Annotated in this window: 95 protein-coding genes and 2 riboswitches (2 of these 97 cut by a window edge); of the genes, 47 read left to right on the forward strand and 48 right to left on the reverse strand. The window is 70.7% G+C overall.

What is annotated here, in order from left to right:
- From QM517_RS12330 to QM517_RS12340, 3 genes are all read left to right on the forward strand, one after another.
- On the forward strand, window positions 1-2,655 hold the 3' portion of the coding sequence (locus QM517_RS12330) for a lamin tail domain-containing protein (protein ID WP_283287763.1). 675 nt of this gene lie to the left of the window's left edge; only the last 2,655 of its 3,330 coding nucleotides appear in the window; the start codon falls outside the window, past its left edge; the stop codon is at window positions 2,653-2,655.
- Between the two features lie 80 nt (window positions 2,656-2,735).
- Entirely contained in the window at window positions 2,736-5,171 is a 2,436-nt protein-coding gene (locus QM517_RS12335) for an ATP-dependent helicase (RefSeq protein ID WP_283287764.1), read from the forward strand.
- A gap of 50 nt (window positions 5,172-5,221) precedes the next feature.
- Window positions 5,222-6,286, forward strand: a complete 1,065-nt coding sequence (locus QM517_RS12340; protein ID WP_283287766.1) for an SseB family protein — start codon at window positions 5,222-5,224, stop codon at window positions 6,284-6,286.
- Between the two features lie 3 nt (window positions 6,287-6,289).
- On the opposite strand, the gene QM517_RS12345 is transcribed toward QM517_RS12340, so the two are convergent.
- Window positions 6,290-6,916 (reverse strand): DUF1684 domain-containing protein, encoded by a 627-nt coding sequence (locus QM517_RS12345; RefSeq protein WP_077050558.1) that lies wholly within the window; start codon window positions 6,914-6,916, stop codon window positions 6,290-6,292.
- Window positions 6,917-6,933: 17 nt separating this feature from the next.
- On the reverse strand, window positions 6,934-7,854 hold the full coding sequence (locus QM517_RS12350) for a D-alanyl-D-alanine carboxypeptidase family protein (RefSeq protein WP_283287768.1): 921 nt from the start codon (window positions 7,852-7,854) through the stop codon (window positions 6,934-6,936).
- Between the two features lie 204 nt (window positions 7,855-8,058).
- Here QM517_RS12350 and QM517_RS12355 point away from each other — a divergent pair, with 204 nt between their 5' ends.
- The 3 genes from QM517_RS12355 to ligD all read left to right on the forward strand — a co-directional run bounded on the left by QM517_RS12355 (window position 8,059) and on the right by ligD (window position 14,578).
- On the forward strand, window positions 8,059-11,550 hold the full coding sequence (locus tag QM517_RS12355) for a carboxypeptidase regulatory-like domain-containing protein (protein WP_283287770.1): 3,492 nt from the start codon (window positions 8,059-8,061) through the stop codon (window positions 11,548-11,550).
- Entirely contained in the window at window positions 11,547-13,421 is a 1,875-nt protein-coding gene (locus QM517_RS12360) for an O-antigen ligase family protein (protein WP_283287771.1), read from the forward strand. The genes QM517_RS12355 and QM517_RS12360 overlap by 4 nt, the downstream gene beginning before the upstream one ends.
- A gap of 131 nt (window positions 13,422-13,552) precedes the next feature.
- Complete coding sequence (ligD, locus tag QM517_RS12365; protein ID WP_283287773.1) at window positions 13,553-14,578, forward strand: non-homologous end-joining DNA ligase; 1,026 nt, start codon at window positions 13,553-13,555, stop codon at window positions 14,576-14,578.
- Between the two features lie 171 nt (window positions 14,579-14,749).
- On the opposite strand, the gene QM517_RS12370 is transcribed toward ligD, so the two are convergent.
- The 8 genes from QM517_RS12370 to QM517_RS12405 form a co-directional block, all read right to left on the reverse strand.
- Window positions 14,750-15,793: an ATP-dependent DNA ligase gene (locus tag QM517_RS12370; protein WP_283287775.1), complete on the reverse strand. Its 1,044-nt coding sequence runs from the start codon at window positions 15,791-15,793 to the stop codon at window positions 14,750-14,752.
- 3 nt (window positions 15,794-15,796) lie between these two features.
- Window positions 15,797-16,975 carry an AI-2E family transporter gene (locus QM517_RS12375; protein ID WP_278100897.1) on the reverse strand — a complete coding sequence of 393 codons (1,179 nt, stop codon included), beginning with the start codon at window positions 16,973-16,975 and terminating at the stop codon, window positions 15,797-15,799.
- A 90-nt stretch (window positions 16,976-17,065) separates the two neighbouring features.
- Entirely contained in the window at window positions 17,066-18,307 is a 1,242-nt protein-coding gene (locus QM517_RS12380) for an acyl-CoA dehydrogenase family protein (protein WP_283287779.1), read from the reverse strand.
- A gap of 133 nt (window positions 18,308-18,440) precedes the next feature.
- Window positions 18,441-19,109: a TetR/AcrR family transcriptional regulator gene (locus QM517_RS12385; protein ID WP_283287781.1), complete on the reverse strand. Its 669-nt coding sequence runs from the start codon at window positions 19,107-19,109 to the stop codon at window positions 18,441-18,443.
- Between the two features lie 50 nt (window positions 19,110-19,159).
- Window positions 19,160-19,369: a DUF1653 domain-containing protein gene (locus QM517_RS12390; protein WP_283287783.1), complete on the reverse strand. Its 210-nt coding sequence runs from the start codon at window positions 19,367-19,369 to the stop codon at window positions 19,160-19,162.
- 77 nt (window positions 19,370-19,446) lie between these two features.
- Window positions 19,447-19,947: a small multidrug efflux protein gene (locus tag QM517_RS12395; RefSeq protein WP_077050548.1), complete on the reverse strand. Its 501-nt coding sequence runs from the start codon at window positions 19,945-19,947 to the stop codon at window positions 19,447-19,449.
- Between the two features lie 144 nt (window positions 19,948-20,091).
- Complete coding sequence (locus QM517_RS12400; protein ID WP_283287784.1) at window positions 20,092-20,754, reverse strand: hypothetical protein; 663 nt, start codon at window positions 20,752-20,754, stop codon at window positions 20,092-20,094.
- Window positions 20,751-21,395 carry a stage II sporulation protein M gene (locus tag QM517_RS12405; protein ID WP_283287786.1) on the reverse strand — a complete coding sequence of 215 codons (645 nt, stop codon included), beginning with the start codon at window positions 21,393-21,395 and terminating at the stop codon, window positions 20,751-20,753. Before QM517_RS12405 ends, QM517_RS12400 begins: the two co-directional genes overlap by 4 nt.
- Before the next feature lie 138 nt (window positions 21,396-21,533).
- On the opposite strand from QM517_RS12405, the gene QM517_RS12410 reads away from it, so the two are divergent.
- From QM517_RS12410 to QM517_RS12430, 5 genes are all read left to right on the forward strand, one after another.
- Window positions 21,534-21,941 carry a hypothetical protein gene (locus QM517_RS12410; protein WP_283287787.1) on the forward strand — a complete coding sequence of 136 codons (408 nt, stop codon included), beginning with the start codon at window positions 21,534-21,536 and terminating at the stop codon, window positions 21,939-21,941.
- The gene (locus QM517_RS12415; protein ID WP_237488818.1) at window positions 21,830-22,693 is read left to right on the forward strand and encodes a sensor histidine kinase; all 864 of its coding nucleotides are present in this window, start codon (window positions 21,830-21,832) and stop codon (window positions 22,691-22,693) included. Before QM517_RS12410 ends, QM517_RS12415 begins: the two co-directional genes overlap by 112 nt.
- The gene (locus tag QM517_RS12420; protein ID WP_077050545.1) at window positions 22,690-23,292 is read left to right on the forward strand and encodes a response regulator transcription factor; all 603 of its coding nucleotides are present in this window, start codon (window positions 22,690-22,692) and stop codon (window positions 23,290-23,292) included. The genes QM517_RS12415 and QM517_RS12420 overlap by 4 nt, the downstream gene beginning before the upstream one ends.
- Before the next feature lie 72 nt (window positions 23,293-23,364).
- The gene (locus QM517_RS12425; RefSeq protein ID WP_283287790.1) at window positions 23,365-24,006 is read left to right on the forward strand and encodes a GyrI-like domain-containing protein; all 642 of its coding nucleotides are present in this window, start codon (window positions 23,365-23,367) and stop codon (window positions 24,004-24,006) included.
- A gap of 50 nt (window positions 24,007-24,056) precedes the next feature.
- On the forward strand, window positions 24,057-24,950 hold the full coding sequence (locus QM517_RS12430; RefSeq protein WP_283287791.1) for an alpha/beta hydrolase: 894 nt from the start codon (window positions 24,057-24,059) through the stop codon (window positions 24,948-24,950).
- Between the two features lie 85 nt (window positions 24,951-25,035).
- On the opposite strand, the gene QM517_RS12435 is transcribed toward QM517_RS12430, so the two are convergent.
- Window positions 25,036-25,281, reverse strand: a complete 246-nt coding sequence (locus QM517_RS12435) for a hypothetical protein (RefSeq protein WP_283287793.1) — start codon at window positions 25,279-25,281, stop codon at window positions 25,036-25,038.
- 27 nt (window positions 25,282-25,308) lie between these two features.
- A complete protein-coding gene (locus QM517_RS12440; RefSeq protein WP_283287795.1) occupies window positions 25,309-26,025 on the reverse strand; it encodes an alpha/beta hydrolase in 717 nt (238 codons plus the stop codon).
- 183 nt (window positions 26,026-26,208) lie between these two features.
- On the opposite strand from QM517_RS12440, the gene QM517_RS12445 reads away from it, so the two are divergent.
- The 3 genes from QM517_RS12445 to QM517_RS12455 are packed head-to-tail and all read left to right on the forward strand — an operon-like array spanning window position 26,209 to window position 27,439.
- Window positions 26,209-26,577 carry a hypothetical protein gene (locus tag QM517_RS12445; protein WP_283287796.1) on the forward strand — a complete coding sequence of 123 codons (369 nt, stop codon included), beginning with the start codon at window positions 26,209-26,211 and terminating at the stop codon, window positions 26,575-26,577.
- Between the two features lie 59 nt (window positions 26,578-26,636).
- Window positions 26,637-27,122, forward strand: a complete 486-nt coding sequence (locus tag QM517_RS12450) for a nucleoside deaminase (RefSeq protein ID WP_283287797.1) — start codon at window positions 26,637-26,639, stop codon at window positions 27,120-27,122.
- The gene (locus QM517_RS12455; RefSeq protein ID WP_283287798.1) at window positions 27,119-27,439 is read left to right on the forward strand and encodes a putative quinol monooxygenase; all 321 of its coding nucleotides are present in this window, start codon (window positions 27,119-27,121) and stop codon (window positions 27,437-27,439) included. The genes QM517_RS12450 and QM517_RS12455 overlap by 4 nt, the downstream gene beginning before the upstream one ends.
- Before the next feature lie 28 nt (window positions 27,440-27,467).
- Here the strand turns inward: QM517_RS12455 and QM517_RS12460 are convergent, their stop codons facing one another.
- Genes QM517_RS12460 through QM517_RS12470 form a run of 3 tightly spaced genes read right to left on the reverse strand, consistent with a single transcriptional unit; the run spans window position 27,468 to window position 34,523 of the window.
- Window positions 27,468-28,619 (reverse strand): polysaccharide pyruvyl transferase family protein, encoded by a 1,152-nt coding sequence (locus tag QM517_RS12460; RefSeq protein WP_283287800.1) that lies wholly within the window; start codon window positions 28,617-28,619, stop codon window positions 27,468-27,470.
- On the reverse strand, window positions 28,616-31,957 hold the full coding sequence (locus QM517_RS12465) for a hypothetical protein (protein WP_283287802.1): 3,342 nt from the start codon (window positions 31,955-31,957) through the stop codon (window positions 28,616-28,618). The genes QM517_RS12460 and QM517_RS12465 overlap by 4 nt, the downstream gene beginning before the upstream one ends.
- Entirely contained in the window at window positions 31,938-34,523 is a 2,586-nt protein-coding gene (locus QM517_RS12470; RefSeq protein WP_283287803.1) for an ATP-binding protein, read from the reverse strand. Before QM517_RS12470 ends, QM517_RS12465 begins: the two co-directional genes overlap by 20 nt.
- A gap of 181 nt (window positions 34,524-34,704) precedes the next feature.
- Here QM517_RS12470 and QM517_RS18685 point away from each other — a divergent pair, with 181 nt between their 5' ends.
- The 4 genes from QM517_RS18685 (at window position 34,705) to sucD (ending at window position 39,463) form a co-directional block, all read left to right on the forward strand.
- Window positions 34,705-35,901, forward strand: coding sequence for a glycosyltransferase (locus QM517_RS18685; protein WP_283287804.1), 1,197 nt, complete (start codon window positions 34,705-34,707; stop codon window positions 35,899-35,901).
- Window positions 35,898-37,295 (forward strand): oligosaccharide flippase family protein, encoded by a 1,398-nt coding sequence (locus QM517_RS12480; protein ID WP_283287806.1) that lies wholly within the window; start codon window positions 35,898-35,900, stop codon window positions 37,293-37,295. The genes QM517_RS18685 and QM517_RS12480 overlap by 4 nt, the downstream gene beginning before the upstream one ends.
- 84 nt (window positions 37,296-37,379) lie before the next feature.
- Window positions 37,380-38,543: an ADP-forming succinate--CoA ligase subunit beta gene (gene sucC, locus QM517_RS12485; protein ID WP_077050528.1), complete on the forward strand. Its 1,164-nt coding sequence runs from the start codon at window positions 37,380-37,382 to the stop codon at window positions 38,541-38,543.
- A gap of 17 nt (window positions 38,544-38,560) precedes the next feature.
- Window positions 38,561-39,463, forward strand: coding sequence for a succinate--CoA ligase subunit alpha (gene sucD, locus QM517_RS12490; protein WP_283287808.1), 903 nt, complete (start codon window positions 38,561-38,563; stop codon window positions 39,461-39,463).
- 248 nt (window positions 39,464-39,711) lie between these two features.
- On the opposite strand, the gene QM517_RS12495 is transcribed toward sucD, so the two are convergent.
- Complete coding sequence (locus QM517_RS12495) at window positions 39,712-41,163, reverse strand: NCS2 family permease (protein ID WP_160897484.1); 1,452 nt, start codon at window positions 41,161-41,163, stop codon at window positions 39,712-39,714.
- 63 nt (window positions 41,164-41,226) lie between these two features.
- Here QM517_RS12495 and QM517_RS12500 point away from each other — a divergent pair, with 63 nt between their 5' ends.
- From QM517_RS12500 to purH, 4 genes are all read left to right on the forward strand, one after another.
- On the forward strand, window positions 41,227-41,670 hold the full coding sequence (locus QM517_RS12500) for a nitroreductase family deazaflavin-dependent oxidoreductase (RefSeq protein ID WP_278100928.1): 444 nt from the start codon (window positions 41,227-41,229) through the stop codon (window positions 41,668-41,670).
- A 126-nt stretch (window positions 41,671-41,796) separates the two neighbouring features.
- Complete coding sequence (locus QM517_RS12505; protein ID WP_283287813.1) at window positions 41,797-43,287, forward strand: cell division protein PerM; 1,491 nt, start codon at window positions 41,797-41,799, stop codon at window positions 43,285-43,287.
- A 5-nt stretch (window positions 43,288-43,292) separates the two neighbouring features.
- Complete coding sequence (gene purN / locus QM517_RS12510; RefSeq protein WP_283287815.1) at window positions 43,293-43,892, forward strand: phosphoribosylglycinamide formyltransferase; 600 nt, start codon at window positions 43,293-43,295, stop codon at window positions 43,890-43,892.
- Window positions 43,893-43,948: 56 nt separating this feature from the next.
- The gene (purH, locus tag QM517_RS12515) at window positions 43,949-45,559 is read left to right on the forward strand and encodes a bifunctional phosphoribosylaminoimidazolecarboxamide formyltransferase/IMP cyclohydrolase (RefSeq protein ID WP_283287817.1); all 1,611 of its coding nucleotides are present in this window, start codon (window positions 43,949-43,951) and stop codon (window positions 45,557-45,559) included.
- 507 nt (window positions 45,560-46,066) lie between these two features.
- Here purH and QM517_RS12520 read toward each other — a convergent pair.
- Window positions 46,067-46,582 (reverse strand): DUF1697 domain-containing protein, encoded by a 516-nt coding sequence (locus QM517_RS12520; RefSeq protein ID WP_283287818.1) that lies wholly within the window; start codon window positions 46,580-46,582, stop codon window positions 46,067-46,069.
- Between the two features lie 93 nt (window positions 46,583-46,675).
- Complete coding sequence (locus QM517_RS12525) at window positions 46,676-48,103, reverse strand: dihydrolipoyl dehydrogenase family protein (RefSeq protein ID WP_283287819.1); 1,428 nt, start codon at window positions 48,101-48,103, stop codon at window positions 46,676-46,678.
- 251 nt (window positions 48,104-48,354) lie between these two features.
- On the opposite strand from QM517_RS12525, the gene QM517_RS12530 reads away from it, so the two are divergent.
- From QM517_RS12530 to QM517_RS12555, 6 genes are all read left to right on the forward strand, one after another.
- Entirely contained in the window at window positions 48,355-49,380 is a 1,026-nt protein-coding gene (locus tag QM517_RS12530) for a LacI family DNA-binding transcriptional regulator (RefSeq protein ID WP_283287820.1), read from the forward strand.
- 38 nt (window positions 49,381-49,418) lie between these two features.
- Window positions 49,419-50,702: an extracellular solute-binding protein gene (locus QM517_RS12535; RefSeq protein WP_283287821.1), complete on the forward strand. Its 1,284-nt coding sequence runs from the start codon at window positions 49,419-49,421 to the stop codon at window positions 50,700-50,702.
- 1 nt (window position 50,703) lies between these two features.
- Window positions 50,704-51,678, forward strand: coding sequence for a carbohydrate ABC transporter permease (locus tag QM517_RS12540; protein WP_283287822.1), 975 nt, complete (start codon window positions 50,704-50,706; stop codon window positions 51,676-51,678).
- Complete coding sequence (locus QM517_RS12545; RefSeq protein ID WP_283287823.1) at window positions 51,675-52,502, forward strand: carbohydrate ABC transporter permease; 828 nt, start codon at window positions 51,675-51,677, stop codon at window positions 52,500-52,502. The genes QM517_RS12540 and QM517_RS12545 overlap by 4 nt, the downstream gene beginning before the upstream one ends.
- A 2-nt stretch (window positions 52,503-52,504) precedes the next feature.
- Entirely contained in the window at window positions 52,505-53,572 is a 1,068-nt protein-coding gene (locus QM517_RS12550; RefSeq protein ID WP_077050516.1) for a glycoside hydrolase family 130 protein, read from the forward strand.
- A gap of 98 nt (window positions 53,573-53,670) precedes the next feature.
- Complete coding sequence (locus tag QM517_RS12555; protein ID WP_283287824.1) at window positions 53,671-55,686, forward strand: hypothetical protein; 2,016 nt, start codon at window positions 53,671-53,673, stop codon at window positions 55,684-55,686.
- Between the two features lie 132 nt (window positions 55,687-55,818).
- Here QM517_RS12555 and QM517_RS12560 read toward each other — a convergent pair whose 3' ends face one another.
- A complete protein-coding gene (locus QM517_RS12560) occupies window positions 55,819-56,691 on the reverse strand; it encodes a LysR family transcriptional regulator (protein ID WP_283287825.1) in 873 nt (290 codons plus the stop codon).
- Window positions 56,692-56,772: 81 nt separating this feature from the next.
- Between QM517_RS12560 and QM517_RS12565 the strand changes: the two genes are divergently transcribed.
- The 5 genes from QM517_RS12565 to QM517_RS12585 all read left to right on the forward strand — a co-directional run bounded on the left by QM517_RS12565 (window position 56,773) and on the right by QM517_RS12585 (window position 64,337).
- A complete protein-coding gene (locus QM517_RS12565; RefSeq protein ID WP_283287826.1) occupies window positions 56,773-58,005 on the forward strand; it encodes an MFS transporter in 1,233 nt (410 codons plus the stop codon).
- 197 nt (window positions 58,006-58,202) lie between these two features.
- Complete coding sequence (locus QM517_RS12570) at window positions 58,203-59,720, forward strand: DNA-3-methyladenine glycosylase 2 family protein (protein WP_283287828.1); 1,518 nt, start codon at window positions 58,203-58,205, stop codon at window positions 59,718-59,720.
- Entirely contained in the window at window positions 59,717-60,214 is a 498-nt protein-coding gene (locus tag QM517_RS12575) for a methylated-DNA--[protein]-cysteine S-methyltransferase (protein WP_077050651.1), read from the forward strand. Before QM517_RS12570 ends, QM517_RS12575 begins: the two co-directional genes overlap by 4 nt.
- Before the next feature lie 419 nt (window positions 60,215-60,633).
- Window positions 60,634-62,523 (forward strand): ABC transporter ATP-binding protein, encoded by a 1,890-nt coding sequence (locus tag QM517_RS12580; RefSeq protein ID WP_283287830.1) that lies wholly within the window; start codon window positions 60,634-60,636, stop codon window positions 62,521-62,523.
- Window positions 62,520-64,337, forward strand: coding sequence for an ABC transporter ATP-binding protein (locus QM517_RS12585; RefSeq protein WP_077050511.1), 1,818 nt, complete (start codon window positions 62,520-62,522; stop codon window positions 64,335-64,337). Before QM517_RS12580 ends, QM517_RS12585 begins: the two co-directional genes overlap by 4 nt.
- A gap of 328 nt (window positions 64,338-64,665) precedes the next feature.
- On the opposite strand, the gene QM517_RS12590 is transcribed toward QM517_RS12585, so the two are convergent.
- On the reverse strand, window positions 64,666-65,118 hold the full coding sequence (locus QM517_RS12590; RefSeq protein WP_077050510.1) for a GNAT family N-acetyltransferase: 453 nt from the start codon (window positions 65,116-65,118) through the stop codon (window positions 64,666-64,668).
- A 230-nt stretch (window positions 65,119-65,348) separates the two neighbouring features.
- Here QM517_RS12590 and QM517_RS12595 point away from each other — a divergent pair, with 230 nt between their 5' ends.
- The gene (locus QM517_RS12595; protein WP_077050509.1) at window positions 65,349-67,568 is read left to right on the forward strand and encodes an NADP-dependent isocitrate dehydrogenase; all 2,220 of its coding nucleotides are present in this window, start codon (window positions 65,349-65,351) and stop codon (window positions 67,566-67,568) included.
- 301 nt (window positions 67,569-67,869) lie between these two features.
- Here QM517_RS12595 and QM517_RS12600 read toward each other — a convergent pair whose 3' ends face one another.
- From QM517_RS12600 to QM517_RS12610, 3 genes are all read right to left on the reverse strand, one after another.
- A complete protein-coding gene (locus QM517_RS12600) occupies window positions 67,870-69,270 on the reverse strand; it encodes a L,D-transpeptidase family protein (RefSeq protein WP_283287833.1) in 1,401 nt (466 codons plus the stop codon).
- Between the two features lie 100 nt (window positions 69,271-69,370).
- Window positions 69,371-70,735, reverse strand: coding sequence for an FAD-binding oxidoreductase (locus QM517_RS12605; RefSeq protein WP_278100949.1), 1,365 nt, complete (start codon window positions 70,733-70,735; stop codon window positions 69,371-69,373).
- Entirely contained in the window at window positions 70,732-71,118 is a 387-nt protein-coding gene (locus tag QM517_RS12610; RefSeq protein WP_083735011.1) for a YrdB family protein, read from the reverse strand. The genes QM517_RS12605 and QM517_RS12610 overlap by 4 nt, the downstream gene beginning before the upstream one ends.
- 94 nt (window positions 71,119-71,212) lie before the next feature.
- Window positions 71,213-71,298, forward strand: a riboswitch (ZMP/ZTP riboswitch).
- Between the two features lie 58 nt (window positions 71,299-71,356).
- On the opposite strand from QM517_RS12610, the gene glyA reads away from it, so the two are divergent.
- From glyA to QM517_RS12625, 3 genes are all read left to right on the forward strand, one after another.
- A complete protein-coding gene (glyA, locus tag QM517_RS12615; protein WP_077050508.1) occupies window positions 71,357-72,631 on the forward strand; it encodes a serine hydroxymethyltransferase in 1,275 nt (424 codons plus the stop codon).
- 278 nt (window positions 72,632-72,909) lie between these two features.
- Window positions 72,910-73,794 (forward strand): bifunctional methylenetetrahydrofolate dehydrogenase/methenyltetrahydrofolate cyclohydrolase, encoded by an 885-nt coding sequence (locus QM517_RS12620; protein ID WP_283287838.1) that lies wholly within the window; start codon window positions 72,910-72,912, stop codon window positions 73,792-73,794.
- Between the two features lie 135 nt (window positions 73,795-73,929).
- Window positions 73,930-74,418: a hypothetical protein gene (locus QM517_RS12625; RefSeq protein WP_077050506.1), complete on the forward strand. Its 489-nt coding sequence runs from the start codon at window positions 73,930-73,932 to the stop codon at window positions 74,416-74,418.
- A 51-nt stretch (window positions 74,419-74,469) separates the two neighbouring features.
- On the opposite strand, the gene QM517_RS12630 is transcribed toward QM517_RS12625, so the two are convergent.
- The 6 genes from QM517_RS12630 to QM517_RS12655 all read right to left on the reverse strand — a co-directional run bounded on the left by QM517_RS12630 (window position 74,470) and on the right by QM517_RS12655 (window position 80,988).
- On the reverse strand, window positions 74,470-75,270 hold the full coding sequence (locus tag QM517_RS12630; protein ID WP_283287840.1) for an HpcH/HpaI aldolase family protein: 801 nt from the start codon (window positions 75,268-75,270) through the stop codon (window positions 74,470-74,472).
- Entirely contained in the window at window positions 75,255-76,040 is a 786-nt protein-coding gene (locus tag QM517_RS12635) for a 2-keto-4-pentenoate hydratase (RefSeq protein ID WP_077050504.1), read from the reverse strand. Before QM517_RS12635 ends, QM517_RS12630 begins: the two co-directional genes overlap by 16 nt.
- 95 nt (window positions 76,041-76,135) lie before the next feature.
- On the reverse strand, window positions 76,136-77,287 hold the full coding sequence (gene hpaD, locus QM517_RS12640) for a 3,4-dihydroxyphenylacetate 2,3-dioxygenase (protein ID WP_283287842.1): 1,152 nt from the start codon (window positions 77,285-77,287) through the stop codon (window positions 76,136-76,138).
- A gap of 1 nt (window position 77,288) precedes the next feature.
- On the reverse strand, window positions 77,289-78,785 hold the full coding sequence (gene hpaE, locus QM517_RS12645) for a 5-carboxymethyl-2-hydroxymuconate semialdehyde dehydrogenase (protein WP_283287843.1): 1,497 nt from the start codon (window positions 78,783-78,785) through the stop codon (window positions 77,289-77,291).
- 41 nt (window positions 78,786-78,826) lie between these two features.
- The gene (locus QM517_RS12650; protein WP_283287845.1) at window positions 78,827-79,531 is read right to left on the reverse strand and encodes a GntR family transcriptional regulator; all 705 of its coding nucleotides are present in this window, start codon (window positions 79,529-79,531) and stop codon (window positions 78,827-78,829) included.
- Window positions 79,531-80,988, reverse strand: a complete 1,458-nt coding sequence (locus QM517_RS12655) for a fumarylacetoacetate hydrolase family protein (RefSeq protein ID WP_283287847.1) — start codon at window positions 80,986-80,988, stop codon at window positions 79,531-79,533. The genes QM517_RS12650 and QM517_RS12655 overlap by 1 nt, the downstream gene beginning before the upstream one ends.
- A gap of 117 nt (window positions 80,989-81,105) precedes the next feature.
- Here QM517_RS12655 and QM517_RS12660 point away from each other — a divergent pair, with 117 nt between their 5' ends.
- On the forward strand, window positions 81,106-82,488 hold the full coding sequence (locus tag QM517_RS12660) for an MFS transporter (protein WP_283287849.1): 1,383 nt from the start codon (window positions 81,106-81,108) through the stop codon (window positions 82,486-82,488).
- 380 nt (window positions 82,489-82,868) lie between these two features.
- On the opposite strand, the gene QM517_RS12665 is transcribed toward QM517_RS12660, so the two are convergent.
- Window positions 82,869-84,518: a thiamine pyrophosphate-binding protein gene (locus tag QM517_RS12665; RefSeq protein ID WP_283287851.1), complete on the reverse strand. Its 1,650-nt coding sequence runs from the start codon at window positions 84,516-84,518 to the stop codon at window positions 82,869-82,871.
- A 278-nt stretch (window positions 84,519-84,796) separates the two neighbouring features.
- Here QM517_RS12665 and QM517_RS12670 point away from each other — a divergent pair, with 278 nt between their 5' ends.
- Together QM517_RS12670 and QM517_RS12675 are read left to right on the forward strand one after the other, a co-directional pair.
- Window positions 84,797-85,492 carry a hypothetical protein gene (locus tag QM517_RS12670; RefSeq protein WP_283287852.1) on the forward strand — a complete coding sequence of 232 codons (696 nt, stop codon included), beginning with the start codon at window positions 84,797-84,799 and terminating at the stop codon, window positions 85,490-85,492.
- Window positions 85,489-86,004, forward strand: coding sequence for an RNA polymerase sigma factor (locus QM517_RS12675; RefSeq protein WP_077050496.1), 516 nt, complete (start codon window positions 85,489-85,491; stop codon window positions 86,002-86,004). Before QM517_RS12670 ends, QM517_RS12675 begins: the two co-directional genes overlap by 4 nt.
- Before the next feature lie 93 nt (window positions 86,005-86,097).
- Here the strand turns inward: QM517_RS12675 and QM517_RS12680 are convergent, their stop codons facing one another.
- The gene (locus tag QM517_RS12680) at window positions 86,098-86,802 is read right to left on the reverse strand and encodes an IclR family transcriptional regulator (RefSeq protein WP_283287855.1); all 705 of its coding nucleotides are present in this window, start codon (window positions 86,800-86,802) and stop codon (window positions 86,098-86,100) included.
- 117 nt (window positions 86,803-86,919) lie between these two features.
- Here QM517_RS12680 and QM517_RS12685 point away from each other — a divergent pair, with 117 nt between their 5' ends.
- Window positions 86,920-88,836, forward strand: a complete 1,917-nt coding sequence (locus QM517_RS12685; protein ID WP_283288288.1) for an FAD-dependent monooxygenase — start codon at window positions 86,920-86,922, stop codon at window positions 88,834-88,836.
- Window positions 88,837-89,068: 232 nt separating this feature from the next.
- Window positions 89,069-90,541, forward strand: a complete 1,473-nt coding sequence (locus QM517_RS12690) for an NAD-dependent succinate-semialdehyde dehydrogenase (RefSeq protein WP_278100969.1) — start codon at window positions 89,069-89,071, stop codon at window positions 90,539-90,541.
- Between the two features lie 141 nt (window positions 90,542-90,682).
- On the opposite strand, the gene QM517_RS12695 is transcribed toward QM517_RS12690, so the two are convergent.
- Complete coding sequence (locus tag QM517_RS12695; protein WP_077050492.1) at window positions 90,683-92,131, reverse strand: XRE family transcriptional regulator; 1,449 nt, start codon at window positions 92,129-92,131, stop codon at window positions 90,683-90,685.
- A gap of 118 nt (window positions 92,132-92,249) precedes the next feature.
- Here QM517_RS12695 and QM517_RS12700 point away from each other — a divergent pair, with 118 nt between their 5' ends.
- A complete protein-coding gene (locus tag QM517_RS12700; protein WP_283287858.1) occupies window positions 92,250-94,136 on the forward strand; it encodes a phosphoenolpyruvate carboxykinase (GTP) in 1,887 nt (628 codons plus the stop codon).
- Between the two features lie 145 nt (window positions 94,137-94,281).
- On the opposite strand, the gene QM517_RS12705 is transcribed toward QM517_RS12700, so the two are convergent.
- The 16 genes from QM517_RS12705 to sdhC form a co-directional block, all read right to left on the reverse strand.
- A complete protein-coding gene (locus QM517_RS12705; protein ID WP_283288289.1) occupies window positions 94,282-96,162 on the reverse strand; it encodes an ABC transporter ATP-binding protein in 1,881 nt (626 codons plus the stop codon).
- A 138-nt stretch (window positions 96,163-96,300) separates the two neighbouring features.
- A complete protein-coding gene (locus QM517_RS12710; RefSeq protein WP_077050489.1) occupies window positions 96,301-97,752 on the reverse strand; it encodes an MFS transporter in 1,452 nt (483 codons plus the stop codon).
- Between the two features lie 181 nt (window positions 97,753-97,933).
- Window positions 97,934-98,287 (reverse strand): Fe-S protein, encoded by a 354-nt coding sequence (locus QM517_RS12715; RefSeq protein ID WP_077050488.1) that lies wholly within the window; start codon window positions 98,285-98,287, stop codon window positions 97,934-97,936.
- Window positions 98,288-98,370: 83 nt separating this feature from the next.
- On the reverse strand, window positions 98,371-98,844 hold the full coding sequence (gene ribH, locus QM517_RS12720) for a 6,7-dimethyl-8-ribityllumazine synthase (protein ID WP_077050487.1): 474 nt from the start codon (window positions 98,842-98,844) through the stop codon (window positions 98,371-98,373).
- A complete protein-coding gene (locus QM517_RS12725; protein ID WP_077050486.1) occupies window positions 98,844-100,112 on the reverse strand; it encodes a bifunctional 3,4-dihydroxy-2-butanone-4-phosphate synthase/GTP cyclohydrolase II in 1,269 nt (422 codons plus the stop codon). Before QM517_RS12725 ends, ribH begins: the two co-directional genes overlap by 1 nt.
- Complete coding sequence (locus tag QM517_RS12730) at window positions 100,109-100,765, reverse strand: riboflavin synthase (protein WP_278100976.1); 657 nt, start codon at window positions 100,763-100,765, stop codon at window positions 100,109-100,111. Before QM517_RS12730 ends, QM517_RS12725 begins: the two co-directional genes overlap by 4 nt.
- On the reverse strand, window positions 100,765-101,796 hold the full coding sequence (ribD, locus tag QM517_RS12735) for a bifunctional diaminohydroxyphosphoribosylaminopyrimidine deaminase/5-amino-6-(5-phosphoribosylamino)uracil reductase RibD (RefSeq protein WP_283287862.1): 1,032 nt from the start codon (window positions 101,794-101,796) through the stop codon (window positions 100,765-100,767). The genes QM517_RS12730 and ribD overlap by 1 nt, the downstream gene beginning before the upstream one ends.
- Before the next feature lie 60 nt (window positions 101,797-101,856).
- Window positions 101,857-102,005, reverse strand: a riboswitch (FMN riboswitch).
- A 69-nt stretch (window positions 102,006-102,074) separates the two neighbouring features.
- The gene (locus QM517_RS12740; protein ID WP_283287863.1) at window positions 102,075-102,938 is read right to left on the reverse strand and encodes an Fpg/Nei family DNA glycosylase; all 864 of its coding nucleotides are present in this window, start codon (window positions 102,936-102,938) and stop codon (window positions 102,075-102,077) included.
- A gap of 140 nt (window positions 102,939-103,078) precedes the next feature.
- Window positions 103,079-103,642 carry a GNAT family N-acetyltransferase gene (locus QM517_RS12745; RefSeq protein ID WP_283287865.1) on the reverse strand — a complete coding sequence of 188 codons (564 nt, stop codon included), beginning with the start codon at window positions 103,640-103,642 and terminating at the stop codon, window positions 103,079-103,081.
- Window positions 103,643-103,676: 34 nt separating this feature from the next.
- On the reverse strand, window positions 103,677-104,681 hold the full coding sequence (trpS, locus tag QM517_RS12750; protein WP_278100980.1) for a tryptophan--tRNA ligase: 1,005 nt from the start codon (window positions 104,679-104,681) through the stop codon (window positions 103,677-103,679).
- A 54-nt stretch (window positions 104,682-104,735) separates the two neighbouring features.
- The gene (locus QM517_RS12755) at window positions 104,736-105,584 is read right to left on the reverse strand and encodes an exodeoxyribonuclease III (protein ID WP_283287868.1); all 849 of its coding nucleotides are present in this window, start codon (window positions 105,582-105,584) and stop codon (window positions 104,736-104,738) included.
- A 74-nt stretch (window positions 105,585-105,658) separates the two neighbouring features.
- The gene (locus QM517_RS12760; protein WP_083735009.1) at window positions 105,659-106,858 is read right to left on the reverse strand and encodes a YihY/virulence factor BrkB family protein; all 1,200 of its coding nucleotides are present in this window, start codon (window positions 106,856-106,858) and stop codon (window positions 105,659-105,661) included.
- 136 nt (window positions 106,859-106,994) lie between these two features.
- Window positions 106,995-107,777 carry a succinate dehydrogenase iron-sulfur subunit gene (locus QM517_RS12765; protein WP_283287871.1) on the reverse strand — a complete coding sequence of 261 codons (783 nt, stop codon included), beginning with the start codon at window positions 107,775-107,777 and terminating at the stop codon, window positions 106,995-106,997.
- Window position 107,778: 1 nt separating this feature from the next.
- Window positions 107,779-109,608, reverse strand: coding sequence for a succinate dehydrogenase flavoprotein subunit (gene sdhA / locus QM517_RS12770; protein ID WP_077050478.1), 1,830 nt, complete (start codon window positions 109,606-109,608; stop codon window positions 107,779-107,781).
- A 47-nt stretch (window positions 109,609-109,655) separates the two neighbouring features.
- The gene (locus tag QM517_RS12775; protein ID WP_077050477.1) at window positions 109,656-110,111 is read right to left on the reverse strand and encodes a succinate dehydrogenase hydrophobic membrane anchor subunit; all 456 of its coding nucleotides are present in this window, start codon (window positions 110,109-110,111) and stop codon (window positions 109,656-109,658) included.
- Complete coding sequence (sdhC, locus tag QM517_RS12780) at window positions 110,111-110,545, reverse strand: succinate dehydrogenase, cytochrome b556 subunit (RefSeq protein WP_077050476.1); 435 nt, start codon at window positions 110,543-110,545, stop codon at window positions 110,111-110,113. The genes QM517_RS12775 and sdhC overlap by 1 nt, the downstream gene beginning before the upstream one ends.
- Window positions 110,546-110,767: 222 nt before the next feature.
- Here sdhC and QM517_RS12785 point away from each other — a divergent pair, with 222 nt between their 5' ends.
- The 4 genes from QM517_RS12785 to QM517_RS12800 form a co-directional block, all read left to right on the forward strand.
- Window positions 110,768-111,886 (forward strand): mannose-1-phosphate guanylyltransferase, encoded by a 1,119-nt coding sequence (locus QM517_RS12785; RefSeq protein ID WP_077050475.1) that lies wholly within the window; start codon window positions 110,768-110,770, stop codon window positions 111,884-111,886.
- A gap of 195 nt (window positions 111,887-112,081) precedes the next feature.
- Window positions 112,082-113,182 (forward strand): BMP family lipoprotein, encoded by a 1,101-nt coding sequence (locus QM517_RS12790; protein WP_238592339.1) that lies wholly within the window; start codon window positions 112,082-112,084, stop codon window positions 113,180-113,182.
- Between the two features lie 158 nt (window positions 113,183-113,340).
- Complete coding sequence (locus QM517_RS12795; protein ID WP_283287874.1) at window positions 113,341-114,861, forward strand: ABC transporter ATP-binding protein; 1,521 nt, start codon at window positions 113,341-113,343, stop codon at window positions 114,859-114,861.
- Window positions 114,858-115,343, forward strand: partial view of an ABC transporter permease gene (locus QM517_RS12800; protein WP_283287876.1) — the start only. 879 nt of this gene lie beyond the right edge of the window; 486 of the gene's 1,365 nt are visible here — the first part of the coding sequence; it begins with the start codon at window positions 114,858-114,860; its stop codon lies off the right edge, out of view. Before QM517_RS12795 ends, QM517_RS12800 begins: the two co-directional genes overlap by 4 nt.

Raw genomic sequence — 115,343 nt, forward strand, 5'->3', positions numbered from 1 at the left:
AGCGAGTTCGGCACGATCGCCGCGGGGACGGTGCTGGCGCCGAAGGCCTTCCTCGTCCTGGTCAACGGGACCGACTTCTCCTTCGGCCTCGGCAAGGGTGACGAGGTCGTGCTCTACGACGCGGCCGGTGCCGTCGTCGACTCGTACGCGTACACCAACACCGCCGCCCTGGCGACCTGGGCCCGCTGCCCCGACGGAACCGGTGCCTGGGCGCCGGCCACCGAGGTGACGCTGGGATCGTCGAACGTCTGCGCCGCACCGACCGTTCCCGCGAGCGTCCGGCTCAACGAGGTCGACTCGCAGCCGGCGGACTGGGTCGAGCTGTACAACCCCGGCGGCACGGCGTTCGACCTCACGGGGTACGAGCTGCGCGACAACTCCGACGACCACCGTTGGACCTTCCTCCCCGGTACCACGCTCTCCGCGGGCGGATTCCTCGTCGTAGACGAGGCCACTGAGGGCCTCGTCGGGGGAGTGCGCACCGCCTTCCGCGACCCGATCGGGATCGGCAGCGCCGACCGCATCCGGCTCTTCGACCCGACCGGCGCCCTCGTCGACGACACGCTGCCCTGGCAGGGCCACGCCGCGATCGACGGCGACGCCGCCGGGGCGACACTCGCCCGCTGCCCCGACGGCGTGGGCGCGTTCGTGCTCGCGCGTCCGACTCCGGGCGCGGCGAACGAGTGCGTCCTCCCCGACGTCGTGATCAACGAGGTCGAGTCCAACGGCGACGCGACGGACTGGGTCGAGATCGTCAACAACGAGTCCGCTCCCGTCGACATCTCGGGCTGGACCCTCGTCGACAACGACCCCGTCGGACACGCCGCCGACACGACCCCGGTGCCCGCCGGCACCGTGCTCGCCCCGGGGGGACGCTTCGTCTTCGACGGTGGCATCCACTTCTCGTTCGGCCTCGGCGGTGCCGACACGGCGACGATCCGGAACGCGTCTGGCCTCACCGTCGTCGAGTACTCGTGGACCGCTCACGCGCAGGGTGTCTACGCGCGCTGCCCCGACGGCGTGGGCGAACTGCGCGACGTCGCCCTGTCGACCAAGGGATTCCCCAACGCCTGCGGCAGCCCCGTGCGCATCAACGAGGTCGAGTCCGACGGCGGATCGTCCGACGACTGGATCGAGCTGGTGAACCCGACCGGCTCGGCGGTGGATGCCGCGGGCCTCGTGCTGAAGGACGACGACGACACGCACATCTACACGCTCCCCGCGGGCTCCACGCTGGCCGCCCACGGCTACCTCGTGGTGGAGCGGGCCGACCTCGGTTTCGGGCTCGGCGGGGCGGACACCGTGCGCCTGTTCGAGGGCGACACGCTCATCGACTCCACGTCCTGGACGGCGCACGCCGCGACCACGTGGGGCCGCTGCCCCGACACCACGGGCGTCTTCGCGGTGACGTTCGCCGTGACCAAGGGCGCCGCCAACGTCTGCGAGGCCCCGGCGGTCGAGTGGCCCGGTGCGCCCGAGACGCGCGTGGTCGACACGGCCCCCACCTTCCTCTCGGACAGCTCGGGCCTGGACAGCCAGGTGACGGCGGACGGCACGTTCCTCTGGGCGGTCGACAACGGCACCGGGACCTTCTGGAAGCTCGCCGTCGCGGCGGACGGTTCGGCCACCCCCGTCACGGGATGGGAGAACGGCAAGCGCGCTCGCTTCCCGAAGGATGCCGGCAACGCCGGGGCAGCGGGGCCGGATGCCGAGGGCATCACGGTCGCCGATGACGGCTTCGTGTACCTCGCGACCGAGCGCGACAACAGCGCGAAGGGCGTGAACCGCAACACCGTGCTCAAGGTCGACCCGAACGCGCCCGGACCCGACGTCGTCGCCAGCCAGGAGTGGGACCTCACGGCATCCCTCCCGGCGGTGGCCGCCAACGTCGGGCTCGAGGCCGTCGAGTGGATCTCGGATGCCGACCTGGAGACGACGCTCGTCGACCGGAACACCGGCGCGCTCTACGACCCCGCGCGTTACCCCGGACACGGCGACGGGCTGTTCTTCACGGCGATGGAGGACAACGGCCACGTGTACGCCTTCGCGTTGAACGCCGACGGCACGCACGTGCTCGTCGCCGAGATCGTGCCCGGTCTCCCGGCCGTCATGGCCCTGGACTGGGACACGGCTCTCGGGATGCTGTGGGCGATGTGCGACGACGGATGCCACGGCGACGGGGTCCAGGTGACGCTCAACGGCACGGACACGCCGGATCTCGTGCGCGTCTCGCGCCCGGCGGGCCTGCCCGACACCAACAACGAGGGCTTCGCCACGCTGCCGGTGGCTCTCGGTGAAGCATCCACGCGGTCCGCGTGGTGGTTCACCGACGGTGTCGCGCAGGGGGCGCTCCGCGTGGGTTCGCTGCCCACCGTCGCGGGCCCGGTGGACCCGACACCCGAGCCCACTCCCACCCCCGAGCCGACTCCGGACTCCACCCCGACGCCGGAGACGACCGCGACCGCGCAGCCGTCGGAGACGTCGTCGGCCGCTCCCTCGGCGTCGTCGTCGCCCGCTGCCTCGACCGGGCAGAAGGCGGACGCGCTGGCGTCGACCGGCGCGGTCACGGCGGTCTGGGCGGCCGTGGCGGGTGGCATCCTGCTGGTGGCCGGGATCGTCCTGGTGGCCGTGCGTCGTCGGCGCGCCGGCGTCTGACCTCCGGGTGCGGTGCCGTCCTTGCGGCGGCACCGCACCGGGGCGGGGTGTCGGAGCCCCCGCCTAGACTTGTCATCGACATGACCGACGCCTCCACCCCCCTCATCGTCGGCGGCTCCGCCCCGGCGGACGCCCGCCCCGACGCCGACCTGCTCGAAGGGTTGAACGGGCCGCAACGCGAGGCCGTGACCTACCGCGGGCAGGCGCTGCTCATCGTGGCGGGAGCCGGGTCGGGCAAGACCAGCGTGCTGACGCGCCGCATCGCGTCGCTGCTGCGGACGCGCGAGGCGTACCCGAGTCAGATCCTCGCGATCACCTTCACCAACAAGGCCGCGGGTGAGATGCGCGAGCGCGTGCACAGCCTCATCGGTCAGCGGGCCGACGGCATGTGGATCTCGACCTTCCACTCGGCGTGCGTGCGCATCCTGCGGCGCGAGGCGCAGCAGTTCGGCTTCACGAAGGCGTTCACGATCTACGACTCGGGCGATTCCCGCGCGCTCATCAAACGCCTCGTCAAAGAGCACGAGGGCGATGCGTTCGGTCTGACTCCCGCCGGCACGCAGAGTCGCATCTCGAAGCTGAAGAACGAGTTGGCGGATGCCGAGTCCTACGCGCGGTCCGCCAACATGAGCGACCCGGCAGAGCGCGTGTTCGTCGAGATCTTCGGCTCGTACCAGCGCGAGCTGCAGCGGGCCAACGCCTTCGACTTCGACGACCTCATCGCCCAGACCGTCTACCTCTTCCGCGCGTTCCCGCAGGTGGCCGACGTCTACCGCAAGCGCTTCCGGCACATCCTGGTCGACGAGTACCAGGACACCAACCACGCCCAGTACGCGCTCATCCACGAGCTGACCCGCCCGCCGGGGAGCGACGCCGAACCCATGTCGGCCGGCGGCGGGATGATGATCTTCGACGCCGAGCCGGAGGCGGAGAGCGGTGCGTCGCTCACCGTGGTCGGTGACTCCGATCAGTCGATCTACGCCTTCCGCGGCGCCGACATCCGCAACATCAGCGAGTTCGAACGCGACTACCCCGGAGCCAAGGTCGTGCTCCTCGAGCAGAACTACCGCTCCACGCAGAACATCCTCTCGGCGGCCAACGCGGTCATCTCGAACAACTTCGACCGCAAAGACAAGAAGCTGTGGACCGATGTCGGAGCCGGTGACCCGATCATCGGGTTCACCGGGTACTCGCAGCACGACGAGGCGCAGTTCGTGGCCGACGAGATCGAGTCGCTGCACCGCAAGGGCGTCGACTACGCCCAGATGGCGGTGTTCTACCGCACCAACTCGCAGTCCCGTGCGCTGGAAGAGATCTTCATCCGCTCCGCCGTGCCCTACAAGATCATGGGCGGCACGAAGTTCTACGAGCGCGCCGAGATCAAGGACGCCCTGGCCTACCTCGTGGCGGTCGCCAACCCGGCCGACTCGATGGCTCTGCGGCGCATCCTGAACCGCCCGCGCCGCGGCATCGGCGATGTGACCGAGACGGCGATCGCGCGCTACGCGGCCGAGCACGACATCACCTTCCGCGACGCCCTCGCCAACTCGGCCCAGCTCGGTGTCGGTCCGAAGCTGCAGAAGGCGATCGATCAGCTGGACGCGGTGCTGAGCGAGGCCACGGCCGTGATGCTCCCGGCATCCGGTGAGCTCGCCCCCTCCACCTCCGTGACCGAGGGGCTCACGCTGCTGCTCAACAAGAGCGGATACTTCGACGCGCTGCGCGCCAGCAAAGACCCGCAAGACGAAGCCCGCCTCGAGAACCTCGACGAGCTCGTCGCGGTGACCCGCGAGTTCGCGCGCAACAACCCCGAGGGCACGATCATCGACTTCCTCACCGAGGTGACGCTCGTGGCGGATGCCGATGACCTCGACGACGCATCCGGCTCGGTCTCGCTCATGACCCTGCACACCGCGAAGGGCCTCGAGTACGACGCGGTCTTCCTCACGGGCGTCGAGGAAGACCTGCTCCCGCACCGCATCTCGGCGAACGAGCCGGGCGGACCGCAGGAGGAGCGGCGCCTGTTCTACGTCGGCATCACCCGCGCCCGCAAGCGCCTCCACGTCTCGCTCGCGATGACCCGCGCTCAGTTCGGCGAGGTCACGGTCGCGATGCCCAGCCGGTTCCTGCAGGAGATCCCCGCCGATCTCATCGACTGGCGCCAGTCGCCCGGCGACGTCAACGGCCGCGGGGGCATGCAGTCGCGCGCGCTGAATGCGCGCGGGCGGCGACCGGGCCAGACCGGCGGCGGCAACCGCTACGGCGACGATCTCGTGCCCCTGCCGAAGCGGGCCCCCGCCGACCCGAGCAAGTTCCCGAACCGCATTCCGGCGAAGGTCCGCGACAACGGCGACATGGAGCTGGCCGCCGGCGATCGCATCCGTCACGACGACTTCGGAGAAGGACGCGTGGATGCCATCACCGGCGAGGGCGCGAAGAGGGTGGCGCACGTGCGCTTCGACACGGTCGGCGCGAAGAAGCTCCTCGTCAAGATCGCGCCGATCTCCAAGCTCTGACGCGTCCGGCGACACGCCGGTCGACGCCCGCCCACGGATAGGCTCGAGCAATGGCACTTTTCTCGCGCCGCAAGAAGTCCGATTCCGATGATGTGTCGGCCGACCGCCCCGACGACGTGATCGAACCGGGCGAGCAGCCCGTCGACCCCGCTGATGCTCCCGCGTCGGAGGCCCCCGCGGCTCCGGTCCCGCAGGTGAACATCTCGACGTCGTCGTTCCGCGGCGTCGGCGCTCCGGTCGATGCGGCGCCCGTCACCGATTCGACGCCGCCGGTCGCCGCGCGGCCCTCGGCGCGCCAGCCGGGCCCGATGGAGGCGCCCGAAGGGCTGGAGTCGATCCCCGGCCTGCGCGACAACGCGCTGCTGGCGATCGCCCTCGCCGAGATCTCCGGACAGTCAGAACCCGCACAGCTCCTCAACGTCGCGCGTCAGCTCCTCCAGGGGCACGTCTTCCTGCGCGTCAAGGGTGATGCCCGCGCACTCCTCGCCGAGGGCAAGGACCTTCCGCTCGCCGTCGCGACGCGCGGCGACGAGCAGCTCGTGCTCGCCTACAGCAGCGGTCGGGCCCTGACCCAGAGCGTCGAGGCCGACGGTGACCGCGACACCTCGGCCATGGGGCAGCCGGTCATGGCGCTCATGCGACACGTCATCGGCGGCCCGTACGCCGGTGTCGTCCTCGATCACAGCTCGGGCGACGCCCGCGCCGTCCTGCCCACGGCGCTCCTGGAACGCATGGTGTCCGAGGCCGACCCCGACCTGCGGATCAAGACGGCGCTCAGCGAGAAGCGCACCGAGTCGACGGCATCCACGATCGTCGACGCGGTCCTCGCGGGGGCGCCGCTGTGGATCGCCGTCGCGCAGTCCGAAGAGGGCGGCCCGGTGGGTGTGGCCGAGTCGCGCACGGCGACCGGCGAGCGGTTCCTCGAGGTGTTCTCGCACCCGCTCGAACTGCTCGCGCTCGGCCGCGGAGATCAGGCCGTGCCGCTGCAGACCGAGCAGCTGGCGAAGGCGCTCGTGGGCGATGACGGTCTCACCGGGCTGCTGGTCGACCCCGCCGGCCCGTGGATCCGGCTGAACCGCGACGACCTCGCCGGGGTGCTGGCACTCGCGGAGTAGTCCTCACACCCCGTAGAGCTCGCCGACCGGCACGGTCACCGGCAGCACGTTGCCGACCGGGGCGAGCGGGCACGCCCACGCGGGGTCGTAAGCGCACGACGGGTTGTACGCGAAGTTGAAGTCGATCACGAGGGTGTCGGGCGCGGTACCGGTGCCGAGATCGGCGCCCTTGATCGTGTCGAGCAGGTAGCGGCCGCCGCCGTAGGTGCCGCCGGGGCGTCCGGCCGACGCGTCGCGCACTGGGACGAACAGCCCGCCGCCGTACGAGGTCAGGCGCCACACGTCGAGCGACCCCGTGTCCGGGAGCTCCACGCGGCCGATGCGCTCGAACCCGACGTCGCCGTCGGTGCCGGTCGTCGCCACGAAGGACGCCTCGTCGGCCTCGAGCAGAGTCGCCTCGAACCGCCAGGCGGCGTCGTACGGCGCCAGCGGCAGCCCCTCGAAGCCGTCCCGCTGTTCGGGAAGCAGGGGAGTGGCCGGGTGCTCGGCGAACAGTGCGTCGCGCTCGATCCGCCACAGCTCGTGCGCGTCTTCGGGGTCATCCGCCTCCCGCACGGCGGCGTAGAGCGCGAAGACGCGGCGCCGCCAGTCGGCGACGTCGAGGGCGGTGCGGGCGGCGCGGGAGGTCATGCTCCGAGCCTATGGCGCTACCCGGCGCCCCGGGCGGAGGCGAGGAGGCGCGCGACGTCGAGGCTGCGCTGCGCCGCTGAGGGAGCGCCCAGGATGACCACGGTGACCCGCGGCCCGCTCGGGTCGTTCGGCTCGAGGGGCGCCGTGATGACCGCGGTGAAGCCTGCGGCGTCAGTGTGGCCCGTCTTGAGCCCGTCGATGCCCATCGCGTTCAGCATGTCGTTCGTGGCCGCGAAGGATCGCCGCGCTCCGCCGTCCGGTGCGGGTAGGGCCTTCGTCCGATCCTGCGCGGCGAGTGCGCGTACGACGGGGGAACCCTCCGCGATCCGAGCAAGATCGAGCAGGTCGGCGGCGGAGGCGCGGTTCTCGGGCGACATGCCCGTGGCGTCCGCGAGCGTGACGGAATCAAGCCCCCGCGCCGACAGCCATGACCGTGCGGCGCTGAGGAAGCGGGTGTCGTCACCGAAGACGTGGCGGGTCAGGCTCAGCGCGTGGTTGTTCGAAGAGGCGACCACCACGAGCTCGAGGAGGTCGTGCTCGGTGAGCACCTCGCCCCCCGACACGGGAAGGGCCTGACCACCCGAGGCGCGCTCCTGCTCGTAGGCGGCGACATCCGCGGCATCCATCGTGAAGGTCGGCCCCGGATCCTCGGCATCCAGCGGGGCGCTCTCCAGCACGACCAGGGCCACGATCAGCTTCGTCAGGCTCGCGATGGGGCGGGTCGTTTCGGCGCCGGGGGAGAGGGCGGTCTGGTCGCCCGCTCCCACCGCCGCCGCTCCGGTCTCCGGCCAGATGATCGGAGGCTCCCCGTTCTCGGACGGCCGTAGAGCGAGGAGCGCCCACGTCCCGCACACCAGCACGAGCGTCGCTCCGAGGGTCAGTGCGGCGATGCCCAGCGAGCGACGCCCCGTCGCGATGCGCCCCCGAGCTCGATCCACGTCGTCATCGTAGGCGGATCGCTCGATGACCTCCGCGCGGGATGGGGCATTGTCCCCATCGTGCGGGGCGATGACCTTCGACACAATCGGGTTCAGCGGGTGGGCCGTCGGTTTGCCACGCACTTCGCGAGCTCTGATTCGCGACGCATCTCTGGGGGGACGATGTTCAACGTCAAACAGCGCTCGACCGCGCGAAGCGCACGCGTGGCGATCGTGGGCGCGCTCGTGGGAATGCTCGCACTCGGGGGCGCTCCGGCCATTGCCGCGACGGACGTCCCGTCGCCCGTGGCGACGTCGGTGGGCAGCGGGTCGATCTCGGGCACGGTCACCGATCCCGCGGCGGCGGCGGTCGCCGGCGCCCAGGTGTCGGTCACGGATGCCGACGGAGGCACGACGGCCGTCGCGACGACCGGTTCGCAGGGCGGGTATACGGTGCCCGATCTCCCCGCCGGCACATACTACGTTTCCGTCGCTGCGCAGGGATCCGACCCCGTGTTCTGGCCGGATGCCACGACCCTGGGCGACGCGCAGACCGTTGAGGTCGCCGAGGCGGCCGCGGTGACGGGAATCGACATCGTGGCCGGCGCGCCGGTGACGATGTCGACGGCGAGCCCCTCCCCGGCAGACGACGCTCCGGAGGTCGCGCCGTCCGCTGGGGCGGCCACTCTGAAGGCAGGAGCGGCGGAGGCCACCTACACGGTGACGGTGCATGTCACCGATGAACGCGGCGTCGCGCAGCAGGGCGCGTACGTGGAACTGGCGGGCGACTCGCACTACTACTGGGGCCAGACCGACGCGTCCGGAAACGCGTCCCTCACCAGTGTGGTGGCAGGTCCGTACGGATTCCGCGTCTATCCGTCCAGTGGTGACCTCGCCGGTGTCTCCTCGTCGCTGGAGGTGACGGGAAACACCACCTCGGAGGTCGTGCTGCAGAAGCCCGGGAGCGTGAGCGGACACGTCACGTCGGCCGGCGGCGGCGACATCGATTTCCGCCTTCTGCGCACCGACGATCTCCAGTACGCCGGATCGTGGCGAAAGGCCAGCGGCGCGTTCACGATCGACCGTGTCGCTCCGGGCACGTACTTCCTGGATGCCGCCCCTGTCGGCGACTCCGAGGCGCCCACTCTCTATCCGGGCGTCTTCGATCCGCGTGACGCCAAGGTCATCACCGTCGAGTCGGGGAAGGCCGTCACCGGGATCGACTTCGCACTTTCTGCGGGCCACAGCATCACGGGAGTGGTGACGGGTGCCCCGGGGTCCTGGGCACAGGTCAATCTCCTCTCCGCTCCGATCGAGTGGAACGGGCGGTCGGTCACGTTGTGGTGGCGACAGGGCTACGCGACGATCGACGAGGACGGGCGCTATACCGCGACCGGACTCGCGGACGGGGACTACACGGTCTCGTCCACCTCATACGGCAGGAACGACGCCGATCCGAGCTGGATGGATGTGTACTACGACGGTTACTACGATGACTCCCCGACCTACTCGGGTGCGACACCCGTCCCCGTCCGGGGCGCCGACGTCCGGGGCATCGACATCGCGCTACGCGGTCACGGCACGGCGTCCGGCGACGTGGGGGCGGAAGGTGGCACGGCCCCGCTGAAGAACACGCTGATCACGGCGTACCGGTGGAACGGCGCCACCTGGGACCAGACGCTCGCGGTCTCGGGGTGGGGCCGTTACAGCCTCGGGTTCCGGATGAGTGACGCCAGCTACGGCCTGCCGGAAGGCACCTACACCGTCGGCTTCTCCGACCCGGATGCCGCCTTCGGCGACGACGGTGTCGACTATCCCTACTGCCCGCAGTACTGGGATGCCAAGACCAGCCTCGGACAGGCGGACCGTTTCGAGGTCGCCGCGGGAAGGAACACGCCCGGGATCGATGCCACGCTGCGGCTGAAGTCCGAGGGGTGCGCGGTGGACGCCATCAGCCCCGGGGCGCCGACCATCGAGGGGACTCCTCGTGTCGGCATCCCGGTCACCGCGAACCCCGGCACGTGGGGTCCGCAGCCGATCCAGCTCGCCTACCAGTGGCGCGCGAACGGTGTCGACATCGACGGCGCCACCGACACCATCTTCACGCCGACCGCGGCTCAGGCAGGGACGAAGCTCACCGTCGCGGTGACCGGCTCGCGCCCCGGATACGACACCGTCACGGTGGTGAGCCCCGAGTCGGCCGTCGTCGCCACGGCTCTCATCACCCCCGGGGCGCCGTCGATATCGGGCACGCCGACCGCCGGGTCGGAGCTCACCGCCGATCCGGGCGCGTGGACGCCGTCGGACGTGGCCCTCGCCTACCAGTGGACCGCGGACGGCACGATCGTGCCGGGCGCGACGGGCTCCACCTTCGTCCCCGGCGACGATGAAGTGGGGAAGCTCGTCGCGGTGAAGGTCACCGGCAGCAAGCCGGGGTACACGACGGCCTCCGCCACGAGTCCCGCGGTCGGCCCGATCGTTGCGGTCCCGCTTCTGGATCTCCAGGTCGGAACTCCTCGCATCGACGGTGAGCCCCGTGTCGGAACGGAACTGACGGCATCCCCCGGCACGTGGGGCCCGCAGCCGGTCAGCCTGACCTACAGCTGGTCGGTGGGCGACACCGTCGTCGCGGGTGCGGACGGCCCGCGGTTCACGCCCGGCCCCGACGCCGTCGGCAAGACCGTCACCGTCACCGTGCGCGGTTCCAAGAGCGGCTACAACCCCGCGACCGCGACCGCGACGGCAGGACCTGTCGAGCCGGGCGTGATCGCCGGGGGATCCGCGACCGTGGTCGGCGACCCGAAGGTCGGCGCGACGCTCACTGCGCAGAGCGGCGGCTGGACGCCCGTCGGCGTCACCCTCGGCTACCAGTGGCTCAGCGACGGCAAGCTCATCGAGGGGGCGACCGGGCAGGCCTTCCAGCCCGACGCGGCCTTCCTCGGCGCAACGATCCAGGTCGAGGTGACCGCTTCGCTCCCCGGGTACACGGATGCCACTGTGGTGTCCGACCCGGTCGGTCCGATCGCTCCGGGTGTGTTGCAGCCGGGCACGCCGGTGCTGTCGGGACCTGCGCTGAGCGGCGTGCCGATCACGGTGGAGCCGGGAGCCTGGGGACCGGAACCGGTCGAGTTCGCTTACCAGTGGTCGGTGGACGGCCAGCCGATCGAGGGCGCGACGGATTCGACCTACACACCCACGACGGACCAGGTGGGCAGTCAGCTGACGGTGACGATCGTCGGCAGCAAGCCCGGCTACACCTCCGTCACCGCGGAGGCGAACGCCGGGACGATCTCGGCATCCATCTCTCTCGACTCCTCGTCGGCTCTGCCCGGTGGCGCGATCGTGGTGACGGGAACCGGCTACGAGCCCGGCGAAACGGTGCGCGTGGAACTTCACTCGGTCGTCAGCCAGCTCGGCACGGCCGTGGCGGATGCCGAGGGGAACTTCCGGTTGCCCACCACCGTGCCGCTGAGCACGGTTCCCGGTGACCATGCCGTGTTCGGGATCGGGGAGAGCAGCGGCCGGGTGGCCCAGGCTCCCATCACCGTCGGATCCCCGTCCTCCACCGGTGGGGGCGGCGCGTCGGCGAGCACCCCGGCCCCGCGGGCGCTCGCGGTCACGGGTACCACGGTGCCGACCGCGCTGGCGGTCGTCGGCATCCTCTTCGTCGTCGGAGGTGGTCTGCTCCTGCGCCGTCCGGCTCGACGCCGCACGTGACGTCCACGAGGGCGGGGCGAAAAGCCCCGCCCCGTCCCGCGCCGCGGCCGGCCCCTCTTCGGAGCGGGTCGGACGCGGCGCGCGGCCGTCTGGCCGCGGCGGCGCTGATCCTGCTCTGGACCGCGCCGATCCTCGTGCTTCCCGGCGTCTACCACCGCTGGGGCTGGCCGACGCTCCTGGCCGCCGTCCTCGCCGTGGGGTGCGCGGTCTGGGTCCGGCCGGCCGGGAGACTGCCGGGCTGGTGGTCGGTGGCGGCCGCCGTCGTCGCGGCCACGCTGGCGGTGCGGGCGCTGTTCGGCGATGCGCCTCTGGCGCAGCTGCTGGGGCGCGCGCCACGATACGAGGGGTTCGTCGAGGCGGCGGTCCTCGTCGCGGCGGTGTGGGCGGGAGCCCGTCTCCTCGGGCCGCGTGCGCCGGTGGCCGCTCACCTCGTGACCGTGCGCACCCTGGCGACCGCTTCCTGCCTGCTGGCCGGAGTCGCCGTCCTGGAGACGATCGGCTGGCGTCCGATCGAGACCGACCTCGAGCGGCCGGGTTCTCTCGCCGGGAATGCCACCGACCAGGGCATCCTCGGGCTGATCTTCGCCGCGTGGCTTCTTCACAACGCCCTCGGGGTGTGGTTGCGGACGCGTCGAACGTCGTGGTGGGCGGTCGTGGGCGGCGCCGCCGGCGTCGTCGCGGTGGTGACCTCCGCCTCCCGCGCTGCACTTCTGGGTCTCGCAGTGGTGGTGATCGTGATCGCCGTGCGGAGCGTGTGGAGCGCGCCCCGCCGGGCCGTGGCGCTCGGGTGGGTGACGGTCGGCGTCGCCGCGGTGGCCGGGCTCGTCGTCGCGCTTCCCTTCACACGGGAACGCGTGTTCGGGGTCGACGGCTTCGCTCGCAAGACCATCGGAGACCGGCTCGTGATCTGGCGAGACGCCCTCGAACTGGTGCAGGCGCATCCGTGGACGGGGGTGGGCATGAACGGATACATGGATGCCATCCCCGCCCACTTCGACGACACCTGGTATTCCACGGTCACGCCGGATCATGTGCTGGACTCCCCGCACAACCTCCTGCTGCAGGCCGGAGTGGTCGCAGGGGTACCGGGGATCGCGCTCGTGCTGCTCGTCGGCATCGCCGTCTCCACCGCGGGGGTCCGCGCCCTGCGCGCAGCCGAAGGGCCTCGCCGGGACGCGGTGCTGGGGGCGCTGACGGTTCTCGCCGGCGCGGGGATCGCGCTGTTGATGAGCCCCACGTCGCCCAAGACCCTTCTCCCGGTCGCGGTCGTCGCGGGCGTCGTCCTCGCGCGTGAGCCGTGGTCGCGCTCAGCGCGGGGCCTCCGAGTGCTCGGGACGGCCGCCGTGGCCACGTGGCTCGTCGCCCTGACGCTGTGGACCGCGGCCGACGGGTTTCTCCTCACCGGGGTCTCTTCGGCGATGAGGGGCGATACCGTTGCGGCCGACGCGGCATTCGACGCTGCCGTGGCACTTCGATCGTGGGATGCCGACATCCCTCTGACGGCCGCGCAGATCACCGGCGGGGCGCTGCAGCAGGGGATGGCGGGTGCCGGTGACAGCGCGAGCCGGTGGAGCGCGGAGGCTGCCGCACGGCTGCCGCGTTCGGCCGCTGCTCGCGAGGCTGCGGGCATGGTCGCATTGCAGCGGGGCGAACTGCTCGTCGCTCGAGAACACCTGCACGAGGCGCGGGTGCTGTCGCCCGCGAACCCGCGGATCTGGCACGAGTCCGGACTGGCGGAACTGGCGGCCGGCGATGCCTCGGCGGCGCGAGATGCGTTCGAGCGGGTGCTGGAGCTGCAGCCGGATCGCACGGAGTCGCGCGCGGCCCTGGCCGAGGCGTGCCGTCAGCTCGGCACTGCCGACTGCGGCTGATCCGGCCCCGGATCACCAGCGTGAGTCGCCAGGATGTGTCGCTTCCGCGCCGTTCGAAGCGACACATCCTGGCGACTCGCGCGATCGGCAACGGGGCAGACACGACGCGCGCGGGCCGTTAGCGTCGGGGCATGGCATCCCCGCGCATCACGCTCACCGTGCCCGGCCCCGACGGCGACCGCGAGATCGGGGTGTCCAACCCCGACCGCGTGCTGTGGCCGGAGGAGGGGATCACCAAGCGCGACCTTGCGGAGTACTTCATCGCCGTCGCCGAGCCGTTCCTGGCCGCGAACGGCGACCGCCCGGTGTCGCTGGAGCGGTTCCCGGACGGCGTCGGCGGCGAGAGCTTCTTCTCGAAGAATCCGCCGAAGGGGGCTCCGTCGTTCGTCGAGGCCGTGACCGTGACGTACAACAGCGGACGGCGGCATCCGCAACTCGTCCTCACCGAGATCGGGACGGCGGTGTGGGCCGCGCAGATGAACACGATCGTGTTCCATCCGTGGGCGTCGCTCGCGAGCGACCCCGACCACCCCGTGGAGCTCCGCATCGATCTCGACCCCCAACCCGGCACCGGGTTCGCCGAAGCGGTCGTCGCCGCGCACGAGCTGCGGACCGTGCTGCGCGAGGCTGGACTCGAGGCGTGGGCGAAGACGAGCGGCAACCGCGGCCTGCACGTGTTCTGCCCCATCGAGCCGACGCACGAGTTCCTCGACGTCCGGCACGCCGTCATCGCCGCGGCTCGCGAGTTGGAGCGACGGATGCCGGATGCCGTCACCACGAACTGGTGGAAAGAGGAGCGCGGCGAGCGGATCTTCGTCGACTTCAACCAGGCCAACCGCGACCGGACGATGGCGGGGGCCTATTCGCCGCGAGCGCTTCCCACCGCGACGGTGTCGACGCCGGTGACCTGGGACGAACTGGATGCCGTCGACCCCACGGCCTTCACGGTCCGCTCGGTGCCGGAGCGGCTGGCATCCATCGGTGATCCGTGGAAGGACTTCGGCGCCGCGCCCGGCCGTATCGACACGTTGCTCGAATGGTGGCAGCGCGATCTCGACGCCGGGCTCGGCGAGCTGCCGTTCCCGCCGGAGTTCCCGAAGATGCCGGGGGAGCCGCCGCGCGTGCAGCCCTCGCGCGCGAAGGCGCCCGCGGAGTAGGGCGTAGCGCTGCCCGGTCGGAGCGACGCGGTCCGGCATGGGCGGCGGGGCGTGCCGAGAACAGGGGATGTCGCGGCCACAGGCTGATCGTGGCGGAATCGGCCTGTTCTGGGTGCGGCGCCTGTTCTGGATGCACCCGGCAGGTGCGGTGGCTCCGGGAATCGCTGTCCGTCAGTCCAGGACGTCGCCCAGGTCGTAGGCGCCGACGGTCTCGAGCTGCTCGAACGTGCACGATGTCGCGTCGCGGTCGGGACGCCAGCGCTCGAACTGGACGGTGTGGCGGAAGCGCATGCCCTCGAGCTGGTCGTACCGCACCTCGAGCACGCGCTCCGGGCGCAGCCGCACGAACGACACGTCCTTCGACGCCGAGAACCGCGAGCGGTCGGTCTCGCCGACGACGGCTTCGCCCTCGGCATCCCGCTCGACGAGGGGCGCGAGTTCGTCGATGAGTTCGAGGCGGCGCTTGTCGGTCCACGCGGAGACGCCGCCGACCCCGTGCAACCGGCCTGCCGCGTCGTACAGCCCGACGAGCAGCGACCCGACGCCCTGACCCGACTTGTGGATGCGGTATCCGAGCGCGACGACGTCGGCCGTGCGGGCGTGCTTGATCTTGAACATCGTGCGCTTGTTCGGCGCGTACGGCTGGGCGAGCGGCTTCGCGACGACGCCGTCGAGTCCGGCACCCTCGAACTCCGCGAGCCACCGGCGCGCGAGGTCGGGATCGTCGGTGGTGCGCGTCACGTGCACGGGGTGCGGCACAGATCCGAGTAGGTCGACGAGCTGCGCCCGGCGTTCGGCGAACGGCGCGTCCTGCAGGTCGCGGTCGCCGCGGGCGAGGAGGTCGAACGCGATGAACATCGCCGGGGTCTCCTCCGACAGGAGCTTCACGCGGGAAGCGGCGGGGTGGATCCGCTGCGACAGCGCCTCCCAGTCGAGGCGCTGTGCGCCGGACTCGCCGCGGGCCACGACGACCTCCCCGTCGAGGAGGCACGGCTCGGGCAGCAGCCGAGCGAACGCCTCGACGAGTTCGGGGAAGTAGCGGGTGAGGGGCTTCGCGCCGCGGCTGCCGATCTCGACGTCGGTGCCGTCCCACGACACCAGCGCGCGGAATCCGTCCCACTTCGGCTCGTACGACAGTCCACCATCGACCTTGCCGGGCTCGGGCACGGCGGGCACGGCCTTCGCGAGCATCGGCGCGGGGATGTCGTACGGCATGGGTCAGCCTTCGCTCTCGTTCCCGGCGAGGGGCACCGGGTTCCGGCGCTTCTTGCGCCGGGCCCACTCGGCCGGCTGATCGGGACCGTTCCAGACGGTGATGATGCCCCACGCCACGGCGGTGAGCGGGACGGCGAGCAGAGTGCCGAGGATGCCGCCGATCGCCGTTCCGCCGGCGAGGACGACCAGGACGACGAACGAGTGCAGCTTCATGGAGCGGCCCATCAGGACGGGCTGCAGGAAGTTGCCCTCGAGCTGGTTCACGAGCACGACGATGCCGACGACGATCAGGGCGACGACCCACCCGTTCGTCACGAGGGCGACGAGGGCTGCGAGGATGCCGGCGGTCACCGCCCCCACGATGGGGATGAAGGCGAGGAGGAAGACGAGCACCGCGAGGGGCAGGGCGAGCGGCACCTGCAGGATCAGGAGGCCGATGCCGATGCCCACGGCGTCCACCGCGGCGACCGAGGCCGTTCCACGGATGTACGACCCGAGTACCGTGACCGTCTTGTCGCCGATGCGGCGGGCGCGGTCGTAGTCGCTGCCGTGGAAGGGACGCAGGACGAATTCCCACATGCGCGGGCCGTCCTTGAGGAAGAAGAACAGGATGACGACCATCAGCACGAACCCGGTCACGAAGGAGGCGACCGCGCTGACGCCCGCGAGCGCACCGTTGCCGAACTGCGCGCTCGTCACGAAGTCGCCGATGGCGCTGACGGCCTGGTTGACCTGGTCCTGCGAGATCGCGAACGGGAGCGTGTGATACCAGTCCTGCGCCTGCTGGAAGCCGGCGACGGCCTGCGAGCTGAGCGTGTCCCACTGGTCGATGACGGCGCTGACGACGAGCCAGCCGAGGACACCCAGGACGACGACCACCGCGAGCAGCGTGAGGAGGGTGGCGAGCACCGCCGGGACGCCCTTGCGGCGCATCCACATGGTCACGGGACCGAACGCCGACGCGAAGATCAGCGCGAGGATCAGCGGGATGATCACGAGCGTGAGCTGCTGGATGCCCCAGATGAGCCCGGCGACCAGGATCGCCACGACGATGATCTGCACGGCGCGGATGGCGAGGCGACCGAAACCGTCGGCCCAGAGGCTGCGAGGTGGCGCCTGCACCGTCTGAGCGACGGTGGTCGCGACGTCACGAGCGGCGGGGTGGCGAGAGAACAGGCCCATGCTCAGAAGGTAGCGGGCGCCCCCGACATGGCCACGCCGCTTGCGCGCGACCCCGGCGCGGATTAGGCGCCGGGGTCGTGGCATCCGGGATCAGGCGAACGCGCTCATCCCGGTGATGTCGCGGCCGAGGAGGAGGGCCTGCACGCTCTCGGTGCCCTCGTACGTGTGGATCGCCTCGATGTCGGCCATGTGCTGCATGACGCCGTTCTCGAGCAGGATGCCGTTGCCACCGAGCAGGTCGCGTGCGATCGCCGCCACCCGACGCGCGGCGCGGGTGTTGTGGTACTTCGCGAGCGACGCCTGCGTGGGGCGGAGTCCGCCGGAGGCCTCGAGGTCGGCGAGGCGGCGGCAGAAGAGCTGCATCGCGGTGAGCTCGTCGAGCATCTGCGCGAGGCGTTCCTGCACCATCTGGAACTTCGCGAGGGGCTTACCGAATTGCATGCGCTCGGTGGCATATGTCCGCGCGGCCTCGTAGCAGGCGGTCGCGTGGCCCAGCGCCGACCAGGCGACGCCCGAGCGCGTGGCGTACAGCACGGCCGACGCGTCCTTGAAGGTGTGGGTGCCCGGGAGCACGGCATCCACGGGGAGACGCACGTCATCGAGCGCGATGTGGGCCTGGTGGATGCCGCGCAGCGACACCTTGCCCGTGATGACCGTGCCCGTGTAGCCCGGGGTGTCCTGCTCGACGAGGAAGCAGCGGACCTTGTCGTGGTCGTCGTCGCCCTCGGCATCCACGCGCGCCCAGACGAACGTGATGCCGCCGGAGGCGCCGTTGCCGATCCACTTCTTGGTGCCCGACAGCGACCAGCCGTCGTCGGTGCGCGTCGCCATCGTCTCGAGCGAGACCGAGTCGGAGCCGTGATCGGGTTCGGTCAGCGCAAACGCGCCGAGCACCGTGCCGTCGGCGAGCGGCTTCAACCAGCGCGCCTGCTGCTCGGGGGAGCCGAACATTGCCAGCGTCCGCAGCGCGAGTCCGCCCTGCACCGCGAGGGCCGTCGCGAGCGAGCCATCACCTCGTGAGACCTCCATGTTCACCAGGCCGGCCGCGAGGGGCGAAGATGCCGGGAGGTCGGGGTGCTCGATGCCGTCGGTGAACAGCTCCAGCTCACCCATGCGTCGGAGCAGCTCGATCGGGTAGGTCGCGGCATCCCATTCGGCCTGCATGCGGGTGCCGACCTCGTCGATGAACGTCTTCGCGCGGTCCCACGCTTCGCGGTCGGCGTCGGGGATGTCGGCGAACACCGCGTAGTAGTCGGTGTCGCGGCGACCGAGGAGGTCGTACGAGGCGATGCGCTCGCCGGGGAGCGTGCGGGTCTGGGCGTCGGTGCTCATGTACTCAGTATCGCGCATGGTGGTACTGGGTGTCATGTGAGGTTCTGCAGGTCGAGTGTCCAAGACACGCCGTATCGCGCTGGGGCGCAACGGCGTGTCTTGGACACTCGAGCGGGATGGGTGCCCGCCCGCCCTAGTGCGGGAGGCTCGCGCGCAGGCGCCGGGTCACCTCGGCGGCGGGCATGCGGCGGGGGAAGGCCGCGACGATGAGGTCGTCGCCCGCGGCGACGTCGCCGTCGGGGTGGACACCGTACCGGCGGAGCACGTCGTCCAGAGCACGGCGGAGAGTGGATGCCGGAACCCGCGCGCCGCGCATGAGCCGGCGCAGCACGTGGTTGTGCACGGCGGTGACCAGGGCGGCGAACCCGACGGCATCCAGGGGGTCGAGTCCGGGAAGTGCTTCGCGGAGGTACTCGTCGAAGAGGCGCTCGTAGCGGAACACCGTCACGATCTCGCGGTCGCGGAGGACCGGGACCTCGCGCACGATCGCGTAGCGGCGGCGGGCGAGCTCGGGGTCGGCTGCGAAGTGGCGGAAGACGCGCATCGACGCGTCGCACACGGCCGCCCACGGGTCGGGGTGCGGCTGCGAGAGGAAGGTGCGCGTTTCGTCGAGGAGCACCTCGTGGTCGGCGAACACGACGTCTTCCTTGCCGCCGAACTGCCGGAAGAAGGTCGACCGCGAGACCCCCGCAGCCTGCGCGATCTGCTCGACCGAGGTCTGGTCGTAGCCGCGCTCGGCGAAGAGCGCGATCGCGGCGGCCACGACGGCGGTGCGGCCGGGAGGGGCGGGGACGTCGGTCATGACGGGAAGCCTACGGCGGTGGCGGGTGCGGGGTGGGCGTCGGGCCGTACTTACGCGACCCGCCGGAACCGCGGCCCCGCGTACCCGTCCCGCTCGACGTTCCCGAGGAACATCTCCACCGGCCGCACCCAGTGCGAGTAGTCGTCGTAGAGCTTCCGGTACGACACGAAGACCTCCTCGGTCTCCGAGTGCCGCGCGATTCCGAACACCTCGTACCGCTGGCCCTTGAAGTGCTCGTAGATGCCGGGTTCGATCTCCATCGGGCCTTCTCCTCGCTCACTGCCGAACCCGTCGAGTCTGACAGGTGGGTGCCGGTGGTCGCCCGAGGTCACGGCCCTCACGCCGCGAGGCGGATGAGCCCCAGAGCGATCAGCGTGACACCCGTGGTCCACAGCGCGATGGCCGCGGCCTGCCAGGCGATCACGCGCAGGGGCGGCACTCCCGTGGAGGTGAGCGCCGCGGCGGTGAACTGCGTGGGCAGCAGCAGGGGACCCAGCAGGCTCACGCCGGGAGTGCCGTAGCGGTGGTAGGCCTTCTCGAACTTCTCGCGTCGGGCCGTCTGCGTGTTCGTGGAGGCACCGCGACGCGTGGTGACGGCCGTGCGGACGCGCGATGTCACGAGCACCACGATCGCCACGCACAGCAGGTTGCCGATGGCGGCCGCGAGAACGGCGACGAGGGGGTGGATGCCGCCGATGATGCCGATCGCGGCGGCACCCTCGCCCTCGATGAACGGCACCGCCCCCGCGGCCGCGACGATGAGCGGCTGCACGAGCGTGGGCACGTCGGCGACGAGGCCCTGGAAGCCGAGGACGAGATCGGTGAGGGGGTTCGACATGAGGTCTCCTGGGGGATGAGTCCGCGGGATTTCCGCGGTGATCCCATTCCACGGGCCGGGGCTCGGCCGCGGCAGTGCCGCGGTGTCACTGCCCCTCGGGAGGATGCGAGCCGCTCCCCGTGACGAATGTCACGGACGTGACGGTCAGCTCGCCAGGTCGTCCAGCCACGACGACCGGAACCGGGACGCCCGCTCGATGCTCGCGGCGACGACGATGAGCGTGACGGCCAGGTTCACCGCGGGCGGGAGACGCAGCAGCCACGTGAAGGTGCCGATGTTCTCGGCGATCGGCGGGATGTGCGAGACGGTGTCGATCAGCTGCGGAACCGCGAGGCACACGCCCGCGACCACGATCGCCGTCGACAGGATGCCGACGAGCCGACTCGCCCCGCGGTGATCCCGGTCGAACGCCGCCCGGCGTCCCTCCGCAGAGCGGGGGTGGGGGACGAGCTGGCGCTCGTCGCCGGCATCCGAGACGAAATGGCACCGGCGGAGGCCGTACCCTCCTCCCGCCACCTCGATGTGCCCGCCGGGCACGGAGAACCGGGCGGGAAGGCGCGACACGGCGTCGAGGGACCCGTCGCGATACAGGCGTGCGCGCACGTCGCCGTCGTCGCTGTCGCCGAGCTGATGCACGTCGACCGTGTAAACGACCGCCCGGCCGGTGGCATCCGGGATCCGCAGGGAGAGTTGCGACCGGCTGAACACCTGCCACCAGCGGAACGGGGCGAGGGGCCGACCGTCGCCCGCGCGGACCCGGCGCTCGGCGAGCCGCGCCCGCAGGGAACGGGGGCGACGGGCCGTCACAGCAGGACCTCGCTCAACGGGAAGACCAGGTAGCGCAGGGAGTAGGCCTCCCACAAGGCCCCGATCACCAGCAGGACGAACGCGGGGATCGACAGGATGCCGAGGCTCGTGAGGCCCCGCAGGTATCCGGCGCGGCGGGTCGGCGCCCCGACCTGCGCGGGGCGGAGCCAGGCGCGTCCGAGGAGGAACGCGCCGAGCGCCACCAGAGCGTACGCCTGGAGCTCGATGAGCACGGTGAGGGAGTGGGGGATCATCGCCACCCACGTGAGCGGGGTCGACGGCACGAGCGTGATGCCGGTCTCGACCAGCCAGTACGCGAAGAATGCGAGCCCGGCGAACGGCACGATCAGCGACGGGACGACGATCGTCAGCAGGCTGAGCCGCAGCACGTTCATGGCCAGGATCACGAGGGCGAACAGCGGAGCCGACGCGGCGACCGCGCCGACGAGGTCGCCCGTCCCGTCGGTGGCGAGCGTGGCGGCGCGCGCGGCGGGGAGTGCGGGGAAGAGCAGACCGATCACGAAACCGATGGCGAACAGCCCGTAGGTGGAGCCGGTGATGATCGCGTAGGTACGTCGGTTCTCGCGGATCAGCGCGAAGGGGCGGCGCCAGCGCGGCGCTCGGGTGGTGGGGGAGGACATGCTTCCATCGCAGACGGTTCCGCGCGTGCGCGACAGTGTCGCGGCGTCATGACCCCGCATGACATCGGTCAGGGGTGCCGGCGCCCGAGGGGCCCAGGAACCACCCATGACGGATGTCACGCACGTACAGTGGCCCGGGTGATCACCCCGACCGCCGCCTACGCCCGTGACGTGAGCGTCACGTGGTGGTACACCGCGTCGTCGATCCTCTTCCTCCACGCGTTCGCGGCCGTCACCTGGACGATCGGGGTGTTCGCCGAGGGTGCCCCGACGGCCCTCGTCCTGAATCTGCTCGGCGTCGCCGGGTCGCTGGCATCCGCGGTGCTCCTGCTCGTGCGCTACCGTCGCGAGCCGCTCGACGACGCCGATGCCACCGCTCGACGGCGGTGTGGCCGCTCGTCGTGTCGGGGATCGTGGCAGCCGCGGCGATGGGGATGTCGACCGGGTCGCTCCTGCTCGGCGTGGGGTTCGCCGCGCAGACCCTGTGCCTGGTGCGGTGGCGCGCGGGCGTGCGGGTGCGCCTGGCCGTGCTGTCGATCGTGGTGATCGTGGCGGTGTGGCTGATCGAGGTCACGCGCCTCCAGCCCGAGGGCTACGCCCAGGTCTTCGCCCTGCCGTTCTTCGTGGCGCTCCTGCCCCCGCTGACGGCGACCTCGCTGTGGTGGTGGGACATCGTCTGCGAACTCGATCGCGCGCGCCGTGCCGAAGGCCGCCTCGCCGCCGCCCAGGAGCGACTGCGGCTCGCGGGCGACCTCCACGACCTGCAGGGCCACCATCTGCAGGTGATCGCGCTGCAACTCGAACTGGCCGAGAAGATGATGGCGCGGGATCCCGAAGCCGCGGGAGACCAGGTGCGCGCCGCCCGTGCCAGCGTCGACGACGCCCGACGCGGAACCCGCGATCTCGCGGCGCGCTTCCGCGGCGTTCCCCTCCCGGACGAACTCGCCAACGCCGCCGACCTTCTGCGTGCCGCCGGCCTCACCGTCGACCTGAACGTCGACGCGACCGCGGACCGTGCGCCGGCGGACGTGCTCGGGCCGGTGGTGCGCGAGTCGACGACCAATGTGCTCAAACACGGCGGTGGGGTGTCGGCATCCCTCTCGCTCGTCCGACAGGACGGGACGTGGGTGCTGGTCGTCGAGAACGACTTCCGGGTCGCCACGACCCCGGTGAGCGACGGCGCCGGCCTCTCCGGAATCGCCGAGCGGGTCGGAGCGCTGGGCGGCGACATGGATGCCACCCGCCTCGACGATCGTTTCCGCCTCACCGTCCGCGTGCCCGAGGAGGTCGCCGCGTGATCCGGGTGCTCATCGCCGACGACGAAGACATGATCCGCACGGCGCTCGCCGCGCTCCTGCGCCTGGAGGACGACCTCGAGGTCGTGGCCGAATGCCGCGACGGCGAGACGGCGCTCGCCGAGGCCGAACGGCTGCGGCCCGACGTCTGCCTCCTCGACCTCGAGATGCCCGGCCTGGACGGCATCGACACCGCGGCACGGATCCTGCGGCGCGTGCCGTCGCGGTGCGTCATCGTCACCCGCCACGCGCGGCCCGGCGTGCTGCGGCGCGCGCTCCGCGCGGGAGTGAACGGCTTCCTCCCGAAATCCCGACCGGCGGATGACGTGGCCGCGGTGATCCGCGAGGTCGCCTCCGGCCGCCGGTACGTCGACCCCGAGATCGCGGCCGACGCGCTGAGCGACGAGCGGAGTCCGCTCACCGACCGGGAGCTCGACGTCCTCCGGGCGGGCGCCCGCGGTGAGACGGTCGCCGAGATCGCGGCATCCCTCCACCTCTCGGGAGGGACCGTGCGCAACCACGTCTCGTCGGTGCTCGGCAAGCTGGGGCTGGCGAGCCGTCAGCAGGCGACGATCCACGCGCGCGAGCGCGGCTGGATCTAGCGGTCCGTCGCGCCGGGGCCGCGCGAGGTGACGCCGCCTCTGCCAGGCTGGCGGAGCGAGCGGAGGAGCACCATGGCGGCCAAGATCGACTTCAAGAAGTCCCTCGACGGTTATCAGGCCAGGACCGGGCAGTTCAGGGTCGTCGAGATCCCCGAGACGCGCTACCTGATGATCGACGGGCACGGCGACCCCAACACCTCGCCGGCCTACACCCAGGCGCTGCAGGCGCTCTACCCCGTCGCGTACAAGCTGAAGTTCGCGAGCAGACGCGACCTCGGCCGCGACTACGTGGTGCCTCCGTTGGAGGGCCTGTGGTGGGCGGATGACATGGATGCCTTCACCGTGGCCAGAGACAAGTCGCGGTGGAACTGGACGATGATGCTCCTCGTTCCCGAGTGGATCGACGACGCGATGGTCGAGGCGGCCGTCGACATCGTGAGAGCCGCCGGGTCGGCGGGGCGGGTCGCGGACGTCCGGATCGAGACCCTCGCCGAGGGGCGGTGCGTGCAGACACTGCACCTCGGTTCCTTCGACGACGAAGCGGCCGTGCTGGACGAGATGCACCACGAATTCATCCCCGGTCAGGGATTCGGCCTGAGCGGGAAGCATCACGAGATCTACCTGAGCGACGTCCGCCGCGTCACTCCCGACAAGCTCCGCACCATCCTCCGCCAACCCGTGATCGAGACGGCGACTGCGCGGCATCCGGACTAGTCCGATCCGCGAGCCACGGCTCGCCTCTGGCCGCTCGCTACGGTGGTGACGTGGATCAGCAGGCTCAGACCCTGACCGATACGACACCGCCGATCGGTCGATTCGTCGACGTGGACGGCCGTCGGCTGTGGGTCGACACGCGGGAGGGACCGGGCCCGTGCGCGGTCTTCCTCCCCGGCTCGGGTGAAATGGGGCTCGACCTGTGGCAGAGCTACGAGAGCGTGACTCGCTCTCGGGCCGGTGTCATCTACGACCGGGCGGGCACCGGCTGGAGCTCTCCCGTCGCGCTCCCGCGGACGGCGGCCGCGGTCGCGGAGGAGCTCGATTCCCTGCTGCGTGCGCTGGGCGTGACGGGGGCCGTCATCCTGGTGGGGCATTCCCTCGGCGGCGCGTACGCGCAACGGTTCGCCCAGCTGTTCCCCGACCGCGTCGCGGGCATGGTCCTGCTCGACCCCGTCCACGGCGCGTGGAACGAGGCGATGCCGGAGCGGCTCCGCATCGGAGCCAACGCCTCGACGGCCGTCGTCGTCACCGATGAGCATCGCGCTTCCGGTCGCCGATGGCGGGAGTCGGTCACCACCGACCTGCCGCCCGAGGTCCGCGAGCTCGTGCGCGCTCGCCACGCCGCCGACGGCCTGCGGACCGGGCCGCGAGAAGGGGCGAACTTCATCGAGATCCTCGACGAGCTCGGGTCCGGACCCTTCGCCGCCCCGACGATCGTCCTGCGGGCGGGCGCGGTCGATCCGCTCCAGGCGCAGTTCAGCAGCGACGACGACCTGCGTGAACAGGGTGCGGCCCTGCACCGGATGTACGACGCGGCTCTGCCCGCGGGGTCGCTCTGCCGCGAACTGCCGACGGCGACGCACTCCGACATCGCCCTGCTGTTCGCGGAAGACGTCGCCGCCGCCGTGAACGACCTCGAAGCGGTGATGCGCCCGCGGTGACGCGGGCGGGACGGCGCCGGATGCGGCGGAGGTTCACGGCATCCGGATGCCGTCGCGTCCGTCCCGAGGGCGCACCAGGCGCCCCTCACTCACCGCCCGAGCGCGGAGAGTCGGCCACGCCGAGGTCGTCGTCCAGCCGTCCCTGGGTGACGCGGTCGCCCGGGGCCGGCGTGCGGAACGGAGGAGCCGCGGCCGACGACGGGAGCCTCAGGGCATCCCCGTCGTCGCCGTCCTCGATGATCACGTCCTCGTCGTGATCGATGTCGATCTCGCGTCCGTCCCGATCGGGCGCTCCGCGGTGCACGGGCAGGAACGGGTCGCTCATCGCCACGGTCGTGTCCTCCGCGTCGCGCTCGGCTCAGCCGATCTCGGCGATCGCGTCGGTGATGACCCGGGCGACCTCGGCGGGGTGCGACTGCATCACGAGATGCGGCGCGTCGATCTCGACGACCGAACGCAGGCCGGCCCGCGTGTACCCGAAGCGCTCGACGTCGGGGTTGATGGTGTGGTCCGCACTGGACACGATGCCCCAGGCCGGCTTCGTCTTCCACGCGGCCACCGGTGCCGGTTCGCCGAACGCCAGCGCGGCGAGCGGGCGCTGCGACACCGCGAGCACCTCCGCCGTCTCGAGCGGCACGCCGTGGGCGAAGACGTCAGGGAACGCGGCGATCTCCACCGACACGTCGGTGCCGTCCTCCCCGCCGTCGACGGGGAACGACGTGTAGACGAGGTGCTGGGCGAGGTCGGAGTCGGGGAAGCCGCCCTGCAGCTCGCCGAGGCTCTCGCCTTCTGCCAGCGCGTAGCCCGAGACGTAGACGAGGCCCACGACGTTGTCCGCGACGCCGGCCACGGTGATGACGGCACCTCCGTACGAGTGCCCGGCGAGCAGGACGGGCCCGTCGATGTGCTCGACGACCGAGCGGATGTAGGCCGCGTCCCCGAGCAGGCTCCGGTTCGGAACGGCGGGGACTCGGACGGTGTACCCCTGGTCGAGCAGCGTGCGCGTGACGGGCGCCCAGCTCCCAGCGTCGGCGAAGGCGCCGTGGACGAGGACGATGGTGGGGGACTGAGACATGGGAGTGCTCCTCTCACGGACGGCGGAGGTGCCGCGCAGCGTCAGGCTAAGAACGCCGGCGGCACCGGGCCAGGAACGGATGTCGAGACCCGTTGCGACCTCCGTCGAGGGGCGGGTCGCCTCATAGCGTTCCCACAGCCGCCGCCAGTCCTGCGTTTGTGTCGCGCCGTCACACTCGGCGGCATGACCGATCACTCCTTCGTTCCGGCGACGCCGCCGACGAACTCATCCCCCGCGCCCGCACGGCGCCGCCCCACGTTCACCCGACGGCTGGTCGCCGGCATCAGCGCGGGCGCACTCGCCCTCGGCCTGCTCGTCGGGGGCGGGGCCGGTTTCGCGATCGGCAACGCCTCGGCGGCCAACGCGAGCACCTCGAACACCGGACCCGGCTTCGGCAACGGCACGCGGCCCGAGATGGGCACGCCCCCCGATGGCGGTACGCCTCCCGACGGTGGTTACGGAACCCCGCCGCAGGGCGGCTCGGGAAGCTCCGACGGGTCGACGGACGGAACGACCGACGGGTCGAGCAGCGGCACGGGGTCGGCGAGCTGACCCCGGTGCGGGCGCCGCGCGATCATCACGATCGCCCCGGCGTCCCTAGGATCGTGGCCATGACCACCGACCCCCTCGATCCGACCGAGACCGCGCACCTCCGCCGCGCGATCCAGGTGTCGATCGACGCCCGCGCCCACGGCAACCACCCCTTCGGCGCGATCCTCGTCACCGGCGACGGAGGCATCCTCGAGGCCGAGAACACCGTCGTCACCGACCGCGACGTCACCGGCCACGCCGAGACCAACCTCGTCCGCCTGGCCTGGAGAGAACTGGATGCCACCGAGCTGGCGGCATCCACCCTGTACACGTCGTGCGAACCCTGTGCGATGTGCGCGGGGGCGATGTTCTGGGCGGGCATCGGGCGCATGGTCTACGCCCTGTCGGGGCGGGGGCTCATCGCGCTCGCCGAGTCTGGCGAGGACGGACGGGAGCTGGACCTCCCGTCCCGCGAGGTGTTCGCCGGCGGGAGTCAGCCGACCGTCGTCTCGGGTCCGCATCTCGAGGACGAGGCGGCCGAGCCCCACCGCGGGTTCTGGCGATGATCGTCCGGGTATCCGAGGCGCACGTCCGGGACGGTCTCGCCGATGAGTTCCTCGCTCTGCTGCGCGAGCTGGTCGCATCGTTCCCCGAGCAGTACGACGGATTACTCCGCCACGACATGCTCGTCGACCTCGCCGATCCGAGCCGCGTTCAGTACGTCAGCGAGTGGGCGGATGAGGCGGCTCTCGTCGCCTATGCGGGCGATGACTGGCGCACGCAGCCGGTGACATTCCCGGACGAGGAGCGGTTCCTGCGGCAGCCGCTGGAGCTGCGGCACTTCGAGTCTGACGCGGAGGTTGGAGCACCGACTAGTCGGTGACCGCGTCGAGGACCGCGGCCCGACGAGCTCACGCGCTCTCCGCCCACCCCTGCGCCCGCGCGAAGCTGTCGCGGGCCGCGGTGCGCAGCTCGGCGCTCCGGGCGCCGACCGCGGCCCCCACGGCATCCCGCCGTTCGATCAGGTCGACGAGACCGTCGGCCAGAGCGGACGCGTCGAACGGCTCGTTGATGTCGACCGTCCACTCGGTGAGTCCCAGGGTCTTCGCGAGCTCGCGCACCTTCACGTCGTAGGCGAGCACGAACGAGGGCACGCCGAGGAGGGAGGCCATGACGATGGCGTGCAGCCGCTCGCTCACCAGCACGTCGCTGTCGCGGATGAGGCGGGCGGCCTCCACGTGGGTCCGCGGTTCGTGACGCACGAACGGGACGGATGCCAGGCGTCCGGCGAGGGCGTCGAGCACCTCGACGTCGTCGTGGTCCTTGAAGCCGATCTGCATCGGAAGCGAGTGCACTTCGATCGGATGCCGGGCGTGGACGCTCTCGAGCGCCGCGGCGAGCCGGTCGAGGAACGGCTCCCACGCCTCCGGGTTCTCGATGTCGAAATTCAGGTTGAGTGCGACCCGGAGCGCGCCGTCGGACCGGGGAGCGGGGGTGTCGTCGGCGGGCCGGAGCAGGAACTCCTCGTCGGTGGAGAACACGGCATCCGGGACGAGGGTCGCGTCGATCCCGATCTCGCGGCAGGTGTCGAACGACTTCTGATCCCGCACGGTGATGAGGTCGACCTGCGAGAGGATCCGCCGCGCGAGCCACAACCCCGTCCGGGTACGCAGCGGACCGACGCCGATGTTGAGCATGGCCACGGGCTTGCGCGCGATGCGCCGGGCGAAGGTCACCACCCCGAGGATCATCGCGAGCGTCGAGTAGGGGTTGCGTCCCGTCGACGCGTACAGCTCCTTGATGATCGAGCCTCCGCCGAAGACGAGGAGATCGGCACCGCGCAGCGCGCGGAGCAGCTGCAGCCGGTCCGCTCCCGTGTCGATCACGCGGACGTCGAATCGCGGGCGCAGCTGCGAGCGGGTGAAGTCCGGGTCGTAGCTGTTGACGAGGTACCGGTGCTGCGGGCCGAGCTGCGTGAGGAACGTCTCGAGCAGCAGCTCGTCGCCGATGTTGTACTGCCCGTGGGTCCCGAGGAACACGATGCGGCGGGCGGGTGCGGTCATGATCGAGGCTCCTGGGGTGGGGGGTCGGTCGGATCGTCGTCGAGGTCGTCGGTGTCGCGATCCTCGTCCTCATCGTCGTCGGGATGCAAGCGGGCGCGCCACCGCACGAGCACGAGGCTGCCCGCGATGAGCAGGACCGTCAGCCCCACCCCGACCCAGCTCGACCCGACGACACCGCCGCTGGGCGGTTCGAGGTCGGTGACGTCGGCGGCGGCGAGGTTCAGCAGCTGATCCTGTGTGAGGTTGGCGTGCTCGGGGTTGGCCGCGGGGTCGACGTAGCCGTCCTTGCCGCCCGCGCTCACGGTGCGCTCCGAGCATTCGAGGGCGTTCGGGTCGGTGATCTTCTCGACGTTCGCGGGAAGGGAGAGCGACTGGTACGTCTCCTCGGGCACGAGCATGAGGCCCTCGAAGAGCATCGGGTTCGTATCGGTCTTGTCGATCGCGAACGTGTGCTTGCCGGCCGGGGCGTCCACCACGCCGAGGTCCTGGAAGCTGAACCCCGAGTTGACCGGCACGAGCTGGTCGGGGATCTGCTGTTCGAGATCGGCGACGGACATCGCGGAGGTGTCGGCGGCCACGCGGCCGGGCTTGTAGACGTCGTCGACGGGGAAGAGCTTGACGTTCTCCGGTGGAGACCGCAGCTCGAACGACTGGTCGTACGACAGCGACGACGACGTGATGTGCAGCGTGTTCGCGGTGTTCGCCGTGCGCATCAGCACGCGGTACTTGCCGGGTTCCTTCACCGTCACCGGCACGCTGATCTCGGTCGCGCGGGGGAGCCCGATGAACGAGCCCCGGAGCGTCCCGAAGACACCGGGCGTGATCATGCCGGTGCGGTTCCACTTGGTGTTCGAGAACAGCAGGAACGACCGGAACATCGGCGACAGGTAGTAGTTGGATGCCACGACGTCGGGGTTGAACGCGAACATCCGCGTGTCGGGGCCGGCGATGGCGTCGGGATGGTCGAGCAGCCAGAGGTCGAGGGCGGAGGTGGCGTCGTCGTCGGTGAGCAGGTGGATCGGCGCGTCCGCGGGGAGCGCGGTCGGGTCGTAGTACGGGGTGTATTCGAACGTGTAGCAGCGGCTGAGGTTCCGTCGGTTGAAGACGAGGTTGAGATAGGTCTGCCAGCTGGAGTCGACCAGGATCGTCTCGCGGTTCGCGCGCGGTTGATCGGTGATCTCGTAGAGCGCGTAGCTGTCGTTCTCGAACCGGAGCTCGACGTCTCCCTTCAGCCGCTGGAGCCCGGGCTCCACGTAGCTCTCGACGTTCGGCAGGTATTCGGCGCCGACGCCGTTGTTCGAGTGGATCTTGCGGTTGACGACGACGTATTTGATCTGGATGTCTCGGGCGACGTTGATCCACCAGTCCTGCTGGTAGTAGAGCCCCCGCAGGATGAGGAAGAAGTCGAACTTGTTCTTCACGTCCCCGGTGAGGCCGTAGTAGTAGCTCGGTTTGTCGAGGTAGTAGATGAAGAACTTGTCGATGAACTTGTGGTCGACGCCGTTGGCATCCTGAACGAGCTTCGCGGTCTCGGTGGGCGGGAGGACGACCGTCTTGCCCTCGGGGAGCGTGTTCAATTCCTGCTTGAGCTCCTGCAGGTCGTGCAGGGGGAAGGGTGCGAGGAACCCGGCCATGTTGCCGGAGCCGAACACCGAACGGTAGGGATCGTTCGACCAGAAGGGCGTGAAGAACACCGCGCCGATGCACGCCGTCGCCAGGAGCGAGACGAGGAGTTCGCTGCGAGCGCGCACCCGCGCGGGGTTCTTCGGCTTCGCCTGCTTCGGAACCGGGGCCGCCTTCGCCCGTGGCGCCCGCCGCCGACGCGGAGCGAGCCACCGACCGCTCACGACATCGATGAACAGTGCCAGCGTGAGCGACATCACCAGCGGCGCGAGCATGAACAGGATGAGCTGGAAGCGATGCGGGAAACGCAGGATCTGCACGACCGTTCCGGCGGCCGTCACCACGAGGTTGCCGATCGCGGAATGACTGTCGTTGGCGGTGATCGCCAGGGCCGCGAGGGTGCGGTGGAAGGTGGGGAACCACAGCGGCTCGCCGTAGCCGATCGTCGCCCACATCGCGAACACGATCGTGACGATGAGCACGCCGAGGAGCTGCCGGTGATGGCGGGTGCGGAACAGTCTCCGGCGCACCCAGGGGACCGCCAGCGGCACGAACAGCAGCAGCGTGTAGACGGCGTCGGGGTAGCGCGGCACCTTGGCGAGGTAGTCGCCGAACAGGATCTTGTCGGTGATGCCCGCCAGGTCCCACGAGAGTTCGTGGAGCCAGGAGACCGAGGCATCCTGGATGAAGTAGAAGTCGCCCGGCACCGTGTCCGAGAGGTTCGAGACACCCGCGAGCGCGACGTACTTCACGAACAGCGCGTAGGGGATCAGGGTGATCACGGCGTAGATGACGAGGGCCCAGAAGATGCGCCCGGTCGTCGCGAGCGACCAGCGGCCGAACCACGCCCGCAGGCGTCTCCACCGTCCCCCCTGGAGGACCAGGGTGCGAACGCGGCCGGGCAGTCGATGCAGACGGCGCGGGCCGCCCGTGCGGATCCACTTCCCGACCTCGCCCACGAGGAGCGTGACGACCGTCAGCGCGAAGAAGAGCGTGAACAGCACCAGGTAGTGGATCGCGGGGTTGAACAGCGTCGCGACGGCGGCGATCACCATCCAGCGCTTCCACTTGCGGCCGGCGAAGAGCAGCGCGTACAGCATCCACAACGACGAGATCGTCATGAGGACGAGCCCGAGGACGAGCGTGTAGAAGTGGGTGATCTTGGCGTAGACCATGATCAGGTAGATCAACGAGACGGGGAAGAACGTCGCGAGGTAGATCGCCTGCGACGACAGCGACGTGAACACCTTGTCCATGAACTTCGCGACCGTCAGATAGGCCGACCAGAACAACGCCGGGATGACGATGAGGATCGCGAACGGCAGGACGGCGTAGTAGCGCAGCCAGGTCGTGAGGAACGCGTAGCGGACGCGGAACTCGTAGCCGTTGACCAGCTCGTTGAACTGACCCGCGGCCTGGTCGAGCAGCTGACTGTGCCAGTTGAAGAAGGGAACGAGCTCGTCGCCGGCGATCACCGCGTCACCGCGGAGGACCGACGGGATCGCGAACAGCACGTCGCGGAAGATGATCAGCGACCCGACGAAGTACACCGCCCCGACGACCAGCGCGATCGTCCGGGTCGAGAGATTGCGTGCGCGCTGGGGTCGAGGATCCTCGGGCGCGTGCGCGGGAGCGTCGGCAGGGGGAGCCGCCGGGGGCGGAGTATCCGCAACGGGGTCTGCGGACGCGTCGCGCTCAGCCCGACGAAAGAGCACGGAGCTCCCTCTCGGCGTCGTCGACGACGATCGCCGCGGCGTCGCGGACGGCGGCGACCCGACGCGGGTCGAGGGCCTGTTCGTCGGAGCCGCGCTCGATGCGCGCGCACGCCTCGGCTAGCAGCGCCGCACCCAGCGCGAGGCTCGCCCCGCGCAGGCGGTGGGCGAGCGCGCGCGCGTCGTCGGCCGCTCCGTGGTGGACGGCCTCCTCGATGGCCGAGACGTCGTCGGCGCTCCGGAGCACGAACGTGCGCAGGACATCGGCCTTCACCTCGGGCCCCAGGTCGTTCAGCAGCGTGAAACGGTGGGGGCTCGCGGCGGCGGGTGCGAGGTCCTCCGGCGGCGCGTGCAGCTCGGCGGTCTCGAAGGCGCGGCGCAGGTCCTTCATCGTGAACGGCTTCGTGACGTAGCCGTCCATCCCCGCGCGCAGGCAGTCATCGCGGTCCTGCTCCGTCGCCCCCGCCGTGAGGGCGATGATGTACGGCTGCGCGACGGTGTCGCCCGCCGCGCGGATCCGACGCGTCGCCTCGAGCCCGTCCGTCACGGGCATGTGGACGTCCATGAGCACGATGTCGTACGTGTCGCGGCCGACCGCGACGACGGCTTCCTCGCCGTTGGAGACCACCGTCGCCCGGTGCCCGAGGCGCCCGAGGATCTGCGACGACAGCAGCTGCAGCGTGGGGTTGTCCTCGGCGACCAGCACGTTCAGCGGCTCCTGGCCCGACGGATCGACGGATGCCGCGGGCTCGGTCGGCGCGGGCACGGCGGCCGCGGGCGAGGCCGTCGGCGCGACCGTCGGGGTCGCGACCTGCGCCGCAGAGGGGTGACGGCCCACCCGCACCACGGCGCGCGGGGACTGGGCCGGCGGGGCGGTGGCCTCGAGCGCGATCTCGAACGAGAACGTGCTGCCCCGGCCGACGTCGCTGCTCACCTGGATACGGCCGCCCATCATGCGCACGAGCGCATCGCAGATCGACAGGCCCAGGCCCGTGCCGCCGTGCGTGCGCGTCGTGGAATCGTCGGCTTGGGTGAAGGGCTCGAAGATGCGCTGCAGGGCGTCGGCGGGGATGCCGATCCCGGTGTCGGTGACCTCGAAGCGCACGGCATCCGGCTCGGCGCCGCGGCGCACGGTCACCCGCACCTCGCCCTGGGCGGTGAACTTCACGGCGTTGCCGAGCAGGTTGACCAGCACCTGCCGCAGGCGCGTGGAGTCGCCCAGCACGTGGGTGGGGACGTCGGGCGCGTAGTCCGCCACGACGATCAGCCCCTTGCTCTCCGCGGCGAAGGACAGCACCGTCACGGTCGAGGTCACCAGGCGTCGCAGATCGAACGGTGCGCGCACCAGGTCGATCGCGCCGGCCTCGATCTTCGAGAAGTCCAGGATGTCGGTCACGACATCCAGCAGCAGCGAACCGCTGGCGGATGCCCGGTCGGCGTAGTCGCGCTGCACGGGGTCGAGGTCGGTGCCGGCGAGGAGCTCGTTCATCCCGAGGATGGCGTTCAGGGGCGTGCGCATCTCGTGGCTCATGGTCGCGAGGAACGTGCTCTTCGCCGAGGTCGCCGCCAGCGCGGCATCCCGAGCCCGCTCGAGACTGGCGCTCAACTCGCGCTCGCGCTGACGGAGGCGCTCCGCCTCGATGACCGAGACCAGCAGCCGCGCGATCCCGGTGGCCAGAGTCGCGAAGGCGAGGAACTCGATCGCGCCGCCGCCGGTATCGAGCTCGTTGAACACCAGGATGACGAGGGCCCCGGTCGAGAAGATCGCGGGGACGTACACGACCACGCGCAATCCGTTGCTCGCGGCCGTGCGGCTGGTCGGAGCGCACCACGCGACCAGGGCGAGCAGGAGGGCTGCCGCGGGCCACAGGGCGTCCACGGGGGAGGGGGTCCGCGTCTGGCCGAGCGCGAGGGCCGGTCCCACGGCGAGGCTCCCCAGGAACAGCAGGAGCGCCGCGCCCAGGTTCAGCCACCACGCCGCCGACGGGCGTCGGTTCAACCCCGAGAGCAGCGCGACGAGCACGCTGACGTAGAGGAGGGACGGGATCAGGTACGCCAGGCTCAGCAGCGTCGCCTGCTCGCCCACGCCGACCAGGGAGGTGAGGAAGAACACCACGCACAGGAGGCCCAGGGTGCTGATGAGCGCGTCCAGCAGCATCGAGAGAGACAGGCGGGCGAACCGGTCTCGGACGAGGAGTCCGAGGCATCCGATCAGACCGAGGAAGAACGGGAGGTTGACTACCGGAGCGAGCCAGCGAAGGGTGTCCGCGCTGATCGGTGCCAGCGACTGCACGGCGTCTCCGACGACGAGGACTCCGAGCGCCGCCGCCATGACCGTCCAGGCGGCGCGTTCCCGCGGAACCCGGACCACGCGGACGACCACCAGCGCACAGGCCGTCGCCTCGACGGCCAGGCGCGCGCCGACGAACCACACGAGCGCGGGCCCCTGCTCGGGCAGGATCCACAGCGACACGCCGTAGACGACGACCACGGCGAGGGCGATGCCGAACACCGTCCAGAGCCCCGCACCCTGGCCTCGCTCGACACCCAGGGGGTTCTGCCGCGTCATACCGCACTCCGACTGCGCGCCGACTCCCGAGCGGTCGCGATGGCTCAACGGTGCAGGAGCGCTCTCAAGAAGTCAACCGAAACGCCGCGCGGGGTGAATAGCGGGGTGACAAGGCAGGTTCCGTTCCAGGTACTGTCGACCTCACACGTGGAGGGCAGCCATGGTGGATCAGCAGTCGGAAGTGTCGCAGATCTCTTCGGCGCGCCTGCGTATCGGGGTCGTCACGGCGTTCCCCCCGGGCCGCAACAGCCTGAACGAATACGGCTATCACCTCGTCCGGCATCTGAGCCGGCTCGAAGAGGTCAGCGACGTCGTCGTCTATGCCGACGAGACGGATGCCGGGGCCCCGACGCCGATCGACGGGGTGACGTTCGTCCCGAGCTGGTCCTTCAACGACCCGCGCACGGTGGTCCGGGTCGCGCGGGCCGTCGCCCGCACCCGCCCCGACGCGGTGATCCTGAACCTGCAGTTCGCGACCTTCGGTGACCGGCGGATCCCCGGTGCCCTCGGTCTCCTGCTCCCGGCCGTGCTGCGCGCGCGGCGGGTGCCCACCCTGGTGGTCCTGCACAACCTCGCCGACAACGTCGACATGCGCGACGCCGGCTTCGCCCGTTCCGCGCTCACCGCCCGGCTCATGACGCTCGCCGGGCGCCTGCTCACGCGGGCGCTGCTGCGCGCCGACATCGTCGCGCTGACGATCCCCCGTTACGTCGAGTTCCTCCGCGACAGCTACGGAGCCGCGAACGCCCTGCTCGCGCCCCACGGCAGCTTCGAGGAGATCGCCAAGCCGTCGTTCGGCATCCCTCCCGGTCGCCGGACGATCATGGCTTTCGGCAAGTGGGGCACGTACAAGACGGTCGACCTGCTCGTGGACGCCTATCGTCTGCTGCTCGATCGCGGCTACGACGATCTGCAGCTCGTCCTGGCCGGCACCGACAGCCCCAACTCGCCCGGATACATGGCCGATGCCGCCGCCCGGTACGCCGACGTGCCGAACATCGAGATGCCGGGGTACATCGCCGAGGAGGACGTCGCGCCGCTCTTCGGCTCCGCCACGGTGGTCGCCTTCCCGTACACCTCCACGACCGGCAGTTCCGGCGTGCTCCACCAGGCCGGCGAGTACGGACGTGCCGCCGTCCTCCCGCGCATCGGCGACCTCGTCGACGTGATCGAGGAAGAGGGGTTCGAGGGCGTCTACTTCGAGCCCGGCGACGTCGAGAGTCTCGCCGACGCGCTCGCCGCGGTCCTCGACGACCCCGAGCGGCGGGAGATGCTCGGGCGCCGCAACTACGCCGCCGCCAGCGGGGTGCCGATGTCGGAGGTCGTTCAGTGGCACATCGCGCACATCGACCGCCTGCGCGCACGGAGGCGGGTGTGACCGAGGAGCGTCGCGCGGACACCGCGGCGGCGGGGGCACGCCGGCTCGTCGCGGGCGGGTCGATGCTCGCGGGCGCGATGCTCGTGGCCAACGCGGGCAACTACGCGCTCAATCTGTTCCTCGGTCGGGTGCTGACCCCGGCGGAGTTCTCCGACGCGAACCTCATGGTGACGCTGCTGTTCACCCTGACCTCCGTCGCGCTGTGTCTGCAGATGGTCGCCGCCCGGTTCGTCGCCCGCGCGGACGCCTCGGGATTCCCCGGCGACTCCGATGCCCTCGTGCGGCGGCTGCGGCGCCTCGCCCTGTGGTCCGGCGTCCTCGCCGCCGTCGCGCTCGCCGCCGGCTCCCCGCTGTGGTCGGACCTGTTCCGAACGGCCTCGCCGTGGCCGTTCGTGGTGCTGGCGGCGGGCGTGCCGTTCTGGCTCGTGCAGGCCGTCGGTCGCGGCACGCTGCAGGCGCGGCTGGCGTTCCCCGCCCTCGCGCTGTCGTTCGTGATCGAGATGATCACGCGCGTCGGACTCGGGGTCGTGCTGGTCTGGGCCGGCTTCGGCGTCATCGGGGCGACGGTCGCGCTGAGCGTGTCGTTCGTCGTGACCTGCGTGGTCGTGAGCATGGTCGCCCGCGCGAGCGGTGGCGCGGTCAGCGGGACCATCGATCCGCGCGAGGTGCGGGCCTACGCCGGGATGGTCTCGATCCTGCTGATCGGCCAGATCATCGCCAACAACAGCGACATCCTCATCTCCAAAGCCGTGTTCCCGCCGGCCGACGCCGGCGTCTACGCGGCCGTGGCCCTCGTCGGCCGCGCCGTCTTCTTCCTCGCGTGGTCGGTCGCCACGGTGGTCTTCCCCGTCGCCGTCCGCCGCCACGCCGCAGGGCAGGATGCGTCGAACGTGCTCCGCAACGGCATGGTCATCGTCGCGGCCATCGGCCTCGTCTGCGCCGTCGGCGGCTTCTTCTGGGGCGGACCGGTGCTCGGCGTGGTCCTGGGGCCCGCCTACGCGGGCCTGTCCGTGCCGATCGCGGCGTACGCCCTCACCACGACCCTGTTCGCCCTCGGAAACCTCGTCGCCAGCTACCACCTGTCCCGGTCGCGGACCCGTCAGTCGTGGATCCTCGTCGGCGCGGCGGTGCTGCAGGTGATCCTGCTGCTGGTGTGGCACCGCGACATGGCATCCCTCATCGCCGCCCAGGGCGTGGCGATGACCGTCGGTCACCGTTTCCTGCCCCCGCTGCTGCGCCTCGACCACGTCCTCACGGGCGGCGACATCGAGGTCGATTCCCTGCGCGCCGTCCCCGGCGCCGGCAGCGACCACGCGCGACTCGTCGCGGAGCTCGGCATCCCGGAACCCCTCCGTCCGGACGTATCCGCGTCCGGCTCGTTCAGCCCGGTCTAGTAGGGTTGTCGCTTGGCAAGATCTCTTGATATCGAGAGATCTTCCGCCTCCTCCCACCACCGATCGCCCAGCGAAGGATCATCCGTGGATCTCTACGAGTACCAGGCACGAGACCTGTTCGAAAAGTACGAGGTGCCGGTGCTCGCCGGCATCATCGCCGACACCCCTGAGGAGGCGAAGGCGGCCGCGGAGAAGCTCGGCGGCGTCGTCGTCGTCAAGGCTCAGGTCAAGACCGGCGGCCGCGGCAAGGCCGGCGGCGTCAAGGTCGCCAAGACCCCCGACGAGGCCTTCGAGGCCGCGCAGGCCATCCTCGGCCTCGACATCAAGGGCCACGTCGTCAAGCGCGTCATGGTCGCCGCGGGCGCCCGCATCGCCAAAGAGTTCTACTTCTCGGTGCTGCTGGACCGTGCCAACCGCTCCTACCTGTCGCTGTCCAGCGTCGAGGGCGGCATGGAGATCGAAGAGCTCGCCGTCGAGCGTCCCGAGGCGCTCGCGCGCGTCGAGGTCGACCCGCTCGAGGGCATCTCGCCCGAGAAGGCGCTCGAGATCGCCAAGGCCGCGAAATTCGACGACGAGCTGGCCCCCAAGGTCGCCGACGTCTTCGTCAAGCTCTTCAACGTCTACAAGGGCGAGGACGCCACCCTCGTCGAGGTCAACCCCCTCATCCAGTCCGAGGACGGCGACATCATCGCCCTCGACGGCAAGGTCTCGCTCGACGAGAACGCCGGCTTCCGTCACCCCGAGCACGAAGAGCTCGAAGACAAGGATGCCGCGGACCCCCTCGAGGCCAAGGCCAAGCAGCACGACCTCAACTACGTCAAGCTCGACGGTCAGGTCGGCATCATCGGCAACGGCGCGGGCCTGGTCATGTCGACCCTCGACGTCGTCGCGTACGCCGGCGAGAACCACGGCGGCGTCAAGCCCGCCAACTTCCTCGACATCGGCGGCGGCGCCTCGGCGACGGTCATGGCCGCCGGCCTCGACGTCATCCTCGGCGACGAGCAGGTCAAGAGCGTGTTCGTCAACGTCTTCGGCGGCATCACCTCGTGCGTGGCTGTCGCGGAGGGCATCGTGAAGGCACTCGAGATCCTCGGCGACGCCGCCACCAAGCCTCTCGTGGTCCGTCTCGACGGCAACCAGGTCGAAGAGGGTCGCGAGATCCTCGCCGCCGCCAACCACCCGCTCGTCACCCTCGCCGCCGGTATGGACGAGGGCGCCGACAAGGCCGCCGAACTGGCCAACGCGTAAGGGATAGGGACAGGAACATGTCGATCTACCTCAACAAGGACTCCAAGGTCATCGTCCAGGGCATCACCGGCGGCGAGGGCACCAAGCACACCGCGCTCATGCTGAAGGCGGGTACGCAGGTCGTCGGTGGCGTCAACGCCCGCAAGGCCGGCACGACCGTCACCCACAAGGACGCCGCCGGCAACGACGTCGAGCTCCCCGTCTTCGCCTCGGTCGAAGAGGCCATCCGCGAGACCGGCGCCGATGTGTCGATCGCGTTCGTGCCCCCGGCCTTCACGAAGGGCGCGATGGTCGAGGCCATCGACGCCGAGATCCCGCTGCTCGTCGTGATCACCGAGGGCGTGCCCGTGGGTGACACCGCCGAGGCGTGGGCGTACGCGAAGTCGAAGGGCGAGAAGACCCGCATCATCGGGCCGAACTGCCCCGGCATCATCACCCCCGGTGAGGCGCTCGTCGGCATCACGCCCGCGAACATCACCGGCAAGGGCCCCATCGGCCTCGTGTCGAAGTCGGGCACCCTGACCTACCAGATGATGTTCGAGCTGCGCGACCTCGGCTTCTCGACCGCCATCGGCATCGGCGGCGACCCGATCATCGGAACCACGCACATCGACGCGCTCGCCGCGTTCGAGGCCGACCCCGAGACCAAGGCGATCGTCATGATCGGCGAGATCGGCGGCGACGCCGAAGAGCGCGCGGCGGCGTTCATCGCTGCCAACGTCACCAAGCCGGTCGTCGGTTACGTCGCGGGCTTCACCGCCCCCGAGGGCAAGACCATGGGCCACGCCGGCGCCATCGTCTCCGGCTCCGCCGGCACCGCCCAGGCGAAGAAGGAGGCCCTCGAGGCCGCCGGCGTGAAGGTCGGCAAGACGCCGTCCGAGACCGCCGCCCTGATGCGCGAGATCATCGAAGCGCTCTGACGCTTCACTTGTGAGGGCCCGGATGCCATGGCATCCGGGCCCTTTCGCGTTCCCCGATGGTGCTCGGACACTGAATCTGTTGCGGCGGCGCGGCGGGCGCGAGGTTGCGGCGTCGAGTGTCCAAGACACGCCGTGTCGAGCCGGGGGCATGCGGCGTGTCCTGGACACTCGAGCTCGGAGCGCCGCCGCACGCGCACACGGAAGAGGGGCCTGGATGCCGCGGCATCCAGGCCCCTTCCGGGCGGGGCTCAGCCGAGCAGAGCCTCGACCGGGCCGCGGACGAAGAAGACGACGAAGCCGGCGGCGACGATCCACAGCAGCGGACTGATGCGGCGGGCGCGGCCCGACAGCGCCTGGATCACGACCCAGCTGACGAAGCCCGCGCCGATGCCGTTGGCGATCGAGTAGGTCAGCGGCATCACCGTCACGGTGAGGAACACCGGGATCAGCACCGAGAGGTCGCTGAGGTCGACGTGGCGGATCTGCCCCATCATGAGCGCGCCAACGATCACCAGGGCGGCGGCGGCGATCTCGGTGGGGACGATGCTCGTCAGCGGCGTGAAGAACATCGCGAGCAGGAACAGGGCCCCGGTCACGACGTTCGCGAGTCCGGTCCGCGCGCCCTCACCGATGCCCGATCCCGACTCGATGAACACCGTGTTCGACGACGACGAGGTCGCGCCACCGGCGACCGCGCCGATGCCCTCGATGATGAGGGCCGAGCGCAGGCGCGGGAAGGTGCCATCGGGGGCCGCGAGACCCGCTTCGCGGGACAGACCGGTCATCGTGCCCATCGCGTCGAAGAAGTTCGTGAACACCAGCGTGAACACCAGCATGAGCGCGGCGAGCACGCCGATACGGCCGAAGGCACCGCCCAGGTCGACCTGGCCGACGAGCGACAGGTCGGGGAGACCGACCCACTGCGTCGGAACAGTGGGGACGCTGAGGCCCCAGCCGCCGGGGTTCTCGGCCGAGCGGGGTCCGAGCTGGGCGATGGCCTCCACGATCACCGCGATGACGGTGCCGCTGAGCAGGCCGATGAGCAGCGCCGCCTTGACCTTGCGCACCATGAGCACGGCGGTGATGAGGAGCGTGAGCACGAACAGGGCGGTCGGGATCGTGGCGATCGACCCCTGCACACCGAGTCCGACGGGCGGCGACGACAGCCCCGTCGCGGTCACGAGGCCGCTGTCGACGAAACCGATGAAGGCGATGAACAGGCCGATGCCGACGGTGATCGCCGTCTTCAGTGCGAGCGGCACGGCTTCGAAGATCATGCGGCGCAGGCCCGTGACCGCCAGCAGCACGATGATGAGCCCGTTGATGACCACGAGCCCCATCGCTTCGGGCCAGGTCACGCCGCCGACGATTCCGACGGCGAGGAACGAGTTGATCCCGAGGCCGGCGGCGAAGGCGAACGGCAGGCGGGTGACGAGACCGAACAGCATCGTCATGACGCCGGCGGTCAGCGCGGTGACCGCGGCGACCTGGGGGAAGCCGAGCGCGTTGCCGGCGACGTCGGGAGTGCCCGACAGGATGATCGGGTTCAGGATGACGATGTAGGCCATCGTCACGAACGTGACGACGCCACCGCGCACCTCGGCACCGACCGAGGAACCCCGGGCGGTGATCTCGAAGAACCGGTCGACGGCGTTCTTCGGGGCGGGAGCGGCGGTGGTCTCGGGAGCGGGCGTGCTCATGGGGGCTCCAGAAAAGGGGGAGAGTCGGTGCCGGGGAGGGGGAGCGGGCCTATCGTGGGGGACATGCCACTCTCAGGAGAGTATCTGCCCAGCACCAGCGAATGGGCCCGTTCGCAGGCCGAGACCTTCGAGGCCAGCGGGGGTCAGGAGGCCGCGGAACTGCGGGGCGTTCCCATCATCGTCCTCACGACCGTCGGAGCAAAAACGGGCGGCCTGCGCAAGACCGCGCTCATGCGGGTCGAGCACGACGGACGCTACCTCGTCGTGGCATCCAAGGGCGGTGCCCCCGAGCACCCGGCGTGGTTCCACAACCTCGTGAAGAACCCGCGGGTGGAGCTGCAGGACGGCGACGTCAAGCGCGAATACCAGGCACACCAGGCCGAGGGCGCCGAGCGCGACGAGTGGTGGGCGCGCGCCGTGGCAGTGTGGCCCGACTACGACGAGTACCAGAAGAAGACCGAGCGCCGCATCGAGATCTTCGTGCTGGAGCCGGTTTCCGGCGCGTGAGTCGCCACGATTTGTCGCTTCGGACCGCGCAGAGGCGACAAATCCTGGCGACTCGCGCACGGGACGGCGCACCCCGCCGCGCCTGAGGTCGCGGACGGGGAAGCGCGGGTAGGGTCGCAGACGCTCATGCATCGTCTCCTCGTCGCTCTCCTCGCCGCCCTCGACGCGCTCCTGGCCGCCGCGGTCGGCATCGCCGTCGTGCTCGCGCCTCTCGCGCTGATGTGGGTCGTCGCCCTCGGCGACGCCGACTGGTCGGCTCTGTGGCCGACGGCGGCGGCGGTGTGGCACCTGGGGCATCTGGTCCCGATCACGGTGACCCTGCCCGATGCCTATCTGGCGGCCACCGGCGTCGACCCCTCGCTCGCGACCTTCGTCCTCTCCCTCGCGCCGCTGGCCTTCGCCGCGTTCACCGGCCTGTTCGCCGCGCGCTCCGGCATCCGGGCCGCCGAATCGGGGGCCGCGCTGACCGGATGGCTCTCCGGATCGCTGGTCTTCGCCGCCGTCGCCGCCCTGGTCGCGCTCACGTCGGCCGCTCCGCTGGTGTCGTTCGAGACGTGGCAGGCGATCCTCTTCCCGTCGCTGATCTTCGCGGTCCCGTCGCTGGTCGGCGCCGTCGTGGGCTCCTGGCGGGTCGGTGACGAGGGGCCGGTCGATCGCCTCCGTGCGGCAATCGAGCGGATGCCGAGAGACTGGGCGCCCGTTCCCGGGCTCGTCCTGCGGGGCGTTGCGCTGACGACCCTGGGCCTCGTCGCCGTGGGCGGTGTCGTCGTGGTCGCGGGTCTCCTCGCGCGCGGCACGCAGATCATCACGCTGTTCCAGGCCAGCAACGTCGACGGCATCGGAGCCACGGTCCTCGCCCTCGGCCAGCTCGTCTACCTGCCGACGCTGGTGCTGTGGGCCGTGGCGTTCGCCGCCGGCCCCGGGTTCTCGCTGGGCACCGACACCGCCGTCACCCCCGCCGCCACGCAGGTCGGTGCGGTTCCCGGCATCCCGATCCTCGGGATCGTGCCCGAGTCGACGACGTCGTGGCTCCTCCTCCTGGCGCTCCTGCCGATCGCGGTCGGAGCTCTGACGGGGTGGATCCTGCGCTCGTCGATGCCCGAGCGCTCGGATCACGAACCGGTCGCCCCGCGGTTGGTCGTCGCGCTGGCGGTGGCCGCGCTCACCGGGGGAGTCGGCGCGCTGATCGCGGTCTTCTCCAGCGGCGCGATCGGACCGGGGCGCCTGGCCGAGACCGGACCGCAGCCGGGGCCCCTCGCCCTCGCACTCGGGCTCGAGATGCTCGTCGGCCTCGCGATCCTGCTCCTCGCCCCGCGGACGTCGCTCCCGCACCGCGCGCACCCGGATGCCGCCATCCCCGATCGCGAACCCGAGACCGCGCGGGCGATCCGCGACCGTCCGTCCGAGGCCGTGCTCACGGCCGCAGTGCCGGCGCCGTGGGCACCGGAGCCCGTTCCCGGCGACACCGACGAGCGCCCGGCAGCCCTCGACACCGATGACGACGTCCAGGCCCGCATCCGCGAGGCGTGGTCGCGCATGGAGCCGCTGCCCGCCGAGTGGCGCGACGGGCCCGGAACCGACGCGACCGATGGCCGGGACGCGCGCCCCGTAGACTGACCTCCGTGCTCACGGTCGCCGTTCTCATCTCCGGCACCGGCTCCAACCTCCGCGCCCTGCTCGAGGCGGCTGCCGCCCCCGACTTCCCCGCGCGGGTGATCGCGGTCGGTGCCGATCGCGAAGCCGACGGCTTCGCCCACGCCGAGCACTTCGGCATCCCGACCTTCCTCGTCCCGTTCGACGGGTTCTCCTCGCGCGAGGAGTGGGGCGCCGAACTCGGTGCGCAGCTGCGGGTCTGGCAGCCCGACCTCGTCGTGCTGAGCGGACTCATGCGCCTGCTGCCCGCCGACCTCGTCGCCGAGTGGGAGCCGCGGATCATCAACACCCACCCCGCGTACCTGCCGGAGTTCCCCGGAGCTCACGGGGTGCGCGACGCCCTCCGCGCCGGCGTCGACCAGACCGGCGCGAGCGTCATCGTCGTCGACTCGGGAGTCGACACCGGTCCGATCCTCGCTCAGGAGCGCATCCCCGTGCTGCCCGACGACACCGAGGACACCCTGCACGAGCGCATCAAGCCCGTCGAACGCCGTCTGCTGATCGACGTCGTCCGACGGATCGCCGAGGGAGACCTCGACCTGGATGCCACGGCATCCCGCCACCCCTGAACCCCTGCGGGCGGTCGCCCGCGTTCCGCATCCCACGAGACACAGGAGCCGCAGCCATGGCCGGACCCCGCCACGACCCCGCCGACTACCGTCCCCGTGACGTCGTCCCGATCCGCCGCGCGCTGGTGTCGGTGAGCGACAAGAACGGCCTGCTCGAGCTGGGCGAGGCGCTGGCGTCCGCGGGCGTCGAGATCGTGTCGACCGGGGGTTCGGCGACGCTGCTCCGCGACGCCGGGTTCGAGGTGACCGACGTCTCCGCCGTCACCGGCTTCCCCGAGTCGCTCGACGGACGCGTGAAGACGCTGCACCCGAACGTCCACGCCGGACTCCTCGCCGACCTGCGCCTGGCCGGCCACGAGGCGCAGCTGGACCAGCTCGGCATCCTCCCGTTCGAGCTCGTGGTCGTGAACCTGTACCCGTTCGTCGAGACCGTGGCATCCGGTGCCGAGGGCGATGACGTCGTGGAGCAGATCGACATCGGCGGCCCTGCCATGGTGCGCGCCTCGGCGAAGAACCACGCCAACGTCGCGATCGTCGTCTCGCCCGAGTCGTACCCCGCGATCATCGACGCGCTGCGCACGCAGGGCGGCACGAACCTCGTGCAGCGCCGCGAGCTGGCCGCCCGCGCGTTCTCGCACACCGCCGCCTACGACACCGCGGTGTCGACGTGGTTCGCCGAGGGCACGCTCGGTGACGACATCGACCTGCCCGCGCACCTGACGATCCAGGCCGAGCGCCTGTCGACCCTGCGGTACGGCGAGAACTCGCACCAGCGCGCCGCGATCTACACGCGCGTGGGCGGCCACGGCATCGCCCAGGCCACGCAGCTGCAGGGCAAGGAGATGTCGTACAACAACTACGTCGACGCCGACGCCGCGCTGCGCGCCGCGTTCGACATGGTGAAGCCTGCCGTCGCGATCATCAAGCACGCGAACCCGTGCGGTATCGCCGTCGCCGCTCCCAACGCGCTCGACCCGATCGCCTCGGCGCACCTGCGCGCGCACGAGTGCGATCCCGTCTCGGCGTTCGGCGGCGTCATCGCCGCGAACCGCACCGTGACGCTGAAGATGGCGGAGAACCTGCGCGACATCTTCACCGAGGTCATCATCGCGCCCGACTTCGAGCCCGAAGCCCTCGAGGTGTTCAAGCTGAAGAAGAACCTGCGCGTGCTGCAGCTCCCCGCCGACTGGCGCCAGGAGCCGATGGACGTGCGTCTCGTCTCGGGCGGCCTGCTGCTGCAGGATGCCGACCGCTTCCCCGCCGACATCGAGTCGGTCGCGAAGGACTGGGAGCTCGTCTCGGGCGAGCGCCCGTCCGACGAGGAGATGACCAACCTCATCTTCGCCTGGAAGGCGTGCCGCGCCGTCAAGTCCAACGCGATCGTGCTCGCGAAGGGTTCGGCGACCGTGGGCATCGGCATGGGCCAGGTCAACCGCGTCGACTCGTGCCGCCTCGCGGTCGAGCGCGCGGGCGACCGTGCGGCCGGGTCGATCGCCGCATCCGACGCGTTCTTCCCCTTCGCCGACGGCCCGCAGGTGCTGATCGACGCCGGGATCTCGGCGATCATCCAGCCCGGCGGTTCGGTGCGGGATGCCGAGGTCGTCGACGCCGCGCGCGCCGCCGGCGTCACGATGTTCTTCACGGGCGAGCGTCACTTCTTCCACTGACGCGCCCTGTTCCCGCCGCCCCCGCGACTTCGGTTGCGGGGGCGGCGGCGTTTGTGCGGGCGGGGTTTGTGCGGCGGGGCGTGGGTGGCGGGGCGCGTGCGGCGGGGCGTGTGCGGCGGGGTGGGGCGGCTCGTCGCGATAAACGCGATTCGCACGCATAAACGCGCTGACGTCGCGTCTATCGTCGTGGATCGCGTTTATGGCGGATGGTGGGCCGCGGCGCGGCGCCGCACACGGCGGAAGCAGGCGACCGCGCGCGGTGCGCTTCGGCGGGATGCGTCTCGGGTGGGATGCCGCGGGGCAGCGAGGCGCCCGGGTGCGGCCGATTGCGCGATAAACGCGATTCGCGCGCAGAAATGCGCTGGCGTCGCGTTTGTCGTCGCGGATCGCGTTTATCGCGCGGTGTGGGCAGCAGCAACCGCGGCACAGCGCGGACGGCAGCAACCGCGGCAGAGCGTGCACACGCCAGCGCTCACCGCGGTCACCGTGTCAACGGCGGGCGCGGCGTCAGGCGCTCAGCGCGATGAGCTTCGCGATCGTGTTGGCGTTGCGCGCCGCGCCCGTGACGCCCAGGCGCTTCTCGAACCAGCCGGCCTGCAGCTTCGACCCGCCGATGCCCTCGGGGTAGCGCACGAACACCTCGCGGCCGTCGAGCACGGCCTCTTCCGGGATGCCGTCGGGCACCTCCAGCGCGACGGCGGGTGCCGCATCGAGGAACACCGTCTGCACCCATCGCCCCTCGGAGGCGTCGACGAACGGGTTCCGCCCCCGCGCATCGGCGAGCTCGGCGTGCGAGCGCACGATCACCGGCAGGTCGTGACCGAACGCCGCACGCACGGCATCCCGGATCGTTCCGGCGATCTCGTCGGGGGAGCGGCCGCCGTCGTCGAGAACGACGTTCCCCGCCACCTGCAGCGTGACGACGTCACCGAGACCCACGGATGCCAGCACCTCGCGCAGCAGGGGCATCTTCATCGCCGTGGGTCCGCCGACACCGCGGATCAGCGCGATCGTTCTCGGCATCCTGACTCTCTCCTCTTCGCGTGAGTCGCCAGAAATCGTCGCCTGGGCGGGCGGTGAGGCGACATATCTTGGCGACTCACGCGAACGCGCGGATCACGCCGAGTCGCGGCCCAGCGTCTCGAGCAGGCGCAGCCAGACCTCGCTGACCGTGGGGTACGACGGGACCGCGTGCCACAGCCGCTTCACCGGCACCTCGCCGACGATCGCGACCGTCGCGGAGTGCAGCAGCTCGGCGATGTCGGGGCCGACGAACGTCGCGCCGACCAGCACGCCGCGGTCGAGGTCGACGATCGCGCGGGCCTTGCCGACGTAGGCGTCGGACTGCTCGCTGGACCCCGCGACGTGCGCGAGGTCGTAATCGAGCACCTTCACGTTCAAACCGCGCTTCTCGGCGGCGGCGGCGGTGAGACCGACGGACGCGACCTCGGGGTCGGTGAACGTGACCTGCGGAACGGCGTCGTGGTCGGCGGTCGCGACGTGGGCTCCCCACGGGCTGTCGTCGACCTCGCCGCCCTGCGCGCGTGCAGCGATGACGTCGCCCGCCGCGCGCGCCTGGTACTTGCCCTGGTGGGTGAGGAGCGCGCGGTGGTTCACGTCGCCGACGGCGTACAGCCAGTCGAAGCCGCGCACGAGGAGCGTGTCGTCGACGTCGAGCCACGAGCCCTCCTCGAGGCCGATGGTGTCGAGCCCCAGGTCGGTGGTGCGCGGCACGCGGCCGGTCGCCACGAGCACCTCGTCGGCGGTCACGGCGGTGCCGTCGGACAGCTCGAGCACGCGGCGTCCGTCGTCGTCGCGGCGGGCGGCCGTGGCATCCACGCCCGTCTTCACCGTGACCCCGCGGGCGCGGAGGGAATCGGCGACCAACTCGCCGGCGAACGGCTCGGTGCCGCCCAGGAGTCCGGAGCGCGCGATGATCGTGACCTCGGCGCCGAGGCTCGCGAACGCCGTCGCCATCTCGGCGCCGACGACGCCGCCGCCGAGGATCGCGAGCGACCCGGGGATGCTCTGCACGGCCGTCGCCTCGCGGCTCGTCCACGGCTCGATGTCGGCCAGGCCCGGGATGCCGGGGAGCAGCGCCGCGGAACCCGTACACACCGCGACCGCGTGGCGAGCGACGAGGTCGGTCGTCGTGCCGTCTTCGGCGGTGACGCGCACGGTCTTCTGGCCGGTGAGGCGGCCGTGGCCGCGCACGAGCTCGATGCCCGCGCCCTCGAGCCACGAGACCTGCCCGGCGTCGTTCCAGTTGCTGGTCATGGAGTCGCGGCGCCGGAGGACCGCGGCGATGTCGAGGTCGCCGGTCACGGCCTGCTTCGCGCCGTCGACATCGCGGGCGGCGCGCAGGGCGGCACCGCTGCGCAGCAGCGCCTTCGACGGCATGCACGCCCAGTACGAGCACTCGCCGCCGACCAGCTCGGATTCGACGATCACGGCGGTGAGACCGGCTTGCACGGCGCGGTCGGCGACGTTCTCGCCCACGGGGCCGGCGCCGATGACGATCAGGTCGAATTCGCGTTCGCTCATGCGCCCACGGTATCGGCGCCCACCGACACGGGGGAGGGGTTGCGGTGTACCCCCGCGGGGCGGCGCGGGTTTGGGGCGCGAGATTGCGTTCGGGGCGGGGAATTTCACGCCCCAAGAGCAGAAACGCGCCCCAAACCCGGGGGTGCCCCCCGCGGACCGCACCGTCGAGGGTTGACTCACGTCCCTGAACCGGTTTAGGCTCGATCCCACTGAACCGGTTTAGACCGATGGATGCCACAACGAGGTGCAGCATGACGAATGAGACGCGACCCACGATCGCCGATGTCGCGCGCCGCGCCGGGGTCAGCAAGGGTCTCGTGTCGTTCGCGTTGAACGGCCGCGCCGGCGTCGCCCCCGACACCCGCGACCGCATCCTGTCCGTCGCCGCCGAGATGGGCTGGAGCCCGAGCCTGCGGGCGCGGTCGCTCAGCGTCGGCCGGGCCTTCGCGTGCGGTCTCGTCATCGGCCGCAGCCCCGACGTCATCGCGGCCGACCCCTTCTTCCCGTCGTTCATCGCGGGCGTCGAGGACGAGTTCTCCGTCTCGGGTCAGGTGCTGGTGCTCGCGGCCGCCACCCCCGGCCGCCACGAGGAGGAGACCTACCGCGGACTCGCGGCGGACCGCCGCGTCGACGGCGTGATCCTCTCCGACCTCCGCGCCGACGATCCGCGCATCGATCTCGTCGCGAGCCTCGGCATCGCCGCCGTGACCCTCGGCGTCCCCGACGTCGACAGCCCCTTCACCTCCGTCTCGGTCGACGACGGCGCCGGCATCCGCCTCGCGGTCGACCACCTCGCCGACCTCGGACACACCGACATCGCGCATGTCGCGGGCCCGTTCGCGATGCTGCACGGACGCCACCGCGCGGCCGCGTTCGAGGCGGCGGCGCGGGCGCGCGGCATCCGGGCCCGTGTCGTCGAGACGGACTTCAGCGCCGCCGACGGGGCGCGGGCCACCACGGCCCTACTCGACGCCGAGGTCCCGCCCACGGCGATCGTGTACTCCAACGACAACATGGCCGTCGCGGGGCTCGGCACGGCGCAGCGCCGCGGCCTGTCGGTGCCCCGCGACCTCTCGATCACCGGATTCGACGACACCGAACTCGGCCGACACCTGTTCCCCGCCCTCACGAGCGTCTCCACCGACGCGCGGGGATGGGGGGCGGCCGCGGCGCGCGCGCTGCTGCAGGCGATCGCGGGAGGAAAGCCCGAGGCACTCGCGCTCGCCGACCCCGGCCTGCAGGTGCGCGACTCCACCGCGCCCCCGACTCGAAGCTGACACCCGCGGGCCCCCGCCCGCCCCACAAGGAGGAAGACATGCGACGACGCATTCTCGCCACAGCAGTAGCCGCCACCGGCATCCTCGCCCTCTCCGCGTGCAGCGGAGGCGGCGGCGGAGCATCCGGAATGGATGCCAAGGGCCCCATCACCATCTGGTACTCGAACAACGCCGCCGAGATCGCGTGGGGCCAGCAGATGGTCGAGGCCTGGAACGCCGACCACCCCGACGAGCAGATCACGGCGCAGGAGATTCCCGCCGGGTCCTCCAGCGAGGAGGTCATCGGCGCGGCGATCACCGCCGGCAACGCCCCGTGCCTGGTGTTCAACACCTCGCCCGCGGCCGTGCCCGGCTTCCAGCGTCAGGGGGGCCTGGTGAACCTGTCGGACTTCCCCGACGGCGAGCAGTACATCACCGAGCGCAGCGGCGACCTCGCCGACCAGTACCGCTCCGACGACGGCGGCTTCTACCAGCTGCCGTGGAAGAGCAACCCGGTGATGATCTTCTACAACAAGGACCTGTTCGCCCAGGCCGGCCTCGACCCGGAGAAGCCGCAGCTGTCGACGTACGACGAGTTCCTCGCGACCTCGCAGAAGCTGAAGGCGGCCGGCGTCTCGGACTACGCCATCAACCCGGCGCCCACGAGCGAGTTCTTCCAGTCGTGGTTCGACTTCTACCCGCTGTACGCCGCGCAGACCGGCGGGAAGCAGCTCGTCGAGGAGGGCAAGGCCACCTTCAACGACGCCGACGGTGAGGCCGTCGCGAACTTCTGGCGCACGATCTACGCCGACGAGCTCGCCGGCAACGAGCAGTACCAGGGCGACGCGTTCGCCGACGGCAAGGCCGCGATGGCCATCGTCGGACCGTGGGCCGTGTCGGTCTACAAGGACAAGGTCAACTGGGGCGCCGTGCCCGTTCCCACGGAGAAGGGCACCGCGGCCGACCAGACCTGGACCTTCAGCGACGCGAAGAACGTCGGCCTCTTCACCGCGTGCCAGAACAAGGGCACCGCGTGGGAGGTCCTGAAGTTCGCCACCAGCCAGGAGCAGGACGGGAAGTGGCTCGAGGAGACCGGCCAGATGCCGCTCCGCACCGACCTGACTACGACCTACGCCGACTACTTCAGCGCCAACCCGGCCTACGAGCAGTTCGGCGACCAGGCCGCCCGCACCGTCGAGGTGCCCAACGTCGTCAGCTCGGTCGAGATCTGGCAGGCGTTCCGCGACGAGTACTCCAAGGCGGTCATCTTCGGCGAAGAGGACGTGAACACCTTCCTCTCCAACGCCCAGACCCAGATCGACCAGCTCGCGGCGGGGAAGTGACATGACCGTCGATCTCACCCGCACGTCCGGGCGGACCGGGGGCGACCCCGGCCGGTCCGGACGTGCGGGGGGAGCGGGGGATGCCGGGAAGAAGCGGCGCCGCCTCCTCGGGGCGCAGCCGCTCGGCATCCTGTTCTCCGCTCCGTACCTGATCTTCATCGGGGTCGTCTTCGCCTACCCGATCGTGTTCGCGGTGTGGATGTCGTTCCACGACTACTTCTTCACCGCGCCGGGCGCGAACGTCGACCGGCCGTTCGTCGGACTCGACAACTACGTCACGGCGCTGGGCGACCCGGCCGTGTGGCGGTCGTTCGGCAACGTCGGCATCTTTCTGCTCATCAACGTCCCGCTGACGGTCGTGCTGTCGATCGTGCTGGCCACGGCGCTGGACCGGGTGGTGCGCGCCCGCGCGTTCTTCCGCGTCGCGTTCTACGTGCCCTACGTCACGGCATCCGTCGCCGTGGTCGCGGTGTGGCTGTTCCTGTTCTCGAACACGGGGCTGATCAACAACGCCCTCGGCCCGCTGGCGCCGAACCCGTCGTGGCTGGTCAACTCGGCGCTCGCGATGCCCACCATCGCGCTGTTCGTGACGTGGAAGGGGCTCGGGTTCTACATCCTGCTGTACCTCGCGGCGCTCCAGAACGTGCAGCGCGAGCTGTACGAATCGGTGGCGGTGGACGGCGGCGGACGCCTCCGGCAGTTCTTCTCGGTGACGGTGCCGGGCGTGCGTCCGGCGACGTTCCTCGTCGTGCTGCTCGCCACGATCACCGGCGCGAACCTCTTCACCGAGCCATACCTGCTCACCAACGGCGGCGGTCCCAACGGCGCGTCGACGTCGCCCGTGCTGCTCATCTACCAGAAGGGCATCGAGCAGCAGAACCCCGACGTGGCCGCGGCCATCGGGGTGGTGCTGATCATCTTCGTGCTGATCATCGCGGCGCTCCAGCGCCGGTTCGTGGGGAGGGAGGAATCATGAAGACCAGAGTCGTGACCTACGGCGTGCTGACGCTCGGCGCACTGGCGTTCCTGTTCCCCTTCTACTACATGGTCGTCGGCTCGCTGCAGACCAACCCGGACTCGACGATCGCGGGCGCGTTCCCGCACCCGTCGAACCTGACGCTGGAGAACTACACGGCGATCGACGGGCGCATCAACCTGCTGAAGGGCCTCGTCAACTCGGGCATCTTCACCGGGGGAGTCATCCTCGGCACCATCGTGTTCGGCGTGCTCGCCGGGTACGCGCTGGCGGTGCTGAAATGGCGCGGCCGGTCGGCGACCTTCGCGCTCGTGCTCCTGGTGCAGGTGATCCCGTTCCAGCTGCTGATGATCCCGCTGTACGTGATGATCGCTCGCGACTACGGGTTGAGCGACAGCTACCTCGGCATGATCCTGCCGTTCTTCATCAACTCCACGGCGGTCGTGATCTTCCGGCAGTACTTCCTGCAGCTCCCCAGGGAGCTGTTCGACGCCGCCCGCATCGACGGGGCGAACGAGTTCCGGCTGCTGTGGAGCGTCGCCCTGCCGCTCGTACGTCCGGCGCTGCTGACGGCGGTGCTGCTGACCTTCATCGGTCCGTGGAACGAGTTCCTGTGGCCCTTCCTCATCACGAAGGATGCCGCGATGCAGCCGCTCGCCGTGTCGCTGGCGAACTTCATCTCCACCATCGCGGCATCCACGACCAACCCCTTCGGCGCGATGATGGCCGGCGCCGTCGTGCTCGCCGCCCCCGCGGTGGCGCTGTTCCTGATCTTCCAGCGCTACTTCACCTCCAACGACCTCGGATCCGGAGTGAAAGGATGACAATGACCCCCGATTCCCCCGTCCCCTACCGCCTCACACGTGTGGGTGTGGTGATGACCCCCGAGCCCGGCAACGTCGACGAAGCCGAGGGGGTGCTCAACCCGGCCTCGGGCCGCGGCCCGGACGGCGAGCTGTACCTGCTGCCGCGCCTGGTCGCCGAGGGCAACGTCTCGCGCGTGGGCATCGCCCGCGTCGTCGTCGAGGACGGGGTGCCCGTCGCCGTCGAACGCGAGGGCGTGGTGCTCCAGCCCGATCGCGGGTGGGAGCGCGGCGCCGACAACGCCGGGACCGAAGACCCGCGCACGACCTGGGTGGAGGCCCTGGGGCTGCACGTCATGACGTACGTCGCCTACGGCCCCCTGGGCCCGCGCACCGCCGTCGCCGTCTCCGAGGACCTGCGCGACTGGCGGCGTCTCGGACCCGTGCTGTTCCGCTACCAGGACGACCTCGACATGGACCTGAACCTGTTCCACAACAAGGACACGGTCTTCTTCCCCGAGACGGTCACGGCCCCCGACGGCAGCGAGGCGTTCGCGGTGCTGCACCGACCCATGTGGGACCTCGGCGAGACCAAGCCCGGACAGGGCGTGCGGGTGCCGGCCGGCGTCTCGGACGAGCGGCAGTCCATCTGGATCAGCTACGTGCCCGTGGCATCCGTCCGGGAGGACCTCGCGAACCTCGCGCTGTGGGAGCAGCACCGGTTCGTCGCGGGCCCCGCGTTCCCCTTCGAGGCCGTGAAGATCGGCGGGGGACCGCCGCCGCTGCGCATCCCCGAGGGCTGGCTGGTGCTGCACCACGGTGTGACCGGCGTGATCGACAGCGCGTTCTCGCAGCAGCAGAAGGTGAACTACGCCGCGGGCGCCCTGATCCTGGATGCCGACGACCCGAGCCGCGTGATCGCGCGGACGCCGGAGCCGCTGCTGGCCCCCGAGACCGACGACGAGCGCAGCGGCATCGTGCCGAATGTCGTCTTCCCGACCGCGATCGAGGAGATCGACGGCCGCCACTTCGTGTTCTACGGCATGGCCGACTCGAAGATCGGCGTCGCCCTGCTCGAGCGCACCGACTGAGCGTCACAACTCCTGCGGAATCGCCGCTCCGGCCGTCCCCCGACGGCGGTGGGGGCGGCTTCGCAGGAGTTGTGCCCCCCCATCGAAAGGATTCCCCTATGAACGCACGATGGAGTGCGCGCGGCCTGGTCCTCGCGGGCGCGGTCGCCCTGGCGGTGCCGCTGAGCGCCGCACCGGCGTCGGCGCTGGCGCCGGCCACCGCCGAGGTCGCCCGGGCCGCCACCGCCCCGGCGGCGTCGCTGACAAACCTCGACCACCTCGACTTCCTCCTCGGTTCGCCCACACCCGCGGGCGTCGCCGGTCACACCACCTACCGTCTCGCCGAGGAGCCGACGCTCCTCGCGCCCTGGACCTACGCCGACGCCCGCGACGGCGGGACCTTCGAGCGCATCGGCGGCGGTAGCCTCGACCCGGCGACGGGCGACTGGAGTCAGGGCGCCTACAACGCCGACGACACCACCCGCGCCGCCGTCGTCTACCTGCGCCATTGGCAGCAGACCGGCGACGCCGACAGCCGCCACAAGGCGTACGAACTGCTCCGCACGGTCGCGTACCACCAGACGACCGACGGTTCTGACGCCGGCAACGTCGTCCTGTGGATGCAGCCGGACGGCGAGCTGAACCCCTCCGCCGAGCCGGTGGAGCTGCCCGACCCGTCCGACTCCGGCCCGAGCTACTGGCTCGCGCGCACGGTGTGGGCGCTCGGCGAGGGCTACGCGGCCTTCGCCGACGACGACCCCGACTTCGCTGCGTTCCTGAAGGACCGCCTCGCCCTGTCGCGCGGAGCGATCGAACGCGACGTCCTGTCGAAGTACGGCCAGTACGTCGAGGCCGACGGCAAGAAGGTCCCCGCGTGGCTCATCGTGGACGGGGCGGATGCCTCGGCCGAGGCGGTCCTCGGACTCGCCGCCGCCGTGCGGGCGGGGGACGACTCCTCGACCACCGCGGCGCGTCAGCTCGCCGAGGGCGTGGCCGCCATGGCATCCGGGACCTCCGGCGAGTGGCCGTACGGCGCGGTGCTCCCGTGGGCGCAGTCGCCGGCGATGTGGCACGCGTGGGGGTCGCAGATGCCCGCGGCGCTCGCCGTCGCGGCCGACGTCCTCGACGACTCCACGCTGGCGGATCCCGCGATCGCCGACGCCACGGGCTTCACGACGACGCTGCTCACCGCGGGCGGGCCCGACAACGGCTGGTACCCGAGCCCGACCGACCGCGTGCAGATCGCGTACGGCGCCGACTCCCGTGTGCAGTCGCTCGTCGCCCTCGCCGACACGACCGGATCGAGCGCGTTCGCCGACCTCGCCGGCATCCAGGCCGCGTGGTTCTTCGGCGGCAACCACGCCGGCGCCCGCATGTACGACCCCGCGACGGGTGTGACCTTCGACGGGCTGCAGCCCGACGGCACGGTCAACCGCAACAGCGGGGCCGAGTCGACGATGCACGGACTCCTGACCGCCCTCGCGCTCGACGCGCACCCGGCGATCGCCGCGCGGGCGACCGCGCTCACCTCCGTCACCGACCGCGTCGGCCTGACGTTCGTGCAGGCGGAGGATGCCAGGTCCACCGACGGCACGGTCTCGACGCCGGCGTCGTGGACGGGGGAGTCGAGCTGGTCGGGCGACGCCCTCACCCTGAAGCCGCGGCAGAGCGCGACGTGGGACATCGGCGCGGCCGACTCGCGGCGGTGGGTCGAGCCGGTCGTGTTCTCGCAGCCGGGGGAGCAGTCGCTGTCGCGCTGGCGCGGCAACGGCGTGCTGAAGGTCACCGGTCCCGCCCAGGGCATCTCGCCGACGCCCGGCGCGCTGCTGCCGCACGCGCTGACCACCGCGGTTCCGGAGCGCCGGACCGAGCTCACCGTCACCGCGCTGCGCGGCGATCTCGTGCTCGACGGGCTCATCGTGCGGCCGTGGGTGTCGCGCCTCGTCCTCGAAGGCGGCGGCAGTCGCAGCGAGCTCGTGCAGTCCAGCGCCCCGTTCGTGCAGCGGACCACGGTCTCGGGCGGCGGGACGGTCCGGGTCTACGACTCGCGCGGCGCGCTCGTGCGCACGGCGGCGTTCGATCGCGAGATCACGGTGCTCCTGCCCTCCGGCGGGTTCGCGGTCGCCGAGCGCTGAGGCCGCGGCATCCCTCCTCTTCGTGCGTTTGGGGCGTGATTCTCCGTTCGGGGCGTGATACTCGCGCCCCGAACGGAAGGATGCGCCCCAAACCGGGATGCCTCACCTCGGGATGCCGCACCCCGGGATGCCTCACCCCGAGGCGTGGATCGCCTCCACCACCGCCCGCACGTGCCGGCGGGAGACGGCGGAGGGACCCACCGTGAGCGAGACGGTCCACGGGGGGAGGTCGTCCGCCACGGGACGCACGCGGCACCCTGCCTTCGGGACGACGTCGGGGATCACGGCGACACCGAGCCCGGCGGCGACGTACTCGGGGACGGCGGCGAGCTCGCCGACCTCGGCCACGACGTGTCGCATCACCCCGCGGCGCTCGAGTTCGCCGTCGAGTTGCACGCGGTTGCCGAAGCCGGGCAGCACGTCGATCCAATCGTCGTCGGCGAGCTCGGCCAGCGAGATGGGGCCGTCCCCCCGGGCGAGCGGATGCGTCTCGGGCAGGACGGCGACGTAGGGGTAGGAGGCGAGCGGTCTCGACACGGCCCCGGATGCCGGGGGCAGGGCCGTCAACGCGAGGTCGAGACGGTCGCGGTCGAGGTCGACGAACAACCCGCGCGACCCCGTGGCCGAGACCGTCACGCGCACGTCGACGAGCGGGTGCGAACGGCGCAGGCGCCCGAGGATCTCGGGGAGGTCGATGACCCGTAGTCCCGCGAACGTGCCGATGCGCACGAGTCCGCGAACCCCGGTTCCGGACTCGGATGCCGCCCCGCGCAGCGCGTCGACGTCGGCGAGCAGCGTGCGCGCGAGGGGGAGGAGCGCCTCACCCGCCGGCGTCAGTCGCACCGACTTCGTGGAGCGCTCGAACAGGCGGACGCCCAGGTCGCGTTCGAGGCTCGCGAGGCCCGCAGACACCGTGGACTGCGCCGCGAACAAGCGGGCGGCGGCAGCCGTGACGTTGCGCTCGACCGCGACGGTCACGAAGTACTCGAGGAGGCGGGTCTCCATGCGGTGATCATAGACGGACTCGATCATCATGATCGAGAACGTTCGTTTCCCTCGATGCTCGCGACGGAGCATCCTGAAGCCATGACTTCCTCCATCGTCCTTCCGGTGGCCGCTCGGGCGACCGCCGCGCGTCTCTCGCACCGGACCGGGTTCTGGGTCACGGCCGCCACGTTCCTCGCGCTCATGGCCTTCAACACGGTGCCGACGCCGCTCTACGCGCTGTACCAAGCCCGCGACGGTTTCCCCACGTTCCTCATCACGGTGATGTTCGCCGCGTACTCGATCGGCGTCATGGTGTCGCTGTACCTCGCCGGGCACCTGAGCGACCGGCTCGGTCGCCGCCCGCTCATCCTCGCGGCCACGGTGCTTCAGATCGCCGCGGCCCTGGTGTTCGTGCTGCGCGCCGACGCCGCGAGCGTCATCGCCGCGCGCCTCGTCGCCGGGCTCGGCATCGGCCTGTTGACGGCGTCGGCCACCGCGCACCTCGCCGACCTGCGGCGCGTGTCGCACCCGGCATCCCCGGGATTCGCCGCCACGGTCGCGGGCGTCGCGAACATGGGCGGCTTGGCCCTCGGCCCGCTGATCGGCGGCCTCTTCGCGGAGTTCACCCCCGCGCCGCTCGTGCTGCCGTACGTCGTGTTCCTGGTCGGTTTCCTCGCGCTGGGCCTCGCGTACGCGTTCGTGCCCGAGACCGTCGAGATCGACCGGTCCTTCCGCTACCGTCCGCAGCGGGTCCGCATCCCCGCGGACGGACGCCGCGCCTACTGGGCGGCGGGCACCGCGGCGTTCGCCGCCTTCGCCGTGACGGGTCTCTTCGGTTCGGTCGCCCCGACGTTCCTCGCGGGACGGCTCGGCGTCACGGATCACCTCGTCGCCGGGGCCGTGTCGTTCTCGGTCTTCGGTGCCGCAGCCGTGTCGCAGGTCGTGTTCGCGGGCCGCTCGACCCGCACGCAGCTGCGGCTGGGGCTCGTCGCCATGATCGCGGGGCTGCTGAGCCTCGGCGCCGCCGATCTGCTGACCTCCGGCATCCTGTTCGTGCTCGGCGGCATCGTCGCGGGCGCCGGTGTCGGCCTGCTCTTCCGCGGAGCCCTCGCCACGGCGGGCTCGCTCGCCGACCCCCGCACCCGGGGCGAGATCACCTCGGGTGTCTTCCTCCTCGCCTTCGCCGGGATGACCGTGCCGCCGCTGGCCGTCGGCATCGCGCTCCTCGCCCTCCCGCTGGTGCCGGTGTTCCTCGGCTTCGTCGTGCTGGTGCTGGTCCTGTCGATCTGGGGAGGCCTGGTGATCCTGCGCGAGACCGCGGCGACCGCCTGACGCCCCGGGGCGGGTCGCCCCGCCCCCGCCCGTTTGCCTCAGTGTCCAAGACACGCCGATGCACCTCGGTGCCGTCCGCGTGTCTTGGACACTGAACGAAGGGGAGAGCAAGGGATCACGTCCGAGCGCGACGTCGCCCCACCCTCGTGTCCGATTTCCGCCGGAGCATGTCGGTGGTCGGTGGCAGGGTGGATGCCATGACCTCCACCGCCGCCGACACTCGGGGCTTCGACGAGCGCTACCGCGTGATCCAGTCGCGCGACCGGCGCTTCGACGGGCAGTTCGTCACGGCCGTGAGCTCCACCGGGATCTACTGTCGGCCGAGCTGCCCCGCGCGCACACCGAAGGAGGCGAACGTGACGTTCTACGCCACGTCGGCCGCGGCGCACGAGGCGGGGTTCCGCGCGTGCAAGCGCTGCCTGCCCGAGGCCGCACCGGGATCCCCGGCCTGGCACCTCCGGGGCGACGTCGCCGCCCGCGCGATGCGCCTCATCGCCGACGGCGTCGTCGATCGCGAGGGCGTGCCCGGCCTCGCGCGGCGCCTCGGGTACTCCTCCCGCCACCTCGGCCGCCTGCTCACTGCCGAGCTCGGCGCGGGGCCCCTCGCCCTGGCGCGGGCGCAGCGCGCCCATACCGCCCGGGCCCTGCTCGTGGGCACCGACCTGTCGGCATCCGATGTCGCGTTCTCGGCGGGCTTCTCGAGCGTGCGGCAGTTCACCGAGACGATCGGAGAGGTCTTCGGCATGTCGCCGACCGCTCTCCGCGCCCGACGCTCCCGCGCCGCGGGCACCGTCCCGGTCGGTGAGATCGACCTGGCCCTTCCCGTCCGCGGCCCGATCGACACCGTCGGCCTGTTCGGCTGGATGCGGGCGCACGCGATCCCCGGCGTCGAGATCGGCGGCGACGCCTCATTCGCACGCGTGATCCGGATGCCGGGCGGACCGGCGTGGTTCGAGGTCCGGCGCGACGCCGACTCCCGCCTGCGCCTGCGCGCGCGGCTCACCGCCCTCGCCGACCTCGGCACCCTCATCGCGCGCGTCCGGCGCCTGTTCGACCTCGACGCCGATCCGCTCGCGATCGACGAGGCGCTCGCCCGGCATCCCGAACTCGCCCCCGCGGTCGCCGCGGTTCCGGGCGTGCGGGTGCCGGGGGCCATGGATGCCGGGGAGATGCTGCTGCGCGCGATGATCGGCCAGCAGATCAGCGTCGCGTCGGCGCGCACGATGCAGGGGCGACTGTCGGCCGAGCTCGGCGAGCGCACCGAGATCGGTGGAGCCGCGATGACGCTCTTCCCCGACCCCGCGGTCATCGCCGAGCAGGGTTTCGACGTGCTCCGCGGGCCGACCGCGCGCCGCCGCGCGATCGTCGAGGCGGCTGCGGCGCTCGCCGACGGCTCGCTGGCGCTCGGGCCGGGTGACGACGGCGCCGAGCAGCGCGCGCGGCTCCTCGCGATGCGGGGGATCGGGCCCTGGACCGCCGACTACGTCCGCATGCGGGTGATCGGCGACCCCGACGTCCTGCTTCCCGGTGACGTCGCCGCACGCGCCGGCGCGGCGGCGCTGGGGCTGCCCTCCGACCCCGCGGGATTCACGCGATGGGCGGAGCGCGCGGCGCCGTGGCGCAGCTACGCGATGGCCCACTACTGGTACGCCGCCCCCGTGACCCAGGCGTGGCGCACGCCGACCCCTTCGACCGAAAGCGAGCCCGCCCCGTGACCACCGCGACCCTCCAGTTCGTCGACACCCCCGACGGTCCCTTCGCGATCCTCGCCGACGCCGCCGACCGCGTGCTCGTCTCCGGCTGGACCGACGAGGTGGATGCCGTGCTCGACCGGCTCCGCCCGACCCACCGCCCCGCCGAGGTCGTGCCGGGCGAGACGCGCGCGGCCGCGGCCGTCGCGGCCTACTACGACGGCGATCTCGCCGCGATCGACGACGTCGAGGTCGTGCAGTTCGGAACGCCGCTGCAGCAGCGAGGGTGGTCCGCCCTCCGGGCCATCGGGCCGGGAGCCCCGCTCACCTACACCGGGTTCGCCACCGCTCTGGGCTCGCCCACGGCCGTCCGGGCGGCGGCATCCATCTGCGCCCGGAACGCGCCCGCGCTGTTCGTGCCCTGTCATCGCGTGCTGCGCGGTGACGGCACGATGGGCGGTTTCGCGTGGGGAGTGGACGTCAAGCGACGCCTGCTCGAGCGCGAAGCCGCGGGCTGACGCCGCCGCGCACCCTCAGCGATTCGTACAACCTCAGCCGCAGGGAGCCGGATGCCGCTGACGTCGAGCGGATCGCTGAGGTTCCGCCGCAGCCTGGCGCCCCGCCGTGCTCGCGGCCCGTGCCGCGACAGCCGGCCGCAGAATCCGCGCTTGCCCTCGGCGAACTCTCAGGCATATCCTGAAAAGCTGCCGCGCCCCCCGGCGGCTGAGCACCGATCGAGGAGGATGCCATGGACCAGATCGACGCCACCGTCGTACGTGCCGCCTCCTTTCCCGGCATCCGCGCCATCCGCCTCGCGCGTCGCCCGTAGCGCTTCGGCCGCTCCCGCGTCGCACGTCCCGGTGGGTCTCCACCGGCGCCCCTGGCATCCTTTCTCCCGCGCTCCACTCCCGCGCGTCGCTTCGACCCCACGAGGATCATGACCACCGCAGAAAACCGCCCTCAACTGTCGACGCTCCGTTCCCTCGCGCGGCTCCTGCCCATCGCGCGCCCCGTCCTCCCGCGCCTCGCGCTCGGCGCCGTGAGCGCGCTCGGCGCGAGCGTGCTCGCCCTCGCGATCCCGCTCGTCCTCGAGCAATTGGTCGCCGGCCCCATCAGCTCGGGCGACCCCGGGCAGCTGGCGTGGGGTGCCGTGCTCATCCTCGGGCTGGGCCTGGCCGAGGCCGGCATGGTGTGGCTGCGCCGGTGGTTCGTGCTCGCCCCCGCGACGAAGGTCGAGTACGACCTGAGGCAGTCGTTCTACTCGCGCCTGCAGCGCCTGCCGGTGGCATTCCACGACCGCTGGCAGTCCGGGCAGCTGCTCTCGCGCATGATGCAGGACATCAGCATGCTCCGCCGTTGGCTCGCGTTCGGCCTCATCCTGCTGATCGTCAACGTGCTGACGATCCTCATCGGCGCGGTGCTGCTGTTCCGGTGGCACTGGCTGCTGGGGACGCTCTTCCTCGTCGCCTCCGCGCCGCTGTGGTACGCCGGCTACCGATTCGAGAAGCGCTACGGCGCCCTGGCGCGACAGAGTCAGGACCAGGCGGGTGACCTCGCCACCTCGGTGGAGGAGAGCGTCCACGGCATCCGCGTGCTGAAGGCCTTCGGCCGCGGGAAGCACGCTCTGCAGAAGTTCACGCGTCAGGCCGAGTCGCTGCGCGAGACCGAGCTCGGCAAGGCCCGGGCGATCGGCTGGATCTGGTTCTGGCTCGTGCTGCTGCCCGACATCGCTTTCGCGGTGTGCCTGGGCGCGGGCATCGTCCTCACGCAGCTGGGGCAGTTGCAGGTGGCGGAGCTCGTGGCGTTCTTCGCGATGGCCACCGTGCTGCGCTGGCCGATGGAGTCGATCGGCTTCCTGTTCTCGTTCCTGCTCGACGCGCGCACCGCGACCGATCGCATCTTCGAGGTGTTCGACGAGCAGAACACGATCGTCGACCCCGAGGAGCCGCGCACGATCGCCGAGCCGCGCGGCGAGCTCGTCCTCGAGGGCGTGCATTTCCGGTATCAGGATGCCGCCGACACCGAGCCGGACCTCCTCGACGGCGTCGACCTGAGTCTGCGTCCGGGCGAGACGATGGCGCTGGTGGGTCTGACCGGTTCCGGGAAGACGACGCTCACCACCCTCCCGGGCCGTCTGTACGACGTCACCGGTGGCCGGGTGCTGCTCGACGGGATCGATGTGCGGGAGCTCCGGCTGTCGGAGCTGCGACGGCACGTGGGCATGGCGTTCGAGGACGCCACGCTCTTCTCGCAGACCGTGCGCGCGAACGTCCTGCTCGGCCGGGAAGACCTCGAGCCGGGTTCGCCCGAGGCCGAGGCCGTGCTCACCGAAGCGCTCGAGGTCGCGCAGGCGCACTTCGTCCACGACCTGCCCGACGGGCTCGACACCGTCATCGGCGAGGAGGGGTTGAGCCTGTCCGGTGGCCAGCGTCAGCGTCTCGCGCTCGCCCGCGCGGTCGCCGCGCGGCCCGCCGTGCTCGTGCTCGACGACCCGCTGTCGGCCCTCGACGTCGACACCGAGGCTCTCGTGGAGGATGCGCTCCGCGAGGTGCTGAGCGAGACCACGGCCCTCGTCGTCGCGCACCGTCCCTCGACCGTGACGCTCGCCGACCGGGTGGCCCTGCTGCAGGACGGCCGTATCACCGCGGTCGGCACGCACTCCGACCTGCTCCGCCAGAGCGACGCCTACCGGCACGTGATCTCCAGCCTCGAAGAGGCCGAGGCCGAACGGGAGGCGCAGACCGGCGCGATCCCCGTGATCCGAACCGGCCCCGACACCGCGGCATCCGCCGACGAACCCCTGCCCGCGAAGGAGGCGACCCGATGAGCACGACCACCGTCACCGGGACCAGCGGCGAAGATCGCTCGGACTACACCCGCGACGAGAGCCGGGCGATCCGCCAGCGCTCGCTGCGCCTGCTCGGCTCCCTCGTCTCACCGTTGCGCGGTCAGCTGGTGCTCGCCGCCGCCGTGCTCGTCATCTCGACGGCCCTGCGCGTCGCGGGCCCCGCGCTGATCGCCTATGGCATCGACAACGCCCTGCCGGCGGTGATCCAGAACAACGACTGGATGCCGACGATCATGGTCGTCGCGATCTACCTCACGGCCGGCATCGGTGGTGCCGTGCTGATCGGGTGGTACGTCGTGGTGGCGGCCCGCCTCACCCAGGCGGTCATGCTCGACCTGCGCAAGCGCATCTTCCTGCACACCCAGCGGTTGAGCCTGGAGTTCCACGAGTCGTACACGTCCGGTCGCATCATCTCGCGTCAGACGAGCGACCTCGACACCATCCGCGAACTGCTCGACGGCGGGCTGAACGAGCTGGTCTCCGGCGTGCTGTACGGGTTGTTCACCCTCGTGGCGCTGTTCCTGATCGACTGGCAGTCCGGGCTGGTGCTCGCGGTCATGGGATTGCCGCTCTACCTGCTCATGCGGTGGTTCTACGGCCGGTCGCAGGTGATCTACCGCGAGTCGCGGGTGATCAGCGCCCAGGTGATCGTGAAGTTCGTCGAGAGCATGACCGGCATCCGGGCGGTGAAGGCCTTCCGCAAAGAGCCGCGGAACGACGAGGAGTTCGGTGACCTCGCGGGCCAGTACCGCGACGTGAACATGCGCTCGATCCGGCTGTTCGGCACCTTCGAGCCGGGCCTCATGGCCGTGGCATCCGTCTCGGTCGCGCTCGTGCTGCTGTGGGGCGGTGGTCGTGTCATCGGCGGCGCGCTCGAAATCGGTGTGCTCGCGGCGGCGGTGCTGTACGTGCGCAACTTCTTCGCCCCGCTGCAGGAGGTGGCGTTCTTCCTCAACTCGTACCAGTCCGCCACTGCGGCGCTCGAGAAGGTGTCCGGCGTGCTGGAGGAGCAGCCGACGGTGCCCGATCCGGTCGACCCGGTCGACCTGTGGAGCGCCCGCGGCCACGTGCGCTTCGACGATGTCACCTTCGGGTACTCGGAGGGGCGTGTCATCCTGCCGCACTTCTCGCTCGACATCCCCGCGGGGCAGACGATCGCCCTCGTCGGCACGACCGGCGCCGGCAAGACGACGCTCGCCAAGCTCATCTCCCGCTTCTACGACCCCACGAAGGGGGCGGTGACTCTCGATGACGTGGACCTCCGTCGCCTGCACCCCAAGGACCTGCGTCGGGCGATCGTCATGGTGACGCAGGAGGCGTACCTGTTCAGCGGAACGGTGGCCGACAACATCGCCCTCGGGAAGCCCGACGCGACGATGGACGAGATCCGCGCGGCCGCCCGGGCCGTGGGCGCCGACGGCTTCATCGAGAAGCTGCCCGACGGCTACGACACCGACGTGAACAAGCGCGGCGGGCGCGTGTCGGCCGGACAGCGGCAGCTGATCTCGTTCGCGCGGGCGTTCCTCGCCGACCCGGCGGTCCTGATCCTCGACGAGGCGACCGCGTCGCTCGACATCCCCAGCGAGCGGCTCATCCAGGACGCCCTGCAGACGCTGCTGGCCGACCGCACGGCGATCATCATCGCGCACCGCCTGTCGACGGTCGCGATCGCCGACCGCGTGCTCGTGATGGAGCACGGCCGCATCATCGAGGACGACAGCCCCGAGGCGCTCATCGCCGGAACGGGCAAGTTCGCGCAGCTGCACGCGTCGTGGCGGGAGTCGCTCGTCTGACGGATCAGGAGGGATGCCACGGCCGCGGGGTCGTGGCATCCCTCCCGCCGTTCCGCTCGGGGTTCGGAGTCCGACGGGTGACTACGCGGTGTCAGGGGGTGATTCGGCGCAGAGCGCCGAGTCGACATGTATACGTTGGGCGGACTGGTCGACCCGACGGCCAGTCCGGCGCGCTCGGGCCGCGCGCCGAGGGGAGGCGGACTGGCCGAACGACGTTCCAGCCGTGACGACAGGCCTGCGCCGCCTCCCCTCCATCCCGCCGATGAGGGCAGGGGAATCCCTCGAGAGGAGCGGCGCCGGGTGTCACCCGTTCCCGGGCGATCTCGCCCTAGATGTGGACGCGGGCGACGGTCTCGCCGTACTCCGTCTCGCCGACCGGTTCGAAGCCCGCGCGCAGGAAGAAGGTCTCGGGGCCGCCGACGCCGGGTTCGTAGATCACGTCGACGTGGTCCATGCCGCGACGGCGCGCCTCCTCGAGGAGCTGTCCCAGCGCGAAACGACCGACACCGCGCCCCTGGTCGTCGGCGTCGACGTTGATGCGCCACAGCACCGACCGGAAGTGCTCCTCGTGCGCCTCGGGGTCGAAGTTCGCGCTCACGAACCCGACGACCTCGTCGCCGTCGAGCACGACGCGCTGCCAGGAGGTCTGCGGATCCATCACCGTGGCGGCGATGCCGTAGCTGACCGGAGCGAGGAACTGCTCCTGCCCGGGCTTGAGCGACAGGTTGTTCACGGCCACGATCGTGGCGGCGGAGAGTTCGACGAGACGAAGGTCGGCCATGCGCCCAGGCTATCCGCCCCGCCGATCCGCGCAACATTCCGGATGCCAACCTCCCGGCATCCACTCGACAAACGCGATGCGCGGCGGGGAACGCGACGTGCCGCCCTTCCCGGCGCGAATCGCGTCTCCCGAGACGGGAGGCACCCGCGAACTATCTCGACATCAAGAGACTTTGCGCCGGTGCGATAGGCTGAAGCGCAACCCTGGCCGCCTCTACGGAGAGATTCGACGTGCCCGATTCCACCATCATCTACACGTACACCGACGAGGCGCCGGCGCTTGCTACGGCGTCGTTCCTGCCCATCGTGCAGGCCGTCACCACCCAGGCGGGCATCGATGTCGAGACCCGCGACATCTCGCTCGCCGGCCGCATCCTGGCCGCCTTCCCGCAGCGCCTCACGCCCGAGCAGCACGTGGGCGACGCCCTCGCCGAGCTCGGCGGTCTCGCCACGCTCCCCGAGGCGAACATCATCAAGCTGCCCAACATCTCGGCATCCATCCCGCAGCTCAAGGCCGCGATCGCCGAGCTGCAGTCGCAGGGTTACGACATCCCCGACTATCCCGACGACGCGACGAGCGTCGAAGACAAGGACGTGCGGGCGCGGTACGACCGCATCAAGGGCTCGGCCGTCAACCCGGTCCTGCGCGAGGGCAACAGCGACCGCCGTGCGCCGCTGGCCGTGAAGAACTACGCGAAGAAGCACCCGCACCGCAACAAGCCGTTCGTCGAGGGCTCGAAGACCCGCGTCGCGACCATGGGCCACGACGACTTCAAGAGCAACGAGAAGTCGTGGGTCGCCGCCCACGACGACGTGCTCACCATCCGTCACACCGCGGAAGACGGCACGGTCACGGTGCTGAAGGAGAGCCTGAAGGTCCTCCCGCGCGAGATCATCGACGCCACGTTCCTCTCGGCCGCGGCCCTCGACGCGTTCCTGGCCGAGACGGTCGCCCAGGCCAAGGCCGACGACGTGCTCTTCTCGGTGCACCTCAAGGCCACCATGATGAAGGTCAGCGACCCAATCATCTTCGGTCACGTCGTGAAGGCGTACTTCGCCGACGTGTTCGCCCAGTACGGCGAGAAGATCGCCGCGGCGGGTCTGAACCCGAACAACGGCCTCGGCGGCATCCTGTCGGGTCTCGGCTCGGTCGAGGGCGGCGACGAGATCGCCGCGGCGTTCGAGAAGGCCGTCGACACCGCCGCGCGCGTGTCGTACGTCAACTCCGACAAGGGCATCACGAACCTGCACGTCCCCTCCGACGTCATCGTGGATGCCTCGATGCCCGCCCTCATCCGCAACGGCGGCAAGCTGTGGGGCGCCGACGGGGGAGAGGACGACACGCTCGCCGTGATCCCCGACTCCTCGTACGCCGGTGTGTATCAGGCCGTGATCGACGACGTCATCGCCAACGGCCCCCTGAACCCGGCCACCATCGGCACCGTCCCGAACGTCGGTCTCATGGCGCAGGCCGCCGAGGAGTACGGCTCGCACGACAAGACCTTCGAGATTGCCGCCGCCGGCCGCGTCGAGGTCGTCGACGGCGACGGCAACGTCGTCATCGAGCACGACGTGCAGCCCGGTGACATCTGGCGTGCCACGCAGACCAAGTACGTCGCGATCGTCGACTGGGTGAACCTCGCCGTGCGCCGCGCCCGCGCCACGGGCGTCCCGGCCGTGTTCTGGCTCGACGTCAACCGCGCGCACGACGCGCAGATCATCGCGAAGGTCTACCAGGCGCTCGCCACGATCGACACGCACGGCCTCGAGCTCCTGATCCTGCCGCCGGCCGAGGCTACGCGCTACACGCTCGCGCGTCTGCGTCACGGTCTCGACACCATCTCCGTGACCGGCAACGTGCTGCGCGACTACCTCACCGACCTGTTCCCGATCCTCGAGGTCGGCACGAGTGCCAAGATGCTCTCGATCGTGCCGCTGCTCGCCGGCGGCGGACTGTTCGAGACCGGTGCGGGCGGCTCCGCGCCGAAGCACGTGCAGCAGCTCCTCGAAGAGGACTACCTCCGCTGGGACTCGCTGGGCGAGTTCTTCGCCCTCGCCGCCTCGCTCGAGCACTACGCCGGCTTCACCGGCAACGCGCGCGCGCAGGTTCTGGCGGACACGCTGGATGCCGCGACGGGCACGTTCCTCGAGAACGACAAGTCGCCCGGCCGCGCCCTCGGCACGATCGACAACCGCGGCAGCCACTTCTACCTCGCCCTGTACTGGGCGCAGGAGCTGGCGAAGCAGACGACGGATGCCGACCTCGCCGCGGTCTTCGCGCCGGTGGCCGAGGCCCTCGCCGCGAACGAGTCCACCATCGTCGAGGAACTCCTCGCCGTGCAGGGCCACCCGGCCGAGATCGGCGGCTACTACCGCCCCGACACCGCGCTGGTCGAGAAGGTCATGCGTCCCTCCGCGACGCTGAACGGCATCGTCGACGCCCTGCGGTGATCGACTGACCCGGGAGGGGCGGATGCCATTGGCATCCGCCCCTCTTCCGTGTGCGCCCCGCACAACTGCGGCAGCATCCCGAGCCTGTTTCCCGCGGGACGCAGCGGCGGCGGAGGGATTCTCCTTCGTCATGTCCCCTCGCCTCGCTGCCGAGGCCACGGGTGGGCACAACTCCGGCACAACCGGGCCCGCCCGTCGCCCGGGCATGCGCGCCCGGCTCCGCAGGAGTTGTGCACGTCGCCACCCCACGCACGAAGAAGGGGCCGGATGCCATGGCATCCGGCCCCTGTCAGCGGGTGACTCAGTAGTGAACCGAGACCTCCGTGCCGCGGTAGGCCCAGTCGAACAGTTCCTTGGCCTGCGGGATGGTCATGTTGATGCAGCCGTGGCTCATCGGGGTGCCGAAGTTGTTGTGCCAGTAGGTGCCGTGGAATCCCTCGTCACCGTTGAAGTACGACACCCACGGGACGTCCTTGGTGCAGTAGTCGTAGCCGGGCACGCAGCCCATGTCCTGCATCTCGGTCTTCCAGCCGATGCGGAAGTTGCCGGTGTGGGTGGCGTGCTCGCCGGCGCCCGACGAGATCGTGTACGTGCGGTACACCTGACCGTTCTGGTACAGCGTCGTCGTCTGCGTGCTGAGGTTGACGTCGATGTGACGCTCGGTCTTGGTCGTCTCGAACGGCGTCTCGGCGACGGTCAGGGCGAACTTTCCGTTGGCCTCGGCCAGCTGCGCGGCGAAGGCGGCGGCGATGCCCGAGGTGTCGCCGATCGATCGGCCCGTCTGACCCTCGGTGAGCGTCTTGATGACCTCGCCGCCGGTGTCGACGATGACGTCGGCGTTCACGGCGCCGCGGTCGACCTGACCGGCGAGACCATCGACGGCCTTCTGGATGCCGGCCTGATCGGCGGTGACGGGGAACTCGCCCTTGCCGTCGGAGGTGACGGTGAGCCACGACGCGGCGGTAGCCCGGTCGACGGGCACCGTGCGCTCGTCGCCGATGTAGAAGCCGATGTTGTCGAGGATGCCGTTGAGCCCCGCCACAGCGGCGTCGGCCTTCTCTGTGCTCACCGCGGCGTCGACCGGCACCAGTCCCGCCTGGACGGACGTCGCCGCCGTGCCGGCGTCGAATGCCGACTGCAGCGCCGCCGTGACGGCCGAGACGTCGATTCCCTCGCCGGCCTCGGCCGGGGTCGCGACGTACGACTGCGAGCCGGTGTCGAAGGCGACGGTCGCGTCGACGGGCGCCCGGTACGTGCCCGGGGCCTTCTCACGCAGCACCGCCGCGGCGGCGGCGGGGTCGACCTGGACCTCGACACCGGTGCCCGCGGGGAACCACGCCGCCGGCTTCCACATCGGGTTGTCGGCGAAGGCCTTCTCGGCGATCGCCGTGGCGTCGACGGTCGCGCCGAGATCGGCGCCGGTGACGGTCACTTCGCCCGCGGGGCTCTCGACGGTCACCTCGGTCGTCGCGAGACGGGCCGAGATCGCCTGTGCCGCGGCCCCGGCGGTGAGGCCGCCGATCTGCACACCGGCCACCGAGGCGCCGGGGGCGATGAGCACGAGCGAGGCCGCGATCAAGGCGACCGCGGTCGCGCCCGCGGGAATGCCGATCCACAGTCCCGAGCGGTTCTTCCGCTTGGTGGGCTCGGGAGGAGCCCAGGCGTAGGTGACGCCGTCGGTGCCGTTCGCGCCGTCGGTCATAGGTGAACCCCCCAGGAAGTCAGTCTTTCCATGGTAGGCGGGCACCCTTCGTCCCAGCCGTGAGGTTTGTCACGTTCTGGTTACACCGCAGGCGGCGGGATCAGAGCTCGAAGACCTTGCCCGGATTCAGGATGCCGAGGGGGTCGAAGACGCGCGCGATGTCGCGTTGCAGTCGCCACTGGTCGTCGCCGAGCTCGTCGGCGAGCCACCGCCTCTTCAGCACCCCGATGCCGTGCTCGCCGGTCAGGGTGCCGCCCAGGTCGAGAGCGGCGCGGAACAGGTCTTCGGCAGCGGACCAGACGACCTCGGGGACCTCGGATCCCTCGAACACGAAGTTCGGGTGCAGGTTGCCGTCGCCCGCGTGGGCGACCGTCGGGATCACCAGGCCGTACCGGCGTTCGATCCCGGCGATCGCGTCGAACATCGCCGGGAGGGCGCTGCGCGGCACCGACACGTCTTCGATGAGCGTGGTCCCGAGGGTCTCCATCGCGGGGTGCAGGGCTCGGCGCACCGCGAGCAGTGACTCGCCTTCGACCTCGTCGGCGGCGACGGCGACACGACCGCCGGCTCCGCGGAGGACTCCGGCGATCGCGCGGGCCTCGTCCGCGGCGGCCGGCCCATCGGTCTGGATCGTGAGTTGCGCGGCCCCCTCCGGCGGAGCCGCGAGCGACAGCAGGCGGTGCACGGCCGCGAGGCTCGTGGCATCCATCAGCTCCATGACCGCCGGCTGGATGCCGGACGCCGTCACCGCGGCCGAGGCCACGGCTGCGGAGCGGACACCGTCGAACAGCGCCGTCAGGGTCACGCGTTCCCCGGCGACCAGGCGCCTCAGTTTCAGGGTGGCGCCGACCACGACGCCCAGGATCCCCTCGGAACCGATGACGAGCGAGGTGAGGTCGAGTCCGGTGACGCCCTTGACGCTGCGGTGACCGAGGTGGAGGAGGCGCCCGTCCGCCAGGACCAGATCGACGCCGAGGACCGCATCCCGCACGACGCCGTACTTCGCGCACAGCAGTCCACCGGCGCCCGTCGCGATGTTGCCGCCCACCGTCGAGATCGCGCGGCTCGCGGGGTCGGGAGCCCACCACACGCCGTGAGGTTCGAGCAGTGCGTTCAGATCGGCGTTCAGGATGCCGGGCTCCACCACCGCGAGGAGGTCGTCGGCGCGGACCTCGAGCACGCGGTCCATCGCGCGCACCGACAACGAGATCTCGCCGCCGCCGGTGTTGGCGCCTCCGGCGAGTCCGGTGCCGGCGCCCCGCGGCACGACGGGCGTGCGGGTCGCCGTGGCGATGCGCATCACCGCCTGGACGTCGGCGACGGATGCCGCGTGCACGACGGCCAGGGGAGTGCCGGGTGCGGCGTGCCCGGACTTGTCGGCGCGCGCCGCGGTCAGGGCTGCCGGAGAGACGTCGACGCGATCACCGAGCTCGGCCCGGAGCAACGCGACGACGTCGACGGTCACGCCAGGCGCCGGCGGCCGTTCAGCGCGCCGAACGTCACGGCGACGATGGCGAAGACGAGTCCGATCCACGCCTGTCCCATGCTCCACCAGGCGATCGTGGCGGCCGCGTACACGAACAGCTCGACGATCGCGCGGACGAACGGGTGCACAGCCAGCACGGCACGGGGCGAGACGAACAGCGCCCACACCAGGATCGCCAGGAGCGGGGCGCCGATCCCGGCGACGATGTTCCAGGGGAACGCCCACGCCGTGAAGCCCCAGATCGCGAGCGTCACGAACGCGGCGATCCCGCACAGGACGCTGCCGATCTCGACGGCCGTCGGACGCGGACGCATGCCGGGGGCCAGGGGCGCCTGCGCGCGGACGTGGGGAGTGTCGGTCACCCCGCCATTTTACGCGGGCCCCGCACCGTGGCATCCGGGATACCTCGCGGACGAGCGACCCACCCGGGCGCGTCGCGCGCGAAACCGGGTAGGGTGAGGGCGTCGCGACTGGCGTTGAGGTGGGGAACCACCGGGGAGCGACCGCTTGACGGTATCCGACCGCACGCCTGGGTCGGTGCGGTATCACCGCGGACTCGCCCGAGCCTGCGGCATCCGGAACCATCGTCAAGGAGATCGCATGACCGATCCGTACTTCAACGCCCCGCTCTCGGAGGTCGACCCCGAGATCGCCCAGGTTCTCGAGCGCGAGCTCGACCGCCAGCGCGGCTATCTCGAGATGATCGCGTCCGAGAACTTCGTCCCCGTCTCGGTGCTGCAGTCGCAGGGATCCGTGCTGACCAACAAGTACGCCGAGGGCTACCCGGGTCGCCGCTACTACGGCGGCTGCGAAGAGGTCGACGTCGCCGAGGAGCTCGCGATCGAGCGCGCGAAGGCGCTGTTCGGCGCCGGGTTCGCCAACGTCCAGCCGCACTCGGGTGCGTCCGCCAACGCCGCGGTGCTGCACGCGATCGCCCGCCCCGGCGACACGCTGCTCGGCCTCGCCCTCGATCAGGGCGGTCACCTGACCCACGGAATGAAGATCAACTTCTCCGGCCGCCTGTACGACATCGTCGCGTACGGCGTCGACCCCGAGACCTCGATCATCGACATGGACGAGGTGCGTCGTCTCGCGCTCGAGCACAAGCCGAAGGTCATCATCGCGGGCTGGTCGGCGTACCCGCGCCAGCTCGACTTCGAAGCCTTCCGCGCGATCGCCGACGAGGTCGGGGCGTACCTGTGGGTCGACATGGCGCACTTCGCCGGTCTCGTCGCCGCGGGCGTCCACCCGAGCCCGATCCCGCACGCTCACGTCGTCTCCACCACGGTGCACAAGACGATCGGCGGCCCCCGGTCGGGCCTCATCCTGACCAACGACGCCGACCTGGCCAAGAAGATCAACACCGCGGTCTTCCCGGGCCAGCAGGGCGGTCCGCTCATGCACGTCATCGCCGCCAAGGCGACGGCGTTCAAGCTCGCCCAGACGCCCGAGTTCAAGGAGCGCCAGGAGCGCACCCTCCGCGGTGCGTCGATCCTCGCCGACCGCCTCACCCAGGACGACGTGAAGGCCGCCGGTATCGCGGTCCGTTCGGGCGGCACGGACGTGCACCTCGTGCTCGTCGACCTCCGCGAGGCCGAGATCGACGGCAAGCAGGCCGAAGACCTGCTGCACGAGATCCACATCACGGTCAACCGGAACGCGGTCCCCAACGACCCGCGCCCGCCGATGGTCACGTCGGGTCTGCGCATCGGCACCCCGGCCCTCGCCACCCGGGGCTTCGGCGACGCGGAGTTCACCGAGGTCGCCGACATCATCGCGCTCGCGCTGATCCCCGGTGCCGACGTCGAGGCGCTGCGCACCCGCGTGGCCGCGCTGACGGCGGCCTTCCCGCTGTACCCCGGCCTCCAGCAGTGAGCCCCGCCGGGGCGGGCGTCGCGCAGGCGGCCCCGCCCCGGCGTCCGGTCCGCGCGATGCGCCCCGCGCCGTGCGGCCCGCGCTGTGCGGGCCGCGCGGTGCGGCGGTCGGGGTCCCGGCATCCGGTCGCGCACCCGTCCTCCGGGGCGTCCGGCCCAGGCATAAACACGATTCCCGCTCATAAACACTAGGTGAGCGCGTTTATGCGAGTGAAAAGCGTTTATGCGTGAGGGAACGACCCCGCGCGAGCCCGATCAACACCCAGGAAGAGGGATGCCATGACGGCGACGATTCTCGACGGCAAGGCCGCTGCGGCGGCGATCAAGACCGAGCTCGCCGAACGGGTCGCGGCCCTGCGCGAGCGCGGGATCGTGCCCGGCATCGCCACCGTGCTCGTCGGCGCCGACCCCGCGTCGCAGCTGTACGTCGGGATGAAGCACAAGCAGTCCGAGGCGATCGGCATGAACTCGATCCAGGTCGAGCTGCCCGCCGAGTCCACGCAGGAGGAGGTCGAGGCGGTCATCGACGGCCTCAACGCCGACCCGGCCTGTCACGGCTACATCGTGCAGCTCCCGCTGCCGAAGCACCTCGACACCGATGCGATCCTCGAGCGCATCGATCCGGCGAAGGATGCCGACGGCCTCCACCCCACGAACCTCGGCCGTCTGGTACTCAACGTCAACGCCCCGATCACCACGCCGCTGCCGTGCACGCCGCGCGGGGTCATCGAGCTGCTGCTGCGCAACGACTACGACCTCACGGGCAAGGAGGTCGTCGTCGTCGGGCGCGGTGTCACGATCGGCCGCTCCATCGGGCTGCTGCTGACCCGTCGCGAGATCAACGCCACCGTGACCCTCACGCACACCGGCACCGTCGACCTCGCGAAGCACCTGCGCGAGGCCGATGTCATCGTCGCGGCCGCCGGCGTGCGGCACATCGTGCGCGCCGAGGACGTCAAGCCGGGTGCCGCGGTTCTCGACGTGGGTGTCACGCGCGAGACCGACCCCGAGACGGGGAAGTCGCGTGTCTACGGGGACGTGCACCCGGACGTCGCCGAGGTCGCCGGGTTCGTCTCGCCCAACCCGGGCGGGGTCGGGCCGATGACCGTGGCTCTGCTGATGACGAACGTCGTCGAGGCTGCGGAGCGCGCGGCCGGTCTCTGAACCGCCGGACCGCGCCCGTTCTCCGGAGCCCGGCACGCGCGCGAACGGTGAACCGCGCACCCACGCCGACTGAACAGACGGAGCGCCACGCGCAACCGGGAGGCGGTGACCCGCGAGACGTGTCAGAGTTCATCCATGACTGAGTCCGTGCTGAACGACCTCCTCCGCCGCGTCACCGAGAGCGGCCTGCTCGACGAGCCGACCATCGACGAGGACACCGTCGTGGGTCTGGCCCACCTGGATGCCGCGGGCGTCGAGGTCGAGGTCGACCTCGACCCCGAGATCGACGACGTCGACGACCCCGACGTCGATGCGATCCTCACGTCGCTGTCCGACATCCTCTCGGTGAGCGAGGACCGCTGGCGCGCGATCGTCGACGAGGTCGCGACCGAGATCGAGGACGCGCTCGAGGACGACGAGGTCGACAGCGAGATCGACCTGCGCACCGACCTCGAGGCCGTGGGCGTCGGCGTCTTCGCCGACGCGATCATCGTGGTCTTCGCCGGGGCGACGTCGTTCCCCGACGCGCTCGTGCACGTGCAGCTCACGCCCGAGCTCGAGGTCGAGGACATCGAGATCGTCGGCGAGGACGACGAGGACGATGAGGACGACGACGAGGACTGACTCGGTGACGAAGGGGGCCGGACGCAATCGTCCGGCCCCCTTCGCGTGCGCTCAGTAGCTGTCGCGGGACTCCGTGCGAGCGGCGACGAACCGGGCCGCCAACGCCTCCGACGCGCGCGCGAGCAGGGCCACATCGGCGCCGACCGCGACGAAGTCCGCGCCCGCGTCGAGGTACGCCTCGGCGACGGCGGGGTCGAACGCGTTGACCCCGACCGGGGTGCCGGCCGCGTGCGCCGCGGCGAAGACCCGGTGCACCGCGGCGACGACGTCGGGGTGCGACTGCTGGCCCAGCAGCCCCATGGTCGCCGACAGGTCGGAGGGGCCGACGAAGACGGCATCCACCCCCTCGACGGCCGCGATCTCCGCCGCGGCCTCGACGCCGGCCGCGGTCTCGATCTGCACCGTCACGGAGACGTGCTCGGCGGCGTCGCGGAGGTAGTCGTCGACGCGGTTCCACCGGGCGCTGCGGGCCAGCGCGCTGCCGACGCCGCGGATCCCGGCCGGCGGGTACCGGGTCGCCGCGACGGCGGCGCGGGCTTCCTCGGCCGAGCCGACCATCGGGACGATGATGTTCTGCGCGCCGATGTCGAGCACCTGCTTGATGAGCACCGGATCGTTCCACGGCACCCGCACAACGGGAGTCACAGGGTATCCGGCCGCGGTCTGCAGCTGCGCGAGCACCGACTCGAGCGACAGCGCGCTGTGCTCCATGTCGACCAGCAACCAGTCCAGGCCCGAGCCCGCGGCGATCTCGGTCGCCACCGTGCTGCCGGCGCACACCCACATGCCGGCGAGCGGGCGATCGGATGCCGCGAGGGCGGCGCGGAAGGTGGGGGTCAGACGAAGCGGCACGTGATCGTTCCCATCGGTCCGTAGTCGCACGACACGTCGTCACCGCGCGACACCCACATCGGGCGCGTGAACGATCCTGCCAGGATGATCTCGCCCGCCTCCAGGCGCGCGCCGTGCTGGTGGAACTTGTTCGCGAGCCACGCGACACCGGTCGCGGGGTGGCCGAGGACTCCCGCGGCGACCCCGGTCTCCTCGATCTCGCCGTTGCGGCTGAGGACGCCCGGCACCCACCGCAGGTCGATCTCGTCGGGACGCTTGCGCACGTCCCCGAGCACCATCGCGCCGTAGGCGGCGTTGTCGCTGATCGTGTCGACGATCGTGCGGCCCTCGAGCTCGATGTGGGAGTTGAGCACCTCGAGCGCGGGAACGGCGTAGTCGATCGCCGCGAGGGCGTCCTCCCGCGTGCAGTCGGGGCCCTCGAGCGGTGTCTTCAGCACGAACGCGAGCTCGACCTCGATGCGGACGTTCGAGAAGTGGTCCACGGGGATCTCGTCGCCCGTGCGGTACACGGTGTCGTCGAACATGACGCCGTAGTCCGGCTCGGTGATCCCCGTCGCCTGCTGCATCGCCTTCGAGGTGAGGCCGATCTTGCGCCCGACGAGCGTGCGGCCGGCGGCGACCTGCGTATCGCGCCAGCGGCCCTGGATCGCGTACGAGTCCTCGACCGTGGCATCCGGGTACCGTGCCGTGATGCGCGGGATCACCGAGTGCGTCCGCCCGGCTTCGGCGAGCTCTTCTGCGATGTCGTCGATCTGCTGCTCGTTGAGCATGCGTCTCCTCCGTCGTGGCGGCGCGTGAGTCGCCAAGATTCGTCGCCTAGAGGGGTGCTCAGGCGACAAATACTGGCGACTCACGCGAGGGGGGGTTACAGCTGGTTGCCGAGTTTGAACTCGGCGGAGGCGGGGGCCGCGTCGGGCGTGCGCGTGTAGGAGAAGCCGTCGGCGCCGATCGTCACGGCCATCTCGCTAGAGTCCGTGCGGGCACGGACCGGCTGCGGGATGCCGTCGAGGTCGAGCACCAGCGAACCGTCGGTGTACCAGGAGGGGACGACGGGGTTGCCCCACCAATCGCGGCGCTGGTTGTCGTGCACGTCCCACGTGATGACGGGGTTGTCGGGGTCGCCGGTGTAGTAGTCCTGCGTGTACACCTCGACGCGGTGGCCGTCGGGGTCGCGCAGGTACAGGTAGAACGCGTTCGAGACGCCGTGGCGGCCGGGGCCGCGCTCGATGGCATCCGATCGCCGGAGGGCGCCGAGCTTGTCGCAGATGGCGAGGATGTTGTGCTTCTCGTGCGTCGCGAAGCACACGTGGTGCATGCGCGGGCCGTCGCCGCCGGTCATCGCGGTGTCGTGCACGGTGGGCTTGCGCCGCATCCACGCGGCGTACACCGTGCCCTCCTCGTCCTGGATGTCTTCGGTGACGCGGAAGCCCAACGCCTGCATGAAGTTCACCGCGCGGGGGACGTCGGGGGTGATCTGGTTGAAGTGGTCCAGGCGCACGAGCTCGCCGGGGGAGTGCAGGTCGTAGCGCCACGACAGGCGCTCCTGGTGCTCGGTGTCGAAGAAGAACTCGTACGGGAATCCGAGCGGATCGACCACGCGCACCGAGTCGCCGATGCCCTTCGTGAAGCCGTTCGGCTCGCGGCGGACGTCGCAGCCGAGCTCCTCGTAGAACGCGACGGCCTTGTCGAGGTCGTCGGCGGAGCGCACGCGGTACGAGAACGCGGCGACGGCGGCGATCTCGCCGCGACGCAGCACGAGATTGTGGTGGATGAACTCCTCGGTCGAGCGAAGGTAGATCGCGTCCGCGTCCTCCTCCGTCACGTGCAGACCGAGCACGTCGACGTAGAACTCCCGGGATGCCGCGAGGTCGGTGACGACGAGCTCCATGTAGGCGCACCGGAGGATGTCGGGCGCGGGAGAGGTGGGGGTGGGGACGGGGTTCTCCGCCTGGATCGGCGCCTCCTGCGACACGAAGAATCCCGACGAGGTGCGGGTCATCTGGCTGCGGTCGGTCATCTCAGGCTCCCTTGCCGAAGGTGGGGTTGTGGGCGGGGCCGAGCGTGATGTGCACGGCCTGCTGGTCGGTGTAGAAGTCGATCGAGCGGTAGCCGCCCTCGTGGCCCAGGCCCGAGGCCTTCACCCCGCCGAACGGGGTGCGGAGGTCGCGGACGTTGTTGGAATTGAGCCACACCATGCCGGCCTCGACGTTCTGCGCGAACAGGTGCGCGCGCTTCAGGTCGTTGGTCCAGACGTAGGCGGCGAGGCCGTACTTCGTGTCGTTCGCGAGCTGCAGGGCCTGTTCGTCGGTGTCGAACGGCGTGATGGCGACGACCGGACCGAAGATCTCCTCCTGGAAGATGCGGGCGTCGGGGGCGACGTCGGCGAACACGGTGGGACGGACGAAGTTGCCCTCGGGGAAGTCGTCAGGGCGGCCCCCGCCGGCGACCAGGCGCCCCTCGGCCTTGCCGAGTTCGACGTACGACATCACCTTCGCGTAGTGCTCGGGGTGCACGAGCGCACCGACCTCCGTCGCGGGGTCGTCGGGGTATCCGACCTTCACCCGGTCGGCCTGGGCGGCGTAGCGCGCGACGAACTCGTCGTAGATGTCCTGCTGGACGAGGATGCGGCTGCCCGCGGTGCAGCGCTCGCCGTTGAGCGAGAAGACGCCGAAGATCGTCGCGTCGATGGCGGCATCCAGGTCGGCATCCGCGAAGACGATCGCCGGGCTCTTGCCGCCCAGCTCCATCGACAGGCCCTTCAGGAAGGGTGCCGCGTTGGCGAAGATCAGCTGCCCGGTCGAGCTCTCGCCGGTGAACGAGATGAGCGGCACGTCGGGGTGCTTCACGAGCGCGTCGCCGGCGTCCTCGCCGAGGCCGTTGACGAGGTTGAACACGCCCTCGGGGAGCCCGGCCTCCTCGAAGATCCCGGCCCAGAGCGACGCCGACAGCGGCGTGAACTCGGCGGGCTTCAGCACGACCGTGTTGCCCGTGGCCAACGCCGGGGCGAGCTTCCACGACTCGAGCATGAACGGCGTGTTCCACGGCGTGATGAGTCCGGCCACGCCGATCGGCTTGCGGTTGACGTAGTTGAGCTGGCGGCCCGGAACCTTGAACGCGTCATCGGTCTGCGCGACGATCAGGTCGGCGAAGAAACGGAAGTTCTCGGCCGCGCGCCGCGCCTGCCCGAGTGCCTGGGTGATCGGCAGGCCCGAGTCGAAGGACTCCAGCTCCGCCAGGCGAGCGTCGCGCGACTCGACGAGGTCGGCGATGCGGTGCAGCACGCGCGAACGCTCGCGGGGCAGCATGCGCGGCCACGGGCCCTCGGTGAACGCCGCGCGGGCGGCGGCGACGGCGGCGTCGACATCGGCCTTCTTGCCCGCGGCGGCGCGGACGTATGTCTCATTGCTCACCGGGTCGAGCACATCGAACTCGTCGCCGTCGATCGAGTCGACGAAGCTGCCGCCGATGTAGTGCTGGATGCGCGCGGGCAGGTCTGCCGGGGTGCGGCGGGTCATGGGTGCTCCTTCGATGGAGAGGGATGCCGGTGGCATCCGGTTCAGAAAGCGGGAAGCCCGAGCGACTCGTCGGGGTGCTCGTGGATGAGGTAGGCGTCGAGCGTGGCCGAACGGTGTCGGCGAGCGGTCTTCTCGATCTCGGCGAGCGGGGCGCCGTTCTCGATGAGGACGAGGATGTTCTCGTGCTCGCGGACCGACTCGGCCGCGCGGCCGGGCACGAAGCTGAAGGTGGAGTCGCGCAGGTGCCCGAGGCGCGCCCACTCCGCGCGGACGAGGTCGAGCATGCGCGGATTCGCGCACTTCTCGAACAGGGTCGCGTGGAACTCCTGGTTCAGCGCGGTGAACGCCCGCGGGTCGAAGTGGTCGAGCGTCTCGACCATGAGTTCGTTGATGCGCCGCGCGCGGCGGACGTCCTCGGCCGCGAGGGCCCGCGCCGAGAGGGCGGTGGCGGCGCCCTCGAGGATGCTCAGCGACTGCATGCTGAAGCGGTACTGCGAGTCGTCGACCATCGACACGCGCGCGCCGACGTTGCGTTCGAACGTCACGAGCCCCTCGGCCTCGAGCTGGCGGATCGCCTCCCGCACCGGCACGACGCTCATGTCGAGGTCGCCCGCGATCGTGCCGAGCACCAGCCGGTAGCCGGGGGTGAACTCCTGCGCCGCGATGCGTTCCTTGATCCAGTGGTACGCCTGCTGCGACTTGCTCCGCGTGCCGGCCTGGGCGTTCACGGGGGTCGTGGCATCCATCAGGCGTTCCTCTCGGCTTCGTAGCGGGCGCGCCAGGCGGAGTTCATCGGGAAGAGTCCGTCGACGGGGTGACCGGATGCCACCTGGCGGGCGATCCATGCGTCCTCGGCCTCTTGCGCGAGGGCGGCGTCGACCACCTCTTCAGCGAGGTGCGGGGGGATCACGATCACGCCGTCGCCGTCGCCCACGAGGATGTCGCCCGGCTCGACGGTGGTGCCACCGCAGCCGACGGCGACGTCGGTCTCCCACGGGACGTGCCTCCGGCCGAGCACCGCGGGGTGGGGACCCGCGGTGAACACCGGGATGCCGACCGCGGCGACGGCCTCGGCATCCCGTACGCCGCCGTCGGTGACGATCGCCGCCGCACCGCGCGCGTGGGCGCGGAGCGCGAGGATGTCGCCCAGGGTGCCGGACCCCGTCTCGCCGCGCGCCTCGATCACGATGACCTCGCCCGCGTCGACCGCGTCGAACGCGCGCTTCTGGGCGTTGTAGCCGCCGCCGCGCGCGGCGAAGAGGTCTTCGCGGTGCGGGAGGAAGCGGAGCGTCCGCGCGGTGCCGACGAAGCGGCTCCCGGGGGTGAGGGCGTGCACCCCGTCGATCGTCACGTCGTTCAGGCCGCGCTTGCGCAGCTGCGCGCTGAGGCCGGCGACCGGGACGCGTTCGAGCTTCGCGCGCAGTTCCGGCGGGAGGGCGGAGGAGGGCGCCGAGCCCGCAGCCTCGGCCGAACCCCACGCCTCGAGGCGCTGCGTGTCGTCCACCGCGGGGAGGGACCCGACCGCGGCATCGAACGAGTGCGCGCCCTGGGTCACGGGAGTGCGGAGCCGGCCGGTCGAATGGATGCCGGCATCCACCTGCACTTCGACGACATCGCCGGGCACGACCACCGACGATCCCGCGGGCGTGCCGGTGAGGATGACGTCGCCGGTCTCGAGCGTGAAGTGCTGAGACAGGTCGGCGACGATCTGCGCGAGGGGGAACAGGAGGCCCGCGGTGGAGTCGTCCTGCACGAGGTCGCCGTTGACCCACGTGCGCAGCCGCAGCGCGTGCGGGTCGACGGAGCGGGCGTCGATCAGAGCGGGACCGAGCGGGGTGTAGCCGTCCCCGCCTTTCGAGCGGACGTTCGAGCCCTTGTCGTTCGCGCGCAGATCGTAGAGTCCGAAGTCGTTGGCGGCGGTGAGGGATGCCACGTGGTTCCACGCGGCATCCGGGGTCACCCATCGGGCGGGCTCGCCGATGACGAGGGCGATCTCTCCCTCGAACGCGAGGAGTTCGGTGCCGGAGGGGCGCTCGATCGCCGCGCCCGAGGGGGCGAGGGAGCTCGACGGCTTGAGGAAGTACGAGGGGGCGGCGGGCCGGCGGCCGCGCTGATCGGCCCGCGAGGTGTACGAGAGGTGGACCGCGACGATCTTTCCCGGCCGGGCGCCGAGGACGGCGAAGCGGGGGTCGGTGGTGGTCATGAGGCTCCCTTGCGTCGTATTCGAAATCGTATATGATCCAGAAACGCTCCCGCAACTCGCTCCGTCGGCGTCGACGGCGAGACCGGCGGGCCGACGACGACGTCACGAAGGAGTCCCATGTCCCGCCCCTCTTCCCCGGGCTTCACGCCCACCGGCACCATCTCCACGACCGGCGACCGGCGCCGCGTCGTCTTCGCCACCGTGGTCGGCACCACCGTCGAGTGGTACGACTTCTTCCTCTACGCCTCGGCTGCCGGCCTGGTGTTCGGGCAGCTCTTCTTCGCGCCCGCCGGCCCCGGCATCGCCCAGATCCTGTCGTTCCTCACGGTGGGCCTGAGCTTCCTGTTCCGCCCGCTGGGCGCGTTCCTCGCCGGTCACCTGGGCGACAAGTACGGCCGACGCGTCGTGCTCATGCTGACGCTCATCCTCATGGGAGCCTCGACCACCCTGATCGGCGTGCTCCCCACCTACGAGGTCATCGGCGTCGCGGCCCCGGTGCTGCTGATCCTCCTGCGGGTGCTGCAGGGCATCTCGGCCGGTGGAGAGTGGGGCGGTGCGGTGCTCATGGCGGTCGAGCACGCGCCCAAGACCAAGCGGAGCCTCTTCGGTGCCTCCCCGCAGCTCGGCGTGCCGCTGGGCCTGCTGCTGGCGAGCGGCATGCTCGCGCTCATGGCCCTGATCGCCCCCGGTGATGCGTTCTTCGCGTGGGGCTGGCGCGTGCCGTTCCTGCTGTCGTTCGTGCTGATCCTCGTGGGCTACTACGTGCGCAAGAAGGTCGAGGAGAGCCCGGTGTTCCTCGAGCTCGCCGAGCGCAAGGAGAAGACGCGGATGCCGATCGTGCAGCTGTTCCGCAAGCATGCGTTGCTCGTCCTCATCGCCGCGCTCGTGTTCGCCGGCAACAACGCCGTCGGCTACATGACGACGGGCGGGTACATCCAGCGCTACGCGACCAACCCCGACGGACCGATCGGTCTCGCCACCGCCGACGTGCTGGGCGCCGTGACCCTCTCAGCGGTGTCGTGGCTGGCGTTCACGTGGCTCGGCGGGTGGATCGGCGACAAGATCGGTCGCCGCAACACGTACGTGCTGGGGTGGATCGCGCAGCTCGTCGGCGTCTTCCTGCTCTTCCCGCTCGTGAACACCGGGAGCATCGGGCTGTTGACGCTCGCGCTCGTGATCCTCACGGTCGGACTCGGCCTCACCTACGGCCCGCAGGCGGCGCTGTACGCCGAGCTGTTCCCGGCATCCATCCGCTTCTCGGGGGTCTCGATCTCGTACGCCATCGGGGCGATCCTCGGCGGTGCCTTCGCCCCGACGATCGCGGAGGCGCTCGTGAAGGCGACGGGCACCACGATGTCGGTCACGTGGTACCTCGCCGGGATGACGGTTGTCGGCCTCATCGCGACGCTGCTGCTGCGCGACCGCAGCGGCATCCCCCTCGGCCCCGACCACGAGGCCGAGCAGGAGCGGAGCCCGATCCGCGGGTTCGCGAACGTCTGAGCCCGGGTCCTCCGGCCCCGTCGCACTGCGCGTGCGGCGGGGCCTTTCCGTTGTTCGGTGTGACCCTCGTCCCGCTTGCGGCGGATCATGTCCCACCTGCGGCGCATCATGTCCCACAAGGTGCGGTTGTGGCGGCCCCGCAGCAGCACCAAGTGGGACGAGGGTCCGGCAGGGCGTGCGGCGGGCCTTTTCGTCGGGCTGGGCGGCCTTCGTCCCACCTGCGGCGCATCATGTCCCACAAGGTGCGGTTCTGGCGGCCCCGCAGCAGCACCAAGTGGGACATGGGTCGCAGCCTCGGCCCCGCGGCAGCCGCAAGTGGGACATAGGTCGCAGCATCGGTGCCCGCGGCAGCCGCACAACGGGGGACGAGGGTCGCAGCCTCAGCCGCGCGCGGCGATCTCCTCCCAGTACGGCGCCACGACGGCCGCGCTCACCCGCAGATCCAGCAGGAGGAACGGCCGGTCCTCGGGATCGCGGGCCGTCCAGGATGCCAGGGCGTCGAGGTCAGCGGCATCCCGCACGATCACGCCCTCGGCGCCGAACCCCCGCGCGACGGCGGCGAAGTCGACCTCGGGGATCAGCATCGGGTCGGGGTGCAGCCCCTTCTTGCCGTAGTTGAGGACCTCGGCGCCGTACTGCGCGTCGTTCCACACGACGGCGACTCCGCGTCCTCGCGCGACACGGATCGCGGTCTCGAGGTCGGCGATCGCCATGAGTCCGCCGCCGTCGCCGGTGGTGAGCACGACGGTGGAGTCCGGTCGCGCGACCGCGGCGCCGGGCACGCTGGGGAAGCCGAGGCCGATCGATTGGTACGCGGTGCCGACCATCATCATCCGGTCGGGGGAGGCCACGGGCCAGTACATGTTCGACCAGCCGAGGAAGTGGCCGCCGTCCGAGACGACGACCCGGTCCTCGGGCAGCAGTTCGGCGATCCGGGCGGCCGCGGTGCGGGGGTCGAGCCGGCCGTCGGGTCCGACGCCGGTGCCCGCAGCTTGACGGCGGGCGGCTTCGAGGTCGAGTCCGGTGCCCCACGTCGACGGGGAGCCGCCCCGGACGCGCAGGCGCTGCACGATCTCGCCGGCGACGTCGGCCGCGTCGCCGCGGACGTAGCCGCCGACGTGCGGGTGCGTGGCGGTGGGGGAGAGGTCGATCTGGAACACGCGCGTCCCGGGGGCGAAGAGCTCGCCGAAGCGCATCGTGAACTGGTTGAGGGCGGCGCCGAACACCACGGCCACGTCCGCGTCGCGCACGATCTCCATGGCGCCGGGCGCACCGAACCCGCCCGCGACGCCGAGGTCGCGCGCGGAGTCGGGGAAGAGCCCACGGCCGAGAGCCGTGGTGGTCGTGAGGGCGCCGGTCAGGGCCGCGAGTTCGCCCAGCACCGACCCGGCCCCGGCCAGCCACGCTCCGCGCCCGCCGAGGAGCAGCGGGCGTTCGGCCGTCGCGAGGGCGTCGACGATGCGGTCGATCACGCCGTCGGCGTACGGCCCCACGGGAGGGTGCTCGGGCGTGACCTGGGGGGCCGAGGCATCCGGGACCGGGCCCGCCTCGCGCGTCACCACGTCGTACGGGATGCCGAGCACGACCGGCAGGCGATACGTCAGGGCGTGCTCGATCGCGATGACGACCGTGGCGGCGGCGTCGCGGTGCCCGACGGTGTACGTGCGGGCGCCGACGCCGGCGGCGAGGGCGATCTGGTCGACTCCCCACGGCCGCGGGCCCGAGGTCGGTTCGTCACCGACGATCAGGACGAGGGGCGTGCGGGCCTGGACCGCCTCGGCGAGCGCCGTCAGCGTGTTGGTGAACCCGGCGCCGTAAGTCGCGGTGGCCGCGGCGAGCCGGCCGCTCGCGCGGTAGTGCGCGTCGGCGGCGACGACCCCGGCGGCTTCGTGCCGCACGGCGACGAAGCCCGAGGACGTTTCGCGTCCGAGGGAGTCGAGGAAGTAGGCGTTGCCGTTGCCCATGACGCCGAAGACGGTGTCGATGTGGCGGGCGAGGGTGTGCGCGACGTGCGCGGAGACGGTGGGCATGGCGAAGGAAGCCTTTCGAGACGGACGGAATGGATGCCGTATGTGTCTCGCGCTTCTGCGCTACGTGCCCTTTTTTCGAGCAGCGACGCACGACCCGGTGCGCCTGACGGGATCGAGTATAGGGGCACGGCCCTCCTCGCTGACTTGTGCCGTATATACGCCGGGTGGGGCCTTTCGCGTACACGCGCCGCAAGTCAGCGGAGGACGACGGCGCGGGGTGTCACGTTCGCGCGGGCTCGCGACAGGAACGGGGTGAAGAGAATGAGAGAGGACCCCTCATGAACGCCGACCCCTTCGCGGCCCTGGCCGCGGCCGACCCGGCTCGCGACGTCTCGCTGTCCGACGCCGACGTGCGGCGCATCGTGCGAGCGGCGACAGCGCAACCTCGGAGACGGCGCTGTATCCTCGCGACCGTGACGATCGCGGTGGTGTGCGCCATCGGCATCCCTGGGGCGGCGGTGGCTTCCGGGTATCTCGCGCGCACGGGGTGGTTCGGCTCGCCCCAGCCGGGCTCCCCCGAAGGGACGCGCCCGATCGGCACCGAGGCCGACGGCAGCGAGTGGATCGACGCGTCGGCGCCCGACTACGGCGACTATGCCGTCACCCTGTGGCCGGCGTACGCCGCCTTGCCCGTCGGGTACGACACCGCTGCGTTCGCCCGAGCCATCGCGGCGGACAGCGTCGAGGGATTTCGCCAGGTCACCGGCATCCGGAGCGAGTTCGAGCAGAACGCCCGCTGCGCGTGGCGAGCGGAATGGCTGGACGCCGATGCGCGGGGCGATGCGGAACGCGCGGCGACGGCGGCGCAGACGCTGACCGCAGCGGCGACCTGGCCCGCGACCGTCGCGTCGGACGGCGGCGGCATCGTGGACGAGGAGCGCGCTCTCGCCGCGGCGGCGACCGCGGGCGACCGTGCCGGGGTGACCGCCGCCGACGCGTGGTGCGGCGAGATGCTCGAGGGGCGCGGACGGTGACCGCCGAGGCGGAACGCGCCCGCTTCGAGGATGCGGTCGGGCCCCTCATCCCCGACCTTCTGCGGTACTTCGTGCGGCGCGTCGAGCCGCGCGCCGATGCCGACGACTGCGTCTCCGAAACCACCCTCGCGCTGTGGCGGCATCGAAAGCGGCTGCCCGTGGCATCCGAGGATCAGCGCATGTGGGCGTTCGGCATCGCCCGGAACGTCCTCGCGAATCACACGCGCAAGCGCGCTCGCCGCGCGCGGATCGATCAGGCACTCGTGCGGGAGGTCCCCGAACCGGCAAGTGATCAGGCGTTCCTCGCCCTCGAGGCCTTGCGCACCCTCGCGCCCGCCGACCAGGAACTGCTGCGACTCGTGCTGTGGGACGGGTTCGGCGTCGCCGAGGCGGGTGCACTCGCCGGAGTGCGGCCGGCGGCGGCGCGCAAGCGCTACGAGCGGGCGCGTGCCCGCCTACGCGCCGCGTTCGGCGAACTCCAGCCCGCGCTCGCCGGCGGGCGGGACGCGTGAGCGCCTCGGTCCCACCTGGTGACGTGCGCCGAATGCTCGTCGACCGCGCCCTCGCGCGTGCCCAGGCCCACGTCGACCGAGGGAAGGGGGAAGCTAGAGGGCGCTCGTGATGGCGGCGGCCGCGGCCTCCAGACGCGCGGCGATCGCCGCGTCGTCGGCTTCGGTGTTGACGTGGACGGCCGCGACGGCGGCGGGCCCGCGACCCTGCACGCTCAGCGGCACCGCCACCGCGCGCAGCGTCGGTACGACCTCGTCGTGGCTCGTCGCCCAGCCGCGCTCCGCGGCCTCTGCCACCTCGGCGGCGAGGCGCGCGTCCACGCCGTCGGGCCACCGGCGCGGCGGCAGCTGCGCGAGGATCGCGCGACCGGGGGCGCCCCGGGTGACCGGATGCCGCGTACCCGGCCGCTGCGCCACCGCGGTCACCGCGTGCCGCGGCTCGACGCTGGCGAGGGTCACGCATTCGTCGTGGTCGAGCACGACGAGGAAGCAGGTCATGCCGAGGTCGTTGGCGGCGGCGGTCAGTTCGGGCAGGGCCTCGGACTGCAGATCGGCGGCGACGCCGGCGGCCAGGGCGGCGAGCCCCGTCCCGAGGCGTACGGCACCCGTGGCATCCCGGGTCACCAGGCCGTGATCTTCGAGGGTGCGCAGCAGTCGGTACGCGACCGAGCGATGCAGTCCGACGCGTGCCGACAGGTCGTCGATCGTGAGCGGACCGCGGGCGTCGGCGAGCTCTTCCAGCAGGCGGATGCCACGACTCAGGGTCTGCGACGCGGGGGTCGTGTCTTGCCGCGGGGCCATGGGACAGCTAACCTCTCGTTCGATAGAAGAACGGTGCGTTCGAATATAGAACACGACCGTTGGCGACGCAAGCACCGCGCCGCCGCGGTGAGCCCCGACATCGACGTCAGGAGAACCATGCAGTTCCACCACCACGGCTACGTCTCCGGTGATCCGCGCGTCCAGCCCGCCGCGGGCACGGGCATCGACCGTCCCTCGTCCCTGCCCGAGCAGATCGACGTCCTGATCGTCGGGTCCGGGCCCGCGGGCATGCTGCTCGCCGCGCAGATGTCGCAGTTCCCGCAGTTCACGACGCGCCTCATCGAGAAGCGCGAGGGGCGTCTCGCGCTGGGCCAGGCCGACGGCATCCAGCCCCGCAGCGTCGAGACCTTCCAGGCCTTCGGCTTCGCCGATCGCATCACCGCGGAGGCCTACAACATCGGCTGGATGAACTTCTGGGCTCCCGACCCCGAGAGCCCCGACCGGATCGTGCGGACCACCCGCACCGAGGACTACGGCCTCAAGATCAGCGAATTCCCCCACCTCATCGTCAACCAGGCGCGGGTTCTGGACTACTTCGCCGAGGCGGCCGCGAACGGGCCGGCGCGCGTCGCGCCCGACTACGGGGTGGAGTTCCTGGGGCTCGAGGTCGGCGACGACGATGTCGAGGTGCGCGTGCAGACGGCCGAGGGCGAGCGCACCATCCGCGCGAAATACGTCGTCGGCTGCGACGGTGCCCGCAGCGGCGTGCGACAGGCGATCGGCCGCACGCACGTGGGTGCCGCCGCCCAGCACGCGTGGGGTGTCATGGATGTGCTCGTCGAGACGGACTTCCCCGACTGGCGCATTAAGTGTGCGATCAACGCCGCCGCCGGCAACATCCTCCACATCCCCCGCGAGGGCGGATACCTCAGCCGCATGTACATCGACCTCGGCGAGGTCGCGGAGGGCGACAACCACCGCGTCCGGCAGACGCCCATCGAGGAGATCATCCGGAAGGCGAACGAGATCCTGCACCCCTACGCGATCGATGTGAAGCAGGTCGCCTGGCACAGCGTCTACGAGGTCGGGCACCGGGTGACCGATCAGTTCGTCGACGACCTGCAGAACCCGCGTGTCTTCCTCACCGGCGACGCCTGCCACACCCACAGCGCCAAAGCCGGTCAGGGCATGAACGTGTCGATGCAGGACGGATTCAACCTGGGCTGGAAGCTCGGACACGTCCTCACGGGACTGGCATCCCGCGATCTGCTGCGCACCTACGACGCCGAGCGTCGCCCGGTCGCCCAACAGCTCATCGACTTCGACCGCGAGTGGTCCTCGCTCATGGCCCGCAAGCCCGGTGAGATCACCGACCCCGCCGAGCTGGCGACGTACTACCTCGCGACCGCGGAGTTCCCCTCGGGGTTCGGCACGCGGTACGCGCCCTCGACCCTGGTCTCCGATGCGCCGGCCCAGGAGCTGGCATCCGGATTCCCGGTCGGCCGACGTTTCCAGAGCGTCGAAGTCGTGCGGGTGTGCGACGGCAATCGCGTCCATCTCGGACACCACGCGCGCGCGGACGGCCGGTGGCGTCTCTACGCGTTCGCGGATGCCGACGGCGCGGCGCTGCGCGGATGGGCCGAGGCCGCGCGCGGGATCGTCGAACGGTTCACCCCCGCCGGCGCCGACCTCGACTCCGTGTTCGACGCCAAGGTCGTCTACCCCGGGCGCTGGGAGGACGTCACCGACGTCCCCGCTCTCTTCCGGCCGCAGTCGGGCCCGCTCGGACTCACCGACCTCGAGAAGGTGTTCGCCGCCGCCCCCTCCGCGTGGACGAGCGACGACATCTTCGCCGAGCGCGGCATCGGCGCCGCGGGCGCGGTGGTCGTCGTGCGGCCGGATCAGTACGTCGCGCACGTGTTGCCGCTGACCGCACCCGAGGGGCTGGAGCGGTTCCTCTCCGGCGCGATGCGCTCCCCGGCGACCTCCGCCGGCGGCGTCGCTGCTCCCGCCGTCGCTGCGTCCGCCGTCGCTGCATCCGCCGGTGCCGGTGCCGGTGCCGGTCGGGCATAAACACGATCCGCGCGCATAAACGCGATGGCGACGTGTTTCTGCGCGGAAATCGCGTTTATGCGTGTGCGGCGGGTGCCGCGGCTCTCAGGCAGCGACGGGAGGGAAGCGAGCGGATGCCACGTCCTCGCCGCCGCGGCGACCCCGGCGCTCCGCTTGTACAGCACGTATATCGGCGCCATCCCGTGCGCTGACCAGAATGAGCGGGGAGACCCGCACCGACCCAGGAGGACCCATGACCGATTCGCGCGAGAGCGAGCTGCTGGCATCCGTACCGACCGGCCTGCTGATCAACGGCGAGTGGCGTGCGGCCGAGGGCGGCAAGACCGTCGCCGTCAACGATCCCGCGACGGGCGAGGTCATCCATGAGATCGCCGACGCCTCCGTCGCCGATGGAGTGGCGGCGATGGATGCCGCGGCCGAGGCGTTCCCGTCGTGGGCGGCGACCCCCGACCGCGAGCGGGCCGAGATCCTGCGCCGCGCGTTCGATCTGCTCCAGGAGCGCAAGGAGGACGTCGCGCTTCTGATGACCCTCGAGATGGGCAAGCCCCTCGCGGAGGCGCGCGGCGAGGTCGGCTACGGCGGCGAATTCCTGCGCTGGTTCAGCGAGGTCACCGCGCACACCCAGGGCCGCTACGGCGCGAACCCCGAGGGCACCGGCCGCATGATCGTCACGCAGCACCCCGTGGGTCCCTGCTACCTCATCACCCCGTGGAACTTCCCGCTCGCCATGGCGACGCGCAAGATCGCGCCCGCGCTCGCCGCCGGCTGCACCGTTGTCATCAAGCCGGCGACCCTCACGCCGCTCACGACGCTGTTCTTCGCGCAGATCCTGCAGGACGCGGGTGTTCCGGCCGGTGTCGTCAACGTCGTGACCACCACGAACACCGGCCCGGTCTCCGAGCGCATCATCTCCGACCCGCGCCTGCGGAAGCTCTCGTTCACGGGCTCCACGCCGGTGGGTGTGAAGCTGCTGCAGCAGGCCGCCCCGGGTGTGCTCCGCACCTCGATGGAGCTCGGTGGCAACGCCCCGTTCGTCGTCTTCGAGGACGCCGATCTCGACAAGGCGGTGGACGGTGCGATGCTGGCGAAGTTCCGCAACATCGGCCAGGCGTGCACCGCGGCGAACCGTTTCATCGTGCAGCGCTCCGTCGTCGAGGAGTTCACGCGCCGCGTCACCGAGCGCGTGCAGGGCATGAAGATCGGCCGCGGCACCGAGGAGGGCGTGCAGATCGGACCCCTGATCGACGACCGCGCCGTCGACAAGGCGAAGACCCTCGTCGGGGATGCCGTGGAGCGCGGCGCCACGGTCACGACCGGCGGCTCGCCCGTCGACGGCCCCGGAACGTTCTTCGAGCCCACCGTCGTGTCGGACGTGCAGCCGGGCAGCGACATCCTCCGCGAGGAGATCTTCGGACCCGTGCTCGCTATCGTCCCCTTCGACACCGAGGACGACGCCGTGCGGATCGCCAACGACACCGAGTACGGTCTCGTGTCGTACGTCTTCACCGAGTCGCTCTCGCGCGGTCAGCGCATGATCGAGCGCCTCGAGACCGGGATGATGGGCCTCAACGTCGGCGTGGTCTCCAACGCCGCCGCCCCGTTCGGCGGCTGGAAGCAGTCGGGCCTCGGTCGCGAGGGCGGCGACGAGGGCATCCACGAGTACCTGCAGACCAAGTACACGCTGACGGCCAACCCTTACGCCTGACCCACCGGATGCCACGGCCCCGCGCTCTCCCAGGCGTCGGGGCCGTGGCATTCGCCGTCCTGATGCGTGAGTCGCCACGATTTGTCGCCTCTGGCGTGATGTAGGCGACAAATCCTGGCGACTCACGCGTCCCTGCCGCCCCTACGCGTCGGACGAGGACGCGTGGCGGTCGAGGAACGCGAAGACCTCGGCGTCGTCGACGCCGGGGAACATGCCGCGGGGGAGCGGCGAGAACATGTGCCGGTGCACGCGGGCGCTCGGCCACGCCTTGCCCGACCAGCGCTCCGCCGCTTCGGAGTCGGGGCGGCGGCAGCACGATTCGTCGGGGCAGCGCGAGATCCCGCGGGTGGTGGTCTCGCGTCCGCGGAACCACCGGGCGTCGTCGAAGGGCACACCGACGGTGATGGAGAAATCGCCCTCCGCGGTGGTGCCCGTCTGCGTCGAGCACCAGAACGTCCCGGCCGGGGTGTCGGTGTACTGGTAGTGCTCGGTGGTGCGGTTGTGCTCGTCGAACGCGGCGCGGGCCGAGAACTTCTTGCAGACGATCTGGCCCTCGACCGACCCCGTGACGTCGGTCGGCAGGGGCAGGTCGTCGTTCTCGTACACCCGGGAGATCGCGCCGTCGCCGTCGACCCGGAGGAAGTGCTGACGGATGCCGAGATGCGCCGTCATGAGGTTCGTCATGCGCATCGCGGCGGCCTCGTGGGTGACGCCGAACGCGTCGCGGAAGTCCTCCACGGCGAGGTTGCGGTCCTTCTTCGCCTGTGCGAGGAACGCGACCGAGTTGGTCTCGGGCATGAGGCAGCACGCGGCGTAGTAGTTGATCTCCAGCCGCTGCTGCAGGAAGTCGGCGTAATCGGTGGGCGGGCGGTGCCCGAGCAGACGGTGCGCCATCGCTTGGAGGGCCATCGAGCGCAGGCCGTGTCCGCCGGGGATGGATGCCGGTGGCAGGTAGATGCGTCCGTTCTCGAGGTCGGTGACCGACCGCGCGGAGTGGGGGAGGTCGGCGACGTAGATGAGCTCGAACCCCAGTTGCTCCGCCATGATGCTCACGGTGCGGTGCGTGAGGGCGCCGAACGAATGCCCTGCCGCCTTGAGCTGCTTCTCGGCGAGCTTCTCGATGTCGGGGAGATGGTTGTCGAGCCCGCGCATGCGCAGGCGCAGCTCGGTGTTCGCCCGGCGTGCCTCTTCCGGGCTCGCGATGGTCTCGCGCTCGCGGCGCTGCAGTTCACGGTGCAGACCCAGCACCGCCTCGATGGTCTCGTCGCTCGTGCCCTTGCTGACCTTGATCGGCGGAATCCCCAGCTGTCGGAAGAAGGGGCTCGATTGCGCGCGCTCCAGTTCGATCTCCAGAGCCGCCCGACGGTTGGGCGGCTCGGTCGACAGCAGCTCGGTGACCTCGGTCTCGGTCGCGCGCGCGATCTCCTGCAGGAGCGACAGCTTGGGTTCGCGCTTGCCGTTCTCGATCAGGCTCAGCTGGCTGCCGGCCACCCCGACCAGCGCTCCGAGCTCGTCGAGGGTGTACCCGCGGGCGAGGCGGTGGTGGCGGATGCGGTGTCCGAGCGTGGTCAGTTCGAGCGACGAGGCCATTCCTTGACGATAGCGAAAGATCGGCGATTCTTGTGACGGAGATCTGCTGAAAGACCAGCTCGAGGGTCGCAAAGTGGAGGAAGACATCCGAATTCGCTCTCAATCGAGGAGATCGACCATGGCACTCGCCGACATCTTCGCCGGACGCCCCTCCGGTCGCACCACGCCCGCCGCCCGTCCGGCTCACCCGGGCCGCGGCATCCGTCCCTCGGTCGAGGGCCCCGGACTCGCCGCCCTTACCGCCTGGGTCGACCAGGTCGCCGCGCTCACCCAGCCCGACCGCATCCACTGGGTCGACGGCTCGGCGGCCGAGAACGACGCCCTCCTGCGCGAGATGGTCGACGAGGGAAAGCTCATCAAGCTCAACCCCGAGTGGCGTCCCGGCTCCTACCTCGCACGCTCGCACCCGAGCGATGTCGCTCGCCTTGAGTCGCGGACCTACATCGCCTCGGAGAGCGAAGAGGATGCCGGTCCCACGAACAACTGGATCGCGCCGGAGGAGATCCGCGAGACGTTGAACGGTGTCTTCGAGGGCTCGATGCGCGGACGCACCATGTACGTCGTCCCCTTCTCGATGGGAACGGTCGGCGGTCCGCTCAGCCACATCGGCGTGCAGATCACGGACAGCGCGTACGCCGTGGCATCCATCGGGATCATGACGCGCGTCGGCACCGCCGTGCTCGAGCAGATCGCCGCGGGGGCCCCGTGGGTCAAGACCGTGCACTCCGTCGGCGCGCCGCTCGCCCCGGGCGAGGCGGACGTCGCCTGGCCGTGCAACGACGAGAAGTACATCGTGCACTTCCCCGACACGCTCGAGGTGTGGTCGTTCGGGTCGGGCTACGGCGGCAACGCGATCCTGGCGAAGAAGTGCTTCGCGCTGCGGATCGCCTCGGTCATCGGTCGCGACGAGGGCTGGCTGGCCGAGCACATGCTGCTGATCCGCGTGATCGACCCGCAGGGCAAGGCGTACCACGTGGCCGCCGCCTTCCCGTCGGCGTGCGGCAAGACCAACCTCGCGATGCTGCGTCCGACGATCCCCGGGTGGCGCGTGGAGACCCTCGGTGACGACATCACCTGGATCCGCCCCGGCGAGGACGGGCGCCTCTGGGCCATCAACCCCGAGGCCGGCTTCTTCGGCGTCGCCCCCGGCACCGGTGAGTCCACGAACGTGACCGCGGTCGAGACCCTGTGGGGCAACACGATCTTCACCAACGTGGCGCTCCGCCCGGACGGCGACGTCTGGTGGGAGGGGCTGACCGACGAGGCTCCGCCGCAGCTCGTCGACTGGGAGGGCAAGGACTGGACCCCGGCTTCGGGCCGCCCGGCCGCGCACCCGAACTCCCGCTTCACCGTCGCGGCCGCGCAGTGCCCGCAGATCGCGGACGACTGGGAGACCCCGCAGGGCGTCCCGCTGGATGTCATCCTCTTCGGCGGTCGTCGTGCCACGAACGTCCCTCTCGTCCTCGAGGCGACGGACTGGTCGCACGGTGTCTTCCTCGGTTCGACGGTGTCGAGCGAGAAGACCGCCGCGCAGGAGGGCACGGTCGGCGAGCTGCGTCGCGACCCGTTCGCGATGCTGCCCTTCTGCGGGTACAACATGGGTGACTACTTCGGCCACTGGCTGAAGGTCGGGGAGCAGCTCCGCTTCGACCGCGCGCCGCGCATCTTCCAGGTCAACTGGTTCCGCAAGGGTGACGACGGGCGGTTCCTGTGGCCCGGCTTCGGCGACAACGCCCGCGTGATCGACTGGATCATCCGTCGGGTCGACGGTCAGGTCGACGCCGTGGACAGCCCCATCGGCCGTCTGCCCTACGCCGAGGACCTCGACCTCTCCGGCCTCGACCTTCCCGCGGCCGACCTCGCCGAGCTGTTCGCCATCGACACGCAGTCGTGGCTGGCCGAGGCCGACCTCACCGAGGAGTTCTTCGACACGTTCGGCAGCCACCTCCCGGCCGCCCTCCGCGCCGAACTGGCCGCTCTCCGCTACCGCCTGCAGCGCGCGTAGCCGCACGGTCTCGTCCACCCCGCCCGCCGTATCGCGGAGCGGGGCGGACGCGAACTCGACGCCCCTCCCTGCTCTTGGCGCGCGGGAGGGGCGTCGTCGTGTCCCCTCCTGCCCCCGCGCCCACGCCCGCCGCGCGGCGCCCGCGTCACACCAGAAGCTGGTGCTTCGCGAGCTCGCGGTAGAGGGGGACGGATGCCACGAGCTCGCTGTGCGTGCCCTGACCGACGACGCGGCCGTGCTCCAGCACCACGATCAGGTCGCTGTCGACGACGGTCGACAGGCGGTGCGCGATGACCAGCAGCGTGCGTCCGGTGGCGACGGCGTCGATCGCCTCGCGCATGCGCTGCTCGTTCACGCCGTCGAGGGATGAGGTCGACTCGTCCAGCAGCAGCACCGGGGGAGCAGCCAGGAGCGCCCGGGCGATCGCGAGCCGCTGGCGTTCGCCGCCCGAGAGCATCACACCGTCTTCGCCGACCGGCGCATCCACTCCGAGGGGGCTGCGCTCGAGCACCTCGCCGAGGTTGACGGCCCGGAGCACCCGTGCGCAGTCGGCGTCGGTGGCGTCGGGTGAGGCCAGGCGGAGATTGTCGGCGATCGTCCCGGCCAGGGTCGGGGCGTCCTGCTCGACGTATCCGAAGCGGGCGCGCAGCGCCTCGCGGGGCAGCTGCCGGGCGTCGACGCCGTCGACCAGGATGGCGCCGGCCGTCGGGTCGTAGAACCGCTCGATCAGCGAGAGGACGGTGCTCTTCCCGGCCCCGGACGGTCCGACGAGCGCGACACGGGCCCCGCGGGGAACGGTGAACGAGACCCCGCGCAGCACCTCGTGCGCGTCGTCCGACACCTCCCCGGTCGTCTCGTCCGCGGCGCGGTCGAGGTGCGCCTGCGCCAGCACCGAGCGTGCTTCCTTCGCGGCGGCTTCGCGGGCCTTGACGACGTGGTCGGGGTAGCGGAAGCGCACGTCGCGGAACTCGATCGCCGCGGCATCCGTCGGGCCTGCCGTGGGGTCCGGCCGGTCGTCGTCCTCCTCGAGGGGCAGGTCGAGCACCTCCTGGATGCGCCCGAGCGCGCCCAGTGCCTGGTTGACCGAGGTGATCGCGCCGATGGCCGATGCGAGGGGCTGCACGAGGAGGAACAGGAAGATCACGAACGTCACGAGCGACGCGACGTCGATGGCTCCGGATGCCACGCGGAAGCCGCCCACGCCGAGGACCACCAGGAGCGAGACCTGCAGGGCGATCCCGGCGACGGGGACGATGAGCGCCGACACCCTCGCGATCCGCACGCCGGCGTCGTACGCCTCGGTCGCGGCGCCCGTCACGGTCGCCACCTCCCGCTCGGTGGCGCCCGCGGCGCGGATCGTGCGGATCGATCCGACGGCGCGTTCGACTCCGGATGCCAGCTCCCCGACCTTCGCCTGCTGTGCCGCCGAAGCGGTGCGGATGCGCGTGCTGAGGATCCCGACCGTCGCGATCGAGGCGCCGAGCACGAGCACGATGAGACCGAGGAGCAGTGGATCGATGAACGCCATGGCGATGATCGCCCCGACGAGGATGAGCGCGTTGCCGACGGCATCCGCGAGCCCCTGGGTGAGGACGGCGTAAAGCAGGGTCGTGTCGGTTCCCACGCGCGAGACGAGGTCGCCGGTGCGGCGCGCGTCGAACTCGCTGATCGGCAGACGGAGGATGCGCGCGATCAGTCGCCGCCGCGAGGAGTACACCACGGCGGTGCCGGTGCGCTGCAGGAGGTAGTGCTGGTACCCGGAGATCAGCGATGACAGCACGACGAACCCGACCAGCAGCCAGACCAGCGCCCCGAGCGGCAGCGACTGCTGCACGCGCGTGATGACCTGGCCGACGAGCAGCGGCTGCACGAGGGTCGCGCCGGCGCCCAGGATGCTCAACACCCCGACGACGACCAGTGTGCCCTTGTGCTCGGCGAGGAACGGCAGCAGTTGGCGGAAGGACGCGCGGGGCCCCTCGGGGGCGCGGCGGCCGCGGCGGCCTCGGGCGGGAGCGGACGAAGACATGCTCACCTCAGCAGAAGAACGGGTTCTTCGACCGTACCTCTCCGCGCCGACATCGGCGGACGCGTCTGCTCGTCGGTGGAACGATGGATGCCACGAGGCCGGGGCCCCGTGGCATCCATCGATCCGCGTGTGCGCGTCCTACGGCGCGCTCGCCCCGGCCGCGATGTTCGCGTCGTAGTCGACGTCCTTGGTCTCGGGCGAGAGGGCCACCGCGATGAGCGTGAGGACGCCCATGACCGACAGGTAGACGCCGACGAGCCACGGGTTGCCGCCGCCCGCCGCCCACAGGGCGACGGCGACGATCGGCGCCAGGGCGGCGCCGAGGATCGACGACACGTTGTAGGAGATCGCCGACCCGGTGTAGCGGGTGTTGGTGGGGAAGAGCTCGGGCAGCACCGCGCCCATCGGGCCGAACGTCGTGCCCATGAGCAGGAACCCGATGATGAGGAACGCCTGCACGGACGCCCGGGTGAGGCCGGCGTCGGCCTGCGGCAGCAGGAAGAACGAGAACGTGAGGCCGAACAGGATGATCGCGATCGTGACGACGGTGAGCAGACGCTTGCGTCCGAACCGGTCGGCGAGCGGGCCCGACAGCAGCGTGAAGATGCCGAAAAAGACGACGCCGACGATCTGCATGATCACGAAGTCGGTGTATCCGAAGCCGAGGCCGGGCACGAACGTGGACGGATCGAACTCGGTGCCCGCCTTCTCGGCCGCGGCGGCGGCGCCCTCGAGCGTCGGCTTGGTGCCGTACGACAGCGTGAAGCTCGTCATCAGGTAGAACAGCACGTAGGTGGCCAGCATGATGAACGTGCCGAGGATCAGCTGCACCCAGTTGCGGCGGATCACCTCGCCGAGCGGGAACCTGCGGATCGCCCCGCTCTTCTCGGCCTTCGCGAACGACTCGCTCTCGACCAGCTTCAGACGCACCCAGAGGCCGACGATCACCATCACGGCCGAGAACAGGAACGGCACGCGCCAGCCCCACGCGAGGAACTCCGCCGAACGCTGCGCGGTGCCGTCGGGGTGGGGGAGGGCGAAGTTGATGAAGAGGAAGACGCCGTTGGCGATGATGAAGCCGATCGGCGCACCCAGCTGGGGGAACGTGCCGTACCAGGCGCGCTTGCCCTTCGGCGCGTTCTCGGTGGCCACCAGGGCCGCGCCGGACCACTCGCCGCCGAGCGCGAAGCCCTGCGCGAGGCGCATGATCAGCAGCAGGACGGCCGCCCACACGCCGATGTCGTTGTAGGTCGGCAGGCAGCCGATGAGGAAGGTCGCGACGCCCATGGTGAGCAGGGATGCCACGAGGGTGGCCTTGCGGCCGAACCGGTCGCCGAAGTGGCCGAAGACGACGGCGCCGAGGGGGCGCGCGACCATGGCGGCGCCGAAGACGCTGAAGGAGAGAAGGAGCGAGGTGGTCTCGTTGCCGGTCGGGAAGAACAGGATCGGGAACACGAGCACCGCCGCGGTGGCGTACGCGTAGAAGTCGTAGAACTCGATCGTCGTGCCGATGAGGCTCGCGGTGATGACACGGGAGCGCGGATTGGCGGGGGCCGACGAGGAGCGGACGGTGGGGGAGGAGGAGGTCATGACTGCCTGACGAGAGATCGAGCGATCGCGTCCGTCGTGGGGGCGCAGGCGGTGGCGCGGAGTCGGGCACGGCAGGTATGCGTGTCCGGGCGCGCGGCGGGGGGCACCGGGATGGACCCGGGTGTGGGTCCAGACCCTCCAGTCTATGCGCTCGCCGAGAGGGACTCGGCGAGCGGGCGGGTCAGCGCCAGATGACCGCGAGCGCGGCGTTCAGCACCGTCAGGGGCCCGACGAGCCAGAACAGGACCGGGGGCACCGCGCCGGTGCGCTTCTGCCGGGCGGAACCGATGCCCAGCAGCGCACCGATGACGATGAGCACGACGAGCTTGACGCCGATCTTCGCGTAGTTGAGGTCGTGTTCGAGTCCCCACGGTGCGGCCAGGATCAGGCCCGTGAGAAGCGAGAGGAGGAGACCGTAGTTCATCAGCGGCGTGACGCGCACGCGACGCGAGACGGCTTCGACGATCCAGGCGCCGAACAACGTGGCGAACCCGATCAGATGAACCAGGACGATGACGTGACGCAGGATCTCCATACGGTCAGGGTAGGGATGCCGTGCCCCCGCCGCCAGCAAGGCGCGCCTCACCGCGAGGGGAGGCGCGCCGTGCGGGACCGCGGTCAGCCGCGCAGGTCGCGCAGCACCAGAGCGGTGCGGAGGGCGGCGTCTGCCGCCTCGGCGCCCTTGTCCTCCTTCGAACCCTCGAGCCCGGCGCGGTCCAGGCCCTGCTGCTCGTCGTCGAGGGTCAGCACGCCGAATCCGACGGGCTTCCCGGCGTCGATCGCGACCCGGGTCAGGCCGTCGGTCGCCGCCGACGAGACGTACTCGAAGTGCGGGGTCCCCCCGCGGATGATCACGCCGAGCGCGACGACCGCGTCGGCCCCGCCCTCGAACGCCGCGACGGCGGCGACCGGCAGCTCGAACGAACCCGGCACGCGCACGACGCGGTACGTCGCGCCCGTGGCATCCAGGACCCGCTTCGCTCCGGCGATCAGACCGTCGGTGATGACCTCGTGCCACGTGCCGGCCACGACGACGACGTTCAGTCCCGTCGCGTCGACGCCGCCGGTCTCGGGTGCTCCGCTTCCCGCCATCAGACGAGTCCTTCCTTCATGTGCGCGAGTGCATCGCGCAGCTCGTCCTCGTCGATGACGTGACCCATCCGGTCGCGCTTCGTCTCGAGGTACTGGTGGTTGTTGGGGCCGACGCCCACGAGCAGGGGAACCTGCTCGACGACGTCGAGGCCGAAGCTGCGCAGCTGCGCCACCTTGTCGGTGTTGTTGGTCAGCAGGCGCACCTGCTCCACACCGAGGTCGGTGAGGATGCCGGCCGCGGCGGCGTAATCGCGCGCGTCGGCGGGGAGGCCCAGGGCCAGGTTGGCATCCACCGTGTCCAGGCCCCGCTCCTGCAGGCTGTAGGCGCGCAGCTTGTTGATGAGACCGATGCCGCGACCCTCGTGGCCGCGCATGTAGATCACGATGCCGCCCTCGCGGTCGATCGTGTCCAGCGCGGCATCCAGCTGGGGGCCGCACTCGCACTTGAGCGAGCCGAACGCCTCGCCCGTGAGGCACTCCGAGTGCACGCGCACCAGCGGGGCCTCGTCGGTGATCTCGCCCGAGACGACCGCGATGTGGTCGGTGCCGGTGATGCGGTCCTTGTAGGCGAGGAAGCGGAACGTCCCGTGGGAGGTCGGCACGTTCGCCTCGGCCCGCAGACTCACGCGGCGGCGGGGGACCGGGGTCGCCTCGACCGGCTCGGTCTCGTTCAGGTACGCGACGAGCTGCTCGATCGTCACGACCGGGATGCCGTCGCGCTCGCCGAGCTCGATGAGGCCCGGGAGGCGCATCATGCTGCCGTCCTCGGCCACCACCTCGGCGATCGCGCCCACCGGCTCGAGGCCGGCCAGGCGCATGAAGTCCACGGCCGCCTCGGTGTGGCCCGCGCGCTCGCGCACGCCGCCGTCGACGGCGCGCAGGGGCAGCACGTGGCCGGGACGGATGAGGCTCGTCGGCACGGACTCGGGGTCGGCGAGGACGTTGAGCGTGTGCGCGCGGTCGGCGGCGCTGATGCCCGTCGTCACGCCCGACGCCGCGTCGACGCTCACCGTGTAGGCGGTGCCGCGCGCGTCCTGATTGACCTCGACCATCGGGGGGAGATCGAGACGGTCGGCCCAGTCGGCCGGCATGGGCGCGCAGACGTAGCCGCTGGACCAGCGCACGGTCCATGCCAGCCACTCGGGGGTCGCGAGCTGCGCCGAGATGATGACGTCGCCCTCGTTCTCACGGTTCTCGTCGTCCGCGACGAGGATCGGGCGTCCGGCGCGGAGGGCCTCGAGGGCCTCGGGGATGGTGGACAGGCTCATGCGGAGCCCCTCTCGGTCGTTGCGGCGGGGGCCGCGGGGTTCTCGGTACTGCGGAAGGCCAGCATGCGCTGCACGTGCCGGGCCAGGATGTCGGTCTCGAGGTTCACGGGAGTGCCCGCCTCGGCGCGACCGAGCGTCGTCGCCTCGAGGGTCTCGGGGATCAGCGACACCTCGAGCCAGGGCTCGGGGTCGCCGGCCTCGCTCACCGCGCTGACGGTCAGCGAGACGCCGTCGATCGCGATGGAGCCCTTGTCGACCACGAGCGGGGCGAGGTGGGCCGGGATGCCGATGCGCACCACGCTCCACTGCGCGCCCGGACGCACCTCGCGCACGACACCCGTGCCGTCGATGTGGCCCTGCACGATGTGGCCGCCGAGGCGGCCGTGCGCGGCGGTCGCGCGCTCGAGGTTGACGGGACGCCCCGCGCCGACGTTCGCGAGCGTCGACATGTCGAGCGTCTGCTTCATGACGTCGGCGGTGAACCAGTCGGTGCCCTGGTCGACCACGGTGAGGCACACGCCGCTGACCGAGATCGAGTCGCCGTGGCCGGCATCCGATACGGAGAGCGGGGCCTTCACGGTCACGCGCACGCCGTCGCCGGCGGGCTCGACCGCGGTGATCTCGCCGATCTCTTCGACGATTCCGGTGAACATCAGGAATCTCCCTGGGTGTCGTGGACGGGACGGGCGACGACGCGGATGTCGTCGCCGAGGATGTCGATGGAGGCGACCTCGAGCCGACGGGCCGAGGCGATGTCGGGGACGCCGAGGTCGCCGAGCGCGAGCCACGAGCCGCCGAGCAGGACGGGGGCGAGGTAGACGAGCACCTCGTCGGCCAGTCCCTCGCGCACCAGCGCACTCTCGAGGGTGGGGCCGCCCTCGACGAACACGGTCTGGATGCCACGTCCGCCGAGGTCGTCGAGGATCGCGCCGAGGTCGCGGGTCGGGAAGAACAGCGCTTCGCGCGGGTGGCGGCGGACGGCGGCATCCGCCGGGACCTCGGTCTCGCCGACGACCACCGGGATCGGCTGGCGTTCGAGGAGTGCGCCGTCCGCGTCCCGCGCGGTGAGGGCCGGGTCGTCGGCGATCACCGTGCCGGTGCCGGCGAGGATCGCGTCGGCGGCCGCGCGGCGATCGTGCACGTCGCGGCGCGCGGCGGGACCGGTGATCCACTGGCTCGACCCGTCGTCCGCGGCGGCGCGGCCGTCGAGGCTCTGCGCCCACTTCACGGTCACCCGCGGGCGGCCGGTGCGCTGGAGGTGCACCCAGTCGCGGATGAGCTCCTCCGCGGCATCGCGTTCCAGCCCGGACTCCACATCGACGCCGCCGTGGCGGAGACGGTCTGCTCCGCCCGCCGCCGCGTCGGTCGGGTCGTCGAGGGCGTACACGACCCGGGCGACCCCGGCCTCGAGCAGGGCGACGGCGCACGGACCGGTGCGTCCGGTGTGGTTGCAGGGCTCGAGCGTGACGACCGCGGTCGCACCGCGGGCTTCACCGGGCGCGAGCTTCGAGAGCGCGTCGACCTCCGCGTGGGCGGTGCCCGCACCGCGGTGGTAACCCTCGGCGAGCACGTCGCCTGCGGGGGAGAGGATCACGGCGCCGACCTGCGGGTTGAGGCCGCGGGGACCGTTCCGCGCGAGACGCAGCGCGCGGCGCATGGCGTCTGTTTCGGCGGCGGATGCCATTTCCCTGTCCTTCCCCTCGTGACGGGGCAGGAGCGCAGGGTGGCACGGCGCGGCGCGCCGACCGTGCTGCCTCCTATCCGGACTAGAGGAGATCTCTCGCCTCATCACCGTCGGTTCCGGAATTCCACCGGATCGGCCCCACCGCCGGAGCGGAGGGGTTCGCGGACTGTCACCGCCGGTTCGGATTCCCACCGACCCCGGAGCACGTATTGCTTGGTCGAAGTCTAATCAACACCGCCGACACGGATTCATTCCCGCCGACTCACGGCGAAATCGTGCTACTTGAGCAGGCGCGACAGACGTCGGTCGGCGAGGATCTTGCCGCCGGTTTGACAGGTCGGGCAGTACTCGAGGGAGTTGTCGGCGAAGAAGACGCTCCGTACCTCGTCGCCGCACACCGGGCACGCCTCGCCGCGCCGGCCGTGCACGCGCATGCCCCGCCGCTTGGCATCCTTCAGGTCGGCCGGGGGCTTGCCGCGCGCGGTGTCGATCGCCTCGGTCAGGGTGCTGATCATCGCGGCATAGAGCGTGTCGATCTCGGCATCCGTGAGGTTGGCGGCCAGCGCGTACGGCGACATCCTCGCCGCGTGCAGGATCTCGTCGGAGTAGGCGTTGCCGACGCCCGCGATGATCGACTGGTCGCGCAGGACGCCCTTGATCTGCGTGCGGCGCCCGGCGAGCAGCGCGGCGAACGCGTCGCGATCGAGCGTGACGTCGAGGGGGTCGGGGCCGAGTCGGGCGATGCCCGGCACGTCGGCGGGGGAGCGGACGGCGTAGACGGCGAGCGACTTCTTCGTCCCCGCTTCGGTCAGGTCGAAGCCCGATCCGTCGTCGAACCCGATCCGCAGCGCGATCGGCGTCTTCCCCGGCTTGATGAGGGTCGAGGGGAGCGCGTCGTACCACCGCAGCCAACCCGCCTTGGCGAGATGGAACACCAGATGGATGCCACCGTGGGTGGCGACGTCGACGAACTTGCCGTGACGTTCGACCCCCGTGACGGCCGAGCCGACGAGCGCGTCGATGGGCGGGTCGTAGGTCTTCAACGCGCTGATGGCGGACACACTCGCCTTCGTGAACGTCAGCCCCGTCACACGGCCGCGCAGAAACTCGACGAGTCCTTCGACCTCGGGCATCTCGGGCATGCAGCCATCGTGGCATCCGTCACCGACATGCGACAGGCCCTTGCCGCGCCCCCGCCCACCCCGCCCCACAGAGTGTCCAAGACACGCCGCATGCGCCGGGCGCGACGCGGCGTGTCTTGGACACTCGACCTCGCCGCGGGCTAACCGAGGTCGAGCGGCCAGTCCTGCGGGGTTCGCTCGTCGTGTCGGAGCAGACCGCCGATCCAGAGGTCGGCGCGCCCGAGGCTGTTGACGTGGGCCTGCCGCAGCAGACCCTCGTACCGGAAGCCGAGGCGCCGCGCGATCCGGGCCGAGCCGAGGTTGCCGACCACGGCACGCCACTCGATGCGCTCGACCGCGGGCCGGTCAGCGGCGAACGCCCAGTCGATCACCGCGGTCCCCGCCTCGACCGCGATGTTCTGCCGTCGCGCGTCGGGAGCGATCCAGTAGCCGATCTCGGGTGCCCCGGTGTCGAGCTTCGCCAGCCCGATCATCCCGGCGAGGCGGCCATCGCGACGGATCGCCCACGTCGGCTGCGTGCCGTCCGACCACCATTCGGCCGTCAGCGCGACGAAACGCTCGGCGTCCTCGACGAGGTACGGCGACGGCACGGTGGTGTAGCGCTGCAGGTCCGCATCCTGGCACGCGGCGTGGATCGCCGCGACGTCGGCCGTGGTCGGGGCCGAGAGTTCCAGCCGCGGGGTCTGCAGGTGGTCGGGTTCCATCCGCCCACGCTACTGGCCGGCTCCCCGCGCCGCGTCAGCCGCGGCGGAGCAGGCCGATCCGGTCGTAGACGTCGGCGAGGGTCTTCTCGGCGACGGATGCCGCCCGCTCGGCGTTCGTGGCCAGCACGCGGTCGAGCTCGGCGGGGTCGTCGAGCAGCTCGAGGGCGCGCGCACGCACCGGCTCGAACTCGGCGACGACCACTTCGGCGAGACCCTTCTTGAAGTCGCCGTAGCCGCGGCCGGCGTACTCGTCCTCGATGGAGGAGATCTCGCGGCCGGTCAGGGCCGAGTAGATCACCAGCAGGTTCGAGACGCCCGGCTTCTCCTCGCGGTCGAAGCGCACGGCTCCCTCGGAGTCGGTGACGGCGCGCATGATCTTCTTCGCGCTGACCTTGGGCTCGTCGAGCATCCACAGCACGCCCGCGTCGGACTCGGCCGACTTCGACATCTTCGCCGTCGGGTTCTGCAGGTCGTAGATGCGGGCGGTCTCGCGCTGGATCATCGGCTTCGGCATCGTGAACGTCTCACCGAAGTTCTTGTTGAAGCGCTCGGCGAGATCGCGCGTGAGCTCGATGTGCTGCTTCTGGTCGTCGCCGACCGGTACCACGTCGGTCTGGTACAGCAGGATGTCGGCGGCCATGAGCACCGGGTAGGTGAACAGGCCGACGTTCGTGGCATCCGCCCCGTAACGGGCCGACTTGTCCTTGAACTGCGTCATGCGCCCGGCCTCGCCGAAGCCCGTCAGGGTCGACAACACCCACTGCAGCTCGGCGTGCGCGGGCACGTGCGACTGCACGTACAGCGTCGAGCGCGACGGCTCGATCCCGGCGGCGATGTACTGCGCCGCGGTGCGGCGGGTCTTCTCGCGGCGCTCGGCCGGGTCACCGGGCTGCGTGAGGGCGTGCAGGTCGACGACCGAGAAGAACGCGTCGTACTGGTCCTGCAGCTCGCGCCACTGGAGGAGCGCCCCGATGTAGTTGCCGATCTGGAGGCTGTCGGCGGAGGGCTGCATTCCGGAGTAGAGGCGCTGCTGGGTCACCGTACGATCCTAGGCCGCCGCGACATCGGGAACGTGCCCGGCGACCCGCGCCGCTCAGAGGCCCAGCGTGTAGTCCGCGATGACGGGGGAGTGGTCGCTCCACCGGGTATCGTACGACGGTGCGCGGTCGACGCGGTAGTCGGTGACCCGCTCCGCCAGGGCGGGGGTCACGACGTGGTAGTCGATCCGCCACCCCGAGTCGTTGTCGAACGCCTTCCCGCGCATCGACCACCACGTGTACGGTCCCTCGACCTCGCCGGCGTGGCGACGGCCGACGTCGACCCATCCGAGGCCGCGACCGGTCGAGCCGTCGGCACCCTCGACCTGTTCGCCGGCGGGGCCGAAGAACCGGTCGAAGTAGGCGCGCTCACGGGGCAGGAACCCGGCGTTCTTGCGGTTGCCCCGCCAGTTCTTGATGTCGAGCTCGCGGTGTCCGACGTTCAGGTCGCCCATGACGACGGCGAGCGGCTGCGTGGCCGCGAGTTCGGCGAGACGCGCCTCCATGGCATCCAGGAAGAGCCACTTCGCCTCCTGCTTCGGGGTGTCGACCTCGCCGCTGTGCACGTAGGCGCTCACGACGGTCAGGGTCTCGCCGTCGATGTCGAAGTCGGTCTCGATCCAGCGTCCCGAGGCGTCCAGCGGCTCGGGTCCGAGGTGGGTGCGGGTCTCGACGCCGGGGAGCCGGCTGACGATCGCGACGCCGGCGCGGCCCTTCTGCAGCGCCTCGTCGTTCACGATCTGCCACCCCGGGAGGGCCTCGGCGAGCTGGTCGGCCGTCGCGCGCACCTCCTGAAGCGCGAGGATGTCGGCGCCCGAGGCGTCGAGCCACTCGATCATGCCTTTGCGGACGGCGGCACGGATGCCATTGACGTTGACGGAGACGATGCGTACGGAACGAGCCACCCGTCGAGCGTAGCCCGGGCCTCCGACACGGGACCGGGCGTCGGCCGAGGGCCATCCCGCGGCGACCCGGACGCTCAGTCCAGCAGCAGCGTCTGCCGACGCGGAGCGGGAAGCTCCGCCTCCACCCGTGCCAGGTGCGCCCGGGCGGCGCGCAGCCGGCGCCGTGCGATCCATCGACGGGGCCACCGGGAGAGAGCCGCGGTCTCCTCTGCCGTTCGCACCGCGACCTGGGCGGCGATGACCAGGGCGGTCTGCTCCATCGCGCGACGGTCCTCGGGAGAGCGCAGCGGTACGTCGCGATCCTGCGCGGCGACGGCGATCCACGCCGCGGCGACGAGAATCACGATCCCCACGAGGCGGAACCACAGGAGGAAACCGATCAGCACCGTGAAGGTCGCGAGCAACGGGTTGGAGGGCGTGTAGACGAACAGGAAGCCCGCCCCCACCTGAAGGAGCACGAGCCCCGCCGAACCCACCAGGGCGCCCGGCCAGATCCGCCGCCAGGGCAGCACGGTGCCCGTGAGGAACCGGAACAGCGACCCGAGCGCGAGGGTGTTCACACCGAAGGCGACGACGAGCGACACCCCTCGCGCCCCGAGCGACCACCACTCGGTCTCGCGCGTCCACCCGATCCACCCGAAGACGAGGTCGACGGCACCCGTGGTGATGGAACCCAGAAGCGCACCCACCAGCAGGGAGACGCCGAACAACAGCGACGCGACGAAATCCCGGGCCTTCAGCAGCACGTAGTTCCGCAGGTCGAACGGCAGCCCGAAGGTGTCGCGCACCGCGCGCCGGGTGAAGGTGACGAACCCGATGGTGGTCCAGATGACGACCACGCCGGCGAAGCCGCCGGTGACACCGAGAAGCCTGCCGCTGTCCTGCGCGACGGCCTCGACCTGCTCGGGCTTGATCAGGCCCGTGTCGCTGATGATCCCGGGAATGTAGCTGTTGACGATGCGGATGAGTCCGTCGATCGCCTCCTTGCTTCCGCCCAGCCAGATGCCGACGCTGGCGAAGGCGAGGTAGAGCGCGGAGAACACCGCGAACAAGCCCTGATAGCTCATGCCGGCCGCGAGCAGGAATCCGTTGTGCCGGAGGAAATGACGCCACACCCGCACCGGAAACAGCTGCGCGAGCTTCGCCGCGCGGGCAAGGGGTTCATCGAGACGCTCGCGCACGGCCGCCTGGGCTGCATCGAACCGGTCGCGCAACGAGGTGTCCTCCGACGCCGCACCGGGCAGCGGTCGGGGGTCGTGGCGGCTGTCGGTCACCGTTCGAGCCTAGTGAATGGATGCCGGTCGCTCTCGGCCGTGGCCGGCGAGCGGTTCGGGCCCCGTGACGCCGTGTCCCCGCGCGATACGCCGAACGGCGGGGCGCCGAAGCGCACCCGCCGTTCGCGAGAGGAACTCAGCTGCCCCGGAGGACGGCCTGCTTGACCTCGGCGATGGCCTTGGTGACCTCGATACCGCGGGGGCACGCCTCGGTGCAGTTGAAGGTCGTACGGCAGCGCCACACGCCTTCCTTGTCGTTGAGGATGTCGAGACGCACGTCGCCGGCGTCGTCGCGCGAGTCGAAGATGAAGCGGTGCGCGTTGACGATCGCGGCCGGTCCGAAGTACTGGCCGTCGGTCCAGAACACGGGGCACGACGAGGTGCACGCGGCGCACAGGATGCACTTCGTCGTGTCGTCGAAGACCTCGCGGTCGACGATCGACTGGATGCGCTCCTTGCCGGGGGTCGGCTTGCTGTTCGCGATGAGGAAGGGCTGCACCTCGCGGTAGGAGGCGAAGAACGGCTCCATGTCGACGATGAGGTCCTTCTCAAGCGGCAGGCCCTTGATCGCCTCGACGTAGATCGGCTGCGAGATGTCGAGATCCTTGATCAGCGTCTTGCAGGCCAAGCGGTTGCGGCCGTTGATGCGCATGGCATCCGATCCGCAGATGCCGTGCGCGCACGAGCGGCGGAACGACAGCGAACCGTCCTTCTCCCACTTGATCTTGTGCAGGGCGTCGAGCACGCGATCGGTGGAGTACAGCTCCACGTCGTAGTCGACCCAGCGGGGCTCGTCGTCGACCTCGGGGTCGAACCGGCGGATGTTGAACGTGACCAGGAACGACTGGATCCCCGTGTCCTCGGGGGTCTGCTCGACCTCGTCGGAGGTGTCGACGGTCTCGATGACGGTGGATGCCATCTCAGTACTTCCTCTCGAGGGGCGGGTAGCGCAGTTCGCCGGCATCGTTCTTCGTGAAGACCACGGGCTTCCACCCGAGTTCGATGTGGTCGGCGGGGTGCGACGAGTGCGGGTCGCCGGTCAGGTAGGCCATGGTGTGCTGCATGTAGTTCTCGTCGTCGCGCGTCGGGAAGTCGTCGCGCATGTGACCGCCGCGGCTCTCCTCGCGGTTCTGCGCGGAGTAGACGACGACCTCGGCGAGGTCGAGCAGGAACCCGAGCTCGACGGCCTCGAGCAGGTCGGTGTTGTACCGCTTGCCCTTGTCGTCGACGTGGACGTTCTTGTAGCGCTCGCGCAGGTCGGCGATGATGTCGAGCACCTCGGCGAGGGAGTCGTGGGTGCGGAACACCTGGGCGCCCTTGTCCATCTCGTCCTGCAGCGTCTTGCGCAGGACCGCGATGCGCTCGGTGCCCGAGTTGGCGCGCAGGCCCTCGATCATCTCGCGGACCTCCTTCGCCGGGTCCTCGGGGAGGGGCACGAAGTCCGCGGTCTGGACGTACTCGACGGCGTTGCGGCCGGCGCGCTTGCCGAAGACGTTGATGTCGAGCAGCGAGTTGGTGCCGAGGCGGTTGGATCCGTGCACCGAGACGCAGGCGCACTCGCCGGCGGCGTAGAGACCGGGGACCACCGTGTCGTTGTCCGACAGCACCTCGGCCTTGATGTTGGTCGGGATGCCGCCCATCGCGTAGTGCGCGGTTGGCATGACCGGGACGGGCTCGACGACGGGGTCGACGCCCAGGTAGGTGCGCGCGAACTCGGTGATGTCGGGGAGCTTCGTCTCGAGGACCTCAGCACCGAGGTGGGTGCAGTCCAGGAGCACGTAGTCGCGGTGGGGTCCGGCGCCGCGACCCTCCGCGACCTCCTGCACCATGCAGCGGGCGACGATGTCGCGCGGCGCCAGGTCCTTGATGGTCGGCGCGTAGCGCTCCATGAACCGTTCGCCGCTGGCGTTGCGGAGGATCGCGCCCTCGCCTCGCGCGCCCTCGGTCAGCAGGATGCCGAGACCGGCGAGACCGGTCGGGTGGAACTGGAAGAACTCCATGTCCTCCAGCGGCAGGCCCTTGCGCCAGACGATGCCGACGCCGTCACCGGTGAGGGTGTGGGCGTTGGAGGTGGTCTTGAAGATCTTCCCGAAGCCGCCCGTGGCGAAGACGACGGCCTTCGACTGGAAGACGTGCAGGTCGCCGGTGGCGAGTTCGTAGGCGACGACGCCCGCGACCTGCGTGTTCCCCGCGTCGTCCTTCACGGTGACGAGGTCGAGCACGTAGAACTCGTTGAAGAAGTTGATGCCGAGCTTCACGCAGTTCTGGAACAGCGTCTGCAGGATCATGTGACCCGTGCGGTCGGCCGCGTAGCAGGCACGGCGGACCGGAGTCTTGCCGTGATCGGCGGTGTGCCCGCCGAAGCGACGCTGGTCGATCTTGCCCTCGGGGGTGCGGTTGAACGGCAGACCCATGTTCTCGAGGTCGATGACGGCGTCGATCGCCTCCTTGGCGAGGATCTCCGCGGCATCCTGGTCGACGAGGTAGTCGCCGCCCTTGATCGTGTCGAAGGTGTGCCACTCCCAGGAGTCCTCTTCGACGTTGGCGAGGGCCGCGGCCATGCCTCCCTGCGCTGCTCCGGTGTGGGAGCGGGTGGGGTACAGCTTCGAGATGACGGCGGTCTTCGCGCCGGGGCCGGCCTCGATGGCTGCGCGCATGCCGGCGCCGCCGGCGCCGACGATCACGATGTCGAACTGGTGGTAGTGCACGCCGTCCTTGACGATCGTGTCCGCGCTGTTCTGAGTGCTCACGTGTGCAATGCCTCTGCTGTCTCAGTCGAAAGGGAGGATGCCGCGGCTCACGCCTGGCAGATCTCCCACAGGGAGCTGCTCTCGGTGACGCCGAGGCAGGGGTCGAAGGTGAAGACCACGAGCGTGCCGAGGAGGATCAGGAAGGCCGCCGACAGCCCGATCGCCCAGACCAGGACGCGACGCACGGAGGGCGTCGTGACGTAGTCGTTCACGATCGTGCGCATGCCGTTGGCGCCGTGGATGAGTGCCAGCCACAGCATCAGGACGTCCCACCACTGCCAGAACGGCGAGGCCAGCTTGCCGGCGACGAACGCGAAGTCGATCTGGTGGATGCCCTCGCCCGTCATCAGGTTGACGAAGAGGTGGCCGAAGATGAGGACGACCAGAAGCACGCCGGAGGCGCGCATGTAGATCCATCCCCACTTCTCGAGGTTGGAGCCCTTCTTCCGCACGGCGGGCGTGCGGGGCGCGGGGATCGTGCTTGCTTCCTGGGCGACGGACATCAGTGGCTCCCCGTGACGGCGCTGAAGACGTTGATGAGGTGACGCGGGGTGAATCCGAGCATCGTGACGACCCAGAGGCCCAGCACCCCCCACCACAGCTGACGCTGGTGACGGGTCGCCCACGGCCAGAAGTCGACGGCGATGATGCGCAGGCCGTTGTAGGCGTGGTACGCGATGGCTCCGACGAGGGCGACTTCGCCCAGGCCCATGATCGGGTTCTTGTAGGTGCCGATCACGGCGTCGTAGGCCTCGGGGGAGACGCGGATGAGGGCGGTGTCGAGGATGTGGACGAGAAGGAAGAAGAAGATCGCCACGCCCGTGATCCGGTGCAGGACCCACGACCACATTCCTTCGCGGCCGCGGTAGAGGGTTCCGCGCGGCCTCTTCGAGGTGGTCTCTTTCACCGACGGCGTGGCACGTGCTGGTGCTGACACGGTCGTCCTCCCTGATCGAACACGGTGTGGGGGCCCGCGTGGGCCCCGAGCGTCACACGGGCGCCACTGAATACTACGGCCGGGCTATGAATCGGGGGGATGAGGGTCGCCTAACACTCTCTCGATGTCGAGATAAATCGAGGGGTCCGGGGGTGGCTCCCCGCCGGGCGGCGACTGGCCTCGCGCGGGTGCGCCGGCGCCTTTCCCGTTAGGGTCGGTGCCATGGCCGAACCTGCTATCGACGACTTCTACGCCGTGATCCCCGCCGGGGGGATCGGCAGCCGCCTGTGGCCGCTGTCCCGCGCGGACGCACCCAAGTTCCTCCACGACCTCACCGGGTCCGGTCAGACGCTCCTGCGCGACACCTGGGACCGTCTCGCGCCGCTGTCCGGCGAGGATCGCATCGCGGTCGTCACCGGCCGTGCGCACCGCGCCGCCGTGGAGCGCGAGCTTCCGGGCGTGCCCGACCACAACGTCTTCCTCGAGTCCGAGCCGCGGGACTCCAGCGCCGCCATCGGTCTCGCCGCCGCGATCCTCGTCCGCCGCGAGCCCGACGTCATCATCGGCTCGTTCGCCGCCGACCACGTCATCCGCCAGACGCGCCAGTTCGACTTCGCCGTGCGGCAGGCGGTGGCCGTCGCCCGTGCCGGATACATCTGCACGATCGGCATCCAGCCCAGCGAGCCCTCCGTCGGCTTCGGGTACGTCAAGCAGGCGGACGAGCTCATCGTCGACGGGGCGCCCGAGGCCTACACCGTGGAGCGGTTCGTCGAGAAGCCTGATCTCGACACCGCCAAGGCGTACTTCTCGGATCGGGCGTACCTCTGGAACGCCGGCATGTTCATCACCCGCGCCGACGTGCTCCTCGCCGAGCTCGCCGTCAACGAGCCGGAGCTGCACGCGGGCCTGCTCGAACTGGCCGAGGCGTGGGACGACCGCGACCTGCGCGGTCCCGCCGTCGACCGCATCTGGCCGGGCCTGAAGAAGATCGCGATCGACTACTCCGTCGCCGAACCGGCCGCCGAGAAGGGGCGTCTCGCGGTCATCCCCGGTCACTTCGACTGGGACGACGTGGGCGATTTCGCCAGCCTCTCGAAGTTGAACTCCTCGGGTGGGCGCAACGAGCTCGCGATCCTGGGTGAGGACGCGCGCGTGCTGTCCGACGCCTCCAGCGGGATCGTCGTGTCCCAGACGAAGCGCGTCATCAGCCTCATCGGCGTGCGCGACATCGTCGTGGTCGACACCCCCGACGCGCTCCTGGTGACCACGAGCGAGAACGCCCAGCGCGTCAAGGGCGTCGTGGACGCGCTCAAGCTCACCGGTCGCGGCGACGTCCTCTGATACCGGATGCCGCTGCACGCGGCATCCGGTCTCGTCGGTGCCGTCGCCGTGTGGCGCGCGCATCACGCGAGATTGCGTCTTTGTAACCATTGCCGCGCGGGGCCCGTTCGGGCGCGCAAGCGATTCGTCACAGTGGGTAACGTGACTCCATCGTCCCCCGAACCCGTTGGGGGCCCCCGTCTTGGAGGACCATTCGTGAAGACCACGAAGAAGGCCGTCGTCAGCGGCCTCGCGATGATCGGCGCGGCCGTGCTGCTCGCCGGTTGCGGTGCCGCGCCCGAGAGCACCGGCTCGTCGGCCGCTGCCGGTGCCAGCGACTACCTGCCCTGCATGGTGTCGGACTCGGGTGGGTTCGACGACAAGTCGTTCAACCAGCTGGGCAAGGAAGGCCTGGACCAGGCCGCCGCGGAGCTCGGCTCGAAGAAGCCGATCGAGGTCCAGTCGCAGGCCGAGACCGACTTCGCCTCCAACCTCTCCAGCCTCGTCGACCAGGGCTGCAACACGATCATCACGGTCGGCTTCCTCCTGGCACCGGCCGCGCTCGAGTCGGCCACGGCCAACCCCGACCTGCAGTACGTCTCGATCGACGACACCGTCGACCAGAACTTCGACGGCACGACGGACGCGCCGAACATCAAGCCGATCATCTTCGACACCGCTCAGGCCGCCTACCTCGCGGGCTACCTCGCCGCGGGTGTCTCCAAGACCGGCGTCGTCGGCACCTTCGGTGGCATGAACATCCCGACCGTCACGATCTTCATGGACGGTTTCGCCCAGGGCGTCGAGAAGTACAACACCGACAACGGCACCTCGGTTCGCGTCGTCGGCTGGGACCGCACCGCCAAGGACGGCTCGTTCACCGGTGGCTTCGAGGCCAACGACACCGCGCGTCAGACCGCGCAGGCGATCATCGACCAGAACGTCGACGTGCTTCTGCCCGTCGGTGGCCCGATCTACCAGTCGGCCGCCGTCGCCATCCAGGACTCGGGCCGCGAGATCGCCATGGTCGGCGTCGACGCCGACGTGTTCGAGACCGACCCCTCGGTCGGCAGCCTGCTCCTCACCTCGATCCTCAAGGGCATCGACGTGGGAACCAAGGACGCGATCGTGTCCGCCGGAAAGGGCGAGTTCGACACCACGCCGTTCATCGGCACCCTCGAGAACGACGGTGTCGGAATCGCGCCGTACCACGACTGGTCGGACCGCGTGCCCGCTGACCTGACCAGCAAGGTGGACGCGCTCAAGGCCGACATCATCAGCGGCAAGATCACGGTCGAGTCCTACCTGGCCGGCTGAGAGATCCACTCTCCTGGGGGAGGTCGGCTCCGTGCCGGCCTCCCCTCCCTTATGGAAGCCGCGGGCCTCGGCCCCGGCGATCGGAACCGATCCGCTCACGAGGCGGATCCTCCCCGTCGTACCCCGCGTGCGGCGCCACAGAACTTAGGATCGGGAACATGAAGCTCGAACTCCGCGGGATCACGAAAACCTTCGGATCCCTGGTGGCGAACGATCACATCGACCTCACTGTCGAGGCCGGAGAGATCCACTGCCTGCTCGGCGAGAACGGTGCCGGCAAGTCCACCCTGATGAACGTCCTCTACGGTCTCTACCAGGCCGACGGGGGAGAGATCCTGCTGGACGACGACGTCCAGCACTTCGCCGGACCCGGCGACGCGATGCGGGCCGGCATCGGCATGGTGCACCAGCACTTCATGCTCATCCCGGTCTTCACCGTCGCCGAGAACGTCATGCTCGGCCACGAGCCGACGAAGTTCGGCGGTCGGCTCGACCTCGCCGCGGCGCGTGCGAAGGTTACGGAGATCTCCGACCGCTTCGGCTTCGACGTCGACCCCGACGCCCTCGTCGACGATCTGCCCGTGGGGGTGCAGCAGCGCGTCGAGATCATCAAGGCCCTCTCCCGGGATGCCAAGGTCCTCGTGTTCGACGAGCCCACGGCCGTCCTCACGCCGCAGGAGACCGACGAACTGATGGCGATCATGCGTCAGTTGAAGTCCTCCGGCACCTCGATCGTCTTCATCACCCACAAGCTCCGTGAGGTCCGCGAGGTCGCCGACCGCATCACGGTGATCCGCCTGGGCAAGGTGGTCGGCGAGGCCGACCCGCGCGCGTCGAACGCGGAACTGGCGTCGCTGATGGTCGGTCGCGCCGTCGAGCTGACCGTTCAGAAGGAGGCGCCGACGCTCGGCGAGGTGGGGCTCTCCGTATCCGGTCTCACCGTCGTCGACGCGATCGGCCAGCTCGTCGTCAACGACGTCAGCTTCGACGTCCGCCGGGGCGAGGTCCTCGCGATCGCCGGCGTGCAGGGCAACGGACAGACCGAGCTCACCGAGGCCCTCCTCGGTCTGCAGGATCGCGTCGAGGGCTCGATCGTGCTGGACGGCACGGAGCTCCTCGGCCAGAGCGTCCGCGCGGTGCTCGAGTCGGGCGTCGGGTTCGTCCCCGAGGACCGCAAAGAAGACGGTCTGGTGGGGGAGTTCTCGATCGCGGAGAACCTCATGCTCGACCGGGCCGACGGTGCCCCGTTCGTCAAGGGCGGCGCGCTCCAACTCTCCACGCTCGCCAATTTCGCGCGCGAGAAGGTGAGCGAGTTCGACGTGCGGACGCCCTCGATCGAGACACCCGTCGGGCGCCTCTCCGGCGGCAACCAGCAGAAGGTCGTCCTCGCACGCGAGCTCAGCCGCGACCTCCGCCTCTTCGTCGCCGCCCAGCCCACCCGTGGCGTGGACGTCGGCTCGATCGAATTCATCCACAAGCGCGTCATCGAGACCCGCGACAGCGGCGTGCCCGTGATCGTCGTCTCCACCGAGCTCGACGAGGTCACCGCCCTCGCCGACCGCATCATGGTCATGTACCGGGGCCGCGTCGTCGGCATCGTCCCGGGCGACACCTCGCGCGATGTGCTCGGCCTGATGATGGCCGGCGAAGCGCCCCAGAACGAAGGAGTCGCCGCGTGAGCGATTCGCACAGCCCGCACGACCCGACCGCCGCGCGCGCCGATCGCGCCGCCGAGGTCGCCGCCGCAACTGACGCCGACGTCGCCCTCGAGGGGAGCGTCGCGGTCGACACGGCGGCGGGAGCCCGCGTCGTGACTCCGCCGCCCGCGCCCGAGGAGAACCGCTGGAGCCGCGCCCTGCGCGAGATCGCCACGGGGAACGCCATCATCTCGGTGCTCGCGGTCATCCTCGCCCTGCTCGTGGGCGCGATCATGATCGCCGCCACGGATGAGAACGTCCAGGCGACATCGGCGTACTTCTTCGCGCGGCCGGGCGACACGCTCGCCGCCATCTGGGAGTCGGTCTCGGGGGCGTACGCCTCCTTCTTCCAGGGGGCGATCTACAACTTCCGCCGCCCCGAGTTCGCCACGGGGATCAAGCCGCTCACCGAGACGTTGACGTTCGCGACACCCCTGATCGCGGCGGGCCTCGGCGTGGCCCTC

It is taken from the genome of Microbacterium sp. IEGM 1404 (assembly GCF_030056775.1).
Classification (GTDB): Bacteria; Actinomycetota; Actinomycetes; order Actinomycetales; family Microbacteriaceae; genus Microbacterium.

Coding starts and splice junctions, on each gene's coding strand:
- QM517_RS12335 (WP_283287764.1), top strand. CDS start 2,736: ATGACCGACGCCTCCACCCCCCTCATCGTCGGCGGCTCCGCCCCGGCG.
- QM517_RS12340 (WP_283287766.1), top strand. CDS start 5,222: ATGGCACTTTTCTCGCGCCGCAAGAAGTCCGATTCCGATGATGTGTCG.
- QM517_RS12345 (WP_077050558.1), bottom strand. CDS start 6,916: ATGACCTCCCGCGCCGCCCGCACCGCCCTCGACGTCGCCGACTGGCGG.
- ligD (WP_283287773.1), top strand. CDS start 13,553: ATGGCATCCCCGCGCATCACGCTCACCGTGCCCGGCCCCGACGGCGAC.
- QM517_RS12370 (WP_283287775.1), bottom strand. CDS start 15,793: ATGCCGTACGACATCCCCGCGCCGATGCTCGCGAAGGCCGTGCCCGCC.
- QM517_RS12375 (WP_278100897.1), bottom strand. CDS start 16,975: ATGGGCCTGTTCTCTCGCCACCCCGCCGCTCGTGACGTCGCGACCACC.
- QM517_RS12380 (WP_283287779.1), bottom strand. CDS start 18,307: ATGAGCACCGACGCCCAGACCCGCACGCTCCCCGGCGAGCGCATCGCC.
- QM517_RS12385 (WP_283287781.1), bottom strand. CDS start 19,109: ATGACCGACGTCCCCGCCCCTCCCGGCCGCACCGCCGTCGTGGCCGCC.
- QM517_RS12390 (WP_283287783.1), bottom strand. CDS start 19,369: ATGGAGATCGAACCCGGCATCTACGAGCACTTCAAGGGCCAGCGGTAC.
- QM517_RS12395 (WP_077050548.1), bottom strand. CDS start 19,947: ATGTCGAACCCCCTCACCGATCTCGTCCTCGGCTTCCAGGGCCTCGTC.
- QM517_RS12405 (WP_283287786.1), bottom strand. CDS start 21,395: ATGTCCTCCCCCACCACCCGAGCGCCGCGCTGGCGCCGCCCCTTCGCG.
- QM517_RS12415 (WP_237488818.1), top strand. CDS start 21,830: ATGTCGACCGGGTCGCTCCTGCTCGGCGTGGGGTTCGCCGCGCAGACC.
- QM517_RS12425 (WP_283287790.1), top strand. CDS start 23,365: ATGGCGGCCAAGATCGACTTCAAGAAGTCCCTCGACGGTTATCAGGCC.
- QM517_RS12440 (WP_283287795.1), bottom strand. CDS start 26,025: ATGTCTCAGTCCCCCACCATCGTCCTCGTCCACGGCGCCTTCGCCGAC.
- QM517_RS12445 (WP_283287796.1), top strand. CDS start 26,209: ATGACCGATCACTCCTTCGTTCCGGCGACGCCGCCGACGAACTCATCC.
- QM517_RS12450 (WP_283287797.1), top strand. CDS start 26,637: ATGACCACCGACCCCCTCGATCCGACCGAGACCGCGCACCTCCGCCGC.
- QM517_RS12455 (WP_283287798.1), top strand. CDS start 27,119: ATGATCGTCCGGGTATCCGAGGCGCACGTCCGGGACGGTCTCGCCGAT.
- QM517_RS12460 (WP_283287800.1), bottom strand. CDS start 28,619: ATGACCGCACCCGCCCGCCGCATCGTGTTCCTCGGGACCCACGGGCAG.
- QM517_RS12470 (WP_283287803.1), bottom strand. CDS start 34,523: ATGACGCGGCAGAACCCCCTGGGTGTCGAGCGAGGCCAGGGTGCGGGG.
- sucD (WP_283287808.1), top strand. CDS start 38,561: ATGTCGATCTACCTCAACAAGGACTCCAAGGTCATCGTCCAGGGCATC.
- QM517_RS12495 (WP_160897484.1), bottom strand. CDS start 41,163: ATGAGCACGCCCGCTCCCGAGACCACCGCCGCTCCCGCCCCGAAGAAC.
- QM517_RS12500 (WP_278100928.1), top strand. CDS start 41,227: ATGCCACTCTCAGGAGAGTATCTGCCCAGCACCAGCGAATGGGCCCGT.
- QM517_RS12505 (WP_283287813.1), top strand. CDS start 41,797: ATGCATCGTCTCCTCGTCGCTCTCCTCGCCGCCCTCGACGCGCTCCTG.
- purH (WP_283287817.1), top strand. CDS start 43,949: ATGGCCGGACCCCGCCACGACCCCGCCGACTACCGTCCCCGTGACGTC.
- QM517_RS12520 (WP_283287818.1), bottom strand. CDS start 46,582: ATGCCGAGAACGATCGCGCTGATCCGCGGTGTCGGCGGACCCACGGCG.
- QM517_RS12525 (WP_283287819.1), bottom strand. CDS start 48,103: ATGAGCGAACGCGAATTCGACCTGATCGTCATCGGCGCCGGCCCCGTG.
- QM517_RS12530 (WP_283287820.1), top strand. CDS start 48,355: ATGACGAATGAGACGCGACCCACGATCGCCGATGTCGCGCGCCGCGCC.
- QM517_RS12535 (WP_283287821.1), top strand. CDS start 49,419: ATGCGACGACGCATTCTCGCCACAGCAGTAGCCGCCACCGGCATCCTC.
- QM517_RS12540 (WP_283287822.1), top strand. CDS start 50,704: ATGACCGTCGATCTCACCCGCACGTCCGGGCGGACCGGGGGCGACCCC.
- QM517_RS12545 (WP_283287823.1), top strand. CDS start 51,675: ATGAAGACCAGAGTCGTGACCTACGGCGTGCTGACGCTCGGCGCACTG.
- QM517_RS12550 (WP_077050516.1), top strand. CDS start 52,505: ATGACCCCCGATTCCCCCGTCCCCTACCGCCTCACACGTGTGGGTGTG.
- QM517_RS12555 (WP_283287824.1), top strand. CDS start 53,671: ATGAACGCACGATGGAGTGCGCGCGGCCTGGTCCTCGCGGGCGCGGTC.
- QM517_RS12560 (WP_283287825.1), bottom strand. CDS start 56,691: ATGGAGACCCGCCTCCTCGAGTACTTCGTGACCGTCGCGGTCGAGCGC.
- QM517_RS12565 (WP_283287826.1), top strand. CDS start 56,773: ATGACTTCCTCCATCGTCCTTCCGGTGGCCGCTCGGGCGACCGCCGCG.
- QM517_RS12570 (WP_283287828.1), top strand. CDS start 58,203: ATGACCTCCACCGCCGCCGACACTCGGGGCTTCGACGAGCGCTACCGC.
- QM517_RS12580 (WP_283287830.1), top strand. CDS start 60,634: ATGACCACCGCAGAAAACCGCCCTCAACTGTCGACGCTCCGTTCCCTC.
- QM517_RS12585 (WP_077050511.1), top strand. CDS start 62,520: ATGAGCACGACCACCGTCACCGGGACCAGCGGCGAAGATCGCTCGGAC.
- QM517_RS12590 (WP_077050510.1), bottom strand. CDS start 65,118: ATGGCCGACCTTCGTCTCGTCGAACTCTCCGCCGCCACGATCGTGGCC.
- QM517_RS12600 (WP_283287833.1), bottom strand. CDS start 69,270: ATGACCGACGGCGCGAACGGCACCGACGGCGTCACCTACGCCTGGGCT.
- glyA (WP_077050508.1), top strand. CDS start 71,357: ATGACCGATCCGTACTTCAACGCCCCGCTCTCGGAGGTCGACCCCGAG.
- QM517_RS12620 (WP_283287838.1), top strand. CDS start 72,910: ATGACGGCGACGATTCTCGACGGCAAGGCCGCTGCGGCGGCGATCAAG.
- QM517_RS12625 (WP_077050506.1), top strand. CDS start 73,930: ATGACTGAGTCCGTGCTGAACGACCTCCTCCGCCGCGTCACCGAGAGC.
- QM517_RS12635 (WP_077050504.1), bottom strand. CDS start 76,040: ATGCTCAACGAGCAGCAGATCGACGACATCGCAGAAGAGCTCGCCGAA.
- hpaD (WP_283287842.1), bottom strand. CDS start 77,287: ATGACCGACCGCAGCCAGATGACCCGCACCTCGTCGGGATTCTTCGTG.
- hpaE (WP_283287843.1), bottom strand. CDS start 78,785: ATGACCCGCCGCACCCCGGCAGACCTGCCCGCGCGCATCCAGCACTAC.
- QM517_RS12650 (WP_283287845.1), bottom strand. CDS start 79,531: ATGGATGCCACGACCCCCGTGAACGCCCAGGCCGGCACGCGGAGCAAG.
- QM517_RS12655 (WP_283287847.1), bottom strand. CDS start 80,988: ATGACCACCACCGACCCCCGCTTCGCCGTCCTCGGCGCCCGGCCGGGA.
- QM517_RS12660 (WP_283287849.1), top strand. CDS start 81,106: ATGTCCCGCCCCTCTTCCCCGGGCTTCACGCCCACCGGCACCATCTCC.
- QM517_RS12665 (WP_283287851.1), bottom strand. CDS start 84,518: ATGCCCACCGTCTCCGCGCACGTCGCGCACACCCTCGCCCGCCACATC.
- QM517_RS12670 (WP_283287852.1), top strand. CDS start 84,797: ATGAACGCCGACCCCTTCGCGGCCCTGGCCGCGGCCGACCCGGCTCGC.
- QM517_RS12680 (WP_283287855.1), bottom strand. CDS start 86,802: ATGGCCCCGCGGCAAGACACGACCCCCGCGTCGCAGACCCTGAGTCGT.
- QM517_RS12685 (WP_283288288.1), top strand. CDS start 86,920: ATGCAGTTCCACCACCACGGCTACGTCTCCGGTGATCCGCGCGTCCAG.
- QM517_RS12690 (WP_278100969.1), top strand. CDS start 89,069: ATGACCGATTCGCGCGAGAGCGAGCTGCTGGCATCCGTACCGACCGGC.
- QM517_RS12695 (WP_077050492.1), bottom strand. CDS start 92,131: ATGGCCTCGTCGCTCGAACTGACCACGCTCGGACACCGCATCCGCCAC.
- QM517_RS12700 (WP_283287858.1), top strand. CDS start 92,250: ATGGCACTCGCCGACATCTTCGCCGGACGCCCCTCCGGTCGCACCACG.
- QM517_RS12705 (WP_283288289.1), bottom strand. CDS start 96,162: ATGTCTTCGTCCGCTCCCGCCCGAGGCCGCCGCGGCCGCCGCGCCCCC.
- QM517_RS12710 (WP_077050489.1), bottom strand. CDS start 97,752: ATGACCTCCTCCTCCCCCACCGTCCGCTCCTCGTCGGCCCCCGCCAAT.
- QM517_RS12715 (WP_077050488.1), bottom strand. CDS start 98,287: ATGGAGATCCTGCGTCACGTCATCGTCCTGGTTCATCTGATCGGGTTC.
- ribH (WP_077050487.1), bottom strand. CDS start 98,844: ATGGCGGGAAGCGGAGCACCCGAGACCGGCGGCGTCGACGCGACGGGA.
- QM517_RS12725 (WP_077050486.1), bottom strand. CDS start 100,112: ATGAGCCTGTCCACCATCCCCGAGGCCCTCGAGGCCCTCCGCGCCGGA.
- QM517_RS12730 (WP_278100976.1), bottom strand. CDS start 100,765: ATGTTCACCGGAATCGTCGAAGAGATCGGCGAGATCACCGCGGTCGAG.
- ribD (WP_283287862.1), bottom strand. CDS start 101,796: ATGGCATCCGCCGCCGAAACAGACGCCATGCGCCGCGCGCTGCGTCTC.
- QM517_RS12740 (WP_283287863.1), bottom strand. CDS start 102,938: ATGCCCGAGATGCCCGAGGTCGAAGGACTCGTCGAGTTTCTGCGCGGC.
- QM517_RS12745 (WP_283287865.1), bottom strand. CDS start 103,642: ATGGAACCCGACCACCTGCAGACCCCGCGGCTGGAACTCTCGGCCCCG.
- QM517_RS12765 (WP_283287871.1), bottom strand. CDS start 107,777: ATGGCATCCACCGTCATCGAGACCGTCGACACCTCCGACGAGGTCGAG.
- QM517_RS12775 (WP_077050477.1), bottom strand. CDS start 110,111: ATGTCCGTCGCCCAGGAAGCAAGCACGATCCCCGCGCCCCGCACGCCC.
- QM517_RS12785 (WP_077050475.1), top strand. CDS start 110,768: ATGGCCGAACCTGCTATCGACGACTTCTACGCCGTGATCCCCGCCGGG.
- QM517_RS12795 (WP_283287874.1), top strand. CDS start 113,341: ATGAAGCTCGAACTCCGCGGGATCACGAAAACCTTCGGATCCCTGGTG.